This window comes from Bradyrhizobium sp. Mp19, from assembly GCF_029952935.1.
In the GTDB taxonomy this organism is placed as follows: Bacteria; Pseudomonadota; Alphaproteobacteria; order Rhizobiales; family Xanthobacteraceae; genus Bradyrhizobium; species Bradyrhizobium elkanii.
The window spans coordinates 115,066-229,634 of the sequence record NZ_JASAUT010000003.1; the positions used below are offsets into that span (position 1 = coordinate 115,066).

Sequence of the window (114,569 nt, forward strand, 5' to 3'; positions counted from 1 at the left end):
CATCCCAACCGCTGGTTCCGGCCGTTCGGCGGCGGCGGCAATCTGGACGATCGGCTGCTGAAGCCATCGGTGGTCGATTATCTCGTGCACAACAAGCACAGCTGCGTGCTCTGGAACGCGATCCCGCACGACTGGGACGATCCCGACGGCTGGACCGATCGCGCACTCGAACAATGCCGCGCGCAGCCATGGACGCTATTGGTGCTGCATGACCTGCCGACCGGCGCGATGGCGCATCTCGATCGGTTCCTCGATCGCGCCGCGGCGATCGGCGCCCGCTTCCGTCAGGACTTTCCGCCGCCATGCGTGCCGATCCGCAACGGCGCGATCGCGCTTCCCATCCAGGCCTATGTTTCCTCCATCGAAGAGAGTGAGAGACCATGAAGATCGCAAGTTTCAAGGCGGCGGGTACCGCGAGCTACGGCATCGTGACCGATGCGGGCGTGATCGACGCCGGCAAGCGGCTGAAGGCGTACCCGACGCTGAAGGCGCTGCTGACGACGGGCTCGCTGGATGAACTGAAGAAGCTGCAGGGCGAGCGCGCCGATCACGCGCTCAGGGATGTCGAGTTGCTGCCGACCGTGCCCGATCCCGACAAGATCTTCTGCATCGGCGTCAACTATGCGACGCATCTCGCCGAGAGCGGCCATCCGACGCCGCCGCACCCGATGATCTTCACCCGCTTCGCCAACAGCCAGGTCGGCGCCGGCCAGCCGATGATCCGGCCGCTGGAATCCGAGCGCTTCGACTATGAAGGCGAAATGGCCGTCATCATCGGCAAGGGCGGTCGCCGCATCTCGCGCGAGGCCGCGCTCGGCCATGTCGCGGGCTATGCTTGCTACAATGACGGCAGCATCCGCGATTGGCAGCGTCACACCTCGCAATTCGCGCCGGGCAAGAATTTCGTCGGCACCGGCGGCTTCGGCCCGTGGATGGTGACGACCGACGAGCTCCCCGATATCAGCAAGCAGCACATCGCAACCCGCCTCAATGGCGTCGAGGTGCAGACCGCGCCGATCTCGGACCTCGTGTTCGACGTCGCGACCCTGATCGCCTATTGCTCGACCTTCACCGAGCTGGTGCCGGGCGACGTCATCGTCACCGGCACCACCGGCGGGGTCGGCGCCTACCGCACGCCGCCGTTGTGGATGAAGGATGGCGACGTCGTCGAGGTCGAGGTTACCGGCATCGGCGTGCTGCGCAATCCCGTGAAAGACGAAACCGCGGCAAGCGCAACGCGCGCGGCTTGATCTCACCACACAACGACAAGAAGGAGGACATCATGAACCTGCCCAGGCATCTGCTGCCGACCACCGTCGTCGGCAGCTATCCGCAGCCGGAATGGCTGGTCGATCGCGCGATGCTGTCGAAGTCGGTGCCGCGCACCCGCATGCACGCGATGTGGCGCCTGCCGGCCGAGCATCTGGAAGAGGCGCAGGACGACGCGACCGTTGTGGCGATCCGGGACATGGAGCGCGCCGGCATCGACATCGTGACCGATGGCGAAATCCGCCGCGAGAGCTACTCCAACCGGTTCGCCACCGCCCTCGAGGGCGTCGATGCCGACAATCCCGCAATGATCACGGCGCGCACCGGCAATACGCAGACGCCGGTGCCGCGCGTGGTCGGTCCGGTGAAGCGCAAGGGACCGGTCGAGCTGCACGACATGCAATTCCTGCGCAGGAACACCGACCGCGCCGCCAAGATCACCCTGCCCGGCCCGTTCACGATGAGCCAGCAGGCCAGGAACGAGTTCTACAAGGACGACGAGGAACTCGCGATGGCCTTCGCCGAGGCCGTCAATGCCGAAGCCCGCGATCTCGAGAAGGCCGGCGCCGACGTCATCCAGCTCGACGAACCCTGGGTGCGCAACAATCCGGATCTTGCCAAACGCTATGCGGTGAAGGCGATCAATCGCGCGCTGCAAGGCATCACCATCCCGACCGTGGTGCATCTCTGCTTCGGCTATGCGGCGGTGGTGCCGGGCTCGACCAAGCCGGCCGGCTATTCGTTCCTTGCCGAGCTCGACGACACCATCGCCGATCAGATTTCGATCGAGGCGGCACAGCCGAAGCTCGATCTCGGCGTGCTCAGGGATCTCTCCTCGAAGAAGATCATGCTCGGCGTGCTCGACCTCGGCAATCCCGAGATCGAACCTGCCGCCGTCGTCGCCGATCGCATTCGCAACGGCCTGAAGCATGTGCCGGCGGAACGGCTGGTGGTCGCGCCGGACTGCGGCATGAAATACATGCCGCGGCACGTTGCGTTCGGAAAACTGAAGGCGATGTGCGACGCCGCCGCGACGGTCAGGAAAGAGATCGGCTAGAGCGTTTTCGAGCGAAGTGGATACCGGTTCGCGTGAAGAAAACGCGTCAAAACAAGAATCTAGAGCCCCGTTCCGATTCCATCGGAACGGGAAAAGCTCTAGGCCGCACCCGACGCGGTCAGCGGGTCGTAACCCGGGCTCTTCAGGAGCGCATGAAGCTGGCGGCGGCGCACACCCATGTTGCCGCCGTCGAACAGGGGATAGGCCATCGCGTCCTGGAGCAGGCCGGCGAGCGGACATTGGTGATCGTAGCTCTCGATGCCGACCACACGCATCAGATCGGTGATCACTTTCACCGCGGTCTCCGATCCGAACACCTTGGCGTGCAGTGCGAGCTCGAAGGCACCGGGCGCATTGCTGTCCATGGCGTGACAGGCCTTCCAGCTCAAATAGCGTGCCGCCTCGATCGCCATCTTGGCATCGGCGAGCGCGTAGCCGACCGCCTGGTGCTCGATGATCGGCGCCGCGCCGCCGCGATGCTCGGTCCGGGCGAAGTTCAGCGCATAGTCGAACGCGGCGCGCATCAGCGCGACGCCGAACACGCCGACCAGCGCGGCGGTGCCGGCAAAACTCATCTCCACCAGTTCGAGCCCGCCGCCGGCGCGGCCGAGGACATTGTCCCTGGCCGTCCGCACCTGCTCCAGCCGAAAGCGCGGCGTCAGATGGGCGCGATGGCCCATCAGGTCGGCGGCGCGTTCGAGCACGATGCCCTTGATGCCGCCGGCGGACCGCGGCACCGCGATCACGGAGATCGCGCTGTCGGGCGCAGCCGTGGGATCGGTGCGACAGACCACGCAGATCAGGTCGGCGCCGTTGCCGTCCCAGCCGGTCGCGCTCGACACCCATTGCTTGGCGCCGGTGATGACCCATTCCTCCCCGTCGAGGCGCGCTGCTGTCCGCAAGCCGGTTCCCGGCATCGGCGAGGCAAAGTTCGCGCTGCCGCCCGGCTCGCTGAAGGCGAAGGCGGCAAGCGGCGTGCCGGCACGCTCGAGGAACGGTGCGATGAATGTCCTCTGCTGCGCCGGCGAGCCCGCCAGCATCACCGGCATCAGGCCGAGCAGCGAGCCGAACAGCGTCAGCGAGACGTTGACATCGACGGCCTGAAACTCCTCGGCGACGACGGCCATGTCGAACACACCGGTGCCCTCGCCGCCGAGCGGCGCAGGGATCATCCGGCGCAGGAAACCGGCCTTGACCACCTGTTCGTAGAACGGCCTGGTCGCCGCAAAGCGCTCCGCGGGCGTGGCGAGATGGCGGGTTGCGTCGGCGACGCCTGAAAGCACGGTCCGCGCGAAGCTCCGGGCGGACATCTGCAGCTCGCGTTGTTCTGCGGTCAGGGTGAAATCGATCGGCATGGTCGTCTCTCCTCCAGCGGGTCGAATGTCCGAAGGTGAGGCGCCGGGCCGCCGAAGTCATTGACGCCCCGTCCACGCCGGTTTGGCAAAATGTCTGCCTGACTGGCACGGCAATTGATTGTAAGCTCGTCGCCGGCTTCCGTCTTGGCAGGCAAACTTCGGCACGCGAACATGGGCGCTTCCTGGAATATGCACGATGTCGCACCGGCAGACCGCTTCGCCTATTGGCGCGAAGCGGTGCTGCAGACCTATCTGCCGCTCGAGCCGGAGAAGATCTCGGCCGGAGATTTCGACGGCGCGATCACCAGCATCGGCAGCCCCGCGCTGCCGTTGTCGCGGGTGCAGTCCGTGCCCAACGCCATCCACCGTACGCGGAAGGGAATCGGCAGCTTCCAGGACGGATCGTTCTTCGCCAATCTGCAGATCACGGGCGACGCCGTGGTCGAGCAGCATGGGCAAAAGACGCTGGCGCGGCCCGGCGACATCGTGCTGCTCGACACCAACGAGCCCTTCGCGATGCGGTTCGAGCAGGGCTGCGACCTGATCTGCGCCACGATTCCCGGCGCGCGGCTGCGGCGGCATCTGCAGCAAATGTCCGGCCGGCCGCCGAACGTCATCGCCGGACGCGGCGCGGGCCGTCTCGCCTCCGCCTATCTCGGCGCGCTGCGCGATATCCCCGACGATTTCGCGCTGGTCGACGACCTCGCCGCAAGCCAGCTCGAGGGCCTGCTGGTGCGGGCGACCACCATCGGCGCGCCGACGATCGGATCGACGTCACCGCGCGAGGCGATGCTGCGGCAAATCCAGACCTTCATCCTGGACGAACTGCACAATCCGCAAATGTCCGCGAAATACATCTGCCGGCACCTGAACATTTCGCGCAGCCATTTGTTTGCCGTGCTCGCCGATGCCGGAACGACCCTCGCGGCGCATGTCCGCGATGCGCGGCTCCGCCACAGCCTCAACCAGCTTCGCGACCCCCGATTGACCGATCTTCCGATCGGCGAGATCGCGCTGCGCGTGGGATTCAAGAGCCACGAGAGTTTTGCCCGCGCGTTCCGCCGCGCCTATGGCGCAGCGCCCGGCGCGTTTCGCGCCGGAGGCGAGGAGACGCATTGAAGCTTGACGGACTGAAGGCGCCGGCGGTCGGCTTACGAGTTCGACGCCGCGCGGGTCGAGGCCGACTGGACATCCTTGATGTTGATGACGACGGCGATGCGCTTGACCGTGCCGCTGCGGTAGGCCTGCAGGAACTTGTCGTAGTGCTTGACCGAGATGCAGCCGTTGGAGTCGCCGTTCGGCCCGAGCATGTAGCTGTGGACCAGCAGGCCGACGCGCCCGAAGGTGTCGCTGCCGTCGACCGGGGTCATGCGCAGCGCGGGCACGCCGTGGAACAGCTTCTCGCGCGGCTTCATCTCATAGATGCCGGGCGGCGTCGCACCGGCGTTGCGGGCAGTCACATGCGCGGGATCGTCGAGCAGATTGCCGAGGCCTGAATGCGCCTCGAACTTGGTACCGTCGGGCATGTACACGATGCGGCCGGTGATGTCGTAGACGGCCGTGGTGTTGTCATAACCGAGCTTGCCGAGATCGGGGCTCGGACCGGACAACAATCCGTCATTCGGATCGAGCGAGGCCAGCTGCATCTTGCCCGGCATCATGTCGGCAATCTTCTGCAGGAATGTCCGGTTGTCGCCCTGCTGCACCGGCGCCTGTGGCGGCGGCGGCTGATCGTTACGTGCAAGCAGATTGGCCTCGGCCGGCCGCGACCGCGGCATCGGCACGGTGGACGTCGTCGCCGTGGTCGTGGCAGCGACGGACGCCGTCGCCGACTGGCTGGTCGGCAGTTCGGTCTGCGTGTCGCGCAGCTGGCCGGCCAGCGCGTCCTCGATCTGGCCGAACTCGGAATTGAAATCGCCGCGGCTCGAACGGAACCCGCGGCGCAGTGGATAATAGAGTGAGGCCGAATTGATCGTGGAGCGAGAGCCGAAGCGATCGTCGAAGTTCAGCGAGGCGGTGGTGTTGGCGAGCGCCGGACCGTGAAGCCATGCGGTGGGGTCGATGCCGACCATCCAGGCGGCAAGGCCAGACGACAGGGCAAGCGCGCTCACGGCAAACGCCGTGCTGCCCACCAGAGACATGCCGCGGCTCGACTTACGCCGGGCAGGTTTCGTCGTTCGTTGACCCATCAATCCCCAAGTTCGGTGCTCTGGGGCCTGTTACCCGGCCCACCGGGATTCACCGATCACTCATCATATCAGGGAATTAGAGTAAGGCATAATCGAGACGAAGCGGACAACGAGAGGTTTTTTAAACGTTTTTCGGATGGAAAGTGTCAGAGAATCAGCCTCGGGCGGGCTGAATTGACCGAAAAGGTCCCGATTCGGGACGATTTCGGCGGCTCAGGCGATCTTTTCTTCCCAGAGGGTGAGCACCGGGACCGGCTTCCCGATGGCGTAACCCTGGGCGTAGTCGACCCCGATCTGGCGCAGCTCGTCCAGGATCGCGAGGTTCTCGACGAATTCCGCGACCACCTGCTTCTGCATGATCTTCGCGGTCTTGGTGATCATCTCGACCATCGCCCGATCGACCTTGCTGTTCAGGATCTCCTTCACGAACGAACCGTCGATCTTGATGATGTCGACCGGCAGGTACTTCAGATAGGCGATCGAGGACATGCCGGTGCCGAAATCGTCGAGCGAGAAGCTGCAGCCGATCTCGCGCAGCCGCGCGATGAACTTCTGCGCCTCGTCGAGGTTCGAGATTGCGCTGGTCTCGGTGATCTCGAAACACACCGATGCCGGCGAAACGTCAAGCTGTGCGAACAGCTCGGAGACGAAGTCGACGAAGTCGCTGTCGCCGATGGTGGCGCCGGACAGGTTGATGGCGTAGTTGGCAATCTTGCGCGGCTGGTGCTTGCGCTCGGCGATGATCTCGAAGGCGCGGCGAACCACCCAGCGGTCGATCAGCGGCATCAACCCGTAGCGTTCGGCGGCGGGCAGGAAACTGCCGGGCGGCACCAGCGCGCCGCTCTCGTCGCGCAAGCGCAGCAAGAGCTCGCGCCGGTCGTTGCCTTTCAGCGCGCCGTTCACCGGGCGGATCTCCTGCTCGTAGAGGCAGAAGCGCTCCTCGTCCAATCCCTTGCGAATGCGATTGACCCAGCTCATCTCGGCAACGCGCACGGCCATGCCGGTGTCGGACGGACGGTGCTCCTGGACGCGGTTGCGTCCCTTGTCCTTGGCAAGGAAACAGGCGACGTCGGCAAGCCGCAATGCGTCCTGCACGCCGGCGCTGTCGGCCAGCCCGACCAGGCCGATGCTCGTGCTGATCCGGAAGCTCGACCCCTCATAAACGAAGTTCGACTGCTCGATCACCGCCCTGATCCGCTCCGCAACGTCGGCAGCGACGTCATGCGTCGCGGAGCCGTCGTCACGCAGCAGAATGCCGAACTCGTCGCCGCCAAGACGCGCGACAAGGCCGCTGCCGCCGACTTCGGCCGCGAGCAGCCTCGCCACCTGCTTCAGCAACCGGTCGCCCGCCATGTGGCCGCAGGTGTCGTTGACGATCTTGAACTGATCGAGATCGATCAGCATCAGGTCGGCGCCCATGGCCGGCGAGCCCAACATCGCCTTGTGCAGTTCGAACTCGAACTGCCGCCGGTTGGCAAGGCCGGTGAGCGCGTCATGCGAGGCAGCCCACGCCAATTCCTCGACCAGCCGCCGCTCGGCGGTCATGTCGTGAATGATCATGACACGGCCCGCCGGTTCTCCGGCATGCACGATCGGGGTCTCGACCACCGAGACCGGCACGCTGGAATGGTCCGGCCGCACCAGGAGCTGCGGCCGGCTGTCGTCGTCGGCGTCGAACGATCCGCGCACCGGCTGCTCGGCAATGTTGAACAGCGACGCCAGCGGCCGTCCCGTCACCTCCTGCCCTGCCGCGATGAGCCGCTGCGCGGCGGCATTCATGTAGTCGACCCGATCGCCCTGCGTCGTCACGATGACGGCATCGCCGATCGACGCCAGCGTGAGCTGGGCGCGCTCCTTCTCGACCGCGAGCGCGGTCTCGGCAAGCCAGCGCCGCCACAGCATCCGCCTCGTGTGGATCAGCACGATGCCGGCAAGGCAGGCCGCGATCACGAGGTTGACCAGCAGCAGCAGCGCGGAGACCTGACGTGACGCCTTGCCCAGATGATCGGAGAAATCGACGGCGAGCGTGCTCAGCGCGGCATCCACCGCACCGATCCGTTCGGCCCAGTGCCTGATGGTCGCAGCCGACGGATCGCGCAGCGCGACGTCGTTCGCGGCCTCGTTCCGGATTTCAATCAGCTGATCGAGCAACACATCCGAATTGCGCCATGCCGTCACCGCGCCGGCCACGTGGTGCATCTTGCGGAAATATTTGAACAGCCAGATCAGGCCGCCGATGTCGTCATCATGATTGCCTGCCCTGGCGAAGCCGGCCCTCGCCACGGCGTCATTGTTGCCAGGCGATTCCAGGGCGAGCCGCGCCGTACGATCGGCCAGCGGCACCGCGATCGCGGCATCGAACTTCTGCAGATAGAGCGGCGCGCCGGTGCTGACATAGGTCTGCAGGTAGTGAATGGCATCCTTCTGTCCCTTCGACCACATGCTTTCGCCAGCCACATAGGCCCTCACCGCGGACATCACCTGCAGGCTGCCGGCAGACAGGGCGCCCAGCAGCAGCACGATGGCCAGCAGAGGTCCAACCACCCGCCACAGTGCCCAGCTTCGAAACGAAAAGAACATGCCGAATGCGCCCGACCCTCAAATTTATCGGGTAAGCGTAGGAACCGTGACTTAACCTCACGTTGCAAAACGCGATGAGTTTGAAACGACTCGGCTGCAGCACAATTGCGTCAAACTTTACCCATCCCGGACAACCCCAGGGCAATCGCATATGGAAAGAAATCTGTCGGGCAACGTCCTCGCGGCCATCCTTCGAGACGCCCGCCTTCGGCGGGCTCCTCAGGATGAGGGTCTTGTTTTGCGGCAAAACAGTAGACCCTCATGGTGAGGAGCGCCGCTTGCGGCGCGTCTCGAACCACGAGGCCGAGTTACCTCCGCAGCCGCCGAAGGGTCATATGCGATTGCCCTACGGACAACCCGGAGGCGCTCAGGGACGCAGTGTCGGCGACGTGTTCGGCGCCGGCGCCTGCTCCATCTCGGCCTCTTCGGGCAGCTTGTCGGCGTGGACGGCGAGCGGCGTGCCGATCCAGAGCGGATCGTCGTGGTGGTCGCGGCGCGGATTGGTGGTGTTGGGATGGACCAGGATGCTCAGGCTGCCATGGTTCAGCATCAGCCACGGCACCAAGGTCGGGAACAACTCGGCCGCAAACGCCACCTGATACATCGCCTGATCGTGCGGGCCAACCTTGACGTCGTGCCAGCGCCCGAGCGTGACCAGGAAACGCTCGCCGATCCAGTTGCGCAGCCGTTCCGCCTCGCCCCGGCTGGTCGCGGGGTCGTAATAGACATGGGCGTGATAGCTCGCGATCTCGCCGATCGTCCGTGGCGCGTCCGTCATCTCATCTCTCCCTCCGCGGCCGGTCACTTGCGCCGCAGCACACTGAACTGGAACGGCTGCGTCGCGCCCCAGGGCGTGACGTGCCGATGCGGCTCGTCGGCGATCAACTCGAATGCCGGACCGATGGTCCTGCTGAGCGTTGGGGGATCATAGCGCTGCACCGGCAGGCCGCTGCACTTCTCCGGGCCATCCAGCGCGAAGGTGCCGATCACGGCGTGCCCGCCTGCTTTCACGCCGCGATGCAGCCGGTCGAGATAGGCCGCGCGGTCTGGTTCCTCGACCAGGAAGTGAAACGCCGCGCGATCGTGCCAGATGTCGAAGGCCTGCTGCGGCCGCCAGACCGTTGCGTCACCTACGATCCAGTGCACCGCGTCACCTGCTGCGCCGATCCGCTCCCGCGCGCTCGCCAGCGCCGCTTCGGAGAGATCGAGCAGGGTCACATCATGAAAGCCGCTCGCCAGCAGCGCATCGACAAGTCGCGAAGCTCCGCTGCCGATGTCGACGATCGAGGCGTCGCGGCCCGGTGCGATCGATTCGATCAGGCGCAGCGATGGCTGCGGATCGGCCTGCGACCAGCTCACCTGCTGCTCGCTCTTGGTCAGATAGACGGTCTGCCAATGCGATTGGCGATCAGAAGCGGTCATGGCGATAGGTCCCGAAAGCGGCAACAACCTGCGTTGCGCGCCATTAACCATCAGCTAGGCGCGGCGGTCTCTCGCGTCAACCGGCAGCCGCGGGCACGCACGGCGGCGCAGCAGCAAATGCCGCATTTGCTTCGCCGCATTTTCCAACTAACCTGATGGCCGGGTTGAGATCAGGGCGTCCGGGGATGGCCAATTTCGGCTGGACACGCGGCAACAAGCCTGCACAAGCGGAGGACGCCGCCAGCGATTTGCGCGGCCTCAGCGATCCGGCGGCGTTTCTCGCCGCGCTCGACAAGGTGGTCCCGCGCTATCTCGATCTCGCCGACAATGGCGTGCTGGTCTATCCGGCCTGCAAACGCAAGTCCGGCGATCTGCTCGGCGACATCAGCGCGATCTGGGAGCACACGCGGCTCGAGGCGATGCGCTATGTCCCGATGGTGCCGCGGCAGGACATCTCGCTGCTGGTCGATCCGGCCCGCCAGGCGGAGATGATCGATGCTTTCCTGCGCCAGCGCGCGCACGACAAGACCGTCGTCGATTTCACCGGCACCGCGATCGAAGACTACGGGATCGCGATCTACGCCGGCCTGAACTGGCTGAACCATTGCGGCGCCCTCGTGGGTGCCGATCCGCAAAAGTTTTCCGGCACGTTGCGGAGCTTCCGCAGGGTCATGGTGGTCGCCCAACAGTGGTGGGCGATCGACGGCGCGGCCGAGCGCTGCCGGCAGCTGCTGGAAGCGCGCGAACGGCCACCGCTGGTGTTCTTCCTGATGTGGGCCGAATGCACCAATTTGGCGCGCGAGATCGCGATCGCGGCGGCCGGTAGCGCGGCGACGGAAGACAGTATCGCGCGCATGCGCGCGGCCGATGATCCGGAGCAGCTGACGTAATGCGCGAATCTGACGCGCGGCCGCAGACTAGGGTGCGTGCTCATAAATCCTGTCCGCGTTCGAGACTTAAAGCGGACTCGCGGCCCTTTTAACCCAACTGCGACATTCGCCACGGTTCGGTCCACGGCAGCATGCGGACGCGCGCCTTCGAGCAAGACGACGCCCATGTGTTCTGCCGCGAGCCGGACGTGGAGAACGATGTCGCTTGCTTCATCGCCTTGCTGGGCGAGGTCTACCGAGACCTCGGTTTTCCCCAACTACGAGGTGGCGCTGGCCACGCGGCCGGCGGCGCGCGCCGGCGACGACGCGACCTGGGATTGGTCAGAGGCGAAGCTCGGCGATGCCGCGCGGCAATGCGGCCTCGTGTCTCAATCAATCCCGGCGAAGGCGCGTTCTACGGACCGAAGCTGGAATTCGCGCTGCGCGACCGGCTGGGACGATCCTGGCAGTGCGGCACGGTGCAGTTCGACTGCGTGCTGCCGCAGCGGCTCGAGGCGTCCTACGTCGCCCCCGACGGCAGCCGAGCCAGGCCGCTGATGAACCATCACGCCATCTTCGGATCGCTCGGCCGCATGATTGCGATCCTGTTCGAGCAACATGGCGGCGTGCTTCCGTTCTGGCTGTCGCCGGACCAGGTTGCGGTTGCGCCGATCTCGAAAGACCAGGCCGGATACGGCGCACAGGTGCTGGCGGCGTTCGAGGATGCCGGGATCCGAGCCGTTGCCTATGACAGCGCCGGCCCTTTCGCGGCGCGTCGCGGTGGCGCGTGAAATGGCGGTGCCGGTGATGGCCATCGTCGGCGGGTGTGAGATGAGGGACGTCCGGGTAAGCCTGCGCGAGCGCGACGACTTACAGGCCGACGTTCCGCTGGCCGAGGCGGTGTCCCGCCTGCAGGCGAGGGCCCGGCCGGGCACCCTCGCGGCCGAAGCATGCGACGGTCGGGGCTTCGGTGGGTGTTGCCCCGAGTAAGCGTTTCGAGCATCTGCGCGATGAGCACCATGCCCAACCTCTCATGACCCAATGCCCTGGCATTCTCCCGCGAGCAAAATCAATCGCATCTGACGGAGCGAATGATCGAGTCTGTTTTGCGCAAAATGCGCAATGTGTCTTGAATACTGCGCGATATGAGCATATACGCGCCTGGAGTTTGCTCGTTTTTATAGCAAAACGCGCAAAATGATCAGAAGTGCGCGGTGTGCGGAGGACAACAGAAATGCAGGTTCCAATTAAGCGGGCGATCGAGAGCGTGCCGGGCGGGATGATGGTGGTCCCTCTGTTGGTCGGGGCGCTTATTGCCACCTTCTTTCCCGATACCCCGAAGTTTTTTGGCTCCTTCACCGGCGCACTGTTCTCTGGCGCGCTGACAATTCTCGCCGTGTTCTACGTTTGCATGGGCGCGAGCATCGACTTCCGCGCGACCCCCTACATTGTGAAGAAGGGCGGCACCCTGCTGATCGTGAAGGTTGGCGTGGCCGTTGTCCTCGGCCTGATCTTCGGCCGCATTTTGGGAGAGACGCCGGTCGCAGCTGGCATGTTCGCGGGTGTCTCGACGCTCGCGATCGTCGCCGCCATGAACGATACCAATGGCGGTCTCTATATGGCGTTGATGGGCCAATATGGACGTCCGCGTGACGTCGGCGCCTATACCGTCATGTCGCTGGAGAGCGGTCCTTTCCTCACCATGATCACTTTGGGCGTCGCCGGCCTCTCGGCATTTCCATGGCAGACCCTCGTGGGCGCTATCCTGCCTCTGGTGGTGGGTATGATCATCGGCAATCTCGACAGAGAGATGCGCGACTTCCTGAGCCGCGCGGTGCCTGTGATGATCCCGTTCTTCGCCTTCGCGCTCGGCGCCGGCCTCGATCTGTCGAAGGTTTGGCAGGCCGGCCTGCTCGGCCTCGGCATGGGAGTGGCCGTGGTGGTTGTGACCGGCATCCCGCTGTTCGTCGCCGATCGCATCACTGGCGGGAATGGTGTCGCGGGTGTTGCGGCGGCCTCGACGGCCGGTAACGCGGCGGCCGTCCCGGCGATTGTCGCCGCGGCGAATCCAGCCTATGCGGACGCGGCGCGGCCTGCGACTATCCTCGTCGCGGCATGCGTCGTGGTTACCGCAATCCTCGTGCCGATCGTCACCGCCTGGACAGCCCGCGTTGTTGGTCGCGACGTCGAGGAGCCTGCAGAAGAGAACAACGTGGCTTCTGCCGGCAAGGTGACCCCCGCGGCGCGCTCGGTTGTCACAGAGGCAATTCACTGAGGCAAAGTCACTGAAGCAGGTCGCTGAAGATGGCCCCTAAAGCGTTTTCGAGCGAAGTGGATACCGGTTCGCGTCAAGAAAACGCGTCAAGCCAAAGCTGGCTGATCGTCGCTGACGATCTCACCGGTGCCGCGGACTGTGCGATCGCCTTCGGCAGAAGGGGGCGTGCGGCTGCGGTGACGTGGGGTGAGGTGACCGACGCGTCGGGCTACCAGCTGCCCGTCCTGGCCTACGATGTCGCGAGTCGAGGCCTTTCGGCCGGGGCCGCTGCAGCCCGCCATGCCGATGTGCTGGCGCGCCTTTGCGAAGGCGGACGTATTCTTTTCAAGAAGATTGACTCGACGCTGCGGGGGCAACCTGCAGCGGAGACTGCCGCCGCGCTTGCGCATCTCAAGTCACGGTCGGGTCCGGCCTTTGGCGTATTCGCGCCGGCCTTTCCGGCCACCGGCCGCACCACCATCGACGGGCGTATCCTGGTCAGAGGCCGCCCCCTCGAGGAGGCCGAGGTCTGGCACCGCGACCACACCTACCCGAATGCCGATCTTGTCGACGTTCTCGCGACCGCGGGCGTTCGCGGTGAGAAGGTCAAGCTCGCTGCCGTGCGTGGTGGCGATCTCAAAGCCACGTTCGCGAGGCTCGCCTGGGAGGGCGACGTGGTCGCGGCCTGCGACGCCGAGACTGAACACGATCTGCGTTTGATCGCGGAGGCGAGCCTGCATGCATCGCCCGCAACCTTCTTCATCGGCAGCGCCGGCCTCGCGCACGCGCTGGCCGGCCTCGAAGTCAGCCATGCCGTCGAGCCGCTGCGCATTCCGACGAGCGCATCCGGCACCCTGATCGTGGTGGGCTCGCTCGCCGGCGCATCTCGCGCCGCCGCGCGCGAGCTGGAGGCGACCGGCACCGTGGCGCATTTCCCGGTCGCGCCGGAGACGCTGCTCAACGATCGTGCCGGCCGGGCGGCGCTCGCCGCGGACGTGATGAAACGACTTGCCGGCGGCGGCGATACACTGGTTGAGATCATGATGGATGATCACCCCGACATGTCGCTCGGCCCGCAGCTCGCCAAGGGGCTCGCCGACGCTCTTGAGGCCGTCGCACCCGCGATCGGCGCCTTCGCTGCGACCGGCGGCGAAACCGCCGCGGCGATGCTGTCGCGCTTCGGCGTCAACGGCATCCGTCTTGCCGACGAAATCGAGCCGGGCGTGTCGCTCGGCCTTACTCTTGGCCGATTGTCTGTTCCGATCGCCACCAAAGCGGGAGCGTTCGGTGACGAGAACAGCCTCATCCGCATCAGCGAGCGGCTTCGCGCCGTCCGAACCAGAGGAAGTTTCATATGACTCGTCCGATCATTGCGATCACCATGGGAGATCCGGCCGGTATCGGGCCCGAGGTGATCATGAAGGCGCTGGCGCAGCCTCAGGTGCAGGCGATCTGCAATGCGCTGGTGATCGGCGACTCCAACCGTCTGCGCAAGGCCGGTCAGATCGTCGGCGTACCGCTTGAGGTCGATGCGTTGAACGACGCGAAGCAGGCGAATTTTGCGTCGAAGGCCGTGCAGTGCGTTGACCTGAAGCTGGTGCCGGACGATCTGCCGTTCGGCAAGGTGTCGGCGACGGCAGGTGAGGCGGCATATCGCTATATCGAGAAAGCCGTGCAGGTGGTGCAGGCAGGGCTCGCGCAAGGCATCTGCACCGCGCCGCTTTCCAAGGAAGCGCTGCATGCGGCCGGCCACAAATATCCCGGCCATACCGAGCTCCTGGCGCATCTGACCGGCACGCCGGAAGTATCGATGATGCTGGTGTCGCCGAAACTCCGCGTCATTCACGTGACCACGCATATCGGCCTGCTCGATGCGATCGAGAAGATCGAGCCCGGCCTCGTCGAGCGTGTCATCGCACGCGGACATGACGTGCTGGTGCGCGCCGGCGTTGCCAATCCGAAGATCGGCGTCTGCGCCATCAATCCGCATGCCGGCGAGAACGGGTTGTTCGGTCGCGGCGAGGAAGCCGCGAAGATCGCGCCGGCTGTGGAAGCCTGTCAGCGCAAGGGCTGGGACGTGCACGGCCCCTTGCCTGCCGACACGCTGTTCTTCCTGGCCGGCCGCGGCGACTACGACATGGTGGTCGCGATGTATCACGATCAGGGCCATGGACCCATCAAGGTGCTGGGGCTGGAAGCCGGTGTGAACATCACTGTTGGTCTGCCGGTGATCCGCACCTCGGTCGATCACGGGACCGCCTTCGACATCGCGGGCAAGGGCATCGCCGACGAGCGCAGCCTGATCGAGGCGCTGCGGCAGGCGGTCGATCTCGCGCCGAAGAAGGCGGCTTGAGGGGGCTGCGCGGGCTTCTCAGGATGAGGAGCGAGATGCGCGTTAAGCGCTGACATTGCGCGGCCGATGCATCGTGGTATCCATCGGCCGTGCCGCGAAGCCGATACGGTCGAGCTCGGCTGACGGCAATGAATGCGGGGGCTGAGGTTCAATGTCGATGCGCAGCAAGGAGCGTCACGCTCGTCTGTTGGAAGCACTGAACGCGGGAGAGATCGATGTCGACGATCTCGCGCGGCGCTTCGACGTCTCCGCTTCCACCGTGCGGCGCGACTTGCAGCATCTTTCCAAGAACAATGCCGTGCGCCGCACCTATGGCGGCGCCATTCTCACCGCCCACGCGAACGAGACGACGCTCGAGCAGCGCCTCGCGGTTCAGGGCAAACAGAAGCAGGCGATCGCGCGCGCGGCGATCGATCTGATCGAGGACAGCGACACGCTGATTCTCGATGCCGGCTCGACGGTCGCAGCCTTCGGCCGACTGCTGCAGCATCGGCGGCTGCGCATCATCACCAACAATCTTGCGCTGCTGCCCTGCTTCGCCAAGGCTCCGAGCATAGAGCTTGTGGTGCTGGGCGGCGCGCTGCGCACCACCAGCATGAGCACCATGGGGCCGCTCGCCAATGAGGCGCTGCGGCGCATGACCGCGGACCGCGCCGTCATGAGCGCCGACGGCGTGGTGAATGGCCGTGGCCTGTGCGAAGCGGATCTTGAACAGGTCGCACTGAAGTCGCTGATGATGCAGCAGTCGAAGGAAGTCATCGTTCTCGCCGACGCCAGCAAGCTCGGCCGCGCCGAACAGATGGCCTGGGCGCCGCTGCCGCCGCGCTGGACTCTGGTGACTGATGTCGGCGCATCTGAGGAGCAGTGCAAGCGTCTCGCCGATGCGGGAGCGCGCGTGATCGTTGCCGGCGTTCGCTGAGCCGGCATCGCAATTTTTCGCGTGATCGGAGAAAAATATCGACCGAGGCGGGGTTGCGGTAAGGAATCGCTGAACTGGGGCGCAATGCCGTCAACTTGAATCGCCATATGCTAGGTGGCGATCACCAGATTTGTGAGTACTCGCCCTAGGCAACGGAGTCCGCGTCGGCAGACAGCAGCTGTAGCTCCTTGGACTTGCGCGCGATGAGGCGGCCGAGATCGCCCTGCTTGTAGGTCTCGACGAACTTGATGGCGAAGCCGTTCGGCAGATGCCGGACCACGCGGCCGACGCAGGCGCCGATCGCAAGCGGCATGCCGACCGGCGGCTGCGCCTCGGAGGAGACCGCCGCGCCGGACAGCGACATGTCGATGATGAAGCAGCTCTGCATGGTGCCGTCCGCCAGCGTCAACATGGCATGCGGCGCGACCGGAACGAAACGCGGGTTGTTGCGCGCCTCGCGGATGCTCGGATCCTTTTGCTTCTTCTCGATCCAGGTCAGCTTGTCGGCGAACTTCTCACGCATGGCATGCGTCATCTCGAGCTCGAGCAGGAAGCTGCCGCTCATGGTTTCGGTGATGCAGCCGTCGAACTTGCCGAACTCCTCGAAATACGAAGTCAGCCGGTCGCCGACCTTGCCGACGACGGGCACGTCCACGATCATCCGGAACGGCGAAACGCGCGTGGTGCGGCAAGCGAAGGTGCGCAATTTACCCTGCGCATCGTACCAGTTCGGCAACGTGTAGCTGCCGTTGACGGTGATCTTCACCGCGCGTTGCTTGAGAAACTTTTCGACGGACACGACTGAACCTCGCCCGAGGCGATGTGAGTGCACGGAGGGCTGGATTGACTGGCTTCACTGCCGGTCTGGTGGTGGGGACGTTCGCTACCGACGCGGTGGCAGCGGGGAGCTGCGGCACGTATCCCAGCGCGTGGCGGATTGGTGGCGCGCAGGTGCGTACAGCCATACCGTCGAAAAACTAGGAAAAAGTTAAACCGGGACGGAGCGCGGGCGGCGCACTCTATGGCGCAACCGTTTCGCGGCGGTTTATTTTGCGAGCCGTACAACTACCGGGAGAGTTGTCGTCCGGCAATGCAATCGCGCCGTGCTCCAAACCGCCTGCCTCGGCTGTCGGACAGGTGCTAGCCTTCGCCGAAATCAGACCGGACCCCTCATATGCCAAACATGTCGAACAAATCGCTTGCCGACGGCAAGATCCTGCAGGACGTCGTCGACGGCGTCGGCGTCATCACCTTCAACAATCCCGACAAGCGCAATGCGATGTCGCTGGAGATGTGGGAGGGGCTCGGCGAGGCGCTGACGGCGTTGCGCGACGATCCGGCTGTCCGCGTCGTGATCCTGGTCGGCGCTGGCGACAAGGCCTTCGTATCGGGCGCCGATATCAGCCAGTTCGAGAAGACCAGGCACAACGCCGAGGCCTCCGAGGAATATTCACGGCGCAGCGCCGCCCAGCGCGCCCTGCTCGCCGACTATCCGAAGCCGACCATCGCCTGCATCCGCGGCTTCTGCCTTGGCGGCGGCATGCAGGTCGCGATGCTGACCGATATCCGCATCTCCGGCGCCAGCGGCCAGTTCGGCATTCCCGCCGCCAAGCTCGGCATCGCCTATGGCTATGACGGGCTGCGCCATCTGGTGTCGCTGGTCGGCCCGTCCTGGGCGCGGCTGATCATGTATACGGGCATGCGGATCGACTCCACTGAGGCGCTGCGGATCGGCCTCGTCGATCGCGTGCTGCCGGACGCCGAGCTCTGGGACGCGACCATGGAGATCGCGCGCACCATTTCGGGTAACGCGCCGCTGGCGATCAAGGCCGCCAAGATCACCATTGCGCAGGTGCTGAAGGATCCCGCCGATCGCGACATGGCCGCGATCAAGCAGATCGGCATCGAATGCATGGACAGCGCGGACTTCCGCGAAGGCCGCAGCGCGTTCATGGAGAAGCGCAAGCCGCAGTTCAAGGGCCGGTAGCGGCGTCCTCATCCTCACCTGTCATCGTCCGGTTCAACCGGGCGATCCAGGACGCCGCGGCCCATCGGCCCAAGCATGACCGCCTCTGGAATACTGGATCACCCGCATGCGCGGGTGACGACACCGGGTGGCTATTGCCAGATTTCTGTATAATCGAATAATATCGCCGATTTGCCCGACTTGTCAAGGTGCCCGGTCGAACGCCGGCCGCCGCCGGCTACTTTGCATGGGGTTGTTTTCGATATTTTGGCAATGTGCTCGCGATTGAACCTGCCCCCTACTTCTTCTCGCTGACCGGCACCGTGTAGTTCAGGATCAATCGACCGCCGTCGGGATAGATGGTCTGGCCGGTGATATAGGAGGCATCGTCGCTGGCCAGGAATGCCACGACGGCGGCGACCTCGCTCGGCTCGCCGCAACGGCCGGCCGGCGTGCGCGACAGCACGCTGCGCCGCGCATCCTCGGACGAGAAGATCGCCGTCGCCACCATCTCGGTCAGGATCGTGCCGGGTCCGACCGCCACGACGCGAATGCCGTGCGGCGCCAGCGCCACGGCGGCGACCGATGTGAGCTGCTTCATCGCGCCCTTCGACATCGCATAGGTCGCGAGCGAGGGGATCGCGAGCAGCGCGTTGACCGAGGACATGTTGACGACGACGCCGCCACCGCCCTGCGCGATCATCTGGCGCGCCGCAGCCTGAACCCCGAAGAACGCGCCCTTGAGGTTGATCCCCATGACGTCGTCGAATTCGGCCTCGCTGATGTCGAGCAAGTCGCGATTGCGCGCGACGCCGGCATTGTTGACCATGACGTCGAGCCGGCCGAACTCCTTCACCGCGGTCGCGACGATGCGGTCGACATCGGCGCGCTTGCTGACGTCGGCCTCGACCGCCCGCAACTGATCGATATGTCCGAGTTCCTGGGCGGTGTGGACAAGCCCCGCAGCGTCGACATCCGAGATGACAACCCTGGCGCCGTCGGACAGGAAGCGCGCCGCGCAGGCCTTGCCGATGCCGCGTGCCGCTCCGGTGATGGCGACGACCTTGCCGGAATTCTTCATGGGAGTGCCTCCAGAACAAACTGTTCATGGAGCAATAGCGCATTGCGCGTCGGCAGGGAACGCGGCGGATTCTCCGGGCGAGACCTCAGGACTTGATGCGCGCGAGAATCCGGTCGGCCTCGGTACGCCAGTCGGCGCTGCGGGCGAAATCCGGCGTTCCCCTGGGGCCGAACACGCCCTCATCGGCAAGATCGGCGATCCAGCCCTGCCGCTCGGCGGTGCCGGAGGCGGACCATGGCGCGAGCCCGGCCTCGCGCACGGTCTCCGCCACCTCGCGCACCTCCTCGGCGCGCCGCCGGCCGTGCTCGATCACCCGCTGAAAGAAATAGGCGCCCCGCTTCTCCCAATCGATGCTCGGGAAGGTCTCCTTGAGCGAGGCGAGCACCGCATCCTCGACGCCATAGGCGCGCGCGGTGGTGAAGCTCTCGATCACCATGGCCTCCAGCCCCTTGATCATGATGCTGCGGCACATCTTGACTGCCGAGGAGACGCCAAGCTCGTCGCTTGCGACCTTCGCCGCGAAACCGAGCGCGACCAGCAGCGGCGCGAGCTGCCGCGCGCCTTGGCCGCCGAGCAGCAGCGGCACCCTGATCCGGTACGGCGGCAGCGAGGTCATCACCGCGCCCTCGACGTAGCGGCCGCCGGCGCCGTCGATATGCGCCGCCGCACGCTGCTTGGCGCCGGGCGAGGCCGAGTTGAAATCGAGAAACCAGGCGCCGTTCCGGATTGCGGGCGCGCAGGCCGCGGCCACCGGCACCGCCTGGCTCGCCGTCACTGCCGACATGATGAAATCGGCCCGCGCCGCGAGATCGGCATGGGATTGCGCGAGCTCGACGCCGATCTCCGCCGCGTGTGCGCGCAGTGGCACGCCCTGCTCGCGGTCAAGCTTGATATCGTAGGCCGAAACCCTCACGCCCTGCTGGCGCAGATCCTCGGCAAGGATGCGACCGACCTCGCCATAGCCGAGCATGCCGACCTGCCATTGCCGCGGATCGCCGGAGATTGTCATCAGTTCAGGTCCCGTGTTGTGTCGTCGAACAGCTCATCGACTGTGACGCGCCGGGGGATCAACGCCTGCTGCACGCAATAGTCGATCATCAGTTCGAGCGGCTTGCGGTTTGCCTCGACGCCGAACGGCACCAGGTCCGGCATGCCGGGCGGGCCAGCCTCTGTCTTGCTACGCTTGAGCAGATCATACAGGCTCCGCACCACGTCCGGCCGCGACGTCGCAAGCTGCGATGTCACCACCACCAGATGATTGACCGGCACGACGGCGTGCCGCGCATACCACTGCGCCGCCTCAGCGGCCGGATCGGCGAACAATGGCTTGAACGCCGGATCGCTGGAGGTCTCGCCCAGCACGGCGTCGAGCTCGCCGTCCCTCAGCATCTGGATGATGGTCTTGTCCTTCGGCGCACGCTCGGTGCTGTCGACATATTCCGCGACATGCGGATCCTCGAACGTGGCCCAATTGATCCTGGAGAGGTTCACGCCATGGTCATTGGCAAGGATGCCGCGCATCCATGCTCCGGTCGTGGTCGTGAACGAGCGGATGCCGACCCGCTTGCCTTCAAGATCGGCGGGCACGAGCGTGCCGCGGTCGGCGCGATAGAGCGCGTGGCCGTACTGGAAGCGGCCGACCATCGCCGCCGGCAGCAGCACCAGCGGCTTGCCGTGCGCCCTTGCCATCAGATAGGTCACGATCGCCATCTCGCAGACGTCGAACGCCTGCTCGCGCACCATCGGCTTGAACGCGGCGTTGGTCGGCGTGAATTCGGTGAAGTCGAGATCGAACAGGTCGGAGCGAAGCTCACCGTTCTTCACCGCCCGGATGTGCGGATGATTGCCGAGCACAGCGCGCAGCCGAAGTTTCTCCATCGCGACAAGCTCCGGCGTTCAGGTCACCACTCGGCCCGGATTTGTGCCCGGAGCCATGCGCGGCGCGGGCGCCCCTCCGTCGAGCGGCGCGGCCTGCAGCGCGGCGACGGTGGCGCGCACCAGTTGCTCGATGGCGTGGCCGGCATCGGTGCCGTCGGCACTGCCGCGCGACAGGCGCGAGACGCGCTCCGGCGTCACCAGCGTGTAGTAGAGCGCGCCGAGCAGGAAGTGGCTGCGCCAGACCAGATCCATACGCGGAATATGCGGCAGGCTTTCATGAATCGCGTCGATGAAGGCATGGCTGGTGTCGTCGAAGGTCTGCGCGATGATCTTGCGCACGACCTCATTGCCCTCGGCCGACATGATCGCACGCAATCGCGTGAACCGCGTTCCGCCGCCGGCAAGATCGCTGCCGGACGTAAAGGCCGGCAACACATAGGCGCGCACGATCGCCTCCAACCGGTCCTGCAGATCGCGCACCCGCCGCGCCGCCGCTAAGAGCTCGGAGCGCCGCCGGTTCATCGGGCCGCAATGGCGCCGATAAATTTCCAGCAGCAGGCCGTCCTTGGTCCTGAAATGATAGGTCACGCTGCCCGGATTGGCGCCGGCGGCCTGCGCGATGTCGCGCACCGAGACGGCGTTGAAGCCGTAGGTCGAGAACAATTCCTCCGCCGCGGCGAGGATCGCCTCGCGCATGTTCGGCTTGCGGGTGCCGGCGGCGGCCTTCACGTCAGACCTGGCGGGTTTGCGGACCATATTTGTACTATCGTCCAAATAATCCGGTCGCGTCAACGACGCCGCGCGGCACCCAACCGTCAGGATAACTTGACGTCAGGCTCGGCCCGACCGCGCGCGGCGGCCTCGAGCAGGAACGTCCTGCCATGCTCGGGATCGGCCGAACGCTGCGCCTCATCCATGTCCTGCCAGGCCGAGGTGACCAGCACGCGCGAGAAGTCGCGGCCGACGAATGCCGGGCAGCTCGATTGCATCGCCGGTACGCGCAGCGAACGCAGATGCCGGCCGGTAGGATCGTAAACGTCGACGCAACCGCCGCCCCAGCGCGCGTTCCAGATCATCCCGTCGGCATCGACGATCGCGCCGTCGAGCCCGCCGCTGCCTCGATGCATGATCAATTCGGTGGCCTCGCCGACCGGCAGTCCTGTTGATGGATCGAGCGGCACGCGATGCAGCACGTTGGTCGCGGTATCGGCGAAATAGCCGATGTCGCCCGCGGGCGAAAAGCAGATCGCATTCGGGATGGTGATCCCGGGATACAGCCGCACGATGCGGCCCCGGTGCAGCGCATAGATTGCGCCGGCACCCTGCTCGGCATGGCGCCCCATGGTGCCGAGCCAGAACGTGCCCGACGGATGCACACGCGCATCGTTGGAGCGCGTCAGCGGATTGTCGGCCTCCAGCGCGGCGAACAGCTGCAGGCGGCCGTCGGCAACGTGCCGTACATAAAGTCCATCTTCGGCAAGGATCAGCTGCCGCTCGCCGTCGATCCGCGCCAATGCACTCGCCATTTTCGGCAGTTCGTGAATGACGGTGCGGCCACCTGCAAATCGATGCTCGAACAGCCGGCGCTCGCGGATGTCGAACCACCAGGCGGTGTCGGTCGCCGCATCATAGGTCGGGCCTTCGCCGAGATGGCAACGCTCCGCCGACAGCACCGATGTCGGCACCTCTTCCATCGGCGGCTCGGCGGCACGGTCGGTCATGGCGTCACTCAGGCGGTTGAGAAGCGGTAGACGATGCTGCGCCGATAGAGCTGCCCCGGATCGAGCCGCGCCGACGGGAAGTCGGGCCGGTTCGGCGTATCAGGCCAGGCATGCGGCTCGATACAGAGCGCATCGGATTGCCGGTAGAGACGATCGCCCTTGCCGGCGGTCGAGCCGTCGAGGAAATTGCCGGAATAGAACTGCAGTCCCGGCTGATCGGTGAACAGCTCCATCACGCGGCCGCTGTGCGGCGCCTCGAGGCGCGCAGCCAGGCGAAGGCCCATCCCTGAGGCCAGACAGAAATTGTGGTCATAGCCGCGCCCGAGCTGCAGCTGCTCGTCATTCATCCTGATCCGCGCGCCGATGGCGGTGGGCTTGCGGAAGTCGAATGGCGTGCCGTCGACCGGCCGCGGCGGGCCGGGTAGCGGGATCGCCGTGGCGTCCACCGCGAGGAAATGGTCGGAAGCGATCGTCAGGCGGTGATCGAGGATCTGCATGCCCGAGCGCGCGCCCTCGAGATTGAAGAAGCTGTGATTGGTGAGGTTGAGGCAGGTCGGCCGATCGGTCGTCGCCTCGTAGGTGACCGAGAGCTCCATCGGACTGCACACGCTGTAGGTCACCCGCGTCTGAAGGTTGCCGGGATAGCCCTCCTCGCCATGCGAGCTCTCGCGCGCCAGCACCAGCGTCGGCTCCGGATCATCCGATAGTTCGGCGATCCGCCACAGCTTGCGATCAAAGCCCTGCAGGCCGCCATGCAGCGCGTTGGGGCAATTGTTGGCCTCAAGCTGCATGGTCTCCCCGTCGAGCACGAAGCGCGCGCCGGCGATCCGGTTGGCGTAACGGCCGATCGTCGCACCGAAGAATTTGCGCTGTGCGAGATAGCCGTCGAGTTCGTCGTGGCCGAGCACGATGTCGTCGCAATGCCCGTCACGATCCGGCGCGAGCAGCGCCTGCAGCGTGGCGCCGAAGGGAAGGATGGCGGCCTCAAAGCCGTGTTCGCCGCGCAGCGTCACGCGCTCGACCACGGTACCGTCGGGCAATTTGCCGAAGGGCGCGCAACCGATTTTGGCTGATGTCATTGTCAGTCCTCGAACGCCTCGACGAGGCGCCGTCGCCCCAGCATGAAGCTATCGGCAACAAGCCGCAAGGGCGCGAGGTCGACATCGGATTTTCCTTCCGAGGTCAGCGCGACGAAACGGCGGTACAGCGCGGGATATTCCTCATTCGGCGCATCGACCACCAGCCTGCTGCCATCGCGCAGCTGCCTTCCACCTTTCGACAGCGTCACAGGCCCGGCCTCGGTCTCGCACAGGATGTCCCAGCTCGGCGATCCGGTCTGGCGGAAATCGAATTCGGCTGGATCGGCAAGCCGCTCGCGTCGGAGAGTTCGATCTCTGCCGCAATCGGCGCCTCCCGATTGGAGGGAAAGTCCAACGTCGCGCTCCTGACAAAGACCGCACGCGGCAGGATCTCGGTCAGGATCGACAGCGCGTTGATGCCGGGATCGAACACGCCGAAGCCACCCGCCTCGAAGATCCAGGCCTGGCCCGGGTGCCAGACGCGCACGTCTTCCTTCCAGATGATGGTCACCTTGTTGATGGTGCGTCTCGCGAGCAATTGCCGCGCAGGACCGACCGCGGCCGCATAGCGTGAATGCCATGCGGCAAACAATGTCCGGCCCGCCTCCTGCGCGGCCGCGATCAGCGGCGTGAGTTCGCTCAACGTCGCGCCCGGCGGCTTCTCCAGCAGCACATGCTTGCCCGACGCGAGCGCGGCGGCGGCCTGCGCATGGCGCAGCTGCGGTGGCGTACACAGCGCGACCGCGTCGATCTCCGGCCCGTCGCGCAACAACTCCTGCAAATCGCGGAAATGCGGCAGGCCGGGCGGGGTCTTGACGGGATCGGCCACCGCAACGAGAGCCACGCCTGACGTCTTCGCGATCGCAGGCACGTGCTGCCGGCACGCGATCTCGCCAAAGCCGACGATGGCGATGCGAAGCAGGTCACTCATGGCCGTCCTCGCGTTGCTGTCCACCCGGCCGGCTGAAGCCGCCAGGCAGAATCATAAGCCAGCGCCGAATACCAACGGCATGATGTGATTTTGGTTGCGGACACGCAAGTCCACGACGCTCTGTTGCGCGCTCCAGATTCCTGCCTTGACGCGCTTTGTTCGCGCGGACCGGTCACCGCCTCGCCCGAAATTGCGCTAGCGTGCGACCTCAAACCCGCCGAGCACCGCCGTCAGATTGGCGCCGAGGATGTCGGAGAGATAGCCGCCCTCCTGCACCAGCACCGTCGGTAGTCCGAATCGGGCCAGCCCCTCGCCGATGCGGCGGAAGCCGTCGGTGGTGACGGCGAGACCGGCAAGCGGGTCCTTCTCGGAGGCGTCGAGACCGAGCGCGACCACAAGTCCGGTCGGGGCGAAGGAGCGGATTGCCTTCTCCGCCGCTGCGAGCGCCTTCATGTAGTCGTCGTCACCGGTGCCCTTGGCGAGGGGAATGTTGAGATTGGTGCCGAGGCCGCCTCCGGCGCCGCGCTCATGCGCATAGCCCCAGACGAAGGGGTAGAAGAACGACGGATCGGCGTGGATCGAGACGGTGAAGACATCCGGCCGCTCATAGAAGATGCCCTGCGTGCCGTTACCGTGATGCACGTCGACGTCGAGGATCGCGACGCGCTCATGCTTCTGGCGCAGATGCTCGGCCGCGATCGCGCTGTTGTTGAGAAAGCAGAAGCCGCCGGCGAGGTCGCGATAGGCGTGATGGCCGGGCGGACGGCACAGCGCGTAGACGGCATCCTCGCCGTCGAGCACCATCTGCGCGGCGGTGACCGCGACGTCGCTCGAGGCGCAGGCGCCGGCCCAGGTGCCGGGACCGATCGGGGCCGCGGTGTCCATCGTGTGCCAGCCGAGCTTGCCGACGATATGAGCAGGGTACGTGCCGGCATTGCGCACCGGGTGGATGTTCGCGATCATCTCCGGCCCGGCATTGCCGAGCGCCGACCATTCGTCCCACGCGTCCGCGAGAAAGCTCAGATATTCCGGACTGTGCACGCGCGCCCGTGGCCCCTGCCCGAACCTGGTCGGTTCGATCAGCGTGTGCTTGCCGGCCTTCAGGCCCGCCAGCAGGCGGTCGGCGCGTTCGGGCTGTTCGGTGGTACGCTGGACCACACCGCGGACCAGAAAGAATTGCGGATCATGGCTGCGGTGCAGATCACTGTAGACGGCCTTCACGGGACACTCCTGTTCGATCGGCGGCTGAGCTGGACAGAGCGAGGGCAATGTGCCGCACGCAAGCTTTGGCTTGCGCGTTGTACACTATCAGCGTCGGCGACGATCTGAAACCGAGCGCGATTTCATGCTATGCCCGCATGCAGCGCAATGATTGAAAGACGCAGGACGCGAAGTCCGGCCATGGCCAGCGGCAAGACGGAGACGGAGGAAGCGGCAACGGGGCGGCGCGGGCGGCCGCGTTCCGCCGCGACCACGGCCGCGATCCTGGAAGGCGCCTATCAGCTGATGGCGACGACCGGCCTCGCCGCGACCACCATCGACGCGATTGCCAGACATTCCAACGTCTCGAAGATGACGATCTACAAATGGTGGCCGTCGCGCGAAGCCTTGCTGATCGATGCCTTCCTCGACCAGGCCTCGCGGGCCGTGCCGCTGCCTGAGGCCGGCAATCCGGTGGCCCGCATCCGCCGCCACGTTGCGACCTATGTCGAGGCGTTGCAGGGCGAGTTCGGCCGGGTGCAGCTCGCCGTGATCTCGGAATGCATCTCGAAGACCGGCACGGCAGAGCTGTTCTGCGAGCGTTACCTCGGCCTGCGCCGCAGCAAGATGCTGGAGATCATCGCCGCCGGCCAGAAGGACGGCAGCATCGGCGCGCCGGGCGTACCCGGCGATATCTATGATGCGATCTATGGCAGCCTGTTCTACCGCTACGTCTTCGGCATCAAGCCGCTGACGCCAGCCTATGCCCGCAATCTCGTCAATCTGGTGCTGCGGCCACGCACGGACGCTTGACTATCAAGCAGAGCGCTGGCGCTGACGGCGGAACCAGGCCCAGGTCTCGCGCGTGACGGCCCTGTAGTTGCTGCCGCGATACACGATGTGGCCATCGACAATGGCGTTCAGCTTCGGCAGCGCATGGAACGGCACCGTGGGATAGGCGTGGTGCTCGACATGGTAAGGCATGTTCCAGGCGAACCATTTCATGATCCTGCCGGTCATCGTCGTGCGCGTGTTCTCGAACGCGCTCCGCGTCCGCTCGCAACCGGTGTGCTCGGCATAGAGATAGGGGCGCAAGATGAGCTGACCGGCCAGGAGCGGCACGATCCACACCCAGAGCAGGATCGCACTGTGCAGCGCGAACGACGCCGCGAGCAACAGCAGATAGCCCGCGAGATAGAGCCTCGCCTCCAGGACGATCGAGGCGCGCTTGTGCGCCGGAATCCACGGCACAACCACCTTTCCGGTGAGTGCATGCCAAAACATCAGGCGGATGCGAACCAACACCTGCAGCAGTCCCGAATAGGCGATCGCGAGCTGGGTGTCCGACGCAGGCTTGGGGCCGACGATCAGCTCCGGGTCTTTCTCCTGATCCTGCGTGTAGCGATGATGGTCCCAGTGAAACAGGCAGTAATACTGGTAAGGCAGTCCGATCATGAAGGCGGACAGATTGCCGACGACAAGATTGAGCGCTGGACTGCGGAACGCCGTCTTGTGCGCGGTCTCATGTACCACCATGAACAGGAACGCGACGAAGTAGCCCTGCACGGCAATCAGCGGCGGCGCCCATGGCATTCCATGGCGGGACGAGACCAGGAAGATCAGCGCGCCGACGATGACGATCATCCCGTAATGGCTTGCCGCGCGGACCGCGCCGGCAAGGTTCGACTTGGTCGACAAATCGCGCAAGGTCAGCGGGCTGAGCGGCTTCAGGCGGGGTCCGGCGTCACTGGTCTCGGCGGTGCTCATGGTCGTCTCACCTGTCAGCGTTGCAGCAGCGCCGAGATTTCGGCGTTGATGAAGGCGCGGTCTTCGGCGTTGTTGGCGGGATTGCCGGCCCGGTGCCCGTGGATCGACGGAATCGCGTGCAGCGCGGCCGAGCGCGCGTTGACCAGGCGGCCGAGTTCAGCCTCGTTGTCGCGCGGGTCGAAATAGCGATCGGTACGACCCGGCATCAGCAGGATATGCGCCTTGATCGCGGCCAGCGCCCGGTCGAAGTCGCCGCCGAATTGATCGCAGCGGCTGATATCGCCGGCCTGCCAGATCGCGATCTGCGCCAGCAGATCATTCGCATCGCGCCGCGCGAAGGCACCGTCCCAGGATCCCCCGAGATAGTCTTCCAACGAGTTAAAGCCGGCCTCGCGCCAGACTTCCTCGCGATAAAATTCATGCGACATCGCCCAGCCGGCATAGACGCGCCCCATCGCGCGCAGGCCCATCGTCGGCTTAGTGACGAAGCGGCCGTCCCGATAGGCCGGGTCGGCGGTCAGCGCGGCCTTCACACCTTCGAGGAACACATGATTATACGGCGAGCACCGCGCGCTGCCGCAAACCACGGCTGCGCGCTCGACCATGTCGGGATACCGCGCGGCCCAGTGATAGGCCTGCATGCCGCCCATCGACCAGCCATAGACCAGCGCGAGCCTGGTCACGCCGAACCGCTCGACCAGCAGCCGCCGCTGGATCGCGACCGCGTCATGATAGGTGAAGGCAGGAAACGGCGCGCCGCCGAGCACCTCGGCCGAATTCGACGGCGAGGACGACAGGCCATTGCCGAACAGATTCGCGATGACGATGAAGTAGCGCCCGGGATCGAGCGCGCCGCCCGGCTGCACCAGCCATTCGATGTCGGCGTGCTGTGCGGCAAACGACGTCGGATAGAGGATGACGTTGTCCCGCGCCGCGTTCGGCGTGCCATAGGTCTTGTAGGCGAGCCTCAGTTGCGGAAACACGGCACCGCCCTGCAGCGTCACATCACCTGCCTCGAACACCTCATAGTCGCGCGGCGTGGTCATCAGCATTCGACCTCGAGCAGCCGGGCGCAACGCTGCGCCCTTAATAACTGTACTAAACGTACATTAATTTGTCGATCTTGGCAAGGCGTCATCGTGCGAGGATGTGACGCACTTGCATTGTCGTCATTGCGAGGAGCGATAGCGACGAAGCAATCCATATCTCCGCTTGCGGCAGGCTGGATTGCTTCGCTTCGCTCGCAATGACGTGGATGGAGCGGTGCGCATTGTCTCCGTCATGCCGCGCGCAACGGTGGCATCGCACCGGGCCGATCCATTCAAAATCGGTATGGATCAATACCCGTTTCGGCTTGGACCCATTGTCGTCATCTCTCTAGGACAGACCCCGAGGAAATTTTCGAGGAGGCGCTAATGAGCGCAATTGTGTCCGCCGCAGACACGCGGCGATCCCGCGTCCGGCTCTTGATCGTGACGATGCTGTTTCTCGTCACCACCGTGAACTATGCCGATCGCGCCACGCTCTCGATCGCCGGCCCCGCGCTTTCCAAGGAACTGCATCTCGATCCCGTCGCGATGGGCTACGTGTTCTCGGCGTTCGGCTGGTCCTATGTGGTCGCCCAGGTGCCGTGCGGCTGGCTGCTCGACCGCTTCGGCTCCAAATGGGTCTATGCGATCAGCATCATCGTCTGGTCGATCTTCACCGCAATGCAGGGCCTGGTCGGGTTCCTCTCCGCGGGCGCGGCCCTGGTCCTGCTGTTCGGGCTGCGCTTTCTGGTCGGCATCGCCGAGGCGCCGTCATTCCCGGCCAATGCCCGCATCGTCGCCTCCTGGTTTCCCGGCAATGAACGCGGCACCGCCTCGGCCTTTTTCAATTCGGGGCAATATTTCGCCACCGTGATCTTCGCGCCGCTGATGGGCTGGATCGCCCATGAGTATGGCTGGCGCCATGTGTTCTACGTGATGGGTGCGCTCGGCATCGTCATGGGCATTGCCTGGATCAAGACCATCTACGAGCCGAAGGAGCACCCCGCGATCAACGAGGCCGAGTTCGACTACATCAAGCAGGGCGGCGCGCTGGTCGACATGGATGCGACGAAGGACGGCAAGGCCAATGACAGCGGCCCGCGCTGGGACCACATCCGCCAACTGCTCGCCAACCGGATGATGCTCGGCGTCTATGTCGGCCAGTACTGCATCAACACCCTGACCTACTTCTTCCTGACCTGGTTCCCGGTCTATCTGGTCAAGGAGCGCGGGCTGTCGATCCTGCAGGCCGGCTTCGTCGCGACCTTGCCGGCGCTGTGCGGCTTCATCGGCGGCGTGCTCGGCGGCGTGATCTCCGACTATATCCTGCGCCGCACCGGCTCGCTGACCATGGCGCGCAAGATCCCGATCGTCGGCGGCATGCTGCTGTCGATGTCGATCATCGCCTGCAACTACGTCGACGGCCAGGCACTGGTGGTCGGCTTCATGGCGCTCGCCTTCTTCGGCAAGGGCATCGGCGCGCTGGGTTGGGCGGTCGTCTCGGACACTTCGCCGAAGGAAGCCGGCGGCGTTTCCGGCGGTCTGTTCAACACGTTCGGCAATTTGTCTTCGATCACGACGCCGATCATCATCGGCTACATCCTGGCCGCCACCGGCTCGTTCAACGGCGCGCTGGTGTTCGTCGGCGCCAACGCGCTGGTCGCGGCGATCGCCTATCTGTTCATCGTCGGCGAGATCAAGCGGGTGCAGCTGAAGGCGGCCTGAAGGCGATGCGCTTTGCTCCGTCATGTCACCTCATCCCCGCGCAAAGGCTTCGCCTTTGTCGCTGGAGGGAGCCCGCGCAGCGGGCGTCTCGAAGGATGTAGGCCACAGGTGGGGCCTCATGGTTCGAGACGCGCGTTCCGCGCTCCTCACCATGAGGGTCTGAGATTTCGGAACTGAAACGGCGGCTTCGGCCGCCGTCTTTGTCTGATTGTTTGTCTGCTTTTTGTCTTCTTGGCCAGTGGGAGGCATCGATGCTAGAACGCACAAATCTCCGTCCGATCCATTCCGGGTTAGCATCGATGTTCGACCTGAGCCAGCTCCGCTGCTTTGTCACGGTGGCCGAGGAATTGCACTTCGGCCGCGCCGCGGCGCGGCTCAACATGACGCAACCGCCGCTGAGCCGGCAGATCCAGGTGCTCGAGCACATCATCGACGCGCCGCTGTTGGAACGCACCAGCCGCTCGGTGCGGCTGACGCCGGCCGGACGCAGCTTCCTGCCCGAGGCGCGGCGCATCCTCAAGCTCGCGGAATCCGCCTCGCAGGTTGCCCGCCGCATCGCGCTCGGCAAGACCGGCTCGCTCAAGATCGGTTTCACCGCCGCGGCCGCCTACGGCTTCCTGCCCGACCTGATCGCGGCCTGTCGCTCGCGCCTGCCCGAGGTGGATTTTTCGCTGAAGGAGATGGTCTCCGGCGATCAGTTCGAGGCGCTCACCACCGGGCAGATCGATGCCGGCCTGCTGCGCCCGCCGATCGCGCGGCCGGAATTCGCCAGCCGGCGCGTCGTGGCCGAGCCGTTGCTCGCCGCGATCCCGAAGAAGCATCCGCTGGCCGCGGCCGAGACCGTCAGCATCAAGGATTTCGACGACCAGCCCTTCGTGATGTATTCGCCCTATGAGGCGCGCTACTTCCACGATCTGCTGGTGTCGATGTTCACGCGCGCCGACGTGCTGCCGCGCTATGTCCAGCATCTCAGCCAGATCCATTCGATCCTCGCCATGGTGCGCGCCGGGCTCGGCGTCGCGATCGTGCCGGAAGCCGCCGCCAGCCTGAAGATCGCGGAGGTCAAGCTGAAGCCGCTGAAGCTGCGATCACCCGTGCCGGTCGAGCTGTTCATGGTGTGGCGGCGCGATCACGAGAACCAGTTGCTGCCTTCATTGATCGAGATCGCAACCGAAATCGCAGCGCCGCACTTGCGCGGCGATTGATGCAGATTGTGCATCGCTCGATGCCGCGTTTGGCTTGGACGCGCATCGAAGCATTCCCTAGAAATTCCGCCATGGACGCGCGCTGCTCGCGCATCCCGTTCCCAGAAACATTCAAGGAGTGGCGCCATGAGCAAGATGACCCCTCAGGAGATGGCCGCTAGAATCGGTGGCGGCCTCCTGTCCTTCCCGGTGACCCCGTTCAACGCGGACTATTCGTTCGACGAGGCGACCTATCGCGCCAACATGGACTGGCTGTGCGGCTATGACGTTGCCGGCCTGTTCGCCGCCGGCGGCACCGGCGAGTTCTTCTCGCTGACGCCGAGTGAAGTTCCGCACGTCGTGAAGATCGCGGTCGACGAGACCAAGGGCCGCGTTCCCGTGCTGGCCGGCACCGGCTACGGCACCGCGATCGCGCGCGAGATCGCTGTTGGCGCCGAGAAGGCCGGCGCCGACGGCCTGCTGCTCCTGCCGCCCTATCTCACGCATGCCGAGCAGGACGGCCTCGCCGCGCATGTCGAGGCGGTATGCGCGTCGGTCAAGATCGGCGTCATCGTCTACAACCGCGACAATGCGATCCTGCAGCCCGATACGCTGGCGCGCCTCTGCGAGCGCTGCCCGAACCTCGTCGGCTACAAGGACGGCATCGGCGACATCGAGCTGATGACCCGCGTCTACACCCGGCTCGGCGATCGCCTGACCTATATCGGCGGCCTGCCGACCGCGGAGACCTTTGCCCTGCCCTATCTCGACATGGGCGTGACCACCTATTCGTCGGCGGTGTTCAACTTCGTGCCGGAATTCGCCACCAAATTCTACGCCGCGGTGCGCCGGCGCGATCATCAGACCATCCATGCAGGGTTGAAGGATTTCATCCTGCCGCTGATCGCGATACGCAACCGCAAGAAGGGTTATGCGGTCTCGATCATCAAGGCCGGCATGAAGGTGATCGGTCGCGATTCCGGCCCGGTGCGGCCGCCGCTGACCGATCTTAACGCGCAGGAGATTGCCGAGCTCGCGGCACTCGTGGCCAAGCTGCCGCAGGCCGCGGCGCAGCAGGCGGCAGAATAAGCCGAACGGCCAAGAAAACAGCAAAGGACGAAGGGAGGAGCAGATGATCCAGGACACGATCCGCACCGGCTTTGCCGGCGCACCTGTTGTCACGGCGATGGAGGTGATCCCCGTCGCCGGCCGCGACGGCATGCTCCTCAATCTGAGCGGCGCGCATGCGCCGTTCTTCACCCGCAACCTCGTTATCCTCACCGACAACTCCGGCCACACCGGCGTCGGCGAGGTGCCCGGCGGCGAGAAGATCAAGAAGACGCTCGAGGACGCCCGCGACCTCGTCGTCGGCCAGACCATCGGCGCATGCAACAACATCCTGGCGTCGATGCGCCAGGCCTTCGCCGACCGCGACGCCGGCGGCCGCGGCAAGCAGACCTTCGACCTGCGCGTCACCATCCATGCGGTCACGGCGGTCGAATCCGCGCTGCTCGATCTGCTCGGCCAGCATCTCAATCTCCCGGTCGCAGCGCTGCTCGGCGAAGGCCAGCAGCGCGCCAGTGTCGAGACGCTCGGCTATCTCTTCTTTGTCGGCGATCGCAAGAAGACCAGCCTTCCCTATGTCGAGGGCGAGACCGGCAAGCCCGACTGGTTCAATCTGCGCCAACAGGCGGCAATGACGCCGGAGGCGATCGTGCGCCTCGCCGAAGCGACGCAAGCGCATTACGGCTTCGCCGATTTCAAGCTCAAGGGCGGCGTGCTCGCGGGCGAAGAGGAGATCGAGGCCGTCACCGCAATTGCAAAACGCTTTCCGAAGGCGCGCGTCACGCTCGACCCGAACGGCGCCTGGTCGCTCGACGAGGCGATCCGGTTGTGCAGCAACATGCATGGCGTGCTCGCCTATGCCGAGGATCCCTGCGGCGCCGAGGCCGGCTTCTCCGGCCGCGAGATCATGGCCGAGTTCCGCCGCGCCACCGGGCTGCCGACCGCAACCAACATGATCGCGACCGACTGGCGCCAGCTCTCGCACGCATTGCGGCTTGGCGCAGTCGACATTCCGCTCGCCGATCCGCATTTCTGGACCATGCAGGGCTCGGTGCGGGTGGCGCAGACCTGCCGCGACAACGGCCTGACCTGGGGCTCGCACTCCAACAACCATTTCGATATTTCGCTGGCGATGTTCACCCATGTCGGCGCCGCCGCGCCCGGCAAGGTGACCGCGATCGACACCCACTGGATCTGGCAGGACGGCCAGGCGTTGACGCGCCAGCCGCTGCAGATCAAGGGCGGCAAGATCGCGATCCCGGATCGGCCGGGCCTCGGCATCGAGCTCGATCGCGGTGCCATCGAGGCCACGAACGCGCTATACAAGCAGCATGGTCTCGGCGCCCGCGACGACGCGCTGGCCATGCAGTTCCTGATCCAGGGGTGGACCTTCGACGACAAGCGTCCCTGCCTCGTGCGCTAAAAAAGAAAGGTTGGAAACATGACCGCTCACCAGAAGAACTTCATCGCCGGCGAATGGGTCGACGGAACAGGCATCACACGGGACATCAACCCCTCCAACACCAAAGACGTGGTCGGCGAATACGCCAAGGCCGACAAGGCGCAGACCGAAAAGGCGATCGCCGCGGCGAAGGCCGCCTCCCCGGCCTGGGCGCGCTCGACGCCGCAGGAACGCTTCGACGCGCTGACCAAGATCTCGGTCGAAATCCTCGCCCGCAAGGAAGAGCTCGGCCGCCTGCTCGCCCGCGAGGAGGGCAAGACGCTGCCGGAAGGCATCGGCGAGGTGGCGCGCGCCGGACAGATCTTTGCGTTCTTCGCCGGCGAAGCGCTGCGGCTGATGGGCGAGAAAGGCGCATCGGTGCGCCCCGGCCTCGACGTCGAGATCACCCGCGAGCCGGTCGGCGTCGTCGGCATGATCACGCCGTGGAATTTCCCGATCGCGATCCCGGCGTGGAAGATCGCACCGGCGCTCTGCTACAGCAACACGGTTGTGTTCAAGCCGGCCGAGCTGGTGCCGGGCTCCGCCCATGCACTGTCCGAGATCATTGCGCGTTCCGGCATTCCTTCCGGCGTGTTCAATCTCGTGGTCGGCTCGGGCTCGGTGGTCGGCCAGACCCTGCTCGATCATCCCGACGTCGCCGCGATCTCGTTCACCGGCTCGGTGCAGACCGGCCGCAAGATCGCGCAGGCCTGCGTGCTCTCCAACCCCATGAAGAAGTTCCAGCTCGAGATGGGCGGCAAGAACCCGCTGGTCGTGCTCGACGACGCCGACGTGAAGGTCGCGGTCGAGGTCGCCGTCAACGGCGCCTATTTCTCGACCGGCCAGCGCTGCACGGCGTCCTCGCGCCTGATCGTCACCGCGGGAATTCACGACCGCTTCGTCGCCGCGATGACCGAGCGCATGAAGGGACTTTCGGTGGACGACGCGCTGAAGAGCGGCGTGCATGTCGGCCCGGTCGTCGACCAGAGCCAGCTCGACCAGGATCTGCGCTACATCAAGATCGGTCAGGATGAAGGCGCCCGCCTGCACTGGGGCGGCGAATTGTTGAACCGCGAGACGCCCGGCTTCTATCTGCAGCCGGCGCTGTTCACGGAGACGACCAACCAGATGCGCATCGCGCGCGAGGAGATCTTTGGTCCGGTCGCCTGCGTGATCCGCGCCAAGGATTATGAAGAGGCGCTGGCGATCTCGAACGACACCGAGTTCGGCCTCGCCTCGGGCATCTGCACGTCAAGCCTGAAATACGCCTCACACTACAAGCGCAACAGCGAGGCCGGCATGGTGATGGTCAATCTGCCGACTGCCGGCGTCGACTACCACGTCCCGTTCGGCGGCCGCAAAGGCTCGAGCTACGGCGCACGCGAACAGGGCGCCTATGCCCGCGAGTTCTACACCACGGTGAAGACGGCTTACACGTTCCCGGGCTGAAGCAGTTGAAACAGAGTGCAGCCGCGTAAGACGCTGCGCCCCCTCTCCCGCTTGCGGGGGCGGGTTGGGTGGGGGCTCTCCCCGCGAGTCATGCTGGAGAGAGCCCCCACCCGGACCGCATCATTCGATGCGATCCGACCTCCCCCGCAAGCGGGAGAGGTGAAGTGAAGCCAGGAGGAATACGGCATGGACCAGTCGATCGGCGCGCAGGAGCAGCCCCGCTACATCAAGCTCAACGAGCGCGACAATGTCGCGATCGTCGTGAATGATTTCGGGCTGCCGGCCGGCTCCCGCTTCGCCTCGGGCCTGACGCTGCGCGCCTTCGTGCCGCAGGGCCACAAGACCGCGCTGGAAGACATCGCCGAGGGCGCACCCATCATCCGCTATGGCGAGGTGATCGGCCATGCGCTGTCGCCGATCCTGGCCGGCGAGTGGGTCGACGAGGCGCGCATCCGCATGCCCGACGCGCCGCCGCTCGATCAGCTCGAGATCGCGACCGCGGTGCCGCCGGCGCTGCCACCGCTCGAAGGTTTTACCTTCGAGGGCTATCGCAACCCCGACGGCTCGGTCGGCACCAAGAACATCCTCGGCATCTCCTCCTCCGTGCAATGCGTCAAGGGCACGATGGAATACGCGGTCAAGCGCATCCGCGCCGAGCTCTTGCCGAAATATCCCAACGTCGACGACGTCGTGCCCCTGACCCACGCCTATGGCTGCGGCGTCGCGATCACGGCGCCCGACGCCGTGGTGCCGATCCGCACCCTGCAGAATCTCGCGCTCAATCCGAATTTCGGCGGCGAGATCCTCGTCGTCGGGCTCGGCTGCGAGAAACTCGCGCCGGAACGGCTGGTGCCGGAAGGCGTCGGCGATGCCATCGTGCGGATGCAGGACGAAGCCTTTGACGGCTTCGGCGCCATCGTCGACGCCATCATGACCCAGGCCGAGGCCCGGCTGAAGGTGCTCAATACGCGCAAGCGCGAGACCTGCCCGGCCGCCGATCTTGTGATCGGCCTGCAATGCGGCGGCAGCGACGCGTTCTCCGGCGTGACCGCGAACCCCGCGGTGGGCTTTGCCGCCGACCTGCTGGTTCGCGCCGGCGCGACCGTGATGTTCTCGGAAGTCACCGAGGTGCGCGACGCGATCCAGCTGCTGACCCGCCGCGCCGTCAACGAGGATGTCGGCCGCGCGCTGATCCGCGAGATGGAATGGTACGACGCTTATCTCGCCCGCGGCGGCGCCGACCGCAGCGCCAACACCACGCCGGGCAACAAGAAGGGCGGTCTTGCCAACATCGTCGAAAAGTCGCTCGGCTCGATCGTCAAGTCCGGCTCCGGCCCGATCGCGGGCGTGCTGTCGCCGGGCGAGAAGGCGCGGCAGAAGGGCATGCTGTTTGCGGCGACGCCGGCCAGCGACTTCATCTGCGGCACGCTGCAGCTCGCCTCCGGCATGACCTTGCAGGTGTTCACCACCGGCCGCGGCACGCCCTATGGCCTGGCCGCCGCGCCCGTCATCAAGGTCGCGACCCGCAGCGAGCTGGCACGGCGCTGGAAGGACCTGATCGATTTCGACGCCGGCTGCATCGCCACCGGCGAGAAGACAATCGAGGAAACCGGCTGGGACCTGTTCCGCCTGATCCTCGACGTTGCGAGCGGGCGCACCAAGCCGTGGTCGGACCGCTGGGGCATCCACAACGATCTGACCCTGTTCAACCCGGCGCCGGTGACTTGAGCATCCGCGGCTCCTTAACCACCGGTTAGCCACGTCCTGATCGGCCCGGGAACGTCGCATTTCGATTCAAATTGTCTGGGCATGGAGGCACAAATGACCCGGACAGCCAATGATCTCAGAGATCAGGCCGACCGCGCCGAGCGGCTGGCACGCACCGGCATGGACTCGTTGACGGCCGAGCGCCTGCGTGCCTACGCGGAGGAATGTCGCACCCAGATCGCAGCCGCCGAGCGGGAGAGGCAGTCGGGGGCATCACCAGCAGCATAGATGTCCGGGGGTTCGACACCACACGCTCGTCAAAATTTCTGGAGTCCTCGCACTTCCCTGGCGGCGACCTTGATCAGCGGCTTGACCGCCTGTTCCTCTCGGCCGAGCACAACGCCCGAGGCGAAGGCGCTGGCGCGCTCCTTCCGATGCGGGGCCTTCAGCGCCGCATCGACCGCCAGCTTGCGGTGCGCGACAAAATCGTTGAGCGAGCCGAGCGCATCCTGGACCCGCTTCAGGTGCCTGGACAGCCGCGCGAGTTGCCTGTGCTCACCCTTGCGCGAAAACAGGCTTTCGAAGAAATCGATCGCGTATCTGAGCGTCTTGGCCTTGATGCGCACCTTGTGCCGCTCCTGGGCCGACAGCTCGTCGAGACGCCGGCCATCCTTGCGCAGCTTCCTGACGCGGCGATGCAGCAGCGCGGCGGCGAATTTCTCGATCGGACCGCCCTCGTCCTCCGCGGATATGGTCCTCTTTGCCTCGATCCATTGCAACGTGTCGATCAGCATGGACCGATAGCGCCGCGAATTGACCGCCTGCCGAGCGCCGGCAAATGCGCGGTCGCGGCGGTCGGAGAAATCCTGCCGGATCGCTTTGCCGCCTCGCCGCAGCAGCGCGTCATGCGATGCAGGCTCGATATCTTCCTTGACGAATACATCAAGCTCGCGCGCCGGTGCGAGCGCGTTGGTGAGCCACTTCAGCTGCGTCTTGATGTCTTCCGTCGGGGCTACGAGGAGGATCTTCGAGAACAGCGAGATCGCGGCGCGCAGCCGCCGCAACCCGACCCGCATCTGGTGAATGCCTTCCGCCTCGCCCTCGCGGACGGCGTCGGCATTCGACGAGAAGTGACGAAGCGCGGCGCGCGCGATCACCCGAAACGCCGCGCCGGCGGTAAGCCCGGCGTCGAGCACGATGGCCCCGGCGGAGACGACGACATGCTCCTCGCCATCGGCAAGTTCATAGCCATGTTCGGCTTTCGAGCGCAGATCGAGCTCCGCCGCCGCCTTCCGCTCCAGCGCCCTGGCGACCCGGAACAGGTCGAGCGGGCGGCCGCTCTTGAGTTCGAGTTCGACCTCGTCGATTCGGCGCGAACGATGCCCGGCCGTGGTGTAGCCGCGATCGATCGCGAGCTCGATCTCGCTGCGTTTCGTCCGCAGCGGCACGGTGATACGCCGGACCGACGTCGCGAACATCGGCTTCAGCTTGTGACGCAGCCTGTCGGACGCGAGCTTTTCGAGCGGTGTACCTTCGGCCTTGTCGAGGTCGAGGTGTCCATCCGCAAGGTCGGTCTCCCATTCGCCCCGTTCAAACTGTGGCCCCGCCCCGGACTTGATCGTCTGAACATAACTGGCGCCATCCCGCCGCACGCGCAACGTCAGTCCGTGCCGCTTCAGCTTGTGCTTCGCGGTGTCGAAATAGGTCGAGACGAGATCGCTCTCGGACGGCGCTCCGCTTTTGCTGCCGGCGATCCGCGGTTTCTTCAGTCCCTTGAGCTTGCGCGCAGGAACGCGGAATTTGAGCTCCGTCTCGGCCGCCATCGTCGCTCCGTGGCCTGCGGCACCAAGCAAACGTCCGCCGTGACGAGGTCAGCGACGGACGTTCATGCTCACACAAGATCGCCTGAAGTTGGCGTCAATCGTCGTCGTTGTGGATGACGGTTTTGCTGCGATTGCCGAATTCGTCCCGCTTCTTGATGACCGTGGTCCGGTCACGGCGCGGCTCACGCTCCCTGATCACGGTGGTGCGATCACGATCGCGGTCGCGATACTCGGGTGCCCGACCAACCGTTACACCCGCGCCGACGGGACCTGCGCGGACACCGATATCATCGGCGAACACAGGCGATGCGATCGCGGTCACTATGGCCGCGGCTAGCAGATACGTCCTCATGCCGTCTCTCCTCCTCCAGTTGCGATGAGAAGGAGGAACGTCGAGTGCGACGGACCGTTCCTGTATCGAACGTGCTGCAGTTGCTCACGCACCGGTGCGAAACATCGCGCGGGGAACTCGCTGAACAAGCATTCATCTGTGTGGCGAAATACCCGTGTTCCACGCGTTGAATAGCCTGAATTGATGTCCCACGTCCTTAACTAACAGGAGGACGTTCCATGAAACAGTCACAGCACTTCCTCGACAATGCGGAGAACTGCGCGCAGCTTGCCGAGCGTGCCGACGACGAGCCGACCCACAAGCGCTTCAAGCGAATGGAAGCGGCCTGGCGCGCGCTGGCAAAGGAACAGGATTGGCTCGACGGCGAGACTTCGCCAGCGGAAAATGCAGCCTAGATCCAGCCCGGCCGTGGCGACAAATGCGACGTCGCCACGGCCCGCGGCCTACTCGGCGCTGCGCTGCCGCTGCCAGCGCAACAGATAGGCCTGCAGCCGCCAGATGATCGCCGACAGCACCACACCGACCAGCATCAAGACCACGACAGCAACCATCATGCCCGAGGCCTCGCCGCGCGCCTCCGATTCGATGATGAGGCGGCCGATGCCGCGCTCGGCGCCGATGAACTCGCCGACGATCACGCCGATCAGCGCGAAGGAGATCGCAGGCGTCAGCGAGGCGAACACCCAGGCCATCGTCGAGGGGATCACCACCGTTCGGGTGATCTGCCATTCGCTGGCGCCGAGTAGCCGCGCGGCATTGGTGAAGCCCTCGTCGATCGAGCGCGCGCCCTCGAAGGTGTTGAAGAACACCAGAAACACGACGACGATCCAGGACGTCACGATCTTCGACATGTCGCCGATCCCGAATGCCAGCACGATGATCGGCGCCAGCGCGATTCGCGGGATCGAATTGACCGCGGTGATGAAGGGCTGAAAGATCGCGCTCAGCCGGTCAGATCGTCCCAGGATCAGCCCGGCGACGAAGCCGCTGACCACGCCGGTGACGAAGCCGAAGAAAGTATTCTTCAGGGTGATGGCGGTCGCGGCCCAGAGATTGTTCTCGTTGCGCGCCAGACACTTTCCGAAGTCGCCGTTGAACCAGCTGTTGAAGACGCCGAGCTTCGAGGTCAGGCAGCTCTGGATCAGGAAGTTGTCGAAGATCATCGACGGCTTCGAGATGAAGTAGGGATCGAGCAGGTCGGGCACCAGCCAAGGCAGTCTGGTGCGGAGGTCGTAGCCCCATTGCCAGACCGACAGCACGACGGCGCAGATCAGGACCTGCCAGCCGACCGTGCCGAGCGTGCCGTACCTCTTCATGCGCTGCGGCCCTTGACGAATTCCTCGCCCAGCGAATGCCAGATGTGCTGGAACAACTCGGCATAATGCGGGGTCTCACGCACCTTCACTGCATCGCGCGGACGCACGAAGTCGACCTCGAACATGTCCTTGATGCGGCCCGGCCGCGCCGAAAACAGGATGATGCGGTCGGCCAATGTCAACGCCTCGCCGAGATCGTGGGTCACGAACAGCACGGTCTGCTGCTCGCGCTCCCAGATCCGCAGCAGCACCTCGTGCATGTCGATCTTGGTGTGGGTGTCGAGCGCGCCGAACGGCTCGTCCATCAGGAGAATCTGCGGCTCGACGATCAAAGTGCGCATCAACGCCGCGCGCTGCCGCATGCCGCCCGACAGCGCCGACGGATAGGCGTTCTCGAATCCCTTCAAGCCCGCTTGCGCGACGCATTCCGCGATGCGCTCCGTCCGTTCGTGAGCCGGCACGCCTGACAGCTCCAGCCCGTAGCCGATATTGTCGCCGACCGTCCGCCACGGAAACAGCGTGTCGCGCTGGAAGACGTAGCCGACATTGGGCGTCGCCTTGCCGGCGACGACGCGCTTGCCGTCGATCAGGATCTCGCCGCCGGTCGGGCGGATCAGCGAGGCGATCATGTTGAGCACCGTGCTCTTGCCGGAGCCCGACGGCCCGAGCAGCGCGACGAATTCGCCGCGGCGGACGTCGAAGGTGACGTCGCGGACCGCCTCGATCGTGGTCCTGGCAAGCTGGAACGACTTGCTCAAACCCTTGACCTCGACGCGACGATCGGCCGAGGCGCGCGGCGACACGGTTGCGCTTGTCTCGAGCGCGCTCAACCCGGATAGGCCTTTCGCGCCGCTTCGATCAGGTTGGAATTGACCACGTCGGCGATCTTGAGCGGCTTGATACCGGTCATCTCGCGGAACCAGACCTTCTCGCCGCGCGCGAAGCTCGCGGCGTCGATCGAGCCCTCATAATCCGCGACCTTCTGGATCGACGTGATCTCCAGCAGATTGGCCTCGCGCGAGGTGCTGCCGACATAGGGCTCGATGGCGTCGTAGACCTCGGTCGGCTTGTGGGTCTTGATCCATTGCGACGCCCGCCACAGCGCGGTGACATAGGCCTGCATCTTGGCCGGGTCCTTGTCGATGGTGGCTTGCAGCGTGAAATGCGCGGTCACCGGCACCTTGCCGCCGATATGCTTGTTCCAGATCGCCTCATCGGTACCGTCGAACAGCAATTCGCCCCAGCCCTGCTGCTGTGCCTCGTTCAACAGCGACAGCGAACTGACGAGAATGTCGACCTGCTTCGACTTCAGCGATCCCAGCATGGTGTCGACATTGCCGGTGCCGATCCAGGTCACCTTGTCGTCAAGCCCCATGGTTTCCATGTAGTATGACGACCAGACATGGTTGGTGCCGCCGAGCGAGGAAACCGAGACGATCGGCTTGCGGCCGTCGGGCCGCTTCCATTGCGTGAAGGCCTCCAGCGAGTTGATGCCCTGGTCCTTCAGATCCTTGCGGATAATGAACATCACCGAGTTCGACCGTGTGTCGACCGGCAACAGCACGCGCGCGGCGCGACCGTGATTGGTCAGCTGCATCGGATGGGTGACGTCGCCGATGCCGATGTCACCCTGCGACGAGGCGATGATCTCGCGGGTCTTCACACCGCTGCCGCCCTGCACCAGCTTGCAGTCGAGCCCGGCCTCCTTGAAGTAGCCGATACGGTCGGCGACGAACTGCGTCTGATAGACCGGCACCGCGACCGGATAGATCGCGCGGCCCGTGGCCGCCTGCGCCCATGCACGGCCACCCGCCAGCGCGGCGCCGCCGGCGGCGATGACCGTCAGCGCCGATCGCCTCGAAATGTGGGGCATGGCGAGGCGCGCCATCACGCGTGCTCCTTCGCCGAGATCTTGTCGAGCGCGCCGAGCACCGCATCACCCATCTGCACGGTCGACAGCGTTTTCGCCCCGGCCTCGGCGATATCGGCCGTACGCGCGCCGGAGGCGAGCGCGGTCTGCACCGCCTTCTCGAGCAGGTCAGCGTCCTCAGGCCGATTCAGCGTCAGGCGCAGCAGCATCGCGACGCTGAGGATCGAGCCGAGCGGATTGGCGATGCCCTTGCCCGCGATGTCGGGCGCGCTGCCATGCACCGGCTCATAGAGCGCCTTGCGCCGGCCGAAGCGATCGACCGGGCCGAGCGAGGCCGACGGCAGCATGCCGAGCGAACCCGAAGCCATCGCCGCGCAGTCGGACAGGATGTCGCCGAAGATGTTGCCGGTCACCATCACGTCGAACTGCCGCGGCTCGCGCACGATCTGCATCGCGGCGTTGTCGACATAGAGATGGGTCAGCTCGACATCGGAGAACTCCTCCTTGTGCAGCTTGATCACCTCCTCGCGCCACACCACGCTGGTCTCCAGCACATTGGCCTTGTCGACCGAGCAGACCTTGTTGCGCCGGGTCCGCGCCAGTTCGAAGGCCGAGCGCGCCACGCGGCGGATCTGGTTCGTGGTGTATTGCTCGGTGTTGAAGCCGCGGCGCTGGCCGTCGGGCAGCGTCTCGATGCCGCGCGGCTCGCCGAAATAGATGCCGCTGGTCAGTTCGCGGATGATGACGAAATCGACGCCGTCGAGCACCTCGGGCTTCAGCGGCGCGGACGCCGACAGCGCCGGGCTCGCCATGATAGGCCTTAGGTTGGCATAGAGATCGTACTTGCTGCGCAGGCCCAGCAGGCTGCCGGCCTTGCGCGCCGCGGCCGGCACTTCGGTGGTCTCCGGTCCGCCGGTCGCGCCCCACAGGATGGCGTCAGCCTCGTCCATCGCCTCGGCGGTATCCTCGGGCAGCACCTTGCCGGTCGCCAAATACGGGATCAGACCGTATTGGGCCTCGCGCAAGGTCATCGGCACGTTACGTTTCGCCGCGAACCAGTCGAGCACGCGGCGCGACTGCGCGGTGACCTCGGGGCCGATGCCCTCGCCGCCGACGACGGCGACCTTGACCATGTTGGATTGCGTGCTCATGCGGATGTCCTTGAAGCGGGTGTCCTAGTCGAATGAATCCATGGCCGCGCCGCGCGGTCGGAAGCCTGGAAAGCGAGGATCTCGTCGTCGCGCCGCAGCGTCAGCGCCACCTCGTCGAGCCCCTTCAGCAGCCCCTCGCGTCGCCGCGGATCGATCTCGAACGAATGCCGCGCGCCTGACGGCGAGACGATGGTCTGGGCCTCGAGGTCGATCGAGACCTTGCCCGCGCCTTGCGTCGCCTCGATGTCGGCGGCAAGCTGATCGACCACCGCCTTGTCGACGATGACGGGCAGGATTCCGTTCTGGAAGCAGTTGGCGAAGAAGATGTCGCCGAAGCCGGAGCCGATGATGGCGCGGATGCCGCGCTCCTGCAGCGACCACACCGCGCCCTCACGCGAGGAGCCGCAGCCGAAATTCGGCCCGGTCACCAAAATCTCCGCTTCCCGATACGGCTCGCGGTTCAGGATGAATTCCGGATTCTCCGAGCCGTCGGGCAGATAACGCAGCGAGCCGAACGCCCATTTGCCGAGCGTGCCGCGGATCGAGTTGCCGACCAGGCGCTCGATCCGGATGATGACATCGGTATCGATATTGCCGCGCATGATCGGCGCGGCGGTTGCGGTGAGCTTGTCGAACGGTTTTGGCATGCTCTAGCGTCCCATCATCCTGACATCGGCGATCGCGCCGGCAATGGCGGATGCCGCGGCACTCGCAGGGCTCGCCAGATGTGTCCGCGCGCGCGGCCCTTGCCGGCCGACGAAATTGCGGTTCGAGGTCGAGACCGAGCGCTGCCCGGGCGCCACCACCTCACCATTGGCGGCAAGGCACATCGAGCAGCCCGGCTCGCGCCACTCGAAGCCGGCGTCGATGAAGATCTTGTCGAGCCCTTCGGCGACCGCCTCGCGCTTGACGTTCTCGGAGCCCGGCACCACCCAGGCGCGGACCCCGGCCGCGACCTTGCGGCCGCGCGCAATCTCGGCCGCAGCGCGCAGGTCGCTGATCCGGCTATTGGTGCAGGAGCCGATGAACACCCAGTCGACCGGCGTGCCCGCGATCGGCGCCCCGCCTTGCAGGCCCATATACTCCAGCGCGGTCTCGATCGCGGCGCGCCGCAACGGATCGTCGACCGCCTTCGGATCGGGAATGACGCCGTCGACGCCGACGACGTGCTCGGGGCTGATGCCCCAGGTCACTTGCGGAATGATCTTTTCGACGTCGATCACGACCTCGCGGTCGAACACCGCGTCGGGATCGCTCGGCAGTTCGCGCCACGCTTTCACCGCGAGATCCCACATCTCGCCTTGCGGCGCATAGGGACGGCCACGCAGGAATTCGAACGTCTTTTCGTCCGGCGCCACCATGCCCATCTTGGCACCGAGCTCGATCGAGAGGTTGCAGATCGTGAGCCTTCCCTCGATCGGCAGCGCGCGGATCGCACTGCCGGCATATTCGACCGCATAGCCGGTGCCGCCGGCCGCGCCGATATGGCCGATCAGCGCCAGGATCATGTCCTTGGCGGTGACGCCGAGCGGCAGCTTGCCCTCGAAGCGCGCGCGCAGCGTCTTCGGACGGCGCTGGATCAGCGCCTGCGTCGCCAGCACATGGGTGAGCTCGCTCGATCCGATGCCGAAGGCGAGCGCCCCCAAGCCGCCATGGGTGCAGGTGTGGCTGTCGCCGCAAACGATGGTCGCGCCCGGCAGGCTCAAGCCGAGTTCCGGACCGATGACGTGGACGATACCCTGGCCGGGCTGATCGACATCGAACAGCGTGATGCCGCTCGCCGAGGTCTCGACCCGCAGCGCGGCCAGCAATTCCAGTCCGATCTTGCTGGTTCCGGCGCGGCCCGGCGCCGTCGAGAGCGCGTGATCCGGCGTCGCGAATGTCAGTTCGGGATTGTGGACCTTGAGGCCCCGGCTCTTCAGATCGAGCAGGCCGCGCGAACCGCCGAGATCGTGCAGCAGATGGCGGTCGATATGAAGGAGGTCCGTATCCTCGCTGAGGCGAGCAATGACATGCTGGTCCCAGATCTTCTCGAGCAAACTTCGGCCGGGCATCCGCCTTCCCCTGCTCTGTGCGTTTCCATGCGACTTGATCTTATTGACGCCAATCTGGGCCAAAGTTGTCGTCAAGTGAAGCGGTTTTGCCCTAACATCACATATGTGATGAAGGTGCGGTACTTGACCCGCCGAGGAGCCAGCCATGCCGAATCCGAATAAGACGGCCATCGTCAAATCGGCCATGCGGACGTTTGCAGTTCTGGAGTTCTTCCGGAAAACAAAGCGGGCTGCCTCCGTGACTGAAATATCGTCCGCGTTGGAGATGCCGCAATCGAGCACGTCGGTGTTGCTTCGATGTCTCGTCGAATTGAACTACCTGGAATACGAGCGAAAGACCCGGCTTTTCATCCCGAGCTACCGGGTCAATCTGCTGGGTGACTGGATTCGTCGTTCCCCGTTCCGTGATACCAAGCTCACCGATCTGATGGAGGAACTCTGGACCGCGACGGGCGGCGAAACCGTCATGCTCGGACAACAGGCCGGCGCCGCCGGGATGCAGTATCTGCACGTTGTCCCCGGCGGCTCTCAGCTTCAGTACACGGCACAAGCCGGTCAAATACGACCGATGGTGCGGACCGCGCTCGGACATGTGCTGCTGAGCCAAATGCCGAACAACAAAATTCGCGGCATTATCCGGCGCAACAATGCCGAGGAGCCGAGTCAATCGGCGCGCGTTCGCGAATCCGCCTTTCTCGAAGAGGTCGAGCGCATTCGCCGCCGCGGCTTTTCCGAGACAGGCGGCCGCACGACGCCGGGCGCAAACACAATAGGCATGCTCGTTCCCCTGCCGAAGCGACGCGCTCCGCTCGCCATCGGCATTGGCGGCCCGATCGAACGCATCGCGGCAAAGCGCGCGCAGATCATTGAAGTCATGCAGAACCGGCTGAAGGAACTGAAAGATGCAGCGCCGTAGCCCGGATGAAGCGAAGCGTAATCCGGGCTACGGATACTGAATGTCTGTCTTCTCCTTCCCCCTGGAAGGGGGAAGGTCGGGATGGGGGTCCGCCACAGGCGGCGCTCTATGTGGAGAGAGCAGATCCCCACCCGCTTTGCTCTGGCGAGCAAAGCGACCTCCCCTTTTCAAGGGGAAGATCTTTCGGATTTCGCCTCACGACGCCAGCGCTTCCTCCGGCATCACGGATGACAGATGCTGGCTCTCGGCGACGGCGCGGTTGGTGATGCGGCCGCGATGCACGTTGAGGCCGGCGCGCAGATGCGGATCCTCGACCAGCGCGCGCAGTCCCTTCGCGGCCAGCGCCAGGCCGAACGGCAAGGTGGCATGATTGAGCGCGTGGCTCGAGGTGACCGGCACCGCGCCCGGCATATTGGCGACGCAATAATGCACGATGTCGTCGACCAGATAGGTCGGCGCCTGATGCGTGGTCGGCTTCGAGGTCTCGAAGCAGCCGCCCTGGTCGATCGCGACGTCGACCAGCACCGCGCGGCGTTTCATGCCTGCAAGCTGCGCGCGCGAGACAAGTTTCGGCGCGCTGGCGCCGGGCACCAGCACCGCGCCGATCACGACGTCGGCTGCGAAAACTTCCTGCTCGATCGCTTCCAGCGTGGCGTAACGGGTGCGGACGCGGCCGAGGAAGAGATCGTCGAGTGCGCGCAGCCGCGGCAATGAGCGGTCGAGAATGGTGACGTCGCTGCCGAGGCCTGCGGCCATCCGCGCCGCATGAGTGCCGACCACGCCGCCGCCGATGATCGCAACCCGCGCCGGCGGAACGCCCGGCACGCCGCCGAGCAACTTGCCCATGCCGTCGGCGGATTTGCGCAGCGCCGCGCCCGCGGCCTCGATCGCGAGCCGGCCGGCGACTTCGCTCATCGGCGCCAGCAGCGGCAGCCCGCCATGCGCATCCGTGACGGTCTCATAGGCCACCGCCGTGCAGCCGGAAGCGATCAGCCCCGCGGTCTGCGGCACATCGGGCGCGAGATGCAGATAGGTGAACAGGATCTGTCCCTCGCGCAGCCTGATCCATTCGGACGGCTGCGGCTCCTTCACTTTCACGATCATCTCGGCGACGGAGAACACCTCTTCGGCGGTGTCGGCGATCCGCGCGCCGGCCTGCGTGTAGACGTCGTCGCCCGCGCCGATGCCGTCACCGGCGCCGCGCTGGACCACGACCTCGTGGCCGTGCGCCGCATATTCCCGCACCGAGGCAGGCGTCAGCCCGACCCGATATTCCTCGACCTTGATTTCCTTGGGCACGCCGATGCGCATGGTCCGCTCCTTGCTGGATTCGTTTCCGCCAGTATCAAGGCTATGCCCCGTCACATGGCGTTTCTCAGCGATTTCCGGCTTGCTCACAGCCAAATACGCCCATATCCTTCGCTTTCAGCTCAGCTCTTGAAGGAAATCTGCGTGGACGGTCTCGATCGCATCGACCTCAGAATCCTCGCCGAGCTGGTCAGTGATGCCCGCGCGAGCCAGATCGAGCTTGCCGAGAAGGTCGGGTTGTCGCCGACCGCCTGCGCGCGGCGCATTCGCCATCTCGAGGAGATCGGCGTGATCCGCGGCTACCGCGTCGACCTCGAACCATCAGCGCTCGGCCTCGTGACGACCGTCGTCGTCACCATCACGCTGGAGAAGCAGAGCGAGGATTATCTCGCAGCCTTCGAAGCCGCGATCGCGCGCTGCCCCGACGTCGTGTCCTGCCATCTGATGTCGGGCAGCGACGATTATCATCTGCAGGTGATCGCCCGCGACATCGCCGACTTCGAGCGCATCCACAAGCAGCATCTGTCGCGGATGCCGGGCGTCGCCCGCATCCATTCCAGCTTCGCGATGCGCGAGGTGGTTCGCCGCACCATTCCCGAGACCGCGCTGCGCGGCTGACGGTCACGCACCACCGCGCACCGTCACAATCGCGCACTGTCACAATCGAGCACTGTCACAATCGCGCACTGTCATAATCGGATCTGCCCGGCTCGCTCCCACACGCAATTTTTAGTTCGTGATTCGCTGCCTTCTATGACAGAATTGCTACAGTTCAATATCAATTCGGTTACACGCGGAGCGGTGAATGAGCATGGAGTGGCGGGCGCGGCCGGTTTCGCTGGCTTGGTCAAATCCAGTGGTCCGGTGGTGGGGCTTCCTGAGCCTCGTCAGTGCCGCCAACATCGCGATCTGGTTCGCGCTCTACCGCCAGTTCAATGAACAGGCCAATGGCAGCTTCAGCAACACCTCGGGCATCGGCCTGATGATGCTGCTGTGCGCGGCCTATGTGTTCGGCTGCGCCTTCCGCTCGGTCCTGCCGCGCGCCGACGTGCAGCGCATCTGCCTGTTCGACACCTGGCTGTCGAGCGTCGTGGTCGGCCGCACGGTTGCCACCGTCGCCGAGGTCTGCTTCGCCGCGCAATGGGCGATCATCCTGCATCAGCTCGGCACCATGACCGGCGCCGAGACCACCGTGACCATCGCCTGGATCATCGTGCCGCTGATCGTGATCGCGGAATGCTTCTCCTGGTATGCGGTGCTGACCACCCATTATCTCTGCAACGCGATCGAGAACTCGATCTGGGCGGTGGTGTTCTTCCTGGTCGGGATTGCGCTGTGCCGGCTGCTGCCGGAGTTTCATGGCCCGGTGCGCTGGGCCTTCATCGTCGCGATCCTCGGCATCGCCGCCTTCCTTGCCTTCCTGATGACCGTCGACGTCCCGATGTATCTGAACCGCTGGCGCGCCAACCTCGCCGCCGGCGGCACGCTGCTGCATCCGCTGGAAGGCCTGCGCGACGTCAGCCGGCGCTGGGTCGTGACCCATGACATCGCGGAATGGCGCGAGGAGATCGCCTGGATGTCGCTGTATTTCAGCATGGCGGTCTGGTCGAGCCTCGCGCTCTGCGTCGGCTATTCGCTCGAGGATCAGCTGCCGCGCTACCGCACCGAGCCTGCGATCGTGACGGCGACACCGGCGAGCGAGAGCACGGCGCCGACAGCACAGCACACCGCCACGATCGACGCGGCGGCGCCGTCGCGGAATTGATCGGCAACCGCCGCGCGCGGCTTGTCGCCGCCGGTGCTTTCGGAGTAAAGGCTGAGGCATCCCCGCTCATCTGTCAGCGCGTTCCATGCCCCGCATCACCATCATCGAAACCGGGCTCGTCAGTCCGCAATTCCGCGAGCGCCACGGCAGCTATCCGCAGATGTTTCAGCGAATGGTAGCCACCGCCGATTCCTCTGTTACCTGCGACGTCGTCAGCCTCGCCAATGGCGAGACGCTGCCGGATCCGGTCGCCTTGGATGCGATCCTGATCACGGGATCGGCCGCCGGCGTCTACGACGACGTCGCATGGATCGCGCCGCTCGAAGCCTTCGTGCGCGCGGCCCATGACAAGCGCATTCCAACCGTCGGCGTCTGCTTCGGCCATCAGCTGATCGCGCAGGCGCTCGGCGGCACGGTGCGCAAATCCGAGAAAGGCTGGGGCATCGGACGCCATGTCTATCGGATCGCGCCGGACAACGGGCTGATCGACGGCGAGACGATCGCCGTCGCCTGCTCGCATCAGGACCAGGTGATCACCCCGCCCGCCTCCGCGCGCACCATCCTGTCGTCCGGGTTCACGCCGCATGCCGGCCTGCTCTATGCCAACGGCACGACGCTGTCGGTGCAGCCGCATCCGGAATTCACCGCCGACTATGCCGGCGCGCTGTGCGACCTGCGCCGCGGCCTCGCGCCCGATAGCGTGGTCGAGACCGCCAAGACCTCGCTGGCAGAGCCGCTCGACCACGCCACGCTTGGCGGCGTGGTCACGCGCTTCCTCACGCACGGGCGCAGCTAGCCCTTGCGCCACTGCGCGGCGGCGTCGCGGGCGAAATCGCGATAGGCCCGCGGCGCGCGGCCGAGCAGCTTCGTCAGGCGCGCCAGCTCGTCGGCCGTCGCGACCGCGCCGTCGCTCTGGTACCGGCCAAACATCAGGCGCATGTCGAGCGCGAGCCATGCCGGCATCGCCGCCTTGAAACGCTGCTCCATCACCGCGAGATCGTCGCCGCCATAGCTGACCGCGCGACCGAGCTCATCGCGCCAGATCGCAGCCGCGCCCGCACCGGTCACGACGTCGGGGCCGACCAGCGCGTAAGTCTCGCGGCCCAGCGGGGCGGACGCGCGCTCGCGGCGCAGCAGCTCGATCGCGGCCGCCTCGCCGATGTCGCGGATGTCGACCATCGAGATGCCCTTGGCGCCGATCGGCATGCCGTAGGCGCCGAAGTTCAGCAGCGGCTCCTTCAGCCGAAGATCGTTCTGGATGAAATAGGCCGGACGCAGGATGGTCGCGGGAATATCGAGCGCCTCGATCATCCGCTCGACCGTGTGCTTGCCGGCGAAATGCGGCACGTCCGCATAGGCCTCGCCCTTGAATACCGAGAGATAGACGATGCCCTTGACGCCGGCCTCGCGTGCGGCGGTCAGCGTCAGCATCGCCTGCGTCAATTCGTCGGCGGCGTTCGGCACCAGCAGGAACAGCGTGCTGACGCCAATGAGCGCCGCGCGGGCCGAATCCACGTCAGCAAGATCGCCGCGAACGGCCGTCACGTGCTGCGGAAATTGCGCCTTGCCGGGCGAGCGCGTCAGGGCGCGAACCTCGACGCCGTGACCGGTGAGATGGTTCAGAACCTGGGTCCCGATGGTGCCTGTGCTGCCTGTCACCAGAATAGCCATGTCGAATACTCCTTCTCTTCGGCAGACCGCCTGCCGTTGGGCGAGAAGCTATCCGTTCCAATTTTCCTTTGAAGATGCCACTATTTGGACAGATCGTCTCGAATATGGAACAGAACCGATGGACCTTCAGGCGCTCACTGATTTCAACCTAGTGGCCGCGCATGGCGGGTTCGGCCGCGCCAGCCGCGCCTCCGGACGGGCCAAGGCGACGCTGTCCCGCCGTGTCGCCGAACTCGAACAGAGTCTCGGCGTCCGCTTGATCGAGCGCGGCTCGCAGAGTCTGCGATTGACCGATGAGGGCCGCGCGCTGCACGAGCGCACCAGCGGTCCATTGTCCGACATCGCCGAGGCCGGCGAAGCCGTGGTGCTCGGCGCGTCGACGCCGCGCGGCCGCTTGCGGGTCAGTGCGCCGGTCTTGCTCGCCCATGTCGCGTTCGGCCGGATCGGTGCGCGCTTTGCGCACGCCTATCCCGACGTCCAGCTCGAGATCGTCGCCGAGGATCGCCTGGTCGATCCGGTGGAAGACGGCTGTGACCTTGTCATCCGCATCAACCCGTCACCGGATGAACGTCTCGTCGGCCGCCGCTTCCTGCGTGACGAGCTGCTGGTCGTGGCGCATCCCGACCAGCAACGACCGACGAGCTCCGCGCGCGATCCGGATGGCGTCTCCGTCGATGCCGTTGTGATGTCGCCGACGCCACCGGACACGGTCTGGCGCATCCGACATGAACGCGAAGAGATCACGCTCAGGCCGCGACCAATGCTGCGTCTCTCATCGATGCTGATGATGCGCGATGCGGTGCTCGCAGGCGCCGGCGCGGCCCTGCTGCCCAAGCTGCTGGTCGATGACGACATTGCCGCGGGCCGGCTTGCCTATTGGGGAACGGATACCAGACCTCCGGTCGAGATCTGGGCGCTACAGAGCTCGCGACGGCTGGTCGGTGCCAAGGTTCGCGCGTTTCTCGACGTCGTCGAGCAGGCGTTCCCGAACCGGGTCTTCGTTCCGCCGGCCTGAGTTGCAGCCCGGACGATGCGCCTCAGGTCATGCTGCCCGGCATGAAGCAGCGCACGCGCGGATGGCCGTCGATATAGTGCTTCCACACCATGGTGCGCCCGACCTTGTTCGGCTCGGTGATCACGGCCTCGTTCGGCACGACAACCCATTCATTGTCGATGAGCACGCGATAGTGGCCGTGATCCGACTCCCAGTCGGGATCGGCGACCACATAGCCGTCGGCATCCGAGCAGCATTGCCCGTAGCCGCTGCGCAGGCTCTCGAACCAGGGCTTTAGCGGTGAATTGGCGTAGCGGCCGTCGTCGCGCGCCAGGGCCGGTGATGCGAGGCAAATCGTCCCAAGCAGCAGTGCCGCACGTGTGATGACGTGCATGTCGTCTCGTCTCCGCAGATTTTGATCCAGCTGCGGGCGCGCGTCACGCATTGTTCGCCCGCGACATGACCGTCGCGGGCGAGAACACGGCACAACCGCGCCCCAGCACCTGACACTGAACGATGCAAGAGCAAGGCCAGACTGGATGCCGGAAGACTACGGTCAACGAAAGTATAGGGCGTGCAGCACGATCAACGACTCACTGCTGCGACCTCGGGGACGAGCGGCGGTGCGCTGCGCGACGCCGCCTGCAGCGCGCATTCGACGAACCGGCGCGGCAGCAGCGAGGCGTTGGAGCGCATCGCCACCAGCATGCGGCTCTCCGCATCCGGCGTGTCGAGCGCCTTCGCGACGACGTTCATGACACCGGCCTGCTGGTAGCAGGACGGAAGGATCGAAAGGCCGATCCCGGCCGCGACCAGGCTGAGCACGGTGCGCAGTTCATGCGCCTCCTGCGCGATCCGCGGCGCAAAGCCGGCGCGCCGGCACAGCATTGCGGCCTGGTCGCCGACGCCGCAGCCGCTCTCCGCCATGCCGACGAATTCGTGCTCGGCAAGGTCGGCGACGCTGAGCTTGTCCGGAGCGGCGAGCGGATGATCGATCGGCAGGAACACCATCAAGCGGTCGCGCCAGACGACATGAACCTGCAAGTCCGCCGCGGGCCGGAAATCCAGCGGCGGCCGCATGATCGCGACGTCGAGCTCGGCGTCAGCCAGCGCCTGCAACTGCTTTGCCGTCGACATGTGCCTGAGCTCGATCTTCACCCGCGGATAGCTGCCGCGGAAACTGCGGAACAGTTCGGCGAACATGTCGAGCATCGGAACCGAGTCGGTGAAGCCGACACGGACCGCGCCGGCTTCACCGCGCGCGGCGCGGCGCACCGTTTCCGACGCAAGGTCGAGCTCGCTGACGGCACGCCGTGCGTGTTCCAGCAGCAACTGGCCGGCCTGGGTGAGTTCGACCGCACGCCGTGTCCGCGACAGCAGCTTCGTGCCGAGCTCCTCCTCCATCGCCTTGATCTGCGTGCTCAGCGGCGGCTGGCTGACATGCAGCCGCTTGGCGGCGCGGCTGAAGCTGAGCTCCTCGGCCACCGCGATGAAGTAGCGAAGCTGCCTGTAATCCATCGCTTATTCCGTTTCCCTATAAGTGACGGGTCAAAGCGGTATTTGACCTCCCAGGACCGTTTCTCGATCTTGGCGCCAAAACGCGGATGCTCCAAGGGGCAACACGCGCAGCCGGTCAGCCATGCGAAATCGCCGCGAATAACAGGCGCTCCGCCCGGTTCGGATCACAGGCGCGACAACAAGAAGCAAGGGAGGAATCCAATGGCCGGAGCGTCCGTCACTGAGCTCGAACAGCAGACCATCCGCCGCGTCTATTGGCGGCTGATCCCGATCCTGTTCGTGATGATGTTCTTCAACTATCTCGACCGCATCAATCTCGGCTATGCCGGGCTGACGATGAACAAGGACCTCGGCCTCAGCCCCGCGATCTTCGGCTTCGCCGCCAGCATCTTCTTCCTCGGCTACATGGTGCTCGAGGTGCCGAGCAACCTGATGCTGCACCTGCTCGGCGCCCGGATCTGGCTGGCACGGATCCTGATCACCTGGGGTCTCGTCGCCGCGCTGACAGCCTTTGTCTGGAATCCGCTCAGCCTCTACGTCATGCGGTTCGGCCTCGGCGTCGCGGAAGCCGGCTTCATGCCCGGCGTGGTGCTTTACCTCACCTACTGGTTCCCGGCGCGCTATCGCGCCCGCGCGGTGGCGGGATACATCATCGCCGGCTCGTTCTCGGCGGTTTTGGGCGGGCCGATCTCGACCAGCATCATGACCTGGTTCGATGGCACTGCCGGTCTCCACGGCTGGCAATGGATGTTCCTCGCCGAGGGCGTGCCGACCATTCTGCTCGGCCTGTTCACGCTCTATTATCTCACCGACCGCCCGGCCAAGGCGAGCTGGCTCACCAAAGAACAGGCGGCCTGGCTGGAAGGCGAACTCGCCGCCGAGCGGGCCGAGATCGAAGCACAGGGGCAGCACAGGTTGATCGAATGCGTCCTCGATATCCGGGTCTGGCTGCTGGCGGCGCTGTTCGGCTGCGCATTGGTCGGGATCTACGGCCTCTTGCTGTGGCTGCCGCAGATCATCAAGGGCATGGGCAATCTCAGCAACATCCAGGTCGGCTTCCTCTCGGCTATCCCGCCGCTGCTCGGCGTCATCGGCACCATCGTGGTCAGCCGCAGCTCGGACAAGACCGGCGATCGCAAGTTTCATCTTGCGGCGGTCTATCTGCTGGCCGCCGTTGCGATGCTCGGCAGCGCCTATGTCGCGAGCCCGGTGCTGGCCTTCGTGTTCCTCTGCATCGTCGGCTTCAGCCTCAATGCCGGCAATCCGCTGTTCTGGAGCATCAATGCCTCGCTGCTGACCGGCGCGGCCGGCGCCGCCTCGATCGCGCTGGTCAACACGCTGGCGCAGTTCGGCGGCCTGATCGGGCCGTGGTGCATCGGCCTGATCAAGGACTCCACCGGAAGCTTCTCCTGGGCATTGGTCGGGATCGCCGGCTTCCTGCTCGTCGCCTCCGCCATCGCCGCCACCATGCGCGTCAAGCCGCGCGAGACGGAATTGACGGGCGCGATCCCGTCATCCGTCGCACACTGACACCCCTACCAAGGAAGCAACCATGATCATCGATTGTCACGGCCATTACACCACCGAGCCGGCCAAGCTGCAGATCTTTCGCGACAAGCAGCTCGCGGGCCTTGCCGACAAGTCGCGCCGGCCGCTCACCACCAATCTCGGCATCACCGACGACGAGATCCGCTCGAGCGTCGAGGGCGCGCAGCTTCGCCTGCAAAGGGAGCGCGGCACCGACGTCACCATCTTCTCGCCGCGCGCCGCCGGCATGGCGCATCACGTCGGCAAGGAAGCAACCAGCCGCGAATGGACCACGATCTGCAACGACCTCGTGCACCGGGTCTGCACGCTGTTCCCGCAGAACTTCGTCCCCGTCTGCCAGCTGCCGCAGAGCCCGGGCGTCAAGCCTGCCAACTGCATCGAGGAGCTGGAGCGCTGCGTGACGCAGCTCGGCTTCGTCGGCTGCAACCTCAACCCCGATCCCGCCGGCGGCTATTGGTGCGATCCGCCGCTGACCGACGAATGGTGGTATCCGCTGTATGAGAAGATGGTCGAGCTCGACGTGCCGGCGATGGTCCATGTCTCCTCGTCGTGCAATCCCTGCTTCCACGGCACCGGCGCGCATTACCTCAACGGCGACACCACCGCCTTCATGCAGTTCCTGACCTCGGACCTGTTCAAGCGCTTCCCAACCCTGCGGTTCATCATCCCGCATGGCGGCGGCGCGGTGCCCTATCACTGGGGCCGCTACCGCGGCCTGGCGCAGGACATGAAGCTGCCGCCGCTGTCGGAGCATCTCTTGAGGAACGTGTTCTTCGACACCTGCGTGTATCACCTGCCCGGCATCGAGCTGTTGACCAGGGTGATCCCGGTCGAGAACATCCTGTTTGCGTCTGAAATGGTCGGCGCGGTGCGCGGCATCGACCCGGAGACCGGGCATCACTTCGACGACACCCGCCGCTATATCGACGCGCTGCCGCTGAGCGCGGCGGACAAGGGCAAGATCTTTGAAGGCAATGCCCGCCGCGTCTATCCTCGCCTCAACGCCCATCTCGACCGCCGCGCGCATTGAACGTTGCCGAGACAACCACTCCAACTCCTCATCCTGAGGAGCCCGCGAAGCGGGCGTCTCGAAGGATGCAGGCCCAACCGGGCCACATGGTTCGAGACGCGCGTTCCGCGCTCCTCACCATGAGGGTCCAACCAAGCAGCAAGACCGACAATCGACTTCAACCAATCAATCTCGGAGAAAACCGATGGCCATAGGATTTGCAATTCACAAGGCGAAGCGGAAAGTGTCGCCTGACCTCGTCGCGCGCTACCGCACGCTGCCGGTCGCCAATATCAGCGATTCGATGTCGCGGATCGCGGGCACCAACCGGCTGCGGCCGATGCATAAGGGCGGCTGGCTCGGCGGCCCGGCGCTGACGGTGAAAACCCGGCCCGGCGACAATCTGATGGTCCACAAGGCGATCGATCTCGCCCAGCCCGGCGACGTCATCGTGGTCGATGCCGGCGGCGTCCTGGTCAACGCCATCATCGGCGAGATCATGTCGACGCTGGCCGAGAAGAAGGGCGTGGCGGGCTTCGTGATCGACGGTTCAATCCGCGATGCCGGCGCGATCCGCGCCGGATCATTCCCGGTGTTCGCTGCCGGCGTCGCCCATCGCGGCCCCTACAAGGACGGCCCGGGCGAGATCAATTGCGCCATCTCGATCGACGGAATGATCGTCGAGCCCGGCGATCTCGTCGTGGCCGACGACGACGGCGTGCTCTGCGTGCCCTATGACGACGCCGAGGCCATCTGCAAGCTGACCGAGGCCAAGAAGGCGACCGAGGAAAAGGCCATCCAGCAAATCCTCGCCGGCACCAGCGACCGCCGCTGGGTCGACGAGGCCCTGCAGCGCCTCGGCTGCGAGTTCAAGGACTGAGATGGATGCTGATGCGGGACGCTGCCCGGCGTCCCGCAATCCGGCCTCGCCGAATGCGACAAGCGCAGTCGAGATCGCGCATCGTGCCATGCTGGTTCCCTGCCGGATCGGTTCCCGGCGAACTGCCAGCCTCCCCTGACAAGCCCCTCACACCGTAATATCCTTCCGGTTTGCGGGAGAATGAGGTGGCTCGATGGAAGATATCGAAGCCTTTCTCGCGGTCATCGAGGCGGGCAGCCAGACGGCGGCCGCGCGTCGGCTGGGCCGCTCGTTGCAATCGGTCAATCGATCGCTGATGACGCTCGAACGCAGCGTCGGCGTCGAGTTGGTGCGACGTACAACCCGGCAGTCGTTCCCGACCGAAGCGGGATTGGCGTTCTATCGGCGCGTCAAGCCTGCCGTTGCGGAGATCAGCGAGGCACGTCTCGAAGCGGCAAGCCAGCGCGCCGAGCCGTCGGGCCTGCTTCGCATCGCCGCGCCGGTGCAGTTCGCGTCGGCATTTGTCGTGCCCGTCATCGCGGACTTCATTGCCCGCTACCCCCTGATCAAGGCTGAACTCAAGGCCTCGGATCGAGCCATCGATGTTGTCGGCGATGGCTTCGACATCGCCATCCGGATCAGGGAGCTGCCGGATTCGTCGCTCAAGGCCCGACGGCTTGGTGAGATTCGTACCGTCGTCTACGGCGCGCCGCGCTACTTCGCCCGTTACGGACGCCCGGATCATCCCGACGATCTCTCCCGCCATCAATGCGTTCTCCGCACCACCAGCGAGGGCGAGCCCGCGATGTGGCGGTTTCAGATCGATGGCGACATCAGGACGGTTCGGGTGAGTGGCTGCTTCGAGACCGACAACACCGCGGCGCTCTCCGCAGCGGCACGTGACGGCCTCGGCCTCGGATACGGACCGTTCTGGCAGGTCCGTGATCTCGTCAACGATGGCGCGATCGAAATTGTTCTTGAGGAGTTCGAAGCACCGCGAATGCCGATCCATGCGGTGTTCCCGCCAAGCGGCATGCCGGCGGCAAAGACGCGCCTGTTCGCCGATATCCTGGTCGATCGACTGAAGCACGAGCAGCTTTAGACACTGGCGCGCGCCATCGCCATTCTCTCGGCAAACGGGAAGGTGCTTCCCGCCAGGCGCTGATTGTCCGGCAAGCGAGCCGAACCCATTGTGCGGGTGAGCGGCAACGAGGCTTGCCGCATCATGCAGTTGAGGAGGCCCCATGACGAACAGGCGTACCCTGCTCGGCGCAGGACTTTGCGCGGCCGCAACGTTGGCGTCTCGCGCCACCCACGCGACGACGCTCGCGCAGGCCCAGGGCTGCGACGGGTCCGCGGCCGACGGCGAGCTCAGCCAATTCGCGTGCGACCTGCTCCCGGCGGCTGGTGCGCTCAGCGACGACAACAACGACCGCGCCGCCGTTTCCCGCGATTTCGGCAACATCGTTCAAGGCCAACCTCGTGCGGTGCTGAAGCCTGCCTCCGCCACCGATGTCGCCCGCCTGGTTCGTTGGGCCGGCAAGTCAGGGCACAAGATAGCGGCACGCGGGCAGGGCCATTCGACCTATGGCCGCGCGCTGATAGAAGGTGGCGTTGTCATCGAGATGACCTCGCTCAACGCGATCCACCACATTGCGGGTGATCGTATTGTCGTCGATGCCGGCACGACGTGGGAACGCGTGCTCGAAGCGACGCTGGCGCAAGGCCTCACGCCGCCGGTGCTCACCAACTATCTCGGCCTTTCCGTCGGCGGCACGATCTCCGTCGGCGGAATCGGCGGGAGCTCGTCGCGCCATGGCATGCAGACGGACCATGTTCTCTCGCTGGACATGGTTACGGGAACCGGCGAGCAACTGACCTGTTCGCCGCAGTCGCACGCCGATCTGTTCGACGCCGCCCGGGCCGGACTTGCACAGTGCGGTCTGATCACGCGGGCAACCCTGAAGCTGGTGCGCGCGCCCGAGCGAGTCCGCCGATACCAGCTTTTCTACCGGGACCTTGCCTCGCTGGCTGCAGATCAGCGCCGCGCGCTTCATGACGATCGCTTCGAGCAATTACAGGGCGCCATTCTCCCGGCCGGCCCCGGACGCTGGCGCTACCAGCTCGAAGGCGCCGTGTTCTACGACAAGGGTTCGCCGCCAAACGACGGCGCCGTGCTTGGATCGCTGTCCTACGACCGCAATACGGCAGTCATCACCGATCTTGCCTATCACGACGACGCGCTTGCCTTCGCGAAATTGGAAGCGCTGCTCAGGTCGAAGGGGTTGTGGTCGAGCCCGCACCCCTGGTTGTTCACGTTTCTGCCCGACGGCGACGCCGAGCATCTGGCCGACGAGATGATCGGCCGCCTCTCGGCTGAGGAGATCGGGCCGCTCGGGCGAGTGACCTTTTATCCCCTGAACACGCGCGCGTCGGGCACGCCGCTGGTGCGGTGGCCCGATGGCAACATCGCCTTCTGCTTCAACATCGTTCACATGCCGGCGCCGGCAGATGCGACAGGGGTTGGTCAGACGCTGTCGAAAAACCGCCTGTTTTACGAGCAGATCCGCGGCGCGGGCGGCGTCCAATATCCCGTCAGCGCGCTTCCCATGGCGCCGGAGGATTGGGAACGTCACTTCGGCTCGGCCTGGCCGAAGCTGCGCGACGCCAAGCGGCGTTACGATCCGGCCAATCTGCTGACCCCCGGCTACAATCTGTTCTGATCCCGACGCCGCGTGAACAGAAGTAGCACGCCGACCGAAGCCGGCCGGTATGCAGCCGGTTGGTCCCGCGACGGATGGAATCGGGAATTTTTCCCGATTCCAGATGGAAAAGAATCCCGGTCCCCCGGGATTGATCTTGTTTGCCAAAGCCACGCCGCTCCCGCAGTCTCCGAGCCAGGTTCGTCGGGGACAAAAGCCGAACCGCGACTTAGGGGTGGGCGTCATGGCTGGTGCGTTGTTGCGTACGGCAACACGTTTTTTGTCTTCTTCGGTCACCACGCGCGGCGCTGCGGCCGTGCTGGCTGTTATTGGCTCTGCACTGCCATCGACTGTCCTGCATGCTCAGACGGCCGATCCGGCCCCCACTGAACTGCCGCCCGTCAACGTGATTGCGCCCACACCTCTGGCCGGCACCCGCAGCGCAAGGCCGGCGGCACGGCCGGTGGTTCGGACCACGCGAACCGCGCGAACCCGAACCGGACCTGTTGCTCCGGCAGCGGGACCCGATGTCGGCACCGCTGCACCCGGCCCCTCCGATCGCGACTCCACCCTGATTGATCGCGACAAGGTCCCGTCCAACACCGCGGTGATGACGACGCAGGATTTCAGCCACAACTACTCGACCAACTTCCTCGATGCTGTGAACCGCAAGCTGCCCGGCGTCACGCTCGGCGACCAGACCGGCAATCCGTTCCAGCGCAATCTCGACTACCGCGGCTTCACCGCCTCGCCGGTCCAGGGCACGCCGCAGGGCATCGCGGTCTATCAGAACGGCGTGCGCATCAACGAATCCTGGGGCGACGTGGTCAACTGGGATTTCATCCCGGAAAAGGCCATCGACAGCGTCGCATTGTTTCCGAACAATCCGGTGTTCGGCCTCAACGCGATCGGCGGCGCGCTGAGCATCCAGATGAAGAACGGCTTCACCTATCAGGGCTCCGAGGCTGAACTGTTCGGCGGCTCTTACGGGCGCGTGCAGGGCAGCGTGCAGGCCGGCGGCCACAGGGACAACATCTCCGCCTACGCTGCGTTCGAATCCGCGTATGATCGCGGCTGGCGCGACTACGCCAATTCGTCGCACATCAACCGCATGTATGTGGACGTTGGCGCACGCAACGACGACACCGAATTTCACGTCAATTTCACCGGCGCCAGCAACCTGCTCGGCAATGTCGCGGCAACGCCGGTGCAGATGCTCAATCAGCGCTGGTCGAGCGTCTACACCTGGCCGCAGACGACGCTGCTTCAGCTCGCCTTCGTCAACGCCACGCTGAACCACAATTTCTCCGACACCTGGTCCTTCCAGGGCAATGCCTATTTCCGCGGCTTCCGGCAGACCCATGTCGACGGCAACGGCACCGACGTGCATGCCTGCGACGGGGGAGACAGTTTGTGCATCGGCGACGACCTGCCGGTTTTCGGTCCGGCCGGAGGTCCTTCGGTTCCGAACACGCTTGGCAACGCCTTCCTTGGCGAAGTCGACCGCAACCGGGCCGCGACCAACAGCTTCGGCGGCACGGCCCAGCTGACCAACTCGGACAAGCTGTTCGGGCACGACAACCACGTCGTGATGGGCGTCAGCGTCGACCACGGCAACACGAAATTCACGGCGACCAGCGAGCTCGGAACGATCGATCCGAACAACCTGTTCGTGACCGGCACCGGCATCTTCATCAACCAGCCCGATGCCGGTCTCGCCCCGGTCGACCTGCGCGCCACCAACACCTACACCGGCGTCTATCTCACCGATACCTTCGACGTGACGAACAGGTTCTCGGTCACTGCTGGTGGACGATTCAACTATGCCCAGATCGATCTGCGGGACCAGACCGGGACAAATGATCAGCTCAACAGCAGCAACCGATTCCAGCGCCTCAACCCGGTGATCGGCGGCACCTACAAGATCACGCCGAACCTCACCTTTTATGCCGGCTATTCAGAGGCCAACCGCGCGCCGACGCCGCTCGAGCTCGGCTGCTCCGATCCGGCCCGCCCCTGCGTCATCGATTCCTTCCTGGTGTCCGATCCGCCGCTCAAGCAGGTGGTGTCGCACACCATCGAGGCCGGCTTCCGCGGCACTTGGGGCAACGACGCCAGGACCGGCATGCTGAGCTGGGGCCTCGGCGCGTTCCACACTCTGTCCGACGACGACATCATCCGGGTGCAGAGCCCGATCGGCACAGGCAATTTCGGCTATTTCCAGAATGCGGGGCAGACCCTGCGGCAGGGCATCGAAGCCAAGCTCGATTACCGCGTCAATCGCTGGAACGCCTATGCCAACTACACCTTCATCGACGCGACCTATCGAAGCGCAAACACGTTGCCGGCTCCCGACAACCCGAACGCCCTGACCGACCCGAACAACGATGACGTCCGGTTCATCAACGTCAAGCCGGGCGACCATATCCCGGGCATTCCTGCGCACCGCTTCAAGGCCGGTGTCGAGTACCTCGCCACCGACGCATGGAAGATCGGCGCCGACGTCAACGTGGTCGGCAGCCAATGGCTGATCGGCGACGACACCAACCAGAGCCAGAAGGTCCCGGCCTACGCGGTCGTGAACCTGCACACCTCCTACAAGATCACGCCGAATATCGAGCTGTTCGGCCTGATCAACAACGTCTTCAACCAGCATTATTATCTCGGCGGCGCGTTCTACGAGACCGGCGGCTTTGCCAGCGCCGGGGCTGCGCCCAACCTGATGGCCCAGCTGACCGATCCGCGCACCTTCGTCCCCGGCATGCCGCTCGCGGCCTATGCCGGCATCCGGGCGAAGTTCTGAACTGCGAAGAAGTCAGGTTCAAGCGGCCCAGCGACGCGAACTGGCGGCATCTCTTCCGCTTGCGGGTAGAGCAAACGCATGTGCGTCTTCGCCGGCCGCGCAGCGGCTTGGCCTCGTGGTTCGAGACGCGCCGCAAGCGGCGCTCCTCACCATGTGTGTTTACAGTTTAGCCGCGAAACAAGACGTCATCCCGTGCCCGCCAACGGCGGGCGTCTCGAAGAGATGGCCACAGGGAAGTGACGCGCCAGGATTTTTCCCGCATGTGACGCGACCTCCCCCGTAAGCGCAGGGCGATGGCCCCCGTGGCGAGGGGCGTCTGCTCGATTTCTGGATAATGGAAAAATACCGCTGATTTGCCCGACGAGTCAAGTTGCCGTGTCCGCCGGCAGTCGTCGGGTACTTTGCATGGGGTTGTTTTCGATATTTTGGCAGTGCGCCCCCACGACGGCAGGCTATCGCATCCGGCCAGGCCTCAGTTCATCAGCGCCTTACGCCACCGTCCCGCCGTCGACCGGCATCGCGATGCCGGTGACGAACGACGCCTTGTCCGACAGCAGGAACACCGCGACCTCCGCGATCTCCTCGGGACGCGCCGCGCGGCCCATCGGATTGCGGGTGACCGCGGCCTTGATCAGTTCCTCCGGATCGGCCTCGTTGTGGCCCGCCTGGTCCGGCCGATTGACGAACACCCGCAGCATCGGCGTGTCGATCGCGCCGGGGCAGATCGCGTTGACGCGGACGCCGTCCTTGGCGTGGCGCTTGGCGAGCGCGCGCGCCAGACCGATCACGCCGGCCTTGGCCGCGGAATAGGTCGGGCTCCACGGCGAGCCGACCAGGCCCGAGGTTGACGCAGTGAACAGGATGCTGCCCTGGCGCCGCGCGGTCATCTGGCCGAGCGCGGCGTTGGTGGTGATCAGCTGCGAGCGCAGATTGAGATCGACGCTGAGATCCCAGCCTTCCAGATCGTCGATCACGGACGGACCTGGAATGCCGAGATGATTCCACACGCAGTCGAGCGCGCCGAATTCCTTCACCGTCGCAGCGACGATATCGCGCGCAAAGCCGTCGTCGCGCAGATCGCCGGCCAGCGCCAGCGCGCGCCCGCCGCCCTTTTTGATCTCGTCGACCACCGCCTTCGCGCCAGCCTCGTTCTGGTCGACTACCGCGACCGCCGCGCCCTCGCGCGCGAGGATGCACGCCCCGGCGCGGCCGGCGCCCGACGCTGCGGCGGTGACGAGTGCGATCTTGCCCTGCATGTCCATGTTTCGATCCTGACTGTGCCCGTGAGCTCGAGCCTTCTTGGTTCTGACGTTCTGGTTGAATCAGGACCGCAGCGCTGCTGTCTTGCGCTGACGCGCTAAAGCATGATCCGGAAAAGTGCGAAGCGGTTTTCCCTCGCGACAAACGCGGGACGCGTTTGCGCGGAGATCATGCTCAAACGAAGAGCTAAAGTGCGATGACGATTCTCATCGCGCTTTACCGGCCGCCGAACAGGACCGGAGACTGGCCGGGCAGTAGCTGCGAATGGATGTCGCTGTCCATGCGCTCCGCCCCCTGCTGGGTAAAGCTCGCGCCGAATGACAGGCTGAGATTCGAAGTCGGCCGGAACTCGAGGCCCGCGCGCGCCGAATAGCCGGCGTTGACGCCGGGATTGCCGCTGAACGGCGCCAGCGGTCCGCCGGCCCCGGGCGGATTGTATTTCAGGGTGTCGAAGCCGGCGAAGAAGGTCACGGGCGTATTGCCGACGCCCCTGAAATTGTAGCCGAACTGCGCGCCCTGATATTCCAGCGAGCCGAACGCCGCCGATTGGCCGAGCGCGTTCCAGCCGACGCGACCGCCTTCGCTGCCGGCGAACCAGCCGTCGGGCCGGCCGTTCAGATATGAGAAATCGCCGCCTTGCGCGCCGGCGGCGTCAAAGCTCGGAAAGTTTCCGTAGGTATCCGCCTTCTGGCCATCGGCAAGACTGCCGCCGAAGCCGAACAGCGAGCCCGGCGTCCAGTAGCGCACCGGGCCGGCCTGGGCGCTGGCCTGCTGGCCGCTCACGCACAGCGTCAACACTGCGATTGCGAGGCCGAGTTTACTTACCAAAGTGGTCATCAGGTTACCGTCACGAGCGCACGGATTATACGTCCCACCGACCTGGAATGCCAGCCTGCGCCCCTAAGCCGCCGCGAGCAGCTTCAGCTTCAGCAAATCCGTCAGCCAGTCGGCAAACACCTGCAGCCGCCGCGACAGATGCTGACGGTGCGGATAGAGCAAGGTCATCGGCATCGGCGCGGCGCGATGCCGCGGCATCAGCTCGACGAGCTCTCCTGCATCGATATGCCGCTTCACGTCGTAGGTCGCCTTCCAGGCCAACCTCACGACATCGGGCGCGATGGAAAAGCTGTTCACCGACGCGGTCGCCGCGATCGGCCGACCCGACATCGCGATCAACACCGTCGGCAAGGTGCTGAAGAAGCCAATGGTCGAGATCTCGGAGGCCGAATATGACGCGATGAGCGCGGTCAACGCCAAGTCCGCGTTCTTCTTCCTCAAGGAGGCCGGCCGCCACGTCAACGACAACGGCAAGATCTGCACGCTGGTGACCTCGCTGCTCGGCGCCTACACGCCGTTCTATGCGGCCTATGCCGGCACCAAGGCGCCGGTCGAGCACTTCACCCGTGCGGCATCGAAGGAGTTCGGCGCCCGCGGCATCTCGGTCACCGCGATCGGCCCGGGTCCGATGGACTCGCCGTTCTTCTATCCGGCCGAAGGCGCGGACGCGGTCGCCTACCACAAATCGGCGGCGGCGCTGTCGGGCTTCTCCAGGACCGGGCTCACCGACATCAAGGACATCGTGCCGTGGATCCGCCTGCTGGTGTCGGACGGCTGGTGGATGACCGGCCAGACCATCCTGGTCAACGGCGGCTACACAACGAAGTGAGGCGCGATCTCGGTCGCCCTTACCATTCAAATCGCGTGCCGACTCCGACAGATGTCGAGCCCTTCGCATCGACATCCGACTCGACGCGGATATGGCGCGTCACGTCGACATTGGCCGACACTCCTGACTGGCTGGCGCTCGCGCCCGTCCGCACGCCTACGCTCAGCCTGTCGCCGATCGCGCGCGAGGCGCCAACCATCGGACCGCCCGCCCCGGCGCCCACGTCCAGATTGTCGACCCCGAGCGAGCGGCGCATGCGGTCCACCGTTCCCTCGCCACCGCTGGCGAACTGAGCTGCGGCCCCTGCGAGCTGCACGGCTTGCGAGGTCGTCAGGCTGCCCGAAGCTTTCTGAAAGAGGATGCGCGACAGGATCTCGTCCTGCGGCAACTCGGGCTGCGAATGGAAGGCGAAGACAGGCGCGGCCGCCGGGCCCGAGATTCCAACCTGCGCGGTGATGTCGGAGGCCTGTATCTCTGCCGCGAAATCGAGCTCGGGCGCGAGATCGCCATTGAAGGAGAGATTGCCTTTGGTGAAGGTCAGCGTCTTTCCGAGCACCACCAGCTTGCCCTGATAGAGCGAGAAGGCTCCCTTCGGAACCGGCGCGTTGCTCGTACCGCCGACATGAACGGAGCCGCCGAGTTCCGCGGTTACCCCGCGGCCATGGATGAAGACGTGGTTCGGCGCCGAAACTGTCACGTCGAGCGCGGCGTTGAAGAGCGCCGTGCGCTTCTTGTTGCCTTTCGGCGTCTCGGCCTTGCGCGCAGCTGCGAGCCGCGCAGCGGCCTGTCCCGAGGCGTTCACATGGTTGATGCCCTCGATCGGCTTCAGCGTCGACGGCAGGCGATCCGGAATATCGACGTTGACGCGGGTCAGGTCGACGCGACCGACGATCCGCGGATCGCGTGCCAGGGCGCCTGTGACGTCAATGGCGAGATTGGCCTGCGCGGTCGCCAGCGCGCTGGAGGCAAGCGTCGCCTGCTGACCGCGAATCGAGACCGTGCCTGGAAAGCCTGCATCCGGGGCGACCCGTACCTGACCGGATCCGGACAAGGTGCCGCCGTTGGGCGTCACCGCGGCCAGGCGCTCCACGACGATGCGCTCTCCTTCGGCGGTGATTTTCGCTTCGACGGCATCGAGGCGTGTGCCGAGCATGCTGTCGCGGAAGGTACCCCCGCTCATGGTGGCAACACCGCCGATCTGAGGTCTGGTGCGCGTGCCGCCGACACGGGCATCGAGCGCGACGCTGCCGGATACGGTCCGGCCGGAAGCGGAAAGCGTGGCATTGGCGATGGCGGCATCGAGGCGGCCCTTCGCGGTCAGCGCGATCGGACCCGTCGCGTCGAGCGGCACCGTGCCCGACGCCGTGATCGCGCCGGCTCTTCCCGCGGCAATTGTGGTGTTCAGGCTCGCGCGGCTGCCATCGAGTCGTCCGTCCGCGGCAACGTCGATCGGCGGCAGGCCGGCGCTTCTGGTCTGCGGCGCGGTGAGCTGCCTGACCGCGACCTTGTACTGGCCGATCGGCGCGCTCATGGAGCCCGCAATCGCGGCTGACGCGTCGAGGGTCCCGCTCAGGCCCAAACCGGGTATCGCGACATCGGCTTCGCCGAGCGGGATCGCGTTTGCCACGGCCTTGAGGTCGAGCACCTGGCCGGCTTTGCCGTCCACCGTGAAGCGGCCACGTCCAATCGCGAGCGCCAGATGCTCGATCAGCACCGTGCCATCGTTGAGCGTGAAACCCGCGGGGCCCTGCAGCGCGATCGCTTTGGCGCCACGCCGCGCGGTGAAGCGGTTGAGATCGAACCGCACCCGCTCCCTGGTGGTCAGTGCACCCGCGGCATCGAGATCGAATCCGGCAGCCTTGGCGGACAAGCCGACCGTGCTCGCATCGGCATTGCCCGTGGCGGCTAGCGTGACGTTGGAGACCGTCTGACCGCCGAACTCGACACCGTTGACCTGCGCATCAGCATTGAGCACCGGATGGCTGTAGAGATCGGCGCCATCGGCGCGCAGATCGAAACTGCGGACGGCCGCACCCGCGGCACGGATTCCGGCACCCTTGCCGGCAAGCCGGACCGACTGCTGGCCGCCATCGGCCGAAGCGGCAAGGTCGAGTGAGGCCGAGCCGGCGAGCTCTGTGAGGGCAAGCGGCGAGAGATCGGCGAGCGCCCCGGCTGCGAAGCGAATCTGCCCGCTGGCGAATCTCTGTGCGTCGATCGTTGCCGCCCCCTTCAGGGATACCGATCCGATCGCGATGTCGATGGTCTTTGCGTGCCATCCGGCAAAGGCGGGAGCTGCGCGATCGTCGGGCTCCGACGATCGACGGCTCACCTGAACAATCCCGCGCGCTGGCTTGCCATCGGCGGAGCCGTCGAGCTTGGCCTCGACAGCACAGACTCCGTTGATGTCGTTGACCGTCGCGGCGAGCGCCAGATGCGGAATCGGGCGCCGCATAGCGGTGGCGCGATCCACCGAGGCCGCGAACGAAACGCCGGGATGCGTGAGCCCGCCGGTCAGGCCGACGTCGAGAGCTCCCGCACCGGTGAGGCGCGCATCGGCCGCCGAGAGATCCGGCACGTCCACACGCGCCGACAGGTCGCTCGAGTCGCGCGTCACTGTTCCTTTGGCGCGAACCGCAACATGGGCACCATCGATCGACGCGCCGCGGACCGTGTAAGTGTCGCGGCCATCGCCAGAGATGTCGGCCGCAAGTGCGAGCCGCGCCCCCGCGAGCCCATCGAGCGCCGCAAGTCCCGTCGCAAGCTTCTCGCCAGCACCTGACATCCTGATATCAAAGCTGCCGCGCTGGAAATCCGTGTCGATGTCGAGGCCGAACGCCACCGAGCCCGCAAGCTTCAGCCCGGCAAGGTCGGCAAAGGCGCCGAGGTCGGGCACGGTTCCGGTTGCCCGGCCATTCAGGCGACCGGCGCTGACATCACCTGCATAGGTTGCCTGAACCGTTGATGTGCCGATCTCGAGACGCTCGATCCTGGCTCGGCCGCCGAGGTCCGTATCGCCGTGGAGCACGAGCGACGCGGTGTTGCCGATCGCGGCCGCCAAACTCGCGTCGCGTGGCGCGATGCCGGAAGCGCGCAGGTTCGCGTCAAGGATGATGCGCGTTGCCGGATCGCCGGCCTCGGCACGAGGAACGGCCGTGATCGAAGCATCAAGCGTCTCGACGTCTCCGTCCGGCAGATGAGCACCCGACAGCGCGAGCTTGACCGATGCTGTGGGAGCCTTGATTGGGCCGTTGACGCGGCTGTCGAAGACGAGACTGCGGATCGACCCTTGGTCAGTCTCGGTCACGTCGCCGTTGCTTGGCAAGGCGCGGATGGAAGCCGCAAAATCCACGACCTTGTCGGCTCCGAGCAGACCTTTCGCGTCGAGCCGCGCGAGACGGCTCGTAAGCGTCAGCCCGTCCAGGGCGACGCTGCCGTCGTCACCAAAATGTGTCGTACTGTCGAGATTGGTTTGACCCGCGAAGACCGGCGCGGCGATCGCCGGCAACAACGGTTCGAGATGGCTGGCAAGGCGCGTGGCGAGCACTCGGCCCGCCCCGTTTCGGTCAAGCGTAATCGTACCGGTCGCATCGATCGTGGGGCCGGCCTGCAACTTCAGGGCACCACGAAAGCTGTCGAGCGTGCCCTTGCCGCCCAATGCGAATGTGACGGGCGGCTCGCCCGGCAGATGGCCGAGCTTCGACATGAGTCCGTGGGCCGGCTCGTCGAGCGTGACATCGAGTGTAAGCGCATTTCCCTGCGGAACGTAGGCGAGAGCGGCCTTGAAGTGGCCTGGGAAATCCTTGCGGGTGGCATCGAGGTTGAAGACGAGCCCTTCCGAGGGCGAGCCGAGCTCGGTATTGCCTGTCGCCGCGACACTCAGGGCTTCACCCAGAATCGACTGTCCCAGCGTCAAGGCCCGCAGGTCGAAGGCCTGCACCTTCACCGGAAGGTCAGGCAGGATCGGCTGATCGGACTCGGCGGCAGGCTGGTCGGACGGAAGCGGTTTTCGCCTGATCTCAAGCGTGCCGATCTCGAGGCGGTCGATTTCCAGCCGCCCCAGCAACAGTGCGCTGCGTCGCCAGACGAGGCGCGCCTTGTCGAGCGTCAGCCAGACGCCGTCCTTGTCGGTGATGCTAACGTCGCGAACCGTGGCATCCGAGGACAGCACACCATCGACGGCGCCGACATGGACCTGGGTCGCCGGCGTCGAGAGCGTCCGCGAGACGAGACTGGCCAGCACATCCTGCTGGTTCTCGCCGCTCCCGCCCGCCATTCCGTAGAGAACGGCACCGAGCACCGCGGCAGCGATGAGGCTCATGGCCGCCACGGCGGATCCGATAATGAACAGCCGTCGGATGCGCATCAGAAGGCCTGCCCAATGCTGACATAGATCGCGTAACGGCTGTCGCCGGGGCGAGGATTCAGCGGTGTCGCAACGTCAAGGCGGATCGGGCCGACTGGCGTGAGATAACGCAAGCCGAGTCCCGCGCCGTAGCCCACATAGTCGTCGAAGCCCGGCAGGGACGATCGGGAGGCGGTGCCAAAGTCGAAGAATGGCACGAGACCGATGGTGGGGGTGATCCTGACCCGCACCTCGGCGGAGCCCTCGATCAGGCCGCGACCACCGGTGATTTGGCCGAACATCATCGGCGAAATGGTGTTGAAGCCGTAGCCGCGCACGGATCCGCCGCCCCCGGCGAAGAAGCGATGCGCATCCGGAATCTGGTCGAGCGGCGCGCCCGCAAGCGAGCCTGCGGCCAACCGACCCGCCAGAACGTAGTCGGCCTGCTCGTCGAGCGCATAATAGGCCGAGCCCGCAACCCGCGCTTCGAACAGATCGATCGTGGAGCCCATCAGCTTCGGATAGGCATTGACGGTCGCCGAGAGGCGCACACCGCGCGTGGGGTCGAGCGGATTGTCTGTCGTGTCGTAGCGGCCGGTCGCCGTGAAGCCGATCAGTGTCGCATCGACCCGCCCCAGCACGTCCTGCGATTTCGATTGCTCGACCTGGAGACCGGCCTGCAGCGAAGCCGCCTCCGAAAAGCGATGGATCACGCCGAACGTGCCGCGCACCGTGTCGTCAGTGTACCCGCCGAGGTCGTTGTTGCCGACACGCTCGCGGAACGCAGTGGCCTCGATCAGAAGATCGTTGGCCGTACCGAACAAGCCTGGCTTGATGAAGGTGCCGGTAAACCGTGCGCCGAAATCCGAGCCGCTCAGATTATTGAAGCCGGTGAAGGACGTGCCGTCGATCCGTTGCAGGAGCGAGGCGGATGCTTCGAGCCTCAGGCGCTCGCCGCCGCCGAATATGTTCCGATCCTCGTAATAGCCTGCAATGCCGGGACCATCGACGGTGGAATATTTTGCCGAGAGGCCCACCGCGTGCCTGGGCCTTTCCGTCAAATCGATGAAGACCGGCAAATTGCCATTGGCGTCGAGCTTGTCGGCCTCGCGGACGCGAATTCCCCCGATGGCCGGGATCTTTGCGATCGAGGTTTTCGCCAAGGCGAGCCGCTCCGGCGAATAGGGCTCGCCTTCCCTCAGGTAGACGTGCGTGGCCACCACTCGCGGATCGACATCTCCGCCCGAGATCGTCACGGCGCCGATGCCGGCCTTGGGGCCCGCTTCGACCCGCAACCGAAAGTCCATCGCGGCGGCGCCATGATCGACGGTGGCCTTGACGTCGGCGACCTTCGCGAGCGGATGTCCGTTGCTGCGAAACCAGTCGATGAGTTTCACCTGCGCGGCGCGCAGGTCGGCAGAGATCGCGGGATCGCCGGACTTCAGCGCAAACGCGCGGCGCGGCAATCCCTGCGGCGCTTGGTCGCGCGGATAGTCTACATCAACCGCGCGCAGCTTGAACAACGGACCAAGTCGCGCGATCACCTTGACGGGCACAACGGTCCGATTGCGAAAGCTGTCGGCCCGACGCGCCGCCGCGGCAAGCCCAGTTTCGTCGAGGGAGATTGGAACTCCATCTATCGTCACATCGATCTGGGCGTTGTAGCGGCCAAGCCCCCAAAGGGCATCGAGCAGCGGATTGACATCCGCCTGCAGCCGGCGTGCGAGACCTTCCCCGTCCGGCGGCGGTTCCTGTCGAAGGCGATAGGTGCCGGCGGCATCGCGCAATGCCTGTTCGGCGTCGCTATCGTTCTTGCCCTCCGGCGTCTTGGCTTCGATCTCCAACCGATAGGACAGCGTCGTGGCGCTAACCGGCGGCGGATCGTCGGAACCGAACAGACCAAAGAAGTCGAGCGCGTGAGCCTGCTCGCACAGCGAGCAACCGACGACAGCGACGCACACCGAACGCAGAACGCGTCGCGCTGCAGCGATGAAATACCTTCGCCTTGCCCGCCCCGGCAAGGACGGCAGGCATCGTCGCACCACGATTTGCTTGATTGTTCCGCTCCGCCTGCCTGTTGACACGACCCGAGTCTGTGCACCTCGGGTTCCGGCGATCCCCTGTCTCCGCATTCAACAGGCACCACACGCGAAGTTGATAGACTCATGATGGACAATGTTTGGCAAACGCAAGGGAACCTCGATGTTCGTCGCAGTTATCCAATCTCCGACGCGCGCCACCATCGGTTCCGGCAACCACATCTTGCGAACATTCATGTCGCGAGAATGCGAAGGTATGACCCAGCGGATGTATGACCCGCAAATCGAGCCACACATTCAGTGTCGTCCCGGGCTTTGACCCGGGACCCATAACCACAAATGACAGCAGTTGCGCGACGCTGGGGCCGCAGCACCCTTCAACAACACAACCCTGTGGTTATGGGTCCCTGCTTTCGCAGGGACGACGGGTGGAGGGGACGCGCGGACCAACTCCATCACCGTGATCCTGAGGTGCGAGCGGAGCGAGCCTCGGGATGACAGTGCCAAGGGCGGCGCGTACTGAACGAGAACAAATCACATCATCCCTGCTCCCGTGCGCAATCGCGCACTAGGCAGGGACGACATCAACATATCAATCGCCTCACTCTCTTCCCCGGTTGCAGCTCCGCGGCATTGCGCCGCGAGCCGCGCTGCGGCGCAACAATCAAAATGAGACTGCCCGTTAAGCCACCCCGCGCCGACGACATCCGCGCCGCGCCCGCCTTCGGCTAGCTTTGCCGGCAACAACCGGACGCCCATCAGCCTTCGCACGCCAAGTGGACGCCGGCGACAACACAGAGGGAGGAGCGCGATGTTGAAAGGCAGTTTGGGACTGATTGCGTTGAGCAGCCTGTTGCTTTCGGGCACGGCGTTCGCTCAGGAGAAGATCAAGGTTGGCGTCACCGCGACGCTCGAGGGCACCTACACGGTGCTCGGCGAGGACGGCATGCGCGGTCACCAGACGGCGCTCAACGTGCTCGGCAAGAAGATCGGCGACAAGGAGCTCGAATTCGTCGTCGCCTCGACCGACGCGACGCCCGACTCCGCGGTGCGCGCGGTGCGCAAGCTGATCGAGCAGGACAAGGTGCAGATCCTGCTGTCGCCGCTGTCCGGCGACGAAGGTATCGCGGTCAAGAACTTCGCCAAGACCCATCCGGAGCTGACCTTCGTCAACGCCGCCTCCGGCGCGCAGGAGACGACCTATGTCGATCCGGCGCCGAACTTCTTCCGCTACAACATGGACGGCGCGCAGTGGCAGGTCGGCCTCGGCAAATACGCCTACGAGACCAAGGGCTATCGCAAGATCGCGACCGTCGGCGAGGACTACTCCTTCATCTACACCCAGGTGTTTGGCCTGGTGCTCGAGTTCTGCGGCGCCGGCGGCCAGGTCACCAACCGGCAATGGGTGCCGCTCGGCACCAAGGACTTTGCCTCGGTGATCGCCGCGCTGCCTGACGACGTCGACGCGATCTATCTCGGGCTAGGCGGCGCCGATGCCGTCAACTTCCTCAACCAGTATCAGCAGGCCGGCGGCAAGGCGCATCTGATGGGCGGCTCGATCATGATCGACCAGACCATCCTTTCGTCGAAGGGCAACGCCAAGAACGCGCTGATCGGCACCATCGCCGCGAGCGGCCAGGCCGATACCTGGGAGGATCCGGGCTGGCAGAAATTCGTCAAGGCCTATCAGGATGCCTTCCCGCCGGCCAAACGCTTCCCGAGCCCGTCGCTGCTCGCGACCAACTATTACGGCTCGACCATGGCGCTGATCCTGGCGCTGCGCCAGGTCAATGGCGACCTCTCCAACAACCAGGCCAAGCTCAAGGACGCGCTGGCAAAGATCGAGATCGACGCGCCGAACGGCAAGATCAAGCTCGATTCCAACCGCCAGGCGATCGGCACCAACTTCGTCACCGAGGTGGTCGATGACGGCAAGGGCGCGCTGTTCAGCAAGGTCGTCAAGGTGATCCCGAACGTCAATCAGACGCTGGGCTACGATCCGGCGGTGTTCGCCAAGATCGGCCTGCCGAGCCGCACGGTCCCGGAGTGCAAGAAGTACTGACGTATTTGCTGCAGTGCAGGCACGGCGGCCATGACGAGGCGCGCGGTTGCATGATGCGCCCTGCTCGCCCTTGCTTTCCGCGGGCGGATGTTGAACGCTTGTCGAAAAGACAAGAACATCCCGCGGGAGGGGAGGCATGAGCAGGGCGCTTGCCGTCTTCCACGGCCGGTTCGGTCGCGCGACGGTCTATCAGTTGAACCGTCCCTTCAACGTGCATGCGCACCGCGAAGGGCATCTGATCTTTCATGTCGGCGGAACGCCGGCGCAGATCGACGTCTCGGAGCAACGGCTGCTGCTCAAGGACGATACCGTGGTCGCGGTCAACCCGTGGGAACCGCACAATTTTCTGCCGACCGACATGGACCACGGCGCGATCTTCTTCGTGCTCTATGTCAACGCCGAATGGTTCGCGCCGCAGCCCGCGACGGCACAGGGCCTGCGGTTCGGCCGCACCTTCTTTCCGCGCACCGAAGCGCTCGACCGGCTGATCCGCCGCACCGCAGCACTGGTGTGCGGCGCGCCGTCGCTGCGCAGCCTCGATTGCGAGCTCCGGCAGCTGATCGACTCCTGCTACGAGGAGAGCTGGCAGGCGGCGCAGGACGCGCGCGCGGCGGCCGCGGTGACCGATTTCCGCGTCCGCAAATCGATCAAGCTGATGTCGGAAAGCCCCGGCGCCGAGATCGAGCTCGATGCGATCGCGCGCGAGGCCGGGCTGTCGCGGCCGCATTTCTACCGGCTGTTCCGCACCCAGACCGGCGTCACCCCTCACCTCTACATGAATACGCTGATCATGGAGCAGGCGCTGGACGCGCTGGTGGCGACCGAGACGCCGATCGCCGATATCGGCTTCGACCTCGGCTTCTCCTCGCAGAGCGGCTTCACCCGCTTCTTCGCGGCCAATGTCGGCATGGCGCCGACCGACTATCGCCGCGCCGCCAAGGTGTTGCGGCCGTGAAGCAGTTCCGGAGCACACGATAAAAGATACTGTCGATCAAATCCCGAGCTTTCGCCCTCGGTAGGATACCGGACACGCGGCCCGGCAGACGGTCGCGACCACTGAGGGAACGCGACGGAGATGGCCAGGTTCATCGAACGCCATCCGGCCTGGGCGCTGATCGTGATCATCGCGGTCGCGGTGCTCGCATGGCTGGTGTTCGCGATCTGGCCGCCGGGGCTGGAGGCCGCGATCGGCCGCAAGCGCGTGTTCCTCAACGCGGTGCTGAACGGCATCACGCTCGGCGGGCTGTATTTCCTCGTGGCGAGCGGCTTCACGCTGATCTTCGGCCTGATGCGCAACGTCAACCTCGCGCACGGCTCGCTCTATCTGTTCGGCGGCTATGTCGGCTACGCGATCAGCAGCTGGACCGGGTCGTGGCTCCTCAGCTTCATCGTCGCCTTCATCGCGGTGGCACTGGTCGGCGTGATCCTGCAACTCGTGGTGTTCCGACGCATGGAGGGTCAGGACCTCAGGCAGACCATGGTAACGATCGGGCTCTCGATCGTGTTCGCCGACCTGATGCTCTGGGTGTTCGGTGGCGACTTCTACCAGGTTCAGACCCCGAGCTGGCTGATCGGCCCGATCCAACTGCCGCTGCTGACCGCGATCAAATCATCGGGCGAGCCGGTCTATCTGCAATACCCGCTGGTGCGGCTGGTGATCTTCGCGGCCTCCGTCGTGATCGGGATCGCGATGTGGCTGGCGCTCAACCGCACGCGGATCGGCATGATCGTGCGCGCCGGCGTCGACGACCGCGACATCCTGGCCGCGACCGGCGTGCGGATCCAGCTGGTGTTCGTGCTGGTGTTCGCGCTCGGCGCGGGCCTTGCCGGCATTGCCGGCGTGGTCGGCGGCACCTTCCAGTCGCTGTCGCCGGGCGAGGATACGCGGTTCCTGCTCGCTTCCCTCGTCGTCGTGATCGTCGGCGGCATGGGCTCGATCCCGGGAGCGGCGCTCGGCGCCGTCATCATCGGCCTCGCCGAGCAGCTCGGCTCGGTCTACATCCCGACCTACGCCATCGTCGTCACCTTCCTGATCATGGTGCTGGTGCTGGCGCTGCGGCCGCAGGGCCTGCTCGCGAGGCGATGACCGATGTCGCTGCTCCAGAGCACCCAGTTCCGCCCCGATCCATCCGCCGACGCGACCCGACGCGCCTGGGTCCGTGCCTGGCCGGAATTCCAGAATCCGGCGGCCTGGCTGGTCGCCTTGATCCTCGTGATCATGCCGCTGATCGCCAACGGCTTCTTCCTGATCGAGATCTTCGCCACCACGCTGATCCTCGGCATCATCGCGCTCAGCCTGATGTTCCTCGCCGGCTATGGCGGCATGGTCAGCCTGATGCAGCTCACCATCGCGGGCTTCGCCGGCTACATGGTCGCGGTGTTCGGCATGAGCGGCAACGCCAATATCAGCCTCGGCTGGCCGTGGTGGCTGGCAACCCCGATGGCGCTGGCGCTGGCGACGCTGTTCGGCACGCTCGGCGGCGCGCTCGCGGTGCGCACCGAGGGCATCTACACCATCATGATTACGCTGGCGATCGGCGCGGCGTTCTACTACTTCACCAACCAGAACTGGGCGATCTTCAACGGCCACACCGGCATCAACACCGTCGCGACGCCGCATTTCTGGGGCGTCGACTGGCGCACCGATATCGCCTTCTATTATGTCACGCTCGGCGTCGCCGCGATCTGCTACTTCGCCGTGCAGTATGTCTCGCGCGCGCCGTTCGGCCTCGCACTGCAGGGTGTCCGCGACAATTCCCGCCGCATGGCGGCGCTCGGCTTCAACCCCAACGCGCACCGCATCGCTGCCTACGCCTTCGCCGCCTTCATCGCCGCGCTCGGCGGCGTGCTGCAGGTCTGGAACTACCGGCAGATCTCGCCCGGCTCGGTCAGCGTCGGCGCCTGCATCGACGTGCTGATCATCGCCGTGGTGGGCGGCATCACGCGGCCGATCGGACCCTTCATCGGCGCGCTGATCTTCGTCCTGCTGCGGACCTTCGCGCTCGACGTGCTGATCAAGTTCGGACTCGACGGCAACCGCTTCCGGCTGCTGATCGGGCTCGGCTTCCTCGCTATCGTGTTCTGGTCGTCCGACGGCGTGATCGGCCTGTGGGAACGCTGGCGGCGGCGCTATGCATCATCGGCGCAACGTTCAGGCGGAGGCCGCCATGGATAGTGTCGCGCAGCGGCTGTCCGTGGTCGGCGCCGGCGCGGCGCTCGAGTTGCGCGGTGTGACGCGGCTGTTCGGCGCGTTGGCGGCGCTGACCGACGTCACCATCACGGTGCGGCCTGGCGAAAGGCGCGCGGTGCTCGGTTCGAACGGCGCCGGCAAGACCACGCTGTTCAACTGCATCACCGGCGACTTTCCGCCCTCCTCCGGCACGATCCGCTTCTTCGGCGAGGACATCACCCAATTCCCTCCCTATGAGCGGATCCGCCGGGGCTTACGCCGCACCTACCAGATCTCGGCACTGTTCCCCGGCCTGACCGTGCAGGACAACGTCTACCTCGCCTGCCGCGGCGTCTCGCGCGGTCGGTTCTCGTTCCTGCGCCCGGGGCAGAACGATGCGCTGATGCACGCGACCGAAACGCTGGTCCAGGCGGTGCACCTCGCGAACGTGAAGGACCAGCGCGTCGCCGAGCTCGCGCATGGCCAGCAGCGCCAGCTCGAGATCGCGCTGGCGTTGGCCGGCGCGCCGCGCTTCATCCTGTTCGACGAGCCGGCGGCCGGACTGTCGCCGACCGAGCGGCGCGAGCTGATCGAAATCCTGACCTCGCTGCCGGCGCATATCGGCTACATCATCATCGAGCACGACATGGACGTCGCGCTGCGCGTCGTCGAGAGCGTGACGATGATGCACAACGGCCGTATCTTCAAGGAAGGCCTGCCGCGCGAGATCGAATCCGATCCCGAGGTGCAGGAGCTTTATCTCGGAGGCGGCCATGAATGACCGCCGTGCCGCGCCCGCGCTCGAGGTGAAGGGCCTCGACGTCTATTACGGCCATTCGCATGCGCTGCAGGGCGTCGATCTCACGCTCGAGTCCGGCGTGTTCTCGGTGGTCGGCCGCAACGGCATGGGCAAGACCACGCTGTGCAAGGCCATCATGGGCTTGGTCCACGCCAGCGGCGGCTCGATCCGGATCCGCGGCGAGGAGGTCACGCGGCTCAATCCGGCGCGGATCGCCCGGCTCGGCGTCGGCTATGTGCCGCAAGGCCGCCGCCTGTGGCGATCGCTGACCGTTGACGAGCACCTGGCGCTTGCCGGCGGCCTGCGCCGCGGCGCCTGGACCATCGAGCGGATCTACGACACCTTCCCGCGCCTCGCCGAACGCAAGAACAATGGCGGCAACCAGCTGTCCGGCGGCGAGCAGCAGATGCTCGCGATCGCGCGCGCGCTGCTGACCAATCCGCATCTCTTGATCATGGACGAGCCGACCGAAGGCCTCGCGCCCGTGATCGTCGCCCAAGTCGAGGACATGCTGCTGCGCCTCGGCGACGAGGGCGATATCTCCGTCCTGGTCATCGAGCAGAACATCGGCGTCGCGACGGCGGTGTCGCGCAACGTCGCCATCATGGTCAATGGCCGCATCAACCGCATCATCGATTCCGCGCGCCTTGCGACCGACCGCGAGCTGCAGCAGCGGTTGCTTGGTGTCGGCACCCATGGTGCCGATGAGACCGACGCCGAGCCAGCGCCGGCGAGGGCTGAAACGGCCGGTGCCCCGCAACCGGAACGCAAGGGGCCGACCCGCATCTACGTCTCCAATCCGGTGCTGCCGACCCGCTGGTCGCAACCGGTGCCGATCGCCCGCATCGAGGCCGCCGCGCGGACGCAATCCGCCGGAGTCGCGCGGCTCGAGGAAACAAGTCGCTCTCGGCGCGAACCGGCGACGTCCAGAACGTCGGGGCCACCCGTCGTTCTGGTCGTCGGCACGCTGGACACCAAGGGCGCGGAGCTGCGCTTCATCCGCGATATCATCGCCGGCAGCGGCCTGCGCACGCGACTGGTCGACGTCTCGACCAGCGGCAAGGCGGCGAGCTGCGACGTCACTGCGCAGGAGATCGCACTGAACCACAGCCGCGGCGGCTCCGGCGTGTTCGGCGCCGATCGCGGCGCCTCGGTGACGGCGATGGCGGACGCCTTCGAGCGATGGCTGCGCCGCCAGGGCAATATCGCCGGGATCATCTCCGCGGGCGGTTCCGGCGGCGCGTCGCTGGTCGCGCCAGGCATGCGCGCGCTGCCGGTCGGCGTCCCTAAGCTGATCATCTCCTCGGTCGCGTCCGGCGACGTCGGTCCTTATGTCGGTCCCGCCGACATCACCATGATGTATTCGGTGACCGACGTGCAGGGTCTCAACACGATTTCGCGCACGGTGCTCGGCAACGGCGCCCATGCGCTGGTCGGCATGGTCAAGGCGCGGCTCGATGAACAGGCCGGCAAGCAGCGCGATGCAGGCGCGAACCTTCCGGCGATCGGCATCACCATGTTCGGCGTCACCACGCCGGCTGTGCAGAAGATCGCGGCCGAACTGCGCGAGGATTTCGAGTGCCTCGTCTTCCACGCCACCGGCGTCGGTGGCCGCTCGATGGAGAAGCTCGTCGAGTCCGGCCAACTCGCCGGCGTGATCGACCTCACCACGACCGAGGTGTGCGACCTCCTGATGGGCGGCGTGTTCCCGGCGACCGAGGATCGCTTCGGCGCCATCATCCGCACCCGCGTGCCCTATGTCGGCTCGGTCGGCGCGCTCGACATGGTGAACTTCGGCGCACCCGACACGATCCCGGAGCACTATCGGCAGCGCAAACTCCACATCCACAATCCGCAGGTCACCTTGATGCGGACCACGCCGGATGAGAACGAGCGCATGGGCCGCTGGATCGGCGAACGACTCAACCAGATGGACGGGCCGGTGCGCTTCTTCCTGGCCGAAGGCGGCGTCTCCGCACTCGATGCACCCGGCCAGCCGTTCTGGGACCCGGAGGCCGATGCGGCGTTGTTCCGCGCGCTGGAGCGCACCGTGCGCCAGACCGGCAACCGGCAGATCATCCGCATCAAGCGCAACATCAACGATCCCGAGTTCACCGCCGCCATCGTCAACGCGTTCCGCCCGTTGCTCGGACGCGCCGGTGGCCGGCGGAGAGTGGCGAGGTGACCCATGGCCAGGTTTGAACGCACGGCGCTGTTGAAGAAGTTTCACGCCATGATCGCACGCGGCGAGCCGATCGTCGGCGGCGGCGCCGGCACGGGACTGTCGGCAAAATGCGAGGAGGCCGGCGGCGTCGACCTGATCGTGATCTACAATTCCGGCCGCTACCGCATGGCCGGCCGCGGCTCGCTCGCCGGCCTGATGCCCTATGGCGATGCCAACGCGATCGTCGTCGAGATGGCCGGCGAGGTGCTGCCGGTCGTGACCAAGACGCCGGTGCTCGCCGGCGTGAACGGCACCGATCCGTTCCGCGACATGGATGTGTTCCTCGACCAGCTCAAGGCGCTCGGCTTTGCCGGCGTGCAGAACTTCCCGACCGTCGGCCTGATCGACGGCACCTTCCGCGCCAACCTCGAAGAGACCGGAATGTCCTATGCGCTCGAGATCGACATGATCGCGAAGGCGCATGAGAAGAACATGCTGACCACGCCCTATGTGTTCAGCGAGCAGGAGGCCGCCGCGATGGCAATCGCCGGCGCCGACATCATCGTCTGCCATATGGGCCTGACCACTGGCGGCACGATCGGCGCGCAGACCGCGCCAAAGCTCGCCGACTGCCCTGCCCGCATCGAGGCCTGGGCCGAGGCCGCGCTCAGCGTCAATTCGAACATCATCGTGCTCGCGCATGGCGGTCCGATCGCGGACCCCGCCGATGCCGATTTCATCATGAAGCAGACCCGCAACTGCCACGGCTTCTACGGCGCCTCCTCGATGGAACGCCTGCCGGTCGAGCGGGCGCTGACGGATCAGGTTCGCAAATTCAAGGCGATCGGCGCGCGCTAGCCGCCGTGACCAAGGGAGGAAGAGATGTCGGGGATGCTGGTCGGTGAATTGATCCTCTGGCTCATCGTCGCAATCGTCGCGATCGTCATCATCGTCTATGTCGTGAACTGGCTGTATCACCGTTCGTCGAAGGAGGTCTCCTTCGTCCGCACCGGTTTCCTCGGCGAACGCGTGGTGATCAATGGCGGCGCCTTCGTGCTGCCCTTCATCCACGACTACACGCCTGTCAACATGAACGTGCTGCCGATGGGGATCGTGCGCTCCAGGCAGGACGCCGTGATCACCCGCGACCGCATGCGCGTCGACATCGAGGCGGATTTCTACGTCCGGGTTCAGCCGACCCGCGAGGCGGTCTCGATCGCCGCTGCCACGCTCGGCCGCCGCACCATGGAGCCGCAGCAGCTGCACACCCTGCTCTCCGGCAAGTTCATCTCCGCGATCCGCTCGGTCGCCTCCGAGATGACGATGGAGCAGATGCACGAGCAGCGCGGCGACTATGTCGCCCGCGTCAAGGCCAATGCCGCCGAAGCGCTGGCGCAAAACGGCCTCGAGCTGGAGTCGGTCGCTATCACCGATCTCGACCAGACCGACCTCGAATACTTCAATCCCTCGAACCGCTTCGACGCCGAAGGCTTGACCCGCCTGATGGAGGACATCGAGGCCAAGCGCAAGCTGCGCAACGACATCGAGCAGGACTCGATGATCAAGATCCGCTCCCGCAATCTCGAGGCCGAGCGCCAGGCGCTGGAGATCGAGCGCGAGAGCGAGACCGCCCGTCTCGAGCAGGAACGCGACATCGAGATGCGCCGCGCCCTGCAGCGCACCGAGGTCGCCCGTGAGCGCGCCTTGCGCGAGACTGAGTCGGAGCAGGCCCAGATTGCGGCGCGCGAAGCCATCGAGAAAGCGCGGATCGCCAACGAGCAGGCGATCACCGAGGCCCGAATCGCCTCGGAGCGCGAGACCCGCCACAAAGAGATCGAGCGGACCCGCGCGGTCGAGGAAAAGGAGCTGCTGGCCCGCGAGGAGATTGAGAAGGTCAGGATCGCCAACCAGCGTTCGGTCGACACCACCCGCATCGCCTCCGAGCGCGAGGTGCGCCAGCGCGAGATCGAGCGGATGCGCACCGTCGAGGAAGCCGAGATCGCGGCCCGCGAGGCGATCGAGAAGGCCCGTATCCAGCAGGACCGCGTCGTCACCGATGCCCGAATCGCCAATGAGGAGGAGACCCGGCGCCGCGAGATCGAGCGCACCCGCGCGGTCGACGAGGCCGAGATCGCCGCCCGCGAGGCCACCGAGAAGGCGCGGATCGCCCAGACCATGACGGTCAATGTCGAGCGCATCTCCTCGGACGAGCGTACCCGCGCGCTGGAGATCCAGCAGGTCCGCACCATCCAGGAAGCCGAGATCGAGGCGCAGAAGGCGGTCGAGGCCGCCCGTATCGCCCGCGAGAAGACGCTGGCCGCCGAACGTATCGCCGCCGACCACACCACGCGTAAGCTCGAGATCGAGCGCAACCAGGCCGTCGAGATCGCCGGGATCAGCGCCCGCGAAGCCACCGAAGCGTCGCGGATCGCTCAGGAAGAGCACGTCCGGGCACTTGAGATCGCGCGCACCCGTGCGATCGAAGAAGCCGATATCGCCTCCCGCGAGGCGATCGAGGCGGCGCGCATCTCGCAGGAGAAGTCGGTCGCCGCGCAGCGCATCCGTGCCGAGCGCGAGACCCGCGCGCTCGAGATCGAGCGTACCGGGGCGATCGAGGCCGCCGAGCTGAAGCGCCGCGACGCGGTCGAGCGGCAGCGTATCGATGTCGAGCTGACGCTGGAGAGCGAGCGGATCGCCTCCTCCAGGACCCGCGAGGTGCTCAACATCGACCAGAAGAAGGCGATCGAGCTCGCCGACGAGGAGCGCGTGATCGCGCTCGCCGCCAAGCGCTCCGAGCGGATCGATGCCGATCGGCAGGTCCGGCAGGCCGAGATCGTGGCGCGCAAGGACATCGACACCACCGACGTCTCGCGCGAACAGGCGCTGGAGGCGGCCCGGATCGAGCGGCGCCGTGCGATCGAGCAGCTCGAGGTCGCCCGCAACCAGTCGCTGCAGGAGGCCGAGATCGTCGCCCGCGAGGAAGTCGAACGCGCACGGATTGCGTCGGACCGTGGCCTCGACGAGGCCCGCGTCGGCCGCGAGCGCGAGCTGCGCAAGCTCGAGGTCAACCGCGAGAAGGATGTCGAGACCGCGCTGATGGAGAAGGCCATCGCGCTGCATCAGAAATCGCTGGAAGAATCTGCGGCGCGCGCCGCCGCCGAGGACGCCCGGATCCGCGCGACGGAAGCGGCCGAGCGCGTCGTCACTGCGCGCGAAAGCGAGATCGCAAAGCGGCGCAAGACGGTCGAGGTGCTGCTGGCCGAGAAGCAGGCCGAGGAGACACGGATCGCCGCGGAAGCCGAACGCGTCCGCGCCGCGGTCGAGGCCGAGGCCCAGCGCCTGCTCAACGAGGCCGAGAACGTGCTCACCGACCAGGCGCGCTACTCGCTGTTCCGCCGCAAACTACTCGACCGCATCGAGGGCATCGTGCGCGAGAGCGTCAAGCCGATGGAGAAGATCGAAGGCATCCGCATCCTCCAGGTCGACGGCCTCAACGGCAATGGCCATGGCAACGGCACCGGCCGCAGCGCCACCGACGAGGTGATCGACTCGGCGCTGCGCTACCGCGTGCAGGCGCCGCTGATCGACTCGATCCTGTCGGATATCGGCGTCGAGGGCGGCAGCCTCGCCAAGATGCCCGGCCTGATCCGCGAAGCCCGAGACATGCAAGGCATCAAGGACTCCGCGCGCAAGAGCGGTGGCGATGCCAAGCCGGCAGCGCCCGAGGGCGGCGGCGAGCCGGCGCGCCCCGAGCGCACGCCGCGCAAGAAGGACTGAGCTGAAGCCATGGCACGGGTTTACGTCTCCACCGTCGTCAACGCCCGCAACGACCGGGTCTGGGCCCGCGTCCGCGATTTCAACGGGCTGCCGAACTGGCATCCCGCGATCGCCGAGAGCCGGATCGAGGGCGGCGAGCCCTCCGACAAGATCGGCTGCGTCAGGGATTTCCGGCTGCGCAACGGCGATCGCATCCGCGAGAAGCTGCTCGGGCTGTCCGACTACGACATGTTCTGCACCTATTCGATCCTGGAATCGCCGATGGGCGTCGAGAACTATGTCGCGACGCTGCGGCTCACGCCGGTCACCGACGGCGACCAGACCTTTCTGGAATGGACCGCCGAATTCGACTGCGCGCCGGAGCGCGAGACGGAGCTCGTCAACAATATCGGCGGCGGCGTGTTCCAGGGCGGCTTCGACGCGCTGAAGCGGGCGTTCGGGGGATAGCGGAATGCATAGATCAGATATCTCCGAGCAGACGGTCCACCTCTCCCCTTGCGGGAGAGGTCGGATCGCATCGCAAGATGCGATCCGGGTGAGGGGTCGCGGACCCTCGTGGGACCTGCGCCCCCTCGCCCGGCGTTGCGCGCCGACCTCTCCCCGCTGGGGAGAGGTGAGGCACGCGGCTCGAGACATCAAAACCGCAGATATTGGATTTTGACCGTGCCGCATATCGTCAAGAGCACGATCCTGGATGCACCGACCGACGCGGTGTGGGCCGTGCTGCGCGATTTCAACGGCCATGACCGCTGGCATCCGGCGGTCGCAACCAGCGGCATCGAGCGCGCACAGCCGTCCGACAAGATCGGCTGCGTCAGGCGCTTCAAGCTGAAGGACGGCGCCGAGCTGCGCGAGCAATTGCTGGCGCTGTCCGACCTTGAACAATCGTTCAGCTACTGCCTGCTCGATACGCCGATCCCGATGTTCAACTACGTGGCGCACGTCCGCCTGCTGCCGGTCACCGACGGCGACCGCACCTTCTGGCATTGGGAGTCGCGCTTCACGACGCGGATCGAAGACAGCGAGCGCATCACGCAGATGGTTTCGGAAGACATCTACCAGGCCGGCTTCGACGCTATCCGCCGGCATCTGAAGGAGGCCGCGTAAGCGGGGAACAACATCATGCCAGTCACGGTGAAGACCTTCACCAGCACCCATGACGCCGCGGCGGCGCTGTCCTCGGATCGCAGCGCCCGCTATCTCGGCGGCGGCACGCTGGTGATGCGGGCGCTGAACGAGGGCGACGTCTCGATCTCGACCATCGTGCGCGCCAGCGACCATGCGATGACACGGATCGATGCCACGGGCTCGCGCATCACGCTCGGTGCCGGCGTCACCTTCGCCCGCATCCTGGCCGAGCGCAATCTCACCTTCCTGCACGCCCCGGCCCGCTCGATCGGCGGACCGGCGGTGCGCAACATGGGCACCGTCGGCGGCAATCTGTTCGCGCCGGTGCCGTATGGCGACTTCACGGTCGCGATGCTCGCGCTTGATGCCACAGTGTCCGTCCAGGGCGGCCTCGGCGGACGCGATGTCCCGATCGAGGAGTTCCTGCAATCGCGCGACCGACAGGCCGGATCGCTGGTGCTGGCGATCTCCTTTGCCAGGCCCGCTAGCAGTGAGGCCTTCCGCTACCGCAAGATCGCGCGGATCAAGCCCAAGGGCGGCGCGGTGGTCACGCTCGCGGCGCACCTGCCGGTCAACGGCAGCCGCATCGTCGGCGCCCGCGTCGCGCTGGGCTCGATGGCGCCGACGCCGATCCGCGCCCGCGCCGCCGAGCGCGCGCTGGAAGGCCGCGCGCTCGACGCCTCCACCATCAGCGCGGCCGCCGCGGCGGCGGTCGAGGGAACGTCGCCCGGCGACAATGCGCTCGCCAGCGCCTGGTATCGCCGCGAGATCGTCGGCGTGCATCTCCGCCGTCTGTTGTCCGGTCAGGAATAATCATCATGGCCAAGACTGCCCTTCAGTTCCAACATAACGGCCGTGACGTCGCGATCTTCGTTGACGGCGGCACCAACCTTCTGGTCGCGCTGCGCGAGCTGATCGGCGACATGACGCCGAAGTTCGGCTGCGGCCAAGGCGGCTGCGGCACCTGCAGCGTGCTGATCGACGGCGAATTGCACCTCTCCTGTCTGACGCTCGCCGAAACGGTCGCCGGCCGCTCGGTCGAGACACTCGACGGCATCAAGGACGGCCCCAACCTGCACCCGCTGCAGCGTGCCTTTGCCGACAATTTCGCCGCGCAGTGCGGTTATTGCACGCCAGGTATGCTGATGGCCGCGAAAGCACTGCTCGACCGCAATCCGCAGCCGAGCCGCGCCGAGGTCGTCGAGGCGATCTCGGGCAATATCTGCCGCTGCACCGGCTATGAGCCGATCGTCAACGCCGTGCTGGCTGCCGCATCCGGCGGCCGGGCCCGCGCGTAAGGGAACCGTGCCATGCTGGAACTGCGCAAGGACATCTTCGCCGACGAGCGCGACGACAATCTGAAGGAGATCGGCAAAGGCACGCAACGCCAGGACATGCTCGGCCATGTCACCGGCACCTCGCCCTATTTCGACGATCAAAAGCTGCAGGGCATGCTGCATCTGAAGGTGGTCCGCAGCGCCCATTCTCACGCACGGCTGCGCCGCATCGACACGTCCGAGGCCGAGCGGTCGCAGGGCGTGCGGCGCGTGATCCGCGCCTCCGATGTGCCGCGCAATCTGAACACGCTGCTCAGCCTGATCAATTTCGGCAAGGATGACGAGCCGTCGCTCGCGGTCGACAAGGTGCGCTACAAGGGCGAACCGATCGTCGCGATCGTCGCCGACAGCCCGCGCGAGGCCTTTGAAGCCATCGCTAAGGTCAAGATCGATTATGAACCGCTGCCGGCGGTGTTCGACGTCGAGGACGCGTTGAAGCCGGGCGCGCCCGTGGTCAACGAGGTTTATCCCAAGAACACCTTCACCTATCACGAGACCTATGATCACCAGCAGCTGCGCTTCGGCGATGCCGACCGCGCGCTCGCCACGGCCGACCATGTGCTGGAACAGCGCTACCAGATGTCGCCGATCGAGCACGCGCCGACCGAAACCAACGGCTCGATCGCAGCGCCCGATACCAACGGCCGCTACATCGTCTACACTTCGACGCAGGCGCTGTTCTTCTCGGTCGATACCTGCGCGAAGATCCTCGACGTGCCATCCAATACATTCCACTTCATCGGCGGCACCGTGGGTGGCGGGTTCGGCGGCAAGGTCGACACGCTGACCGAGCCGCTCTGCATCCTCGGCGCGATGCTGACCGGACGCCCGGTGCGCTACGTGTTCGGGCGCGAGGAGGAGATGCAATACGGTCCGCCGCGTGGCGCCGAGCGCATCTACATCAAGGATGGCGTGATGCGCGACGGACGCGTCGTCGCCCGCAAGGTGCGCGCCTATTTCGACAGCGGCGCCTATACGAGGCTGTCGAGCTATGCGGCGGTGAAATGCGCCGCCCATCTGCCCGGCCCCTACACGATCCCCAACGTCCATGGCGACGTCTATTGCGTCTTCACCAACCGGACACCCGCGACCGCGATGCGCGGTTTCGGGGTCACCGCGATGGATTTCGCTATCGAATGCCAGATGGACAAGCTCGCCCATCTGGTCGGCATGGATCCGATGGAGTTCCGGATCCTCAATGCGTATCGCGACGGCGACATGAAGGCGCACCGCCGCGAGGCCAAGAACACCGCGCTGATCGAATGCGTGCAGGTCGCCGCGGAAAAAGCCAAGTGGCAGCTCCGCGAAGACTTCAAGCGGATGTCCTCGCGCAAGGATGGTGGCGGCGCGCGCGCCGCCGTGACGCCGACCCCGCGCGAGCCGCATGCGCCGCCGGCCGCACCGTCCCAGCAACGCACGACGTATGACCGCGCCCCGGCCGCGACCCGCGAGCCGCCGCCACCGCCGCCCTCTTCGCCGCCGCCGTCGTCCCCGCCGCCACGGCCGGCCGCGCCGTCGCATGGCGCCACCCGCTTCTCTTCCGTCTTCGGCACCAGGAGGCGCTGACCATGACCCGGCACCGTGGACGCGGCATCGCGTCGGTCAATTATCCCATCGGCATGAACCTCGGCGGCGATCCGAGCCAGGCGCTGGTGCATTCCAACCCGAGCGGCAAGTTCACCGTGGCGCTGTCGTCGATCGACCTCGGCCAGGGCATGAAGTCGGTGACGCGGCAGATCTGTGCCGAGACGCTCGGCGTGCCGGTCGAGGACGTCTATGTCGATACTGCCGACTCCGACACCGGCCCGCACTGCATGGGCTCGTTCGCCTCGCGCGGCACGCATCGCGTCGGCAACGCCGTGATGGCGGCGGCACGCGAGGCCCGCGGCGTGATGATGGAGGCGGCGGCCGAAGAGCTCGAGGTGAATGCCGCCGATCTCGAGACCGACGGCCGCGGCAATATCCATGTCAAGGGCGCGCCGCATCGCTCGATCTCCACCAAGGACGTCGCGATTGCCGCGCAGTTCAAGCAGGGCAAGACGATCTCCGGCCGCGGCATCTTCCTGGTGCCGCTGTCGGACGTCGATCCCGAGACCGGCGAGATGTCGCCGGCGACATGCTACGCGCATGCCTGCCTCGTCGCCGAGGTCGAGGTCGACGATGAGACCGGCGAGGTCGACATGGTCCGGATGGACTCCGCCTATGAGCTCGGCCGCGCGCTCAATCCGCGGCTGGTCGAGCAGCAGCTGGTCGGCGGCGCCTGGATGGGCGTCAGTCACGCGCTTTACGAGACGCCGGAGCCCTATTATCCGGAGCCGGTGCACGGTCCGCGCGACTTCGTCGAATATCTGATGCCGGGTCCGGGCGACATCTGCCCGCACGACATCGCGGTGCTGGAACGCCCGGCGCCCGACGGTCCGTTCGGCGCCAAGGGACCGGGCGAGATGTGCGCCAATCCCGTGCTGCCTGCGGTGGCCAACGCGATCTTCAACGCGGTCGGGGTGCGGATCGACGATCTGCCGATCACGCCGGAGAAGGTGCTGCGCGCGATCAAGGCGCAGGGCGGCGCGCGGCCGCAGCCGCGGCGCTGAGGTCTCGCCATGCCGGTCCGCAGCAACATCGTCGGCATCGACAGCCCCGAGGCGCTGGAGAAGGCACTGCGCGCGGCCTACTACCTCGCCGACGACGGCATCGCGACGGCCTCCTATCTCTCGCTGGCGCTCGGCAAGCCGCTGCTGCTCGAGGGCGCGCCGGGTGTCGGCAAGACCGAGGCCGCGAAAGCGATCGCCGCCGTGCTCGGCCGCAGGCTGATCCGCCTCCAATGCTATGAGGGCATCGACGCCGCCGCTGCCCTCTACGAATGGAACTATCCGCGCCAGATGCTGGCGATCCGGCAGGCCGGCGAGGAGAGTATCGACATCTATGGCGACGCCTTCCTGATCGAGCGCCCGATGCTGGCCGCGCTGCGCGCGCCTGATGCGACGGTGCTGCTGATCGACGAAATCGACCGCGCCGATCAGGAGTTCGAGGCCTTCCTGCTCGAATTCCTCTCCGACTTCCAGATCTCGATCCCCGAGCGCGGCACGGTGCGCGCTGCCGAACATCCCGTCGTGGTGCTGACCTCGAACCGGACGCGCGATCTGCACGAGGCGCTGCGGCGGCGCTGCGTCTATCACTGGATCGATTATCCGAATGCCGAGCGCGAGGCGCGCATCGTGATGATGCGGGCGTCCAGCGTGGCCGAGGCCACCGCCCGCGCGGTGGTCGCCGCCGTCGGCCGGTTGCGCCGCGAGCCGCTGAGCAAGGCCCCGGGGATCGCCGAGGCGGTCGACTGGGCGGAGGCCGCGACCTTGCTCAACAAGGGCGGCGCGCGCTGGCCGGATGCGTTCAAGCGTTCGATCGGCGTCGCGCTGAAGGACGAGGAGGATCTGCATTTCATCTCACCCCGGCTCGATGCGATCATTGCGGAGGCGGCCGCGTGAGCGATGACCTCAAGCTGCCGCGCGCGGCGCAGACATTCGTGTCCTTTGTGGCACTGCTGCGCGCCAACGGCTTCGCGATCGCGCTGGAGCAGACGACGAGCTTCCTCGCGGCGATCGAGCTGCTCGGGCCGCGCAATCTCGAGCACATCCGCCAGGCCGGGCTCGCGACGCTGGCGCCGCCGCCGAAGCGCCGTGCGACGTATGACCGGCTGTTCGACATCCACTTCCGCGGCGCCGAGGCGATCGAGCAGGCCGAGGGCGAGGACGAGGAGACCGTCCGCCTGCAGGAGGAAGGCCGCGGCGAGGACGAGCCGCCGCTCGCCGACGAGGCCAATGAGTCCGGCCTCGCCGCAGCGCGCGCCGAGGCATTGGTCGAGCGCCGCTTTGCACAGGCCGCGACCAGCGATCCGCTGCGAAAACTGTCGCGTGAGGCGGCAAAGCGGCTGCCGCGAAGGCGCGGCCACCGGCGCCATCGCGCACGGAGCGGCCCGTTCGCCGATCTGCGCCGCACGCTGCGCGACAGCGTGCGCAATGACGGCGAGGTGCTGCGGCTCGGGCGGATGCGCCGCCGCCAGCGCCCACGCAAGATCCTGTTCCTGATCGACGTCTCCGGCTCGATGAAGGCGCGCACCGAGGAGAACATGAAGCTCGCGCATGTGCTGGTGCAGGCGGCCGGCAATGTCGAGGTCTTCACCTTCGGCACAAGACTGACCCGCGTTACGCCGGCGCTGCGGCTGAAGCGGCGCGAGCAGGCGCTGAACGAGGCCTCCTTCCTGGTCAGCGACTGGGACGGCGGCACAAGGATCGGCGATGCGCTGCAGGCCTTCCTCGCCGTGCCCCGGTTCGGCGGATATGCCCGCGGCGCCGCGGTCGTGATCGTCTCCGACGGCCTGGAACGCGGCGATCCGGCTGCGCTGCGCGATGCCGTGGCAAAACTGTCGCGGCGGGCCTGGCGCGTCAGCTGGCTGACGCCGCTCGCAACCTCGCCCGGCTTCACGCCGCAAACCGAGGCGCTGATCGCGATCCAGCGCTTTGTCGACGATCTCGTGGACGGCGGATCCAGCGCGGCTGTTGTCGCGCATCTGCTGTCGCTTGGAACAAGGAGAGCCGCGTGACTGGCATTGTCGACGGACATCATCACATCTGGCGGCAGGCCGATCTCGCCTGGCTGTCCGGCCCGATGCAGCCGCGCATCTTCGGCCCCTACGAGCCGATCCGCCGCGACTATCCGATCGAGGAATATCTCGACGACCTCAAGGGCAGCGGCGTCACCCGCTCGGTCTATGTCCAGACCAACTGGCCGAGCGGCCAGTTCGAGGACGAGGCGGCCTGGGTGCAGCAGACCGCGGACCGGCACGGCTGGCCGCACGCCCTCGTCGCCTATGCCGATTTTTCCGTCGCCGACGTCCGGCCGCAGCTCGATCGGTTGAAGCGCTACCCGCTGGTGCGCGGCGTGCGGATGCAGCTGCACTGGCACGAAAATCCGCTCTATCGCTTCGCCGCCCGTGCCGATCTCTGCACCGATCCCGTGATCCTGCGCAATGTCGGCCACCTCGCCGACTATGGCTGGAGTTTTGACCTGCAGGTGTTCGCGCCGCAGATGGCCGATGCGGCCGGCCTTGCGGAGGCCTGCCCTGACGTGACGTTCATCCTCCAGCATGCCGGCATGCTGGAGGATCTGTCGCCGCAGGGTCGCGCCGCCTGGCGCACCGGGATGACGCGGCTCGCGCGATGCCCGAACGTGGTGTCGAAGCTGTCCGGGCTCGGCACCTTCATCCACCGCAACGATGCCGCGCATATCGCCGGCGTGATGACCGACACCGTCGCGATCTTCGGCGCGGAGCGCTGCCTGTTCGGCTCGAACTTTCCGATCGAGAAGCTGTGGACCAGCTATCGCGATCTCGTCGCCGCTTTCAAGACGGCAGCCGAACGGCTCAGCCCCGCACAGCGCGATGCGGTCTTCAGCACGACGGCGGCGCGGGTCTATCGGCTGGGGCCGTAGCCGCAGCGCGGGCACGAACATAACAACGAACACGAATTGGGAGGGAGACAGATGCCGTTGGAGATCAAGATTCTGGACTACGGCGATATCGAGCTGGAATCGAGCTTCCTCGTGCTCGGGCACAATTGCGGCCGCACCCGCCGCGTGCTGACGCTCGGCTTCCTGATCCTCGGCGGCCCCTACCCCGTGCTGGTCGACACCGGCTATCGCTCCAACCAGATCATGGAGACGCTCGGCATGCGCGGGCTCCAGTTCCACGAGAACATGATCGAGAACCAGCTCGCCCGCCACGGCGTGCGGATGGGCGACGTCCGCTTCGTCTGCCACACCCATCTGCACATCGACCATGCCGGCAAGGACGATCTGTTCCCGATGAACACCACCGTCGTGCTGAACCGCAAGGAGCTGGAATACTCCGTCTCCGGCCTGATGCACCCGCAGTATCCGGCGCCGGACATCAAGCATCTGATCGACCGCCTGCACACCAAGAGCGCGCTGCGCTTTCTCGACCTCGAAATCACCGGCCCGGTCGAGCTGATGCCGGGCGTCTATTGCGATGCCGCCAACGCCCACACCGAAGGCTCGATGAACATCCACGTTCACACCGCCGACGGCATCGCCACGATCTGCGGCGACGTGATCTATGATTTCAACGACCAGATCGTGAATCCCTTCAATGAAATCCACGACGCCGAGCCGCGCACCACCGGCAATCACGGCACCAGCAAACGCGCCGAGAAGGCCGCGATCAAGAAGCTGCTCTCGAGCTCACGCTATCTGCTTCCTGTGCATGATCGCCCGGCCAAGATCGAAGGCGGCATGGTGGTCGGCCGCCTGCATGACCAGGTACCCGGGCCTGTCGTGCAGAGCCTGCCGCAGCGCAACTGGTTCCCGGCGTAGAGGATCGAGGCGATGACGCATGTCACGCTGCGCAGCGAGTTCGAAGGCCTGATCGATCCCTACGCGCCGGTCGGCCAGGTCGGGACCGGCTTCGATTTCACGGAGGGACCGATCTGGCATCCGCTCGATCACTTCCTGCTGTTCTCCGACATGCCGGGCGATGTGCGAAGGCGCTGGGACGCGCGGCGCGGCGTCGTCGAGGTCAAGCGGCCGTCGAACAAATGCAACGGCATGACCTATGACGCGGACCTCAATCTGATCGTCTGCGAGCACGCAACCTCCTCACTGATTCGCGAGCGGCCCGACGGGCGGCGCGAGGTGCTGGCCTCGCATTACGAGAACCAGGAGCTCAACAGTCCGAACGACGTCTGCGTGCACTCGTCGGGCGCGATCTATTTCTCCGATCCCTGGTACGGCCGGATGCCGGTCTATGGCGTCGAACGGCCACGCCAGCTCGGCTTCCAGGGCGTCTATCGCGTGCCGCCCGGCAGCGGCGCGCCGAAACTGCTGGTCGACCGCTATTTGTTCGAGCAACCGAACGGGCTGTGCTTCTCGCCCGACGAGCGCATCCTCTATGTCAACGACACCGTGCAGGCGCTGATCCGCGCCTTCGACGTCAACGCCGACGGCGCGCTTACCAATCCGCGCGTGTTCGCCTCCGGCATCCGCTCCGAGCTCGAGCCCGGCCTGCCCGACGGCATGAAGTGCGACCAGCGCGGCAATGTCTGGGTCACCGCGCCCGGCGGCGTTTGGGTCTATTCGCCCGGCGGCGACCTGCTCGGCAAGGTGCGCCTGCCGGAGCTCGTCGCCAACCTCGCCTGGGGCGGCGCCGACTTACGCACGCTCTATCTGACCGCGACCCATTCGGTCTATGCGATCCAGACCAAGGTCGGCCCACGCCACGAGCCCTATATGAGCGGCAAGCGCGGCGGCGCGGGTGCCACATCGTCCACGCCTGCGCCGAACCTGACCGCCGGCGAGATGCAGCTCGATCCGCAACGCTGCGCGATGATCATTCAGGACATGCAGAACGACGTCATCATGGACGGCGGCGCGTTCGCCGAGTCCGGCGCGCCCGCGCACGCCCGCCAGCAGCATGTCGTCGAGAATGTCCGCCGCGTGGCGGAGGCTGCGCGAGCGCGCGGCGTCGCCATCATCCATGTCTGGTTTGTCGTCGAGCCGGGCGCGCCCGGCGTCAGCTTGAACGCGCCGCTGTTCGAGGGGCTGGTCGACAGCAAGGCGATGGTGCGCGGCAGCTGGGGCGCGGCACCGGTCTCGGGACTCGAGCCGCGCGCGGGCGACTTCGTGGTCGAGAAGATGCGGATGAGCGCCTGGGAAGGCACGCGGCTCGAGACCATCCTGAAGGCGACCGGCCGCGACATGATCATCAACACCGGGGCCTGGACCAACATGTCGGTCGAGCACACCGCGCGCACCGGCGCCGACAAGGGCTATTTCATGATCGTGCCGGAGGATTGCTGCTCGACCATGAACGCCGACTGGCACAACGCCGCGATCAACTTCGCGCTCCAGAACGTCTCCGTCGTGACCAACGCCGACACCGTGATCGAGGCGCTCGGCTAGGGAGGCGCGGTGCCGAAGCTGCTGCATCTTAACTGCTCACCGCGCCCCGATTCGGAATCGGCGGCCGGCGCGCGCGCCTTTCTCGATCGCTTCCATCAGGCGCGGCCGGGCTGGGAGATCGACGCGATGAACCTCTGGCGCGAGCCGCTGCCGGAATTCGAGGGTTACCTGCTCGAGGCCAAATACGCCCGCATCGGCGGCCAGAGCTTCACCGATTCGCAGCACGACGCCTTCGCAATCGCCGAGCGCCTCGCGCTGCGGCTGTCGCTGGCCGATCGCGTGTTGATCTCGACGCCGATGTGGAATTTCGGCATTCCCTACAAGCTCAAGCAGTGGCTCGACGTCATCATCCAGCCCGGGCTCGCCTTCCGCTTCGATCCGGCGCAGGGCTATCTGCCGCTGCTCAAGGACCGCCCGACAATCGTGATCCTCGCAAGCGGCAGCGACTTCGTCACCGGCATGAACCGCGGCCGCATCGACATGGCAACGCCCTATCTGCGCGAGGCGCTGCGCTTCATCGGCATCAGCGACGTGCGCTTCGTGCCGATCGGACCGACCACCGGGCCCACCGAGCCGATCCGCGCCGCCCGCGAGGCGGCGCACCGCCGGCTTGCCGAGATGGCAGCGAGGTTTTGACGCATTCGCTTTTCCGTCGTCGTCCCTGCGAAGGCAGGGACCCATAACCACAGGGCTGTATTGTAGGAGTGAGCTGTGGCCCCAGCGCCGCAAGGCAATTCGCATTGGTGGTTATGGGTCCCGGGTCGCGCTTCGCTTGCCCGGGACGACACCAAGTTTGTTGCCCGGCCGGCGGACATACATCCGCATTCTCGCGACGGCGCCAACCCACCCTACGTTTCCGCCGCGGGAAAGACCAGCCGGCACAACAACCCCGGCGCATTGTCGTGCAACTCGATCCGCGCGCCGTGCAGGCTCGCGACCGCCGCGACCAGGCTGAGGCCGAGGCCATTGCCGGGCGTGTAGCGGCTCTGCTCGAGCCGGTAGAAGCGCTTGAAGACGCGGTCGTGCTGGTCGGCGGGAATGCCGGGGCCGTCATCGGCGATCGAAATCACCGCACCGATCTCGTCGTTGTCGCAGGTCACCGTCACCCGTCCACCCGGGCGGCCATGCTTGATGGCGTTGTCGACGAGATTGGCGATGGCGTCGAACAGCAGGTCCCGGTCGCCGGTGACCAGCACCGCCTGATCGCCGGCAAGATCGAGGCGCGTGGTCACCTGTTCGGCGGCGGCGTCGTAGAGTTCGACCACCTCGCCGGCGATCTCGACGAGATTGACGGTGCGGAACGCACCCTTGCGGGCTCGCGTCTCGATCTCCGAAATCCGCGTGATCGACGCGAACATCCCGAGCACCGCGTCGAGATCGGCGATGGTGTCGCCGATCAGCGCGGCATCGCCCTCCCCGCTCCGCGGGGCGTGGTAGGCTTTCTCGAGCCGGCCGCGCATCCGGGTCAGCGGCGTGCGCAGATCGTGGGCGATATTTTCGCTGACCTGCTTGACGTCCCCCATCAGGGTCTGGATCCGGTCCAGCATCAGATTGAGATTCTCGGCGACGCGATCCCATTCGTCATGGCTGCCGCGGAGCGGGATGCGCTGGTCGAGGCCGGAGAGCATGATAGCGCGACTGGTCGCGTTGATCGACTCGATCCGGCCGACCGTTCGCCGCGTGACGCCGATGCTGGCAGCAGCCGCAAGCCCGATGATCAGCACGACGACGGCAATGCCGGCGGCCCTGATCTGGGCCATGAAGCCGTCGAGATCGCTGATGTCGTGGCCGACCAGCAGCCGATCGCCGTTTGACAGGGTTTCCGTCACACCTCGCAGCAGGGAGGTTCCCGGGGAGAGCTGTGGCAGGGAGGCACGAAATTCAGCCCATCCCTTCTCGGCGGCGCCCGCCGGCCACTGCCTGAGATTTCCCGCCAGCACCGTCGATCCGGGACCGACCAACAAATACACATGATCGGCGAAGCCCTTGTCCGCGACGCGTTGCGCGATCAACGCGGTCAGGCCATCACGCCCGGACCGCGCATAGGCGTCATCCAGGCTCGCCTGCTCGGTCATGATCGCGCGGTCGGACCTGTCGCGCACATAGGACAATGTCGACCAGTAAACATAGGCGAAGATCGCGGAAACGATCAGGCCGAAGGCACCGATGGCGATCAACGCCAGGCGGAACGTCGACGACTTGAAGGTCTTAGCCAGGAGCACGGAGGCAGTATCCGATGCCGCGGATCGTGTGGATCAGGGGATAGGCTTGCTGGTCGTCGACCTTGCGGCGCAAACGCCCGACATAGACGTCGATGATGTTGGTCGAGGGATCGAAGTGCAGGTCCCACACATGCCGCAGCAGCATGGCGCGCGACACCACGCGGCCTTCGTTGCGCGCGAGGTATTCGAGCAGCTGGAATTCCTTCGGCAGCAGCGGAATCTTGCGACCGCGGCGGCTCGCCGTACGCGAAATCAGATCGATCGCGAGATCGCCGACCCGCAGGATGGTCTCCTTGGCAACGGTCTCGCTGCGGCGGCCGAGCGCCTCCAGCCGCGCCAGCAGTTCGACAAAGGAGAACGGCTTGACCAGATAGTCGTCGCCGCCGGCGCGCAAGCCCCGCACCCGGTCGTCGATTTCGCCGAGCGCACTGATGATCAGGAACGGCACCGCAATGCCGCCGTCGCGCATCTGACGCATCACCGTGATGCCGTCGATGTCGGGCAGCATGCGATCGATGGTGATCACGGCATAGTCGCGCGCCGCACCCTGGCTCAGCGCCTCGCGGCCGTTCGCCGCCAGATCCACATCATAACCGCTGGTGGTGAGCTCCTCGACGAGCTGATCCGCGGTTTCGGGATCGTCCTCGACGACGAGAATGCGGCGGTGAGCACCGGTCATATTCCTGAACTCTCCGAGCTGTGTTGAACTCTCCGAGTTCGCAAACTCTCCGAGCGGCCGCCCCGCGACGATCGCCGCCAGACTATCCCATTCCGGGGCAGGATGGAACGTCTGGCGACGACCGCGACAACGGTGCGGTTGGTTGGGCGATCACCAATAGTCCCCGCACACATTGACCCATTGCAGACCGTAAGCCGTCCATACCCTGCGGTAGCAGCCGTAGTCATAGCCGGCATAGAGATAGGGCGCGCCGATGAACGCGAAGCGATGGAAGCGGTGGTGGCGGAAGAAGCCGCCATGATGGAAGAAGCGCGAACCGCGGAATCCGGCGCCGGCAAACCGCGGGCCGATTGCCGGTGCACCGACGAAGCGTGGACCACCAAAGCGCCCGCCAGCGAAATGGCCGCCGCCGCCCATGGCGGCGAACGCCGCGCCGCCACCACGCATCCCACCGCCGAAACCACCGCCATGCATGCCGCCGCCAAAGCCGCCACCATGCATGCCGCCACCCATGGCACCCATGGCACCACCGTGGCCGCCACCGAAGCCACCGCCGCCATGTCCGCCACCACCACCGCCGCCTCTGGCGAGGGCAGCGGGTGCAAGGGCAACGCTGACAGCGAGCGTCGCTGCCGTGAGACACGTGAGAAGCCTATTCTTCATGAAACCCTCCCTGATTGGGACCGCGGCGAACTCGTATCGCCGCACGCGAGCATGATCAGAAGACGCAAGCCGATGCCCGACTTCAACTGACAAATGCGCCAGATTCTGACACCGGATTTAGAATTCGCGTGCCGGCATGCCGAGCGGCAGTTGCCTGGACCGGCGGCCACGATTGCGTTGGCCGGGATCGACGGACATTTGGCTGGAATCGGCGGATAGCGCTCGTTGAATCGATCGGCCGCGGTTCTTAATCCTGCAGCTATCGGAGAACAACGACGGCGTCGAGGGATCGCAGACCCGCTTCACAATTTGTCGATCACCGGGCTCTCCCCTCCTCGCCGGCCGTCATCCAATCCGCGACGCAATCGCCTTTCACCTGGCCTCCCCCGCGGGCGTCGGGACGGCGAAGTGCCGACCTTCAGCAAGGAGCTTTCGATGAGCGACGAGACCAAAAGACCTTTTCTGACCCACGCCTCCGGCGCCCCCGTTGCCGACAATGTGAACATCCTGACGGCGGGGCCGCGCGGACCCGCGCTGCTGCAGGACGTCTGGCTGATCGAGAAGCTGGCGCATTTTCACCGCGAAGTGATCCCGGAGCGGCGGATGCACGCCAAGGGCGCCGGCGCGCACGGCACCTTCACCGTGACCCACGACATCACGCGCTACACCAAGGCCAGCATCTTCTCTGAGATCGGCAAGCAGACGCCGATGTTCGCGCGGTTCTCGACGGTCGCCGGCGAGCGCGGCGCGGCGGACGCCGAGCGCGACATCCGCGGCTTCGCGCTGAAATTCTATACCGATGGAGGCAATTGGGACGTGGTCGGCAACAACACCCCGGTGTTCTTCTTCCGCGACCCCTTGCGCTTCATCGACCTCAACCACGCCATCAAGCGGCATCCGCGCACGGGGGTGCGCGACCCCGACATGAACTGGGATTTCTGGACGCTGCTGCCGGAAGCGCTGCACCAGGTCACCATCGTCATGAGCGAGCGCGGCATCCCGAAAAGCTTCCGGCACCAGCACGGCTTCGGCAGCCACACCTACAGCATGATCAATGCCGACAATGAGCGCGTCTGGGTGAAATTCCATTTCCGCACCCGGCAGGGCGTCCAGAACCTGACCGATGCCGAGGCCGAGACGCTGGTCGGCAAGGACCGCGAGAGCCACCAGCGCGACCTGTTCCAGAGCATCGAGCGCGGCGACTTCCCGCGCTGGACGCTGTTCATCCAGGTGATGACAGATGCACAGGCCAAGGCATTCCCGTTCAATCCGTTCGATTTGACCAAGGTGTGGCCGAAGGCGGATTATCCGCTGATCGAGGTCGGGTATTTCGAGCTGAATCGCAATCCGGAGAACTTCTTCGCCGAGGTCGAGCAGGCGGCGTTCGCGCCGGCGAATGTCGTGCCCGGCATCGGCTATTCGCCGGACAAGATGCTGCAAGCCCGCCTGTTCTCCTATGGCGACGCCCAGCGCTACCGGCTCGGCGTCAACCACCACCAGATTCCGGTCAACGCGCCGAAATGCCCGTTCCACAGCTATCATCGCGACGGCGCGATGCGTACCGACGGCAATCTGGGCGCCACGCTGACATACTGGCCGAACAGCCATGGCGAGTGGACCGACCAGCCGCAGCTGAACGAGCCGCCGCTCGAATTGTCAGGCGCGGCCGCGCATTGGGATCATCGCCTGGACGACGACCACTGGCAGCAGCCGGGCGACCTGTTCCGCAAGATGAATGCCACGCAAAGGCAGGCCCTGTTCGACAACACCGCCCGCCAGGTCGGCAATGCGTCGAAGCACATCCAGGAACGGCACGTCGCGAATTGCAGCAAGGCCGACCCGGCCTACGGCAAGGGCGTCGCGGATGCGCTGGCGAGGTTCGCCGCCGGAATGCTGTAGCCAGGACGGCTCCCTTCGGCCCCGTCATCCTGAGGTGCCCGCGGAGCGGGCCTCGAAGGATGAATCGGCCAGAGATGGGGCCGTGCATCCTTCGAGGCTCGCAAGAGCGCGCACCTCAGGATGACGGGGACAGCTTAGGCAACTCAGCCAGAAGCGTCAGGTGGCCGATTTCGAACAAGGCGGCGAACTCGGCTTGCCGTCCTCCTCCGCGGCTCAGGTCGGCTTGCCGCGTCCGCTCTTCTCGGCCGCGCGGCGCAGTGCGTCGGCGAGCGCGCTGCCGCCGGACTGCTCCTGCGGACGGCGCGGAGCCGACGAGGTCATCTTGCCGCGCGAGAAATCGCGCGACGGCGCCGCATTGTCCTTCTTCGGCCCGATCTCGTCGTCAAGCCGCAGCGTCAGCGCGATGCGCTTGCGCGCGACCTCGACGTCCAGCACCTTGACCTTGACGATGTCGCCCGGCTTCACCACCTCGCGCGGGTCCTTGATGAAATTCCGCGACATTGCCGAGATGTGCACCAGCCCATCCTGATGCACGCCGATATCGACAAAGGCACCGAAGGCGGCGACGTTGGTCACGGTGCCCTCGAGGATCATGCCCTTCTTGAGGTCCTTGACCTCCTCGACGCCTTCCTTGAACACCGCCGCCTTGAACGCCGGACGCGGGTCGCGGCCGGGCTTTTCCAGCTCGCGTAGAATGTCGGTGACGGTCGGTAATCCGAACGTATCGTCGACGAAGGACTGCGGCTTGAGACCCCGCACCACGTCGGCATTGCCGATCAGCGCCTTGATGTCGCTCTTGGTCGCTTCGAGGATACGGCGTACCACCGGATAGGCTTCCGGATGCACGCCGGATGAATCGAGCGGGTCCTCGCCATTGCTGATGCGCAGGAAGCCGGCGCACTGCTCGAACGCCTTCGGCCCGAGCCGCGGCACCTCCTTCAGCGCCTTGCGCGACTTGAACGGGCCGTTGGCGTCGCGGTGCTGCACGATGCTCTGCGCCAGTCCCTGGCCGATGCCCGACACTCGCGCGAGCAGCGGCACCGAGGCGGTATTGGCATCGACGCCGACCGCGTTCACGCAGTCTTCCACCACGGCATCGAGCGAGCGGGCGAGCTTGGACTCGCCGAGATCGTGCTGGTACTGGCCGACGCCGATCGCCTTCGGATCGATCTTGACCAACTCAGCCAAGGGATCCTGCAGGCGCCGGGCGATCGAAACCGCGCCGCGAATGGTGACGTCGAGGTCGGGCAGTTCGTTCGAGGCGAAGGCCGAGGCCGAGTAGACCGATGCGCCGGCTTCGGAGACCACGATCTTGGTCATCTTGCGCTCGGGCAACCGCTTCACGAGCTCGGCGGCGAGCTTGTCGGTCTCGCGCGAGGCGGTGCCGTTGCCGATCGCGATCAGCTCGACGCCATGCTCGATCGCGAGCTTGCCGAGAATGGCGAGCGCCTCATCCCAGCGCCGCTGCGGCTCGTGCGGGAAGATCGCCGTGTGCGCCACCACCTTGCCGGTCGCATCGATCACCGCGACCTTGACGCCGGTGCGATAGCCGGGATCGAGCCCCATGGTGGCGCGTGCGCCGGCCGGCGCCGCGAGCAAGAGGTCGCGCAAATTCGAGGCGAACACGCGCACCGCCTCGGTCTCCGCCGCGGTCCACAGCCGCAGTCGCAAATCGATATTGAGATGGATCTGGATCTTGGTGCGCCAGGCCCAGCGCACCGTCTCCGTCAGCCACTTGTCGCCCTTGCGGCCCTGGTTGGAGATCGCAAATCGGTTCATGATCTTGAGCTCGTAGAGGCCGGGCTGGCCTACGACCGGCTCCTGCGCCTCCGGCTTGATGGCGAGGTCGAGGATCTCTTCCTTCTCGCCGCGGAACAGCGCCAGGATGCGGTGCGACGGCAGCTTCGGCAGCGGCTCGGAGAAATCGAAATAGTCCTTGAACTTCTCGCCTTCGGTCTTCTTGCCGGTGCGGACGGTCGAGGCCATGATGCCGTTCGACCACATCTCCTCGCGCAGCGCGCCGATCAGGTCGGCATCCTCGGCGAAGCGCTCGACCAGGATCGCGCGCGCGCCGTCGAGCGCCGCGGCGACGTCGGCGACCTGCTTCTCGGCATTGACGAAGGGCGTCGCGGCCTCGTTCGGATCGCTCTCGGGCTGTGTGAGAAGCTGATCGGCGAGCGGCTCGAGGCCGGCTTCCTTGGCGATCTCGGCCTTGGTGCGACGCTTCGGCTTGTACGGCAGATAGATGTCCTCGAGCCGGCCCTTGCTGTCGGCGGCCATGATCTGGGCCTCGAGCGCGGCGTCGAGCTTGCCCTGCTCGCGGATCGAATTGAGCACCGCGATGCGGCGCTCCTCAAGTTCACGCAAATACGTCAGCCGTTCTTCCAGCGTGCGCAGCTGGGCGTCATCAAGCGCGCCGGTGAGCTCCTTGCGGTATCGCGCGATGAACGGCACCGTGGCGCCGCCGTCGAGCAGCGTCACCGCCGCCTCGACCTGTTCGTCGCGAACCCCAAGCTCCTGCGCAATCTGATGATGAATCTTTGCCACGCTCATCTCTCTAAAAGTCCGTTGCGCCAGGGATCACCGACGGCGCGGACGCCGCTTATGGACCATCCCGGAATGATTCATCAAGGCGCGCTGTGGATCAAATTGGGCGCACGCCGCAATCTATTTCCGGGATGTTGACCGTCCGCGGCTTGACAAATAAGCCCGCGCCGCATTGCCGCCGAAAATCGCAGCTCTTGCTTCACTTGACAAATCAGCAAGCAGGCTCTCCGCGGCTGCCAACCAGTGCGCATAGCCGCCGGCGAGGTTGACGACGGGCCAGTCGCTGCCCCACAGCATCCGCTGCGGCCCGAAACATGCCAGTGCATGATCCACGGCCTCGCTGAGATCGGCAACCTGCCAGTTCGGCGCCGCCTCGGTCGCTAGGCCCGAGAGTTTGCAGACGACGTTGGATCGTGTGGCGAGGCTTGCGATGTCGTCCTTCCAGGCCGCGATGTCGCCGGTCGCAAGGTGCGGCTTGCCGAAATGGTCGAGCACGAATTGCAGGTCCGGATGGCGATCGACCACCTGGATGAGCCGCGGCAGATGGCGCGGCAGCACCAGCGCGTCGAAGACGAGGTCATGCCGCGCCATGGCCTCGAGCGGCGCTGCCAGTTCGGGGCGCAGCAGCCAGTCCTCATCGGCGATGTCCTGCACCATCGGCCGCAGGCCGACCAGGAGCTCGCGCCCGGCAATCGCATCGATCCGCGCTGCGGCGTCGGCGGCGTCGAAGTCGATCCAGCCGACCACGCCGCGCACCTGCTCGGCCCCTTTGGCGATATCGAGCAGGAATGCGGTCTCCGCTTCGGTCGGTGCGGCCTGCACCAGGATGGTGCCTCCGATCCCGGCCGCGGCGAGATGCGGCGCCAGATCGGCCAGGCTGAAGTCGCGGTAGATCGGCCCGCGTTCGGGCGTCAGCCAGCCGTAATCGGCGCGCGCCAGGGTCCAGACATGGTGATGGGCGTCGATCCGCATCATGCCGGCACCGGCGCATGCTGGTCGAGCAGCCCCTCATTCTTCAGGTCGCGCCACAGCGCGGCAGGCACGGGCGACGACAACGCGGCGACGTTGCGCTCGACCTCCTGCGGCGTCTGCGCGCCGAGCACGAGGCTTGCCACCGCCGGATGGCCGAGCGCGAAGTGCAGCGCGGCGGTCGGCAGCGCCACATCGTGGGCGCGGCAGACGCGATCGATCGCCGCCACCTTCTGCATCACGTCCGGCGGCGCGTCCTTGTAATTGTACTTGGCGCCGGCAACCGCGCCGGTCGCCAGGATGCCGGAGTTGAAGACGCCACCAAGCATCATACCGATGCCCTGGGCTTGCGCCAGCGGCAGGAATTCAGCGAGCGCGGGTTGCTCGAGCAGCGAGTAGCGGCCGGCAAGCAGCATGGTGTCGAACGTTCCGGCCTTGGCGAAGCGCACGCACATCTCGGCCTCGTTGACGCCGATCCCGATACCCTTGACCACGCGTTCGGAACGCAACTTGTCGAGCGCAACATAGGCGCCCTCCATCGCCTCGCGAAACCGCGCCTCGATCGCGTCAGCTCCGTGGGTCCAGACGTCGACGTCGTGGATCAAAAGCAGGTCGATGCGATCGGTGCCGAGCCGCAGCAGCGACTGCTCCGCCGAGCGCATGGTGCCGTCATAGGAATAGTCGAACACCGCGCGATGCGGCGCGCCGCCGACGAAATTGGAGCCGTCGCCACGGCCGTGGAACGGGTCCATCCAGCGCCCGACCTTGGTACAGACGACGACGTCGTCGCGCGCCACGCGGCGCAGCGCGGTGCCGCTGCGGTGTTCGGCGAGGCCATGGCCGTAGAGCGGCGAGGAATCCAGCAGGTTGATGCCCAGCGCAAACGCCCGCTCCACTGCTGCGATCGCAGCAGTGTCGTCGAGCCGTGCGAACAGGTCGCCGAGCGGCGCCGTGCCGAAGCCGAGAATGGAGACATCGAGCCCGGTGCGGCCGAGCCTGCGGCGTGGCAGTGCCGGGGAGCCTGGATCGGAGGGTTGTTGTTGGGTCATTATCGCCTCCCGCCTGCGTTTCTTGTTAACCCCTCACCAGACTAGCGTCGTTGACCGGGATCGTGAAGAGACCTCAGCGATCGATGCCGCGGTGAGGCCTCTCATCGCGCACGCACCACATCGCTAAAATGCAATGCATAGCTTCACGTTGCCTGGCGGCGGGAAATAGGCTATGGGGGCGCTCCGTAATTTCAACGCAGGAGGCGACGATGTTCAGGTCTGTGCGCTTCCCGGGTTCGCCGCGCGATATTTGACGCGTGTCCCGGGATCGGATCCCGGGTGAAATCGCAACACCCACACGCAATCGAATCTGCTGCGGGGCCTTCGGCTCCGCGCTTGCGGAACTTTTGTCATGACCTCGACGCTTCTGGTGGCCCCTTGTCGGGAGGCCACACGCTCCGTGCTGCTCGAACGTCAGCTGCGGAGGTATCATCCGCATGTTCAGGGAAAGGTCCGCGCGCTGGCCATGCGGCACACGCGTCTTGCGGACCTTGCCGCGAGCTTTCCTGCGCTGCTGTTCGCGCTGGCGGTCCCGCGAGCCGGGATCGCTTCGGCGCGCGCACGCGGATGCGTCATCGACGGCCGCTCGCTCGCGGACGCCGCCTCCGCGGCGGGCATTCCGCTGTGGCTGCGAAGATTGCCGCCGGAAGCATTCACCGCTCCGATCACGGGACTGCCCGATGACGAGCTGTTTCGCCGGCAGATCGCGAACCACCTGCCGCCATCACCGAAGCTCGCGCCGATCTGGCTGAAATCCGTCGCGGCGGTTGCCGAGCTCGCACATGGGCCGGCGGCGGTCTGGATCGCGCGCGAGCTGGTCCGGGCGCCGCCGCGCCCCGATCCTGCGCGATTGCGGCTCGTCGGTCTGTGGGCGTGGTTCTCCACGCAGCCGGCGACGCTGGGACACACGCTGATCGACCGGAGGTGGACGCCGAGCATGCAGATCGGCTCGGCGCTCGCGGCCGCCGATGCGTGGAGCACGATGATCGCGCTGCATGTCAGCCTCGGCTCGGAGAAGATCGCGGATATGTGGCTGCAGCCGGGCCGCGTTGACGGTTACGACTTCATCCCGCTGAGCTCGACCACGGATATCTCGGAGGAGGCGGAAGCGATGCAGAACTGCTTGCGCACCTACGGTCCCAACCTCGCCCACAATCGCTCGCGGCTGTGGAGCATCAGGCGGAGCGGGCAACGCGTCGCCACCCTGAGGGTTGCGGCGCGTTTTGAGGGCCCGTTGCCAGGCATCGCCGAGCTTACCGGTATCCGGAACGCCGGGATGCCGCGCGAGGTTTGGTGGGCAGCGCGCCAATGGCTGCATAGCCACGACCTGTTGCGGATGGAGATTGAGCAGCGCAGATGGGGCACCGCGCCTCTCGACCGCCCGACCTGGCGCGCGATCTGGCGTCCGTACTGGCTCGCCAGGCGGCAGATTCCGGAATGGCTACCGCTCGCTCCATCGCGCACGGCGCTCAATGCGCTGTGATGCGCATCGGCCACCGCTGCATCGTTGCTAATCGTCGGCGACAATCTGCTGGGCAAGGTTGTCGACCACCACAGGACTCTCGAAATAGGTCACGATCGGATCGGCGCCGTATTTCTCCCGGGCGCGGGCGCGCCACGCGTCGGTGTACAGCGCTTCCGCCTCCACCCTCGAGTTCCAGAAATAGATGCCGCCGGCCGTCAGCCCGTCCTCGGACAGCACATAGGTCTTTCGAAACAGCCCCTGAATGCCGCGATAGATCGGCGCGGTGCTCAGGAAGATGCTGCGGGCCTCCTCGCGGGTGATCGGCTTCGGCAGCTTGAACGTCGTGACGGCGGTAATCATCCGGATCTCCTCGGGTTCATTCTTGACATCATTGTCAATATTGACGATTGTGTCAAGAATGACCCGATGGAGCAGATCGAATGGTGGGCGTGCGTCAGTTCGACGAGGACGAGATGATCGCGACCGCGCTCGACGTGTTCTGGCGCAAGGGCCTGCACGATGCGACCATGCAGGACCTCGCGGCCGCGACCGGCGTCCAGCGCGGCAGCCTCTACAACGCCTATGGCGACAAGGAAGCGATCTTCCTGCGCGCCTTCGATCAGTATGCCGCGCAATTCCTGGACGCGGCCGGCAGCGCGCTGGCGCAGGGCGATACCTCAGCGAGGCTGAGGAGCTTCTTTGACATGATCATCGTCAACATGACGGACGGCACGCCGCAGCGGGGCTGCCTGACGACGCGCACCGCGCTCGACGCGTCCATTTCGAGCGCGGACGTGCGCCAGCGCGTGCTGGACGTGCTTACCCGGCTCGAGCAGCTGGTCGGCAAGGCCATCAGCGCGGCGCCGAACAGGCGCAGCCCGGCCGATGCGAACCGGCTGGCGCGCGTCATCGTGACGTTCACGCGCGGACTCGCCGTGATGGAGCGCGCCGGATACAGCCGCAAGCAGTTGAGGGAATCCGCCATCACATTCATCGATGCCGTGATTGGCGACGCCTGAGGCGGCGTCCTTGTCCGGCGACGGCGTCATCGTAAGGGAGAAACCAGCATGCAGGAACGGAACGGCGGCTGCCTGTGCGGCGCGGTGCGTTACACGCTCAAGAGCGAACCGCGGAGCATCGCGATATGTCATTGCACACATTGCCAGCGGCAAAGCGGCAGCCTGTTTTCGTTCAACCTCGTGATCCGCGAAGCCGACTACCAGCAGTCGGGCGAGACGGTGGTGTTCGTCGACAAGGGCGACAGCGGCCATCCGGTCGATCGTCATTTCTGCGGGCGCTGCGGGTCCCCTCTGCTTGCGAAGACCGCATTGATACCCGGCAAGGTCGTGGTGAAAGCCGGCACGCTCGACAGCATGGAAGGATTGCAGCCGCAAGCCGAGATCTATACCGATCGCGCCGTCGAATGGCTCACGCCGATCCCCGGCGCTGCGCGCTTTGCCCGGAACGTGTGACCGGATGCGCCGGTCACGGGCGCAGCGGGAAACGATTCAGCCTGGCCAGGGTTGCGTCCGTTCCGATTGCATCGGAACGGAGGCTCTCGATTTCGCTTTGACGCGTTTTCTTCACGCGAACCGGTATCCGGTTCGCTCGAAAACGCTCCGGCGATCATTGACCGGCCGGCAGTTCGGCGTAGTTGCCGTCCTTGTCGCGGCGGTACACGACGTAGTCGATCAGGGTGATGTCACCCTTCGGCGTGTAGCTGATCTTGCCGAGCACGGTATCCCAGCTTCCGGCCTTGATGGCCGCCGCGACCTTCTTGGCGTCCGTGGTCTGGGCACGGGCTGCGGCCTGGCTCCAGATCTGGAACGCGGCGTAGCTGTAGAGCGTGTAGCCGTCGGGATCGATGCCCTTGTCCTTGAACTTCTTCAAGGTCGCGGCCGCGGTCACCTTCTTGCGCGGGTCGGGCGAGAAGGTGAACAGCGAGCCTTCGGCAAGCGGACCTGCGATCGCGGCGAACTGCTTGTCGACCAGGGCGTCGCCGCCCATCAGCACCGCATTGACGCCCTGCTCGCGCATCTGGCGCAGGATCAACGCTGCCTCGGCATAATAGCCGCCGACATAGACGAAATCGATCGACTCCTTCTTGAAGCGGGATACCAGAGCGGCAAAATCCTTGTCGCCCTTGGTATAGGCCTCATAAAGCTTTTCCTTCACGCCCGCGGCGTTGATGGCGTTCTTCGTTTCGTCGGCAAGGCCTTTGCCGTAGGTCGTCTTGTCGTGTATGATCGCGACGTTCTTGGTCTTGTAGTTCTTGATAATGTAGGCGGCCGCAACCGTGCCCTGCTGGTCATCCCGGCCGCAGACACGGAACGTGTTCCACAACCCACGCTCGGTGAATTGCGGATTGGTCGAGCCCGGCGTGATCTGCAGCACATTGCCCTCGGCATAGGCGTCCGACGCAGGGATCGAGGTCGATGAGCAGAAATGCCCAACGACGAACGGAATCCTCGCGCCTGCCATCTTCTCGGCAACCGACACCGCCTGCTTCGGATCGCAGGCATCGTCGCCGACCTCCAGCTTCAGCTTCTTGCCAAGCACGCCACCCGCCGCATTGATGTCGGCGATCGCAAGGTCAGCACCGTTCTTGAACTGCTGGCCGAAGCTCGCCTCGGAGCCGGTCATCGGCCCGACCACGGCAACACTGATATCCTGTGCCGTGGCGGCGCCGGACAAGGCCAGGCTCGCGCCGAGCGCAAGAAAGTATCCTCGAAGTGCAAACTTCATCACATTCTCCTCGATGGTCTCAAGTCGCCTCAATGCATCGCAGTCAACGAATCCGCCGATTGCAACGATCACCGGGGGGCTGCCTTTTAAGCGCGAGACGATTGGCAGGCTCGGACTGGGGCGACGGGGGATTGGACATATGCGACATCGGACAACAATGTGAAACACGTTGTCGTGCATTGTCGTCTGAAATCGCCCGCAGCGGACGTGATTGGCGGCGATCTTGTGTGCGCGACAGCACACAGGCTGGCGCAGAGCGCTGCTTGCGACGCGTCGCCGGCGGGTGATGTGCCGGGTTGCGGCGAACCGCAGGCAACGACCCGACGCCCTCTCAGGGAGATTGCGATATTCGGTCAGGAGCGCCGCGGCACCGCGCGGATATCCGACGGCGTCACGCCGTAATGCCGGCGGAAGGTGCGGTTGAAGTAGGACAGATCGCCGAACCCGACTTCGAATGCGATCGTACCGATGGTGCTGCCGCTGTGGCGCGGATCGGTCAGCAAATGATGCGCGCGCGCCAGGCGCTGGCCGAGCACGAATTCCGAGAACGTCGAACCGACGCTTTCGAACAGCCGCTGGATATGGCGCGGCGTAAGCCTCAGCCGGGCGGCCACCGCAGGCAAGGTGAGATCGCCATAGCTGAGATTATCGTTGATGTCGGCGTTGACCGCGGCGAGCCGCGCGGCCGCCAGCCCGCCGTCTTCCGCGGCAGCCGCCGCATCTCGGTTCGCGCCGATGATCAACGCCCCGAGATCGACCAGATGCCGGACGACGGCGCCGCGCAGCTCGGCCGTTGCGAGCTGGTAGCTGTCGTCAAGCTCCCTGATGTAGAGCGCCAGCAGGCGCATCGCCTCGGTGTTCGCGGGCAACGGCCGGATCAGCATTTCCTCTGGATCGCGGACCAGCAATGCCACCGCCTTGCGCGGCAGCCTGAGACCGACGAAACGGCTCGGCGAGACCGGGACCACCATGTTGCCCGCCTCCGCGCTCGACTGCAACACGGCCTGCCCCGGGCCGAGCTCGATGTCGCGGCCGCGTTGCGATGCGCGGGTGTTGCCGCTCGTGATGATCGTCAGCACGAGGTCGTCATTGCCGTCGAGCAGCTCGCGCGGCCGTGCGATCCTGAGGTTGCTGCACGCCCAGGATCCGATGCCGAGCCCAGGCAGCTCGCGCACATTGGCTTCGGCATGGAACGCGCCGGCGCTCAGCGGCTCCGGATCGAGCTTCACGATCATCCGCCCGATCTGCTCGCGAAAGATCGGCAAGCGGTCGCGCTCGCCGAAATCCGCGGTCGAGAACCGAAACCCGGTGATATCCGGCGACTGCATCGTCATCGGCTGATCCTCATGGCGGCGGGAGGTCGCCGCCGATATGCGGCCGATTTGTGGCAGCATGACACCGCTCGAGTGCACGGGACCGTGCTTACGTATCGGCACTTTTGCTGCAGACAGGCGATGCGCGCCGGATCATTCTGATGTTCTTGCCGGGCCTGAATTCGCGACCGAGACCGAAATCGTGCTCGCTTGATGTTGCCCGGCGTCGTCATCCCGTGCCGTTACGCGGATTATAATTGACTGACCGGACGGTCAATAGTAATCCAAACCCACGTCACGCAACCTTCGGCCGCCAGAAGCCGCAACGGGAGGTCATCATGGTCAGCGATTTGGTGTTGACCGATATCCGCGCCGGATATCGCGTCATGACGCTCAACAGGCCCGATCGCCTGAATTCCTTCAGCGCCGATCTGCACGCCGCACTGATGGCCGCGCTGATCGCGGCGGAACAGGACAAGTCCTGCCGCGCGCTGATCCTGACCGGAGCCGGACGCGGATTCTGCGCCGGGCAGGATCTTTCGGATGGCGTGTTCACGCCGGGCGAAACGCCGGACCTCTCCGCACCGATCGAAAAATTCTACAATCCACTGGTGCGCAAGCTGCGCGGCATTCCGATGCCGGTCGTGTGCGCCGTCAACGGGGTTGCCGCGGGCGCCGGCGCGAACCTGGCCCTTGCTTGCGACATCGTGATCGCCGCCCGGTCGGCCAAGTTCATCCAGGCCTTCGCCAAGCTTGGCCTCGTCCCTGACACCGGCGGCACCTGGTTGCTGCCGCGGCTCGTCGGCGGCGCGCGAGCGCGCGCATTGGCCATGCTCGCCGAGCCGATCTCCGCCGAGCGGGCGGAGACATGGGGCATGATCTGGAAGGTGGTCGAGGATTCCGACCTGATGGCCGAGGCCCACGCCCTCGCCGCCTCGCTCGCGACACAGCCGACCGATGGTCTTGCGCTGATCAAGCAGGCGCTCGATGCCTCCGAGACCAACACGCTCGACGCGCAGCTCGATCTCGAGCGCGAGCTGCAGGGCCGTGCCGGCCGGTCGGCGGACTATGCCGAAGGCGTCACCGCCTTTTTCGAAAAGCGCGCCCCACGCTTTGTCGGACGGGCCAAGGATTGAACGTTTCCGATTGAACATTCCGCCGCTAAGGCGAGACGCATCATTGATCCCAAGTCAGAAGGTCCAATTGCGATGACACAGCCTCAATCCAGCGGTGCACGGACGGCGGACAACGTCATGAAGCTCGACAGTTTCGTGCGCGGAAAATGGTCCGGCCCGGGCGAACCGGCAGCCGAGATTCAGAGCGCCGTCACCGGCGATGTGGTGGCGGTCACGACCGGAAGCGATCTCGACATGCGCGAGATCCTCGCCTATGGCCGCGCGGTCGGCGGCAGGCATCTTGGAAAACTGACGTTCCACCAGCGCGCAGGCTTGCTGAAGGCGCTCGCCGACTATCTGACCCAGCACAAGGACCGGCTCTACCAGCTGTCGTTCCATGCGGGCGCAACCCGCACCGACGCTGTCATCGACGTCGACGGCGGCATCGGCACGTTGTTCGCCTATGCCGGCAAGGGACGCCGCGAGCTTCCGAACAGCAAATTCCTGCTCGACGGCAATGTCGAAGGGCTCTCCAAGGGTGGCGCATTCGCCGGTCAGCATATCGTGACGCCGCTGCACGGCGTCGCCGTGCACATCAACGCATTCAACTTCCCGTGCTGGGGCATGCTGGAGAAGCTGGCGCCCGCGCTGCTGGCCGGCGTGCCAGTCGTGACCAAGCCCGCGACGGTCACCTCCTATGTCGCTTACGAACTGGTCCGGATCATCACCGAATCCGGCGTGCTGCCCGAAGGCGCGCTGCAATTCATCGTCGGATCGACCGGCGACCTGTTCGACCATCTGACCTGCCAGGACGTGGTGTCCTTCACAGGCTCGGCCGACACGTCGCAAAAACTACAGCGGCATCCGGTCATCGCGCGCGAGGCGGTCAGGTTCATCGCCGAACGGGATTCGCTGAACGCCGCAATCCTCGCTCTGGACGCCGTACCGGGCAGCCCGGAGTTCGACCTCTTCGTCAAGGAAGTGGCCAAGGAAATGACGGTCAAGGCGGGGCAGAAATGCACCGCGATCCGCCGTGCACTGGTGCCGTCGACGCAGCTCGATGCCGTGATCACGGCGCTGCGCGATCGTCTGGCCAAGGTCACGATCGGCAATCCCGAAAACGACAAGGTCGGGATGGGGCCGCTGGTCGGGCTCGGCCAGCGCAGCGATGTGCTTGCCCATGTCGCGAAGCTTCGCGCCGAAGCCGAACTGGTGGCCGGCGATCCCGGCAACTTCGCGCTGCTCGATGCCGACGCGAAGCGCGGCGCGTTCGTTCCGCCGCTGCTGCTGCATTGCGCGAAGCCGCTCGCCGCAACCGCGGTCCACGAGATCGAGGCGTTCGGGCCTGTCAGCACCGTAATGGGATACGACGATCTGGATCAGGCCATCGCGCTGACCAATCGCGGCGGCGGCAGCCTCGTCGCATCCATCTACACGCACGACATCCCGGCCGCGACCGAACTTGCCTTCGGCATCGGCAGTTTTCACGGCCGCGTCGCACTCATCGATCGCGACTGCGCGAGCGAGCACACCGGACACGGTTCGCCGATGCCGCAGATGGTTCACGGCGGCCCCGGCCGGGCCGGCGGCGGCGAGGAACTGGGCGGCGTCCGCAGCCTCCAGCACTACATGCAGCGCACCGCGCTGCAGGGCTCGCCGTCGATGCTGAGCGGCGTCACCGGCCGCTGGTTCAAGGGCAGCCCGATGCTCGAAGGCGACCTGCACCCGTTCCGCTATCACTATGACGATCTCGAGATCGGCCGCACGCTGGTCTCGAAGTCGCGGCAGATCACGCTCGACGACATCGAGCACTTCGCGCATTTCACGGGCGACACCTTCTACGCCCATATGGACGAGGAAGCGACCAAGGGGCATCCGTTCTTCCCGGGCCGCGTCGCACATGGCTACCTGCTGCTGTCGTTTGCCGCCGGCCTGTTCGTCGATCCCGACTACGGGCCGGTGCTGGCGAATTACGGCCTCGACTCGCTGCGCTTCGTCAAACCCGTCCAGCCCGGCGAACAGATCCAGGTGCGGCTGACCGCGAAGGAGAAGATGCCGCGCAACAAGCAATATGGCGAGGTGCGCTGGGACGTCGAGATCACGACCGGCACCGGCGAAACCGCGGCGACCTACGAGCTTTTGACCATGAACGCGATGCGGGATTAAGAGGCACGTCAGAGCAACTCGGCCTGCCGGCTGCGGCCGGCCGATTTCGCCTTGCCGCGCGGCCGGGTGGCGGCGGCGGCATCGTCGGCGCCGGCCAGCACGAGCTGCGCGACGAAACCGGCATATTCGGCGCGGGTCATCGGCCCGCCCTCGCGGAACCACATGTAATGCCAGTTCAGCATGCCGAAGACGCTCATCGTCAGCGGCTTGAGCACGCGCTTCTGCTTCGCCGCCGGCACCGCGGCGACGAGCGCATCCGACATGAGCCCGACCAGGATCCGCTCGCTTGCGAGCAGCGGCTGCTGCTTGTCCTTCGGCAACAGCTTGAGGCTTGAGATCTGGACCTGATGCTCGGCGTCGGCATGCCGGTAGAGCTCGAGCAGGGTCGCAACGATCGTCCTGAAGCGTGCAACCGGATCGCCGGCCTGTGCGCTCGCCTTGCGGACCGCCGCCACCAGCTTCGCGAGATGCGACGACAGGATATCGAACAGGATCGCTTCCTTGTCGGGATAATAGTGATAGAGCAGCGCCTTCGAGACACCGCAGGCGTCGGCGATGGTGTTCATCGACGTGCCGACATATCCCGATGCGGCAAACAGCTTGGCCGAGCGATGCAGCATCGAGAGGCGCTTGTCGTCATAGTCCTTGGCGCGCGATCGGGCCATGTCTTGTCCGTTCCACCAGGCGGCCGTTCGGCCATCGTCCAGGGATGTCAGTCAATAGTCGCAAAGTTCCGGGACTACAGCCTGCCTCCAAACCGCCATTTATTGACCATCCGGTCGGACAATTCCACAAGCTCGGCGATCGGGCAACATTGCCCGGAATGAATTTTCCTGGCGCCGCGTCGCGAGAGCATCTCTCTGCTGCAAGACGCCTCG

The 114,569-nt window shown here is 65.7% G+C and carries 99 protein-coding genes and 3 pseudogenes (1 of these 102 running past the window's edge); 59 read left to right on the forward strand and 43 right to left on the reverse strand.

Annotated elements, in window-relative coordinates:
* The 3 genes in view from QJT82_RS05550 to QJT82_RS05560 are tightly spaced (at most 32 nt apart) and all read left to right on the forward strand, a layout consistent with a single transcriptional unit that may run on beyond the window.
* Window positions 1-384, forward strand: partial view of a polysaccharide deacetylase family protein gene (locus QJT82_RS05550; RefSeq protein WP_028338555.1) — the 3' portion only. Its footprint begins 282 nt before the window's first position; the window shows 384 of its 666 coding nt (coding positions 283-666); its start codon lies off the left edge, out of view; it ends in the stop codon at window positions 382-384.
* Window positions 381-1,250 carry a fumarylacetoacetate hydrolase family protein gene (locus QJT82_RS05555; RefSeq protein WP_028338554.1) on the forward strand — a complete coding sequence of 290 codons (870 nt, stop codon included), beginning with the start codon at window positions 381-383 and terminating at the stop codon, window positions 1,248-1,250. The genes QJT82_RS05550 and QJT82_RS05555 overlap by 4 nt, the downstream gene beginning before the upstream one ends.
* A 32-nt stretch (window positions 1,251-1,282) precedes the next feature.
* Window positions 1,283-2,326: a cobalamin-independent methionine synthase II family protein gene (locus QJT82_RS05560; protein WP_028338553.1), complete on the forward strand. Its 1,044-nt coding sequence runs from the start codon at window positions 1,283-1,285 to the stop codon at window positions 2,324-2,326.
* A 98-nt stretch (window positions 2,327-2,424) separates the two neighbouring features.
* Here QJT82_RS05560 and QJT82_RS05565 read toward each other — a convergent pair whose 3' ends face one another.
* The gene (locus QJT82_RS05565) at window positions 2,425-3,681 is read right to left on the reverse strand and encodes an acyl-CoA dehydrogenase family protein (RefSeq protein ID WP_028338552.1); all 1,257 of its coding nucleotides are present in this window, start codon (window positions 3,679-3,681) and stop codon (window positions 2,425-2,427) included.
* Between the two features lie 189 nt (window positions 3,682-3,870).
* Here QJT82_RS05565 and QJT82_RS05570 point away from each other — a divergent pair, with 189 nt between their 5' ends.
* The gene (locus QJT82_RS05570; protein ID WP_196238114.1) at window positions 3,871-4,800 is read left to right on the forward strand and encodes a helix-turn-helix domain-containing protein; all 930 of its coding nucleotides are present in this window, start codon (window positions 3,871-3,873) and stop codon (window positions 4,798-4,800) included.
* A 32-nt stretch (window positions 4,801-4,832) separates the two neighbouring features.
* Here the strand turns inward: QJT82_RS05570 and QJT82_RS05575 are convergent, their stop codons facing one another.
* The 4 genes from QJT82_RS05575 to QJT82_RS05590 form a co-directional block, all read right to left on the reverse strand.
* Window positions 4,833-5,822: a DUF2778 domain-containing protein gene (locus QJT82_RS05575; protein WP_028338550.1), complete on the reverse strand. Its 990-nt coding sequence runs from the start codon at window positions 5,820-5,822 to the stop codon at window positions 4,833-4,835.
* A 261-nt stretch (window positions 5,823-6,083) separates the two neighbouring features.
* Window positions 6,084-8,450, reverse strand: coding sequence for an EAL domain-containing protein (locus QJT82_RS05580; RefSeq protein WP_028338549.1), 2,367 nt, complete (start codon window positions 8,448-8,450; stop codon window positions 6,084-6,086).
* A gap of 367 nt (window positions 8,451-8,817) precedes the next feature.
* On the reverse strand, window positions 8,818-9,228 hold the full coding sequence (locus QJT82_RS05585; RefSeq protein ID WP_028338548.1) for a DOPA 4,5-dioxygenase family protein: 411 nt from the start codon (window positions 9,226-9,228) through the stop codon (window positions 8,818-8,820).
* 23 nt (window positions 9,229-9,251) lie between these two features.
* A complete protein-coding gene (locus tag QJT82_RS05590; RefSeq protein WP_028338547.1) occupies window positions 9,252-9,872 on the reverse strand; it encodes a class I SAM-dependent methyltransferase in 621 nt (206 codons plus the stop codon).
* 185 nt (window positions 9,873-10,057) lie between these two features.
* Between QJT82_RS05590 and QJT82_RS05595 the strand changes: the two genes are divergently transcribed.
* The 7 genes from QJT82_RS05595 to QJT82_RS05620 all read left to right on the forward strand — a co-directional run bounded on the left by QJT82_RS05595 (window position 10,058) and on the right by QJT82_RS05620 (window position 16,267).
* On the forward strand, window positions 10,058-10,762 hold the full coding sequence (locus QJT82_RS05595) for a hypothetical protein (RefSeq protein ID WP_028338546.1): 705 nt from the start codon (window positions 10,058-10,060) through the stop codon (window positions 10,760-10,762).
* Between the two features lie 131 nt (window positions 10,763-10,893).
* Window positions 10,894-11,532, forward strand: a complete 639-nt coding sequence (locus QJT82_RS05600; RefSeq protein WP_080686628.1) for an aminoacyl--tRNA ligase-related protein — start codon at window positions 10,894-10,896, stop codon at window positions 11,530-11,532.
* 16 nt (window positions 11,533-11,548) lie between these two features.
* Window positions 11,549-11,731 carry a hypothetical protein gene (locus QJT82_RS45595; RefSeq protein ID WP_338139891.1) on the forward strand — a complete coding sequence of 61 codons (183 nt, stop codon included), beginning with the start codon at window positions 11,549-11,551 and terminating at the stop codon, window positions 11,729-11,731.
* Between the two features lie 244 nt (window positions 11,732-11,975).
* Window positions 11,976-13,016 (forward strand): 2-keto-3-deoxygluconate permease, encoded by a 1,041-nt coding sequence (locus tag QJT82_RS05605; protein WP_051447700.1) that lies wholly within the window; start codon window positions 11,976-11,978, stop codon window positions 13,014-13,016.
* Window positions 13,017-13,045: 29 nt separating this feature from the next.
* A complete protein-coding gene (locus QJT82_RS05610) occupies window positions 13,046-14,353 on the forward strand; it encodes a four-carbon acid sugar kinase family protein (protein ID WP_080686627.1) in 1,308 nt (435 codons plus the stop codon).
* Complete coding sequence (gene pdxA, locus QJT82_RS05615; protein ID WP_028338542.1) at window positions 14,350-15,348, forward strand: 4-hydroxythreonine-4-phosphate dehydrogenase PdxA; 999 nt, start codon at window positions 14,350-14,352, stop codon at window positions 15,346-15,348. The genes QJT82_RS05610 and pdxA overlap by 4 nt, the downstream gene beginning before the upstream one ends.
* Window positions 15,349-15,499: 151 nt before the next feature.
* The gene (locus tag QJT82_RS05620; RefSeq protein WP_051447698.1) at window positions 15,500-16,267 is read left to right on the forward strand and encodes a DeoR/GlpR family DNA-binding transcription regulator; all 768 of its coding nucleotides are present in this window, start codon (window positions 15,500-15,502) and stop codon (window positions 16,265-16,267) included.
* A 145-nt stretch (window positions 16,268-16,412) separates the two neighbouring features.
* Here QJT82_RS05620 and QJT82_RS05625 read toward each other — a convergent pair whose 3' ends face one another.
* Window positions 16,413-17,066 carry a PilZ domain-containing protein gene (locus QJT82_RS05625; RefSeq protein WP_028338540.1) on the reverse strand — a complete coding sequence of 218 codons (654 nt, stop codon included), beginning with the start codon at window positions 17,064-17,066 and terminating at the stop codon, window positions 16,413-16,415.
* Window positions 17,067-17,441: 375 nt separating this feature from the next.
* On the opposite strand from QJT82_RS05625, the gene QJT82_RS05630 reads away from it, so the two are divergent.
* Window positions 17,442-18,254: an enoyl-CoA hydratase gene (locus tag QJT82_RS05630; protein WP_028338539.1), complete on the forward strand. Its 813-nt coding sequence runs from the start codon at window positions 17,442-17,444 to the stop codon at window positions 18,252-18,254.
* A 277-nt stretch (window positions 18,255-18,531) separates the two neighbouring features.
* Here QJT82_RS05630 and QJT82_RS05635 read toward each other — a convergent pair whose 3' ends face one another.
* The 8 genes and pseudogenes from QJT82_RS05635 to QJT82_RS05670 all read right to left on the reverse strand — a co-directional run bounded on the left by QJT82_RS05635 (window position 18,532) and on the right by QJT82_RS05670 (window position 26,144).
* Window positions 18,532-19,314, reverse strand: coding sequence for an SDR family oxidoreductase (locus QJT82_RS05635; protein ID WP_028338538.1), 783 nt, complete (start codon window positions 19,312-19,314; stop codon window positions 18,532-18,534).
* Window positions 19,315-19,399: 85 nt separating this feature from the next.
* Window positions 19,400-20,317 carry a DUF1932 domain-containing protein gene (locus QJT82_RS05640; RefSeq protein ID WP_028338537.1) on the reverse strand — a complete coding sequence of 306 codons (918 nt, stop codon included), beginning with the start codon at window positions 20,315-20,317 and terminating at the stop codon, window positions 19,400-19,402.
* Between the two features lie 5 nt (window positions 20,318-20,322).
* Window positions 20,323-21,192 (reverse strand): ABC transporter substrate-binding protein, encoded by an 870-nt coding sequence (locus tag QJT82_RS05645; protein ID WP_028338536.1) that lies wholly within the window; start codon window positions 21,190-21,192, stop codon window positions 20,323-20,325.
* Window positions 21,193-21,210: 18 nt separating this feature from the next.
* Window positions 21,211-21,948: a TetR/AcrR family transcriptional regulator gene (locus tag QJT82_RS05650; RefSeq protein ID WP_028338535.1), complete on the reverse strand. Its 738-nt coding sequence runs from the start codon at window positions 21,946-21,948 to the stop codon at window positions 21,211-21,213.
* Between the two features lie 59 nt (window positions 21,949-22,007).
* Window positions 22,008-22,886, reverse strand: coding sequence for an SMP-30/gluconolactonase/LRE family protein (locus QJT82_RS05655; RefSeq protein ID WP_028338534.1), 879 nt, complete (start codon window positions 22,884-22,886; stop codon window positions 22,008-22,010).
* 35 nt (window positions 22,887-22,921) lie between these two features.
* Complete coding sequence (locus QJT82_RS05660) at window positions 22,922-23,992, reverse strand: aldose epimerase family protein (RefSeq protein WP_028338533.1); 1,071 nt, start codon at window positions 23,990-23,992, stop codon at window positions 22,922-22,924.
* A gap of 2 nt (window positions 23,993-23,994) precedes the next feature.
* Window positions 23,995-24,923: pseudogene (locus tag QJT82_RS05665) on the reverse strand (Gfo/Idh/MocA family oxidoreductase).
* Window positions 24,924-25,118: 195 nt separating this feature from the next.
* Window positions 25,119-26,144, reverse strand: coding sequence for a histone deacetylase family protein (locus QJT82_RS05670; RefSeq protein ID WP_028338531.1), 1,026 nt, complete (start codon window positions 26,142-26,144; stop codon window positions 25,119-25,121).
* A gap of 180 nt (window positions 26,145-26,324) precedes the next feature.
* On the opposite strand from QJT82_RS05670, the gene QJT82_RS05675 reads away from it, so the two are divergent.
* Window positions 26,325-26,936: a TetR/AcrR family transcriptional regulator gene (locus QJT82_RS05675; RefSeq protein ID WP_028338530.1), complete on the forward strand. Its 612-nt coding sequence runs from the start codon at window positions 26,325-26,327 to the stop codon at window positions 26,934-26,936.
* A 3-nt stretch (window positions 26,937-26,939) separates the two neighbouring features.
* On the opposite strand, the gene QJT82_RS05680 is transcribed toward QJT82_RS05675, so the two are convergent.
* On the reverse strand, window positions 26,940-27,890 hold the full coding sequence (locus QJT82_RS05680; RefSeq protein ID WP_028338529.1) for a fatty acid desaturase: 951 nt from the start codon (window positions 27,888-27,890) through the stop codon (window positions 26,940-26,942).
* 14 nt (window positions 27,891-27,904) lie between these two features.
* Window positions 27,905-28,936 (reverse strand): alpha/beta fold hydrolase, encoded by a 1,032-nt coding sequence (locus tag QJT82_RS05685; RefSeq protein WP_028338528.1) that lies wholly within the window; start codon window positions 28,934-28,936, stop codon window positions 27,905-27,907.
* Between the two features lie 369 nt (window positions 28,937-29,305).
* Here QJT82_RS05685 and QJT82_RS05690 point away from each other — a divergent pair, with 369 nt between their 5' ends.
* The 7 genes from QJT82_RS05690 (at window position 29,306) to QJT82_RS05720 (ending at window position 37,777) form a co-directional block, all read left to right on the forward strand.
* Window positions 29,306-30,643 carry an MFS transporter gene (locus tag QJT82_RS05690; RefSeq protein WP_028338527.1) on the forward strand — a complete coding sequence of 446 codons (1,338 nt, stop codon included), beginning with the start codon at window positions 29,306-29,308 and terminating at the stop codon, window positions 30,641-30,643.
* A gap of 299 nt (window positions 30,644-30,942) precedes the next feature.
* A complete protein-coding gene (locus QJT82_RS05695) occupies window positions 30,943-31,848 on the forward strand; it encodes a LysR substrate-binding domain-containing protein (protein ID WP_028333278.1) in 906 nt (301 codons plus the stop codon).
* Between the two features lie 126 nt (window positions 31,849-31,974).
* Complete coding sequence (gene kdgD / locus QJT82_RS05700; RefSeq protein WP_028338526.1) at window positions 31,975-32,916, forward strand: 5-dehydro-4-deoxyglucarate dehydratase; 942 nt, start codon at window positions 31,975-31,977, stop codon at window positions 32,914-32,916.
* A 43-nt stretch (window positions 32,917-32,959) separates the two neighbouring features.
* The gene (gene gudD / locus QJT82_RS05705) at window positions 32,960-34,315 is read left to right on the forward strand and encodes a glucarate dehydratase (RefSeq protein ID WP_259244760.1); all 1,356 of its coding nucleotides are present in this window, start codon (window positions 32,960-32,962) and stop codon (window positions 34,313-34,315) included.
* Window positions 34,316-34,333: 18 nt separating this feature from the next.
* Entirely contained in the window at window positions 34,334-35,782 is a 1,449-nt protein-coding gene (locus QJT82_RS05710) for an aldehyde dehydrogenase family protein (protein ID WP_028338524.1), read from the forward strand.
* 186 nt (window positions 35,783-35,968) lie between these two features.
* Entirely contained in the window at window positions 35,969-37,510 is a 1,542-nt protein-coding gene (gene garD / locus QJT82_RS05715) for a galactarate dehydratase (RefSeq protein WP_028338523.1), read from the forward strand.
* Window positions 37,511-37,603: 93 nt separating this feature from the next.
* Entirely contained in the window at window positions 37,604-37,777 is a 174-nt protein-coding gene (locus QJT82_RS05720) for a hypothetical protein (RefSeq protein ID WP_245288615.1), read from the forward strand.
* A gap of 29 nt (window positions 37,778-37,806) precedes the next feature.
* Here the strand turns inward: QJT82_RS05720 and QJT82_RS05725 are convergent, their stop codons facing one another.
* Both QJT82_RS05725 and QJT82_RS05730 read right to left on the reverse strand, forming a co-directional pair.
* A complete protein-coding gene (locus QJT82_RS05725) occupies window positions 37,807-39,312 on the reverse strand; it encodes a CYTH and CHAD domain-containing protein (protein ID WP_028338521.1) in 1,506 nt (501 codons plus the stop codon).
* A 94-nt stretch (window positions 39,313-39,406) separates the two neighbouring features.
* Window positions 39,407-39,664, reverse strand: a complete 258-nt coding sequence (locus QJT82_RS05730) for a hypothetical protein (protein WP_028338520.1) — start codon at window positions 39,662-39,664, stop codon at window positions 39,407-39,409.
* Between the two features lie 218 nt (window positions 39,665-39,882).
* Between QJT82_RS05730 and QJT82_RS05735 the strand changes: the two genes are divergently transcribed.
* On the forward strand, window positions 39,883-40,059 hold the full coding sequence (locus QJT82_RS05735; protein ID WP_162832403.1) for a hypothetical protein: 177 nt from the start codon (window positions 39,883-39,885) through the stop codon (window positions 40,057-40,059).
* A gap of 48 nt (window positions 40,060-40,107) precedes the next feature.
* Here QJT82_RS05735 and QJT82_RS05740 read toward each other — a convergent pair whose 3' ends face one another.
* Genes QJT82_RS05740 through leuC form a run of 6 tightly spaced genes read right to left on the reverse strand, consistent with a single transcriptional unit; the run spans window position 40,108 to window position 46,055 of the window.
* Window positions 40,108-40,980, reverse strand: a complete 873-nt coding sequence (locus tag QJT82_RS05740) for an ABC transporter permease (RefSeq protein ID WP_028338519.1) — start codon at window positions 40,978-40,980, stop codon at window positions 40,108-40,110.
* The gene (locus QJT82_RS05745; RefSeq protein ID WP_051447697.1) at window positions 40,977-41,810 is read right to left on the reverse strand and encodes an ABC transporter ATP-binding protein; all 834 of its coding nucleotides are present in this window, start codon (window positions 41,808-41,810) and stop codon (window positions 40,977-40,979) included. Before QJT82_RS05745 ends, QJT82_RS05740 begins: the two co-directional genes overlap by 4 nt.
* Window positions 41,807-42,868, reverse strand: a complete 1,062-nt coding sequence (locus QJT82_RS05750) for an ABC transporter substrate-binding protein (RefSeq protein ID WP_028338517.1) — start codon at window positions 42,866-42,868, stop codon at window positions 41,807-41,809. Before QJT82_RS05750 ends, QJT82_RS05745 begins: the two co-directional genes overlap by 4 nt.
* A complete protein-coding gene (gene leuB, locus QJT82_RS05755; protein ID WP_028338516.1) occupies window positions 42,868-44,001 on the reverse strand; it encodes a 3-isopropylmalate dehydrogenase in 1,134 nt (377 codons plus the stop codon). Before leuB ends, QJT82_RS05750 begins: the two co-directional genes overlap by 1 nt.
* On the reverse strand, window positions 43,998-44,648 hold the full coding sequence (gene leuD, locus QJT82_RS05760) for a 3-isopropylmalate dehydratase small subunit (protein WP_028338515.1): 651 nt from the start codon (window positions 44,646-44,648) through the stop codon (window positions 43,998-44,000). The genes leuB and leuD overlap by 4 nt, the downstream gene beginning before the upstream one ends.
* Window positions 44,649-44,651: 3 nt before the next feature.
* Window positions 44,652-46,055 carry a 3-isopropylmalate dehydratase large subunit gene (gene leuC / locus QJT82_RS05765; RefSeq protein ID WP_028338514.1) on the reverse strand — a complete coding sequence of 468 codons (1,404 nt, stop codon included), beginning with the start codon at window positions 46,053-46,055 and terminating at the stop codon, window positions 44,652-44,654.
* 145 nt (window positions 46,056-46,200) lie between these two features.
* Between leuC and QJT82_RS05770 the strand changes: the two genes are divergently transcribed.
* Window positions 46,201-46,971, forward strand: coding sequence for a helix-turn-helix domain-containing protein (locus tag QJT82_RS05770; RefSeq protein WP_028338513.1), 771 nt, complete (start codon window positions 46,201-46,203; stop codon window positions 46,969-46,971).
* Window positions 46,972-47,166: 195 nt separating this feature from the next.
* Here the strand turns inward: QJT82_RS05770 and ald are convergent, their stop codons facing one another.
* Entirely contained in the window at window positions 47,167-48,282 is a 1,116-nt protein-coding gene (gene ald / locus QJT82_RS05775; protein WP_028338512.1) for an alanine dehydrogenase, read from the reverse strand.
* A gap of 126 nt (window positions 48,283-48,408) precedes the next feature.
* Here ald and QJT82_RS05780 point away from each other — a divergent pair, with 126 nt between their 5' ends.
* From QJT82_RS05780 to QJT82_RS05790, 3 genes are all read left to right on the forward strand, one after another.
* Window positions 48,409-48,897, forward strand: coding sequence for an Lrp/AsnC family transcriptional regulator (locus QJT82_RS05780; protein WP_028333294.1), 489 nt, complete (start codon window positions 48,409-48,411; stop codon window positions 48,895-48,897).
* Window positions 48,898-49,090: 193 nt separating this feature from the next.
* Window positions 49,091-50,044, forward strand: a complete 954-nt coding sequence (locus QJT82_RS05785) for a hypothetical protein (RefSeq protein ID WP_245288622.1) — start codon at window positions 49,091-49,093, stop codon at window positions 50,042-50,044.
* Window positions 50,045-50,129: 85 nt separating this feature from the next.
* Window positions 50,130-50,840, forward strand: coding sequence for a gamma-glutamyl-gamma-aminobutyrate hydrolase family protein (locus QJT82_RS05790; RefSeq protein WP_028338510.1), 711 nt, complete (start codon window positions 50,130-50,132; stop codon window positions 50,838-50,840).
* Here the strand turns inward: QJT82_RS05790 and QJT82_RS05795 are convergent.
* Entirely contained in the window at window positions 50,837-51,715 is an 879-nt protein-coding gene (locus QJT82_RS05795; protein ID WP_028338509.1) for an NmrA family NAD(P)-binding protein, read from the reverse strand. The genes QJT82_RS05790 and QJT82_RS05795 overlap by 4 nt on opposite strands.
* 118 nt (window positions 51,716-51,833) lie before the next feature.
* Here QJT82_RS05795 and QJT82_RS05800 point away from each other — a divergent pair, with 118 nt between their 5' ends.
* Window positions 51,834-52,730, forward strand: coding sequence for a LysR family transcriptional regulator (locus tag QJT82_RS05800; protein WP_028338508.1), 897 nt, complete (start codon window positions 51,834-51,836; stop codon window positions 52,728-52,730).
* A gap of 22 nt (window positions 52,731-52,752) precedes the next feature.
* Here QJT82_RS05800 and QJT82_RS05805 read toward each other — a convergent pair whose 3' ends face one another.
* On the reverse strand, window positions 52,753-53,103 hold the full coding sequence (locus QJT82_RS05805; protein WP_026193281.1) for a hypothetical protein: 351 nt from the start codon (window positions 53,101-53,103) through the stop codon (window positions 52,753-52,755).
* A 191-nt stretch (window positions 53,104-53,294) separates the two neighbouring features.
* Complete coding sequence (locus tag QJT82_RS05810) at window positions 53,295-54,227, reverse strand: LysR substrate-binding domain-containing protein (protein ID WP_028338507.1); 933 nt, start codon at window positions 54,225-54,227, stop codon at window positions 53,295-53,297.
* A 201-nt stretch (window positions 54,228-54,428) separates the two neighbouring features.
* Between QJT82_RS05810 and QJT82_RS05815 the strand changes: the two genes are divergently transcribed.
* The 6 genes from QJT82_RS05815 to QJT82_RS05840 all read left to right on the forward strand — a co-directional run bounded on the left by QJT82_RS05815 (window position 54,429) and on the right by QJT82_RS05840 (window position 63,148).
* Window positions 54,429-55,757, forward strand: coding sequence for an MFS transporter (locus QJT82_RS05815; protein ID WP_035630828.1), 1,329 nt, complete (start codon window positions 54,429-54,431; stop codon window positions 55,755-55,757).
* 22 nt (window positions 55,758-55,779) lie between these two features.
* A complete protein-coding gene (locus QJT82_RS05820; RefSeq protein ID WP_028338505.1) occupies window positions 55,780-56,805 on the forward strand; it encodes an amidohydrolase family protein in 1,026 nt (341 codons plus the stop codon).
* Between the two features lie 184 nt (window positions 56,806-56,989).
* Window positions 56,990-57,664, forward strand: coding sequence for an RraA family protein (locus tag QJT82_RS05825; protein WP_028338504.1), 675 nt, complete (start codon window positions 56,990-56,992; stop codon window positions 57,662-57,664).
* Window positions 57,665-57,857: 193 nt separating this feature from the next.
* On the forward strand, window positions 57,858-58,745 hold the full coding sequence (locus QJT82_RS05830; protein WP_028338503.1) for a LysR family transcriptional regulator: 888 nt from the start codon (window positions 57,858-57,860) through the stop codon (window positions 58,743-58,745).
* 142 nt (window positions 58,746-58,887) lie between these two features.
* Window positions 58,888-60,366, forward strand: coding sequence for an FAD-binding protein (locus QJT82_RS05835; RefSeq protein WP_028338502.1), 1,479 nt, complete (start codon window positions 58,888-58,890; stop codon window positions 60,364-60,366).
* 442 nt (window positions 60,367-60,808) lie between these two features.
* Window positions 60,809-63,148 (forward strand): TonB-dependent receptor, encoded by a 2,340-nt coding sequence (locus QJT82_RS05840; protein ID WP_080686633.1) that lies wholly within the window; start codon window positions 60,809-60,811, stop codon window positions 63,146-63,148.
* A gap of 488 nt (window positions 63,149-63,636) precedes the next feature.
* On the opposite strand, the gene QJT82_RS05845 is transcribed toward QJT82_RS05840, so the two are convergent.
* The 3 genes and pseudogenes from QJT82_RS05845 to QJT82_RS05855 all read right to left on the reverse strand — a co-directional run.
* Window positions 63,637-64,410 (reverse strand): SDR family NAD(P)-dependent oxidoreductase, encoded by a 774-nt coding sequence (locus tag QJT82_RS05845; protein ID WP_028338500.1) that lies wholly within the window; start codon window positions 64,408-64,410, stop codon window positions 63,637-63,639.
* 214 nt (window positions 64,411-64,624) lie between these two features.
* The gene (locus QJT82_RS05850) at window positions 64,625-65,245 is read right to left on the reverse strand and encodes a hypothetical protein (RefSeq protein ID WP_028338499.1); all 621 of its coding nucleotides are present in this window, start codon (window positions 65,243-65,245) and stop codon (window positions 64,625-64,627) included.
* 63 nt (window positions 65,246-65,308) lie between these two features.
* A pseudogene (locus QJT82_RS05855) lies at window positions 65,309-65,488 on the reverse strand (LysR family transcriptional regulator); the annotation flags it as partial.
* Between the two features lies 1 nt (window position 65,489).
* On the opposite strand from QJT82_RS05855, the pseudogene QJT82_RS05860 reads away from it, so the two are divergent.
* Window positions 65,490-66,074: pseudogene (locus tag QJT82_RS05860) on the forward strand (SDR family oxidoreductase); the annotation flags it as partial.
* Between the two features lie 19 nt (window positions 66,075-66,093).
* Here QJT82_RS05860 and QJT82_RS05865 read toward each other — a convergent pair.
* Both QJT82_RS05865 and QJT82_RS05870 read right to left on the reverse strand, forming a co-directional pair.
* Complete coding sequence (locus tag QJT82_RS05865) at window positions 66,094-70,392, reverse strand: translocation/assembly module TamB domain-containing protein (protein WP_245288614.1); 4,299 nt, start codon at window positions 70,390-70,392, stop codon at window positions 66,094-66,096.
* A gap of 44 nt (window positions 70,393-70,436) precedes the next feature.
* Complete coding sequence (locus tag QJT82_RS05870) at window positions 70,437-72,377, reverse strand: BamA/TamA family outer membrane protein (protein WP_245288613.1); 1,941 nt, start codon at window positions 72,375-72,377, stop codon at window positions 70,437-70,439.
* Window positions 72,378-73,266: 889 nt separating this feature from the next.
* Between QJT82_RS05870 and QJT82_RS05875 the strand changes: the two genes are divergently transcribed.
* The 20 genes from QJT82_RS05875 to QJT82_RS05970 all read left to right on the forward strand — a co-directional run bounded on the left by QJT82_RS05875 (window position 73,267) and on the right by QJT82_RS05970 (window position 95,495).
* A complete protein-coding gene (locus tag QJT82_RS05875) occupies window positions 73,267-74,517 on the forward strand; it encodes an ABC transporter substrate-binding protein (RefSeq protein WP_028338495.1) in 1,251 nt (416 codons plus the stop codon).
* A 136-nt stretch (window positions 74,518-74,653) separates the two neighbouring features.
* Window positions 74,654-75,472: an AraC family transcriptional regulator gene (locus QJT82_RS05880; RefSeq protein WP_016847806.1), complete on the forward strand. Its 819-nt coding sequence runs from the start codon at window positions 74,654-74,656 to the stop codon at window positions 75,470-75,472.
* A 120-nt stretch (window positions 75,473-75,592) separates the two neighbouring features.
* A complete protein-coding gene (locus QJT82_RS05885) occupies window positions 75,593-76,603 on the forward strand; it encodes a branched-chain amino acid ABC transporter permease (RefSeq protein ID WP_028338494.1) in 1,011 nt (336 codons plus the stop codon).
* Window positions 76,604-76,606: 3 nt separating this feature from the next.
* Entirely contained in the window at window positions 76,607-77,692 is a 1,086-nt protein-coding gene (locus QJT82_RS05890) for a branched-chain amino acid ABC transporter permease (protein ID WP_028338493.1), read from the forward strand.
* The gene (locus QJT82_RS05895; protein ID WP_028338492.1) at window positions 77,685-78,467 is read left to right on the forward strand and encodes an ABC transporter ATP-binding protein; all 783 of its coding nucleotides are present in this window, start codon (window positions 77,685-77,687) and stop codon (window positions 78,465-78,467) included. The genes QJT82_RS05890 and QJT82_RS05895 overlap by 8 nt, the downstream gene beginning before the upstream one ends.
* Window positions 78,460-80,670 (forward strand): ABC transporter permease, encoded by a 2,211-nt coding sequence (locus tag QJT82_RS05900; protein WP_028338491.1) that lies wholly within the window; start codon window positions 78,460-78,462, stop codon window positions 80,668-80,670. Before QJT82_RS05895 ends, QJT82_RS05900 begins: the two co-directional genes overlap by 8 nt.
* A gap of 3 nt (window positions 80,671-80,673) precedes the next feature.
* Window positions 80,674-81,507, forward strand: a complete 834-nt coding sequence (locus tag QJT82_RS05905; protein ID WP_028338490.1) for a phosphoenolpyruvate hydrolase family protein — start codon at window positions 80,674-80,676, stop codon at window positions 81,505-81,507.
* A gap of 24 nt (window positions 81,508-81,531) precedes the next feature.
* Entirely contained in the window at window positions 81,532-84,426 is a 2,895-nt protein-coding gene (locus QJT82_RS05910) for a flotillin family protein (RefSeq protein ID WP_028338489.1), read from the forward strand.
* A gap of 9 nt (window positions 84,427-84,435) precedes the next feature.
* Window positions 84,436-84,873, forward strand: a complete 438-nt coding sequence (locus QJT82_RS05915) for an SRPBCC family protein (protein WP_028338488.1) — start codon at window positions 84,436-84,438, stop codon at window positions 84,871-84,873.
* A 216-nt stretch (window positions 84,874-85,089) separates the two neighbouring features.
* The gene (locus QJT82_RS05920) at window positions 85,090-85,533 is read left to right on the forward strand and encodes an SRPBCC family protein (RefSeq protein ID WP_028338487.1); all 444 of its coding nucleotides are present in this window, start codon (window positions 85,090-85,092) and stop codon (window positions 85,531-85,533) included.
* Window positions 85,534-85,548: 15 nt separating this feature from the next.
* Complete coding sequence (locus QJT82_RS05925; RefSeq protein WP_028338486.1) at window positions 85,549-86,367, forward strand: FAD binding domain-containing protein; 819 nt, start codon at window positions 85,549-85,551, stop codon at window positions 86,365-86,367.
* Between the two features lie 5 nt (window positions 86,368-86,372).
* The gene (locus tag QJT82_RS05930; protein ID WP_028338485.1) at window positions 86,373-86,852 is read left to right on the forward strand and encodes a (2Fe-2S)-binding protein; all 480 of its coding nucleotides are present in this window, start codon (window positions 86,373-86,375) and stop codon (window positions 86,850-86,852) included.
* A 12-nt stretch (window positions 86,853-86,864) separates the two neighbouring features.
* On the forward strand, window positions 86,865-88,457 hold the full coding sequence (locus tag QJT82_RS05935) for a xanthine dehydrogenase family protein molybdopterin-binding subunit (protein ID WP_028338484.1): 1,593 nt from the start codon (window positions 86,865-86,867) through the stop codon (window positions 88,455-88,457).
* A gap of 2 nt (window positions 88,458-88,459) precedes the next feature.
* A complete protein-coding gene (locus QJT82_RS05940; RefSeq protein WP_028333322.1) occupies window positions 88,460-89,482 on the forward strand; it encodes a molybdopterin cofactor-binding domain-containing protein in 1,023 nt (340 codons plus the stop codon).
* A 9-nt stretch (window positions 89,483-89,491) separates the two neighbouring features.
* A complete protein-coding gene (locus tag QJT82_RS05945) occupies window positions 89,492-90,373 on the forward strand; it encodes a MoxR family ATPase (RefSeq protein ID WP_028338483.1) in 882 nt (293 codons plus the stop codon).
* Window positions 90,370-91,488, forward strand: coding sequence for a VWA domain-containing protein (locus QJT82_RS05950; protein ID WP_028338482.1), 1,119 nt, complete (start codon window positions 90,370-90,372; stop codon window positions 91,486-91,488). Before QJT82_RS05945 ends, QJT82_RS05950 begins: the two co-directional genes overlap by 4 nt.
* Window positions 91,485-92,375, forward strand: a complete 891-nt coding sequence (locus QJT82_RS05955; protein WP_028338481.1) for an amidohydrolase family protein — start codon at window positions 91,485-91,487, stop codon at window positions 92,373-92,375. Before QJT82_RS05950 ends, QJT82_RS05955 begins: the two co-directional genes overlap by 4 nt.
* Window positions 92,376-92,426: 51 nt before the next feature.
* Window positions 92,427-93,275 (forward strand): MBL fold metallo-hydrolase, encoded by an 849-nt coding sequence (locus QJT82_RS05960; protein WP_026193286.1) that lies wholly within the window; start codon window positions 92,427-92,429, stop codon window positions 93,273-93,275.
* Between the two features lie 12 nt (window positions 93,276-93,287).
* Window positions 93,288-94,859 (forward strand): isochorismatase family protein, encoded by a 1,572-nt coding sequence (locus QJT82_RS05965; protein WP_028338480.1) that lies wholly within the window; start codon window positions 93,288-93,290, stop codon window positions 94,857-94,859.
* Between the two features lie 9 nt (window positions 94,860-94,868).
* Window positions 94,869-95,495 carry an NAD(P)H-dependent oxidoreductase gene (locus tag QJT82_RS05970; RefSeq protein ID WP_028338479.1) on the forward strand — a complete coding sequence of 209 codons (627 nt, stop codon included), beginning with the start codon at window positions 94,869-94,871 and terminating at the stop codon, window positions 95,493-95,495.
* 212 nt (window positions 95,496-95,707) lie between these two features.
* Here QJT82_RS05970 and QJT82_RS05975 read toward each other — a convergent pair whose 3' ends face one another.
* The 3 genes from QJT82_RS05975 to QJT82_RS05985 form a co-directional block, all read right to left on the reverse strand.
* Entirely contained in the window at window positions 95,708-97,081 is a 1,374-nt protein-coding gene (locus QJT82_RS05975; protein WP_035630821.1) for an ATP-binding protein, read from the reverse strand.
* Entirely contained in the window at window positions 97,068-97,760 is a 693-nt protein-coding gene (locus QJT82_RS05980) for a response regulator transcription factor (RefSeq protein ID WP_028338477.1), read from the reverse strand. Before QJT82_RS05980 ends, QJT82_RS05975 begins: the two co-directional genes overlap by 14 nt.
* A 150-nt stretch (window positions 97,761-97,910) precedes the next feature.
* Window positions 97,911-98,423 (reverse strand): hypothetical protein, encoded by a 513-nt coding sequence (locus QJT82_RS05985; RefSeq protein ID WP_196238113.1) that lies wholly within the window; start codon window positions 98,421-98,423, stop codon window positions 97,911-97,913.
* Window positions 98,424-98,858: 435 nt separating this feature from the next.
* On the opposite strand from QJT82_RS05985, the gene QJT82_RS05990 reads away from it, so the two are divergent.
* Entirely contained in the window at window positions 98,859-100,322 is a 1,464-nt protein-coding gene (locus QJT82_RS05990; RefSeq protein ID WP_264641720.1) for a catalase, read from the forward strand.
* Window positions 100,323-100,535: 213 nt separating this feature from the next.
* On the opposite strand, the gene QJT82_RS05995 is transcribed toward QJT82_RS05990, so the two are convergent.
* The 3 genes from QJT82_RS05995 to QJT82_RS06005 all read right to left on the reverse strand — a co-directional run bounded on the left by QJT82_RS05995 (window position 100,536) and on the right by QJT82_RS06005 (window position 104,887).
* Complete coding sequence (locus QJT82_RS05995) at window positions 100,536-102,869, reverse strand: Tex family protein (RefSeq protein ID WP_028338474.1); 2,334 nt, start codon at window positions 102,867-102,869, stop codon at window positions 100,536-100,538.
* 120 nt (window positions 102,870-102,989) lie between these two features.
* A complete protein-coding gene (locus QJT82_RS06000; protein WP_028338473.1) occupies window positions 102,990-103,844 on the reverse strand; it encodes an amidohydrolase family protein in 855 nt (284 codons plus the stop codon).
* Complete coding sequence (locus QJT82_RS06005) at window positions 103,841-104,887, reverse strand: aldo/keto reductase (RefSeq protein ID WP_051447696.1); 1,047 nt, start codon at window positions 104,885-104,887, stop codon at window positions 103,841-103,843. The genes QJT82_RS06000 and QJT82_RS06005 overlap by 4 nt, the downstream gene beginning before the upstream one ends.
* Before the next feature lie 352 nt (window positions 104,888-105,239).
* On the opposite strand from QJT82_RS06005, the gene QJT82_RS06010 reads away from it, so the two are divergent.
* Complete coding sequence (locus QJT82_RS06010; RefSeq protein ID WP_028338471.1) at window positions 105,240-106,370, forward strand: hypothetical protein; 1,131 nt, start codon at window positions 105,240-105,242, stop codon at window positions 106,368-106,370.
* A 27-nt stretch (window positions 106,371-106,397) separates the two neighbouring features.
* On the opposite strand, the gene QJT82_RS06015 is transcribed toward QJT82_RS06010, so the two are convergent.
* Window positions 106,398-106,712, reverse strand: a complete 315-nt coding sequence (locus tag QJT82_RS06015; RefSeq protein ID WP_028338470.1) for a hypothetical protein — start codon at window positions 106,710-106,712, stop codon at window positions 106,398-106,400.
* A gap of 80 nt (window positions 106,713-106,792) precedes the next feature.
* Between QJT82_RS06015 and QJT82_RS06020 the strand changes: the two genes are divergently transcribed.
* The gene (locus QJT82_RS06020) at window positions 106,793-107,371 is read left to right on the forward strand and encodes a TetR/AcrR family transcriptional regulator (RefSeq protein ID WP_028338469.1); all 579 of its coding nucleotides are present in this window, start codon (window positions 106,793-106,795) and stop codon (window positions 107,369-107,371) included.
* A 48-nt stretch (window positions 107,372-107,419) separates the two neighbouring features.
* Window positions 107,420-107,824: a GFA family protein gene (locus QJT82_RS06025; protein ID WP_028338468.1), complete on the forward strand. Its 405-nt coding sequence runs from the start codon at window positions 107,420-107,422 to the stop codon at window positions 107,822-107,824.
* 154 nt (window positions 107,825-107,978) lie between these two features.
* On the opposite strand, the gene QJT82_RS06030 is transcribed toward QJT82_RS06025, so the two are convergent.
* On the reverse strand, window positions 107,979-109,097 hold the full coding sequence (locus QJT82_RS06030) for a branched-chain amino acid ABC transporter substrate-binding protein (RefSeq protein ID WP_028338467.1): 1,119 nt from the start codon (window positions 109,095-109,097) through the stop codon (window positions 107,979-107,981).
* 353 nt (window positions 109,098-109,450) lie between these two features.
* Window positions 109,451-110,491: an AraC family transcriptional regulator gene (locus tag QJT82_RS06035; protein ID WP_051447695.1), complete on the reverse strand. Its 1,041-nt coding sequence runs from the start codon at window positions 110,489-110,491 to the stop codon at window positions 109,451-109,453.
* A 257-nt stretch (window positions 110,492-110,748) separates the two neighbouring features.
* Here QJT82_RS06035 and paaG point away from each other — a divergent pair, with 257 nt between their 5' ends.
* Entirely contained in the window at window positions 110,749-111,546 is a 798-nt protein-coding gene (gene paaG, locus QJT82_RS06040; protein WP_028338465.1) for a 2-(1,2-epoxy-1,2-dihydrophenyl)acetyl-CoA isomerase PaaG, read from the forward strand.
* Between the two features lie 117 nt (window positions 111,547-111,663).
* Window positions 111,664-113,691, forward strand: a complete 2,028-nt coding sequence (paaZ, locus tag QJT82_RS06045) for a phenylacetic acid degradation bifunctional protein PaaZ (protein ID WP_028338464.1) — start codon at window positions 111,664-111,666, stop codon at window positions 113,689-113,691.
* A gap of 8 nt (window positions 113,692-113,699) precedes the next feature.
* Here the strand turns inward: paaZ and QJT82_RS06050 are convergent, their stop codons facing one another.
* On the reverse strand, window positions 113,700-114,356 hold the full coding sequence (locus QJT82_RS06050; protein WP_028338463.1) for a TetR/AcrR family transcriptional regulator: 657 nt from the start codon (window positions 114,354-114,356) through the stop codon (window positions 113,700-113,702).
* Between the last annotated feature and the right edge of the window lie 213 nt (window positions 114,357-114,569).

Excerpts from the sequence above, each read along its gene's own strand:
- QJT82_RS05555 (WP_028338554.1), top strand. The coding sequence starts at position 381 with ATGAAGATCGCAAGTTTCAAGGCGGCGGGTACCGCGAGCTACGGCATC.
- QJT82_RS05560 (WP_028338553.1), top strand. The coding sequence starts at position 1,283 with ATGAACCTGCCCAGGCATCTGCTGCCGACCACCGTCGTCGGCAGCTAT.
- QJT82_RS05565 (WP_028338552.1), bottom strand. The coding sequence starts at position 3,681 with ATGCCGATCGATTTCACCCTGACCGCAGAACAACGCGAGCTGCAGATG.
- QJT82_RS05570 (WP_196238114.1), top strand. The coding sequence starts at position 3,871 with ATGCACGATGTCGCACCGGCAGACCGCTTCGCCTATTGGCGCGAAGCG.
- QJT82_RS05575 (WP_028338550.1), bottom strand. The coding sequence starts at position 5,822 with ATGTCTCTGGTGGGCAGCACGGCGTTTGCCGTGAGCGCGCTTGCCCTG.
- QJT82_RS05580 (WP_028338549.1), bottom strand. The coding sequence starts at position 8,450 with ATGTTCTTTTCGTTTCGAAGCTGGGCACTGTGGCGGGTGGTTGGACCT.
- QJT82_RS05585 (WP_028338548.1), bottom strand. The coding sequence starts at position 9,228 with ATGACGGACGCGCCACGGACGATCGGCGAGATCGCGAGCTATCACGCC.
- QJT82_RS05590 (WP_028338547.1), bottom strand. The coding sequence starts at position 9,872 with ATGACCGCTTCTGATCGCCAATCGCATTGGCAGACCGTCTATCTGACC.
- QJT82_RS05595 (WP_028338546.1), top strand. The coding sequence starts at position 10,058 with ATGGCCAATTTCGGCTGGACACGCGGCAACAAGCCTGCACAAGCGGAG.
- QJT82_RS05600 (WP_080686628.1), top strand. The coding sequence starts at position 10,894 with ATGCGGACGCGCGCCTTCGAGCAAGACGACGCCCATGTGTTCTGCCGC.
- QJT82_RS45595 (WP_338139891.1), top strand. The coding sequence starts at position 11,549 with ATGGCCATCGTCGGCGGGTGTGAGATGAGGGACGTCCGGGTAAGCCTG.
- QJT82_RS05605 (WP_051447700.1), top strand. The coding sequence starts at position 11,976 with ATGCAGGTTCCAATTAAGCGGGCGATCGAGAGCGTGCCGGGCGGGATG.
- QJT82_RS05610 (WP_080686627.1), top strand. The coding sequence starts at position 13,046 with ATGGCCCCTAAAGCGTTTTCGAGCGAAGTGGATACCGGTTCGCGTCAA.
- pdxA (WP_028338542.1), top strand. The coding sequence starts at position 14,350 with ATGACTCGTCCGATCATTGCGATCACCATGGGAGATCCGGCCGGTATC.
- QJT82_RS05620 (WP_051447698.1), top strand. The coding sequence starts at position 15,500 with ATGTCGATGCGCAGCAAGGAGCGTCACGCTCGTCTGTTGGAAGCACTG.
- QJT82_RS05630 (WP_028338539.1), top strand. The coding sequence starts at position 17,442 with ATGCCAAACATGTCGAACAAATCGCTTGCCGACGGCAAGATCCTGCAG.
- QJT82_RS05635 (WP_028338538.1), bottom strand. The coding sequence starts at position 19,314 with ATGAAGAATTCCGGCAAGGTCGTCGCCATCACCGGAGCGGCACGCGGC.
- QJT82_RS05645 (WP_028338536.1), bottom strand. The coding sequence starts at position 21,192 with ATGGAGAAACTTCGGCTGCGCGCTGTGCTCGGCAATCATCCGCACATC.
- QJT82_RS05650 (WP_028338535.1), bottom strand. The coding sequence starts at position 21,948 with ATGGTCCGCAAACCCGCCAGGTCTGACGTGAAGGCCGCCGCCGGCACC.
- QJT82_RS05655 (WP_028338534.1), bottom strand. The coding sequence starts at position 22,886 with ATGGAAGAGGTGCCGACATCGGTGCTGTCGGCGGAGCGTTGCCATCTC.
- QJT82_RS05660 (WP_028338533.1), bottom strand. The coding sequence starts at position 23,992 with ATGACATCAGCCAAAATCGGTTGCGCGCCCTTCGGCAAATTGCCCGAC.
- QJT82_RS05675 (WP_028338530.1), top strand. The coding sequence starts at position 26,325 with ATGGCCAGCGGCAAGACGGAGACGGAGGAAGCGGCAACGGGGCGGCGC.
- QJT82_RS05680 (WP_028338529.1), bottom strand. The coding sequence starts at position 27,890 with ATGAGCACCGCCGAGACCAGTGACGCCGGACCCCGCCTGAAGCCGCTC.
- QJT82_RS05685 (WP_028338528.1), bottom strand. The coding sequence starts at position 28,936 with ATGACCACGCCGCGCGACTATGAGGTGTTCGAGGCAGGTGATGTGACG.
- QJT82_RS05690 (WP_028338527.1), top strand. The coding sequence starts at position 29,306 with ATGAGCGCAATTGTGTCCGCCGCAGACACGCGGCGATCCCGCGTCCGG.
- QJT82_RS05695 (WP_028333278.1), top strand. The coding sequence starts at position 30,943 with ATGTTCGACCTGAGCCAGCTCCGCTGCTTTGTCACGGTGGCCGAGGAA.
- kdgD (WP_028338526.1), top strand. The coding sequence starts at position 31,975 with ATGAGCAAGATGACCCCTCAGGAGATGGCCGCTAGAATCGGTGGCGGC.
- gudD (WP_259244760.1), top strand. The coding sequence starts at position 32,960 with ATGATCCAGGACACGATCCGCACCGGCTTTGCCGGCGCACCTGTTGTC.
- QJT82_RS05710 (WP_028338524.1), top strand. The coding sequence starts at position 34,334 with ATGACCGCTCACCAGAAGAACTTCATCGCCGGCGAATGGGTCGACGGA.
- garD (WP_028338523.1), top strand. The coding sequence starts at position 35,969 with ATGGACCAGTCGATCGGCGCGCAGGAGCAGCCCCGCTACATCAAGCTC.
- QJT82_RS05720 (WP_245288615.1), top strand. The coding sequence starts at position 37,604 with ATGACCCGGACAGCCAATGATCTCAGAGATCAGGCCGACCGCGCCGAG.
- QJT82_RS05725 (WP_028338521.1), bottom strand. The coding sequence starts at position 39,312 with ATGGCGGCCGAGACGGAGCTCAAATTCCGCGTTCCTGCGCGCAAGCTC.
- QJT82_RS05730 (WP_028338520.1), bottom strand. The coding sequence starts at position 39,664 with ATGAGGACGTATCTGCTAGCCGCGGCCATAGTGACCGCGATCGCATCG.
- QJT82_RS05735 (WP_162832403.1), top strand. The coding sequence starts at position 39,883 with ATGAAACAGTCACAGCACTTCCTCGACAATGCGGAGAACTGCGCGCAG.
- QJT82_RS05740 (WP_028338519.1), bottom strand. The coding sequence starts at position 40,980 with ATGAAGAGGTACGGCACGCTCGGCACGGTCGGCTGGCAGGTCCTGATC.
- QJT82_RS05750 (WP_028338517.1), bottom strand. The coding sequence starts at position 42,868 with ATGGCGCGCCTCGCCATGCCCCACATTTCGAGGCGATCGGCGCTGACG.
- leuB (WP_028338516.1), bottom strand. The coding sequence starts at position 44,001 with ATGAGCACGCAATCCAACATGGTCAAGGTCGCCGTCGTCGGCGGCGAG.
- leuD (WP_028338515.1), bottom strand. The coding sequence starts at position 44,648 with ATGCCAAAACCGTTCGACAAGCTCACCGCAACCGCCGCGCCGATCATG.
- leuC (WP_028338514.1), bottom strand. The coding sequence starts at position 46,055 with ATGCCCGGCCGAAGTTTGCTCGAGAAGATCTGGGACCAGCATGTCATT.
- QJT82_RS05770 (WP_028338513.1), top strand. The coding sequence starts at position 46,201 with ATGCCGAATCCGAATAAGACGGCCATCGTCAAATCGGCCATGCGGACG.
- ald (WP_028338512.1), bottom strand. The coding sequence starts at position 48,282 with ATGCGCATCGGCGTGCCCAAGGAAATCAAGGTCGAGGAATATCGGGTC.
- QJT82_RS05785 (WP_245288622.1), top strand. The coding sequence starts at position 49,091 with ATGGAGTGGCGGGCGCGGCCGGTTTCGCTGGCTTGGTCAAATCCAGTG.
- QJT82_RS05790 (WP_028338510.1), top strand. The coding sequence starts at position 50,130 with ATGCCCCGCATCACCATCATCGAAACCGGGCTCGTCAGTCCGCAATTC.
- QJT82_RS05795 (WP_028338509.1), bottom strand. The coding sequence starts at position 51,715 with ATGGCTATTCTGGTGACAGGCAGCACAGGCACCATCGGGACCCAGGTT.
- QJT82_RS05800 (WP_028338508.1), top strand. The coding sequence starts at position 51,834 with ATGGACCTTCAGGCGCTCACTGATTTCAACCTAGTGGCCGCGCATGGC.
- QJT82_RS05805 (WP_026193281.1), bottom strand. The coding sequence starts at position 53,103 with ATGCACGTCATCACACGTGCGGCACTGCTGCTTGGGACGATTTGCCTC.
- QJT82_RS05810 (WP_028338507.1), bottom strand. The coding sequence starts at position 54,227 with ATGGATTACAGGCAGCTTCGCTACTTCATCGCGGTGGCCGAGGAGCTC.
- QJT82_RS05815 (WP_035630828.1), top strand. The coding sequence starts at position 54,429 with ATGGCCGGAGCGTCCGTCACTGAGCTCGAACAGCAGACCATCCGCCGC.
- QJT82_RS05820 (WP_028338505.1), top strand. The coding sequence starts at position 55,780 with ATGATCATCGATTGTCACGGCCATTACACCACCGAGCCGGCCAAGCTG.
- QJT82_RS05825 (WP_028338504.1), top strand. The coding sequence starts at position 56,990 with ATGGCCATAGGATTTGCAATTCACAAGGCGAAGCGGAAAGTGTCGCCT.
- QJT82_RS05830 (WP_028338503.1), top strand. The coding sequence starts at position 57,858 with ATGGAAGATATCGAAGCCTTTCTCGCGGTCATCGAGGCGGGCAGCCAG.
- QJT82_RS05835 (WP_028338502.1), top strand. The coding sequence starts at position 58,888 with ATGACGAACAGGCGTACCCTGCTCGGCGCAGGACTTTGCGCGGCCGCA.
- QJT82_RS05845 (WP_028338500.1), bottom strand. The coding sequence starts at position 64,410 with ATGGACATGCAGGGCAAGATCGCACTCGTCACCGCCGCAGCGTCGGGC.
- QJT82_RS05850 (WP_028338499.1), bottom strand. The coding sequence starts at position 65,245 with ATGACCACTTTGGTAAGTAAACTCGGCCTCGCAATCGCAGTGTTGACG.
- QJT82_RS05865 (WP_245288614.1), bottom strand. The coding sequence starts at position 70,392 with ATGAGCCTCATCGCTGCCGCGGTGCTCGGTGCCGTTCTCTACGGAATG.
- QJT82_RS05875 (WP_028338495.1), top strand. The coding sequence starts at position 73,267 with ATGTTGAAAGGCAGTTTGGGACTGATTGCGTTGAGCAGCCTGTTGCTT.
- QJT82_RS05880 (WP_016847806.1), top strand. The coding sequence starts at position 74,654 with ATGAGCAGGGCGCTTGCCGTCTTCCACGGCCGGTTCGGTCGCGCGACG.
- QJT82_RS05885 (WP_028338494.1), top strand. The coding sequence starts at position 75,593 with ATGGCCAGGTTCATCGAACGCCATCCGGCCTGGGCGCTGATCGTGATC.
- QJT82_RS05890 (WP_028338493.1), top strand. The coding sequence starts at position 76,607 with ATGTCGCTGCTCCAGAGCACCCAGTTCCGCCCCGATCCATCCGCCGAC.
- QJT82_RS05895 (WP_028338492.1), top strand. The coding sequence starts at position 77,685 with ATGGATAGTGTCGCGCAGCGGCTGTCCGTGGTCGGCGCCGGCGCGGCG.
- QJT82_RS05900 (WP_028338491.1), top strand. The coding sequence starts at position 78,460 with ATGAATGACCGCCGTGCCGCGCCCGCGCTCGAGGTGAAGGGCCTCGAC.
- QJT82_RS05905 (WP_028338490.1), top strand. The coding sequence starts at position 80,674 with ATGGCCAGGTTTGAACGCACGGCGCTGTTGAAGAAGTTTCACGCCATG.
- QJT82_RS05910 (WP_028338489.1), top strand. The coding sequence starts at position 81,532 with ATGTCGGGGATGCTGGTCGGTGAATTGATCCTCTGGCTCATCGTCGCA.
- QJT82_RS05915 (WP_028338488.1), top strand. The coding sequence starts at position 84,436 with ATGGCACGGGTTTACGTCTCCACCGTCGTCAACGCCCGCAACGACCGG.
- QJT82_RS05925 (WP_028338486.1), top strand. The coding sequence starts at position 85,549 with ATGCCAGTCACGGTGAAGACCTTCACCAGCACCCATGACGCCGCGGCG.
- QJT82_RS05930 (WP_028338485.1), top strand. The coding sequence starts at position 86,373 with ATGGCCAAGACTGCCCTTCAGTTCCAACATAACGGCCGTGACGTCGCG.
- QJT82_RS05935 (WP_028338484.1), top strand. The coding sequence starts at position 86,865 with ATGCTGGAACTGCGCAAGGACATCTTCGCCGACGAGCGCGACGACAAT.
- QJT82_RS05940 (WP_028333322.1), top strand. The coding sequence starts at position 88,460 with ATGACCCGGCACCGTGGACGCGGCATCGCGTCGGTCAATTATCCCATC.
- QJT82_RS05945 (WP_028338483.1), top strand. The coding sequence starts at position 89,492 with ATGCCGGTCCGCAGCAACATCGTCGGCATCGACAGCCCCGAGGCGCTG.
- QJT82_RS05960 (WP_026193286.1), top strand. The coding sequence starts at position 92,427 with ATGCCGTTGGAGATCAAGATTCTGGACTACGGCGATATCGAGCTGGAA.
- QJT82_RS05965 (WP_028338480.1), top strand. The coding sequence starts at position 93,288 with ATGACGCATGTCACGCTGCGCAGCGAGTTCGAAGGCCTGATCGATCCC.
- QJT82_RS05980 (WP_028338477.1), bottom strand. The coding sequence starts at position 97,760 with ATGACCGGTGCTCACCGCCGCATTCTCGTCGTCGAGGACGATCCCGAA.
- QJT82_RS05985 (WP_196238113.1), bottom strand. The coding sequence starts at position 98,423 with ATGAAGAATAGGCTTCTCACGTGTCTCACGGCAGCGACGCTCGCTGTC.
- QJT82_RS05990 (WP_264641720.1), top strand. The coding sequence starts at position 98,859 with ATGAGCGACGAGACCAAAAGACCTTTTCTGACCCACGCCTCCGGCGCC.
- QJT82_RS06000 (WP_028338473.1), bottom strand. The coding sequence starts at position 103,844 with ATGATGCGGATCGACGCCCATCACCATGTCTGGACCCTGGCGCGCGCC.
- QJT82_RS06005 (WP_051447696.1), bottom strand. The coding sequence starts at position 104,887 with ATGACCCAACAACAACCCTCCGATCCAGGCTCCCCGGCACTGCCACGC.
- QJT82_RS06010 (WP_028338471.1), top strand. The coding sequence starts at position 105,240 with ATGACCTCGACGCTTCTGGTGGCCCCTTGTCGGGAGGCCACACGCTCC.
- QJT82_RS06015 (WP_028338470.1), bottom strand. The coding sequence starts at position 106,712 with ATGATTACCGCCGTCACGACGTTCAAGCTGCCGAAGCCGATCACCCGC.
- QJT82_RS06020 (WP_028338469.1), top strand. The coding sequence starts at position 106,793 with ATGGTGGGCGTGCGTCAGTTCGACGAGGACGAGATGATCGCGACCGCG.
- QJT82_RS06025 (WP_028338468.1), top strand. The coding sequence starts at position 107,420 with ATGCAGGAACGGAACGGCGGCTGCCTGTGCGGCGCGGTGCGTTACACG.
- QJT82_RS06030 (WP_028338467.1), bottom strand. The coding sequence starts at position 109,097 with ATGAAGTTTGCACTTCGAGGATACTTTCTTGCGCTCGGCGCGAGCCTG.
- QJT82_RS06035 (WP_051447695.1), bottom strand. The coding sequence starts at position 110,491 with ATGCTGCCACAAATCGGCCGCATATCGGCGGCGACCTCCCGCCGCCAT.
- paaG (WP_028338465.1), top strand. The coding sequence starts at position 110,749 with ATGGTCAGCGATTTGGTGTTGACCGATATCCGCGCCGGATATCGCGTC.
- paaZ (WP_028338464.1), top strand. The coding sequence starts at position 111,664 with ATGAAGCTCGACAGTTTCGTGCGCGGAAAATGGTCCGGCCCGGGCGAA.
- QJT82_RS06050 (WP_028338463.1), bottom strand. The coding sequence starts at position 114,356 with ATGGCCCGATCGCGCGCCAAGGACTATGACGACAAGCGCCTCTCGATG.